Here is a 115,343-nt window from a genome sequence, read left to right as displayed (position 1 = left end):
TCATTGGACGGCGGGAAATCGTGGTCCCATCTTGGATTGGAAAAGACCAAGAATATTCACCGTGTCCTGATCCATCCCAACAATCCGGATGTGGTATGGGTTGGGGCCATCGGTTCTGCATGGGGGCCTTCTGAAGATCGGGGGGTCTTCAAAACAACCGATGGGGGAAAAACATGGAAAAAAATCCTCTATACCAATACCACGACAGGAGTGGCCGACATGGTCATAGATCCCAACAATCCCAACAAACTGATAGTTGCCATGTGGGAATATCGCCGATGGCCATGGTTCATGAATTCAGGAGGTGAAGGTTCCGCATTGCACATGACCATGGATGGAGGGGACACCTGGACAGCATTGGGAACGGAAAACGGGCTGCCCACTGGACCCTTGGGGAGAATGGGAGTGGCCATAGCCGATAATGCACCCAATATCATTTACGCCAATATCGAAACTGGCCCGGAAAATGCCATGTGGCGTTCGGAAGATGGAGGTTTCCACTGGAAAATGACCACCGCAAAAGGCGTAGGTGACCGACCTTTTTATTATTCTGATGTAGCTGTGGACCCTTCGAATGAGAACAGGGTTTATCAGATTGCCACCACGGTTTCCATAAGTGAGGATGGTGGTAAATCGTTCAGGGGCATGATTCCTCCGTTTGGCGGGGTTCACAGTGATCATCACGCTTTCTGGATCGATCCGGACAATCCTTCCTACATCCTTGATGGAAATGATGGGGGGCTATACGCAAGCCATGATGGAGGCAGACACTGGAAATTTCACCATAATATTCCCGTAGGTCAATTTTATCATATCAATGTTGACAATGAGATTCCATACAACGTTTATGGGGGTATGCAGGACAATGGCAGCTGGACAGGGCCAGCCTATAAGTTTGCTCTATTGGCGCAAATTACCAACCATGATTGGGAAAGTGTGGGATTCGGGGATGGCTTTGATGTTATTCCAGATCCAAACGACTCGCGTTTTGGTTATTCCACCTCACAGGGAGGGGAATTGGCGCGATTCGATCGGTTGACCGGCATATTGCACAATATCCAACCGATCCATCCCGATGGAACCAAATTGAGATTCAATTGGGATTCAGGGATGCATATCGATCCACATGATGATAAGGTAGTTTATCTTGGTAGTCAATTTGTCCATAAGAGCATTGATTCGGGCATGTCCTGGGAAATTATCTCCCCCGATCTTACCACCAATGACCCCAACAAACAAAAGCAAGCGGAATCCGGAGGGTTGACCATTGATGATTCATCTGCGGAAAATAATACGACCATTACGGTCATAGAACCTAGTTGGATGGAAAAGGGTGTAATTTGGGTAGGTACCGATGATGGAAACGTACAGATTACCAGGAATGGTGGTGAAACTTGGAGCGAAGTGGGTAAACATATCAAGGGAATGCCAAAAAATGCTTGGATTACCCAAATCAAACATTCCAAACATAAGGATGGAGAGGCTTTTGTCGTGGTCGATGATCATAGGCGTGACAATTGGACCCCCTATGTGTTCCGTACCCAGGATTATGGCAAGAATTGGGAACGATTGGTGGATGAGAACGATGTTTGGGGATTTGCCCTGAGCTTTGTCCAAGATCCGATCGAACCCAATCTGATGTTTGTCGGGACCGAGTTTGGGCTGTATTTTTCCCTCAATGGTGGAGAGAATTGGAACCAATGGAAAAAGGATCTGCCCACCGTGGCTGTAAAGGATATGGTCATACACCCCCGGGAACATGATTTGGTATTGGGCACTTTTGGACGCTCCATTTGGATATTGGACGATATACGCCCCTTACGGGAATTGGCCAAGGATAAATCTGTGGTAGAGCAAGAACTTCACTTGTTTACAATCCCTGACACTTATTTGGGTGTATTGGGTTTTCCGAGCCTGCACCGTGATGCCGATGATGGATTTTCAGGGAAGAATAGGGAGTATGGTGCCTTATTGAGTTATTTTTCCAAAGATGCCAGTAAACCCAATGCTGTAGTAGTGAACATTTATGACTCCAATGGGCAATTGATTCGGGAAATAAAAACAACAGCTAAGCCAGGAATCAATAGGGTTGTCTGGAATTTACGGGAAAAGGGAAGTAATCTGCCCGGTCCCCCTGATTTACGTGCGCAATTTTTGATGGATGGCGCCAGTGTTTTTTATGGGACCTATACCGTGGAGATTGTTAAGGGGGAACATCGGGTAAACAAATCAATTAATATTCTGAAGGATCCCAGGGCAACTGTGGACGATGAGGTTCTGTTAGGAAACATCGCACGTAAAAAACAATTCAATCAAAGTGCCGAAAGGGTCATGGGAATGTATAAAAGAATCCTGGATCATAAAAAGGACTTTGATAGGATAAAACCTTTTATATCCAGTGATTCCACCCTTAAAGCTGCGTATGATGGGTTGTATATGAAATTGGATGAACTTGAATATAAAATAGTCCCTAAGGAAACTAAAGGCCTATTGGGAGATACCCCAGATCTGAGAAGCCAAATATTGGCCGTTGCCATAAGTTATTTCAATCCAATGGTTGAACCAGATCAAGCATCTCTTCTGTCAAATAAACGCATTGATGAACTGATTGAACATGTGAACAAAGAAATCGAAGCCATCGATGTGGAAGTCCACACCTTCAAACAAATCGTCAATACTACTGGCCTGCTTAAATGGTGATTATAGGGATTTTTTGATGGGGCATAATCTAAAAGAGAAATAGCAAATTTCCTTGAAGTTAATATTCAACGTATTGTGTTGGAGGTTCTCGATAAAGGAGCCTCCAATCACATTATTATGAGAAAAGGACCTTTGGTTATACATTTCCGGTTCAAATTTCTCTATGATTGCAGTTCAATGTCGAGTGCATCCTTCTATTATTTTAACAGATCTTTATCCATTGGAACATTGCAAGTTCCGCTTCATACCTGTACCACTAATCTTAATGGTACGCCCATTCGATTTTTAAGCTCTTTAGTAGGATTCCACTTTTGTGGTTTAACCTAGTTTAATAGATGTTTCATTGGGCTGCAAGTGGATAAGTGTTTTGGTGTCATGCCATAATTTTTCTCCTCGTTGTTTGTCATAGGACAATTTTGAAGAGCGTCTTTGATTCAATTTCCCATCATTGGATTGAAAATATTTTCCCGAACCATTTGCAAAGGATGGATCTACTGCAACCCTTGCTAATGACTTTCCTGAAAACACCACGTCTCCCATGGTTACACCGCTACGTTTCATTACCCAATGCATCAATGAGGTCCCTGCCAACCATCGTACGGCTTTTGGCATATTTCGTAAAAATCCCGTTCCCGAAGTTGCCCCTGGGTCGTAGGCAATGGATGATAACCGAATGCCCATCTTTTTTAGTCTCCGATCCAATTCATATGCATATTGAATCATATCCAATTTTGAAGTAGCATACATTTTACCCAAAGAAATTGGTTTTGTATTGTCTTTCCCCATATGTGCCAATTCTATTGCTGTTTCCTTATCGGCAATCCCCATCATTTTCCCATCTGCTGTATCGGGATCGTGAGTACCACTTGTGGTGAACACAATACGTCCATTTTCCGCTACTGTGTCCAAAAGTAGTTCAACCAGTAAAACATGTCCTAAATAATTGGTGGCATAGGTGGTTTCATAACCATCTTCAGTATAAGAAACTTCTCCGTTGAGCCGGACACCGGCATTGCAAATAATGGCATGTAAAGCGTCAATCTCACCATTATCAATCATTTTAAGGCATTCATCGACTCCGGCCCTAACAGATGCCAATGACGAAGTGTCCATGTAAAGAACCTTAACTTTTATTCCGTAAGATTTTCGCAGTCCCATGGCAAAAGTTTCCATCTTCTCAGGGCTACGTCCAGCTAATATTAGATCGAAATGATATTTTGAAGCAAGAAGTTTGGAGCATTCAGCCCCAATTCCACTGTGTCCACCTGTTATTAAAATCGTAGGCATATTTTTCTTTTTTTAGTTAATACAACAAAGGTTGTGCGTTTGAAAAGAAAAAGATCTGCCATTTGGCAAAAAGCAATTTTAACCGATATTTTTTCTAATTCGGCTTAATGACGATTGTGTAATGCCCAAGTACGAGGCAATGTATGAAAGAGGAATTCGGTTGGCCATGTTTGGAAAGTTTTCTAAAAATTCAAGGTAACGGGTAGTGGCATCCTGGGAGATCATGTTACCGATTTTATCCATTTTTTCCATGTGATGTTTGTTCATGACTTTATTGATCATTTTGTCCCAATCCAGAATGGTATCGGATAGTTCTTTCCAATCTTTCTTGTTGAAAGTGATAAACTTACAGTCGGTAACGGCTTGCAAATAAAATGTTGCTTCAAAATTGTCCCAATCCTTTATCAAGTGGTTTTCATCAAAAAAATACTTTGTAATTTCTTCACCCTTATTGTCATAGTATGCAACACGAATAATACCGTCCACAAGAAAACCAATGTGTTTCGGCATTTTACCTGCCTCCCAAAAGTAGCTGCCGGTTGTAAGGTCTAATTCAGAAGCTTTACTTGCTATAAGATCGATTTGTTGCTGGTTCAAACTTCCAAATTGTAAAAGAAATGTGATAAATGCCTTCATTCCGCAAAATTAGATATCATTCAAAATGGAACATTTGTCATTTGACAAAAAGTGTCTTCGTAATTGTCTTTCCATGGTTTATTTGTGTGGAAGTTCACAACTATTATATCGTATCCATTTTGATTTCCCGGATTCAGTTGTACAGTATGCATCCAAATGATTTTAAGGTTTTGCTATTGATGCTTTGCAAACTACCAATAATGATAACAATCAAATTACAAAATCATATTTTAACATAGGCTTTTTCCTTTAAAAAGGATTATGTCAAAGGGTTAATTGAAGCTGGCTCGAAACCCCAAAGGTGACATATTAGTCTTGGCCTTGAACAGTTTGCTAAAACTTTGGGGGTGCTCAAATCCTAACTCATAGGCAATTTCACTTACAGTCAGCTGTGTGGTGGAGAGCCTTTCTTTGGCCTTTTCAATAAGCTTGAAATGGATGAATTGTTGGGTGTTTTGGCCTATTAGTGATCGTAGCATATCACTGAGATAGTCTGCGGAGATATTCAAACGATCGGAAAGAAAGCGGACTGTGGGAACACCGAGATGCAAGGAATGAAGATTGTTGAAATAATCATCCAGAATCGCTTCGGTTTTTTGTAAAAGGTCATCGTTCACCGCCTTTCGGGTTACAAACTGACGCTTATAAAAACGGTTGGCATAATTGAGTAATGTTTCGATTTGGGACACCACAACGTCCTGACTGAATTCATCAATCCTACTATTCAGTTCTTCTTCTATAATTTTATAAACCGTAAGAATGGTTTCTTTTTCCTTCTCCGATAAATGAATGGCCTCGTTTACCGAATAGGAAAAATATCCGTATTGTTTTATTTTTTTTGCCAATGGATAACCTAAAAAAAAATCGGGATGGATAAGCAGTATATAGGAGTAGGTCTCCAGATGATGTTCTGCGGTGCCCACCACTTGATTTGGGGCTAAAAACATCATACTTCCTTCATCAAAATCATAGTAGTTCCTTCCATATCTCAATCTTCCCTCCTGTTGTGTGACAAACACTATTTTATAAAAACTTAAAACGTCGTACAGCACTGCATTATCTGGATTAAAAGGGTTGCTTTTATTGAAATGGGTAATACTGATCAACGGATGTTGTGGTTTTCTTATGCCAAATGCTTGGTGCATTTCGAAAATCGATCGGAACTTGAAAATATGATTCTTACTTTTCATTTCTTGAAATTAATAAATGCCAATAAAGTACTTATTACCTTATTGGCATTTTATTAAACCTACCAAGGTATGATGACTCCACCAGGTCCAGTAAAAATCCCTGATGGACCATCTTCCTCAAGGGCCACTCGTATAGGTTCCATGGAAGCTTCTTCCACAGTTTCCGTCCCCTCAAAATTGTTAAGCGCCGTTGATGCGAAGCCTGGGCTTACTGCATTTACCTTAATCCCTAATTTTTCCAATTCAATGGCCAAAGACACCGTAATACCATTGAGAGCTGTTTTGGATGCTCCATAAATCACATCAAACATATAACGGTGTGGATTGGAAGGGTCCATGTTGAATGTTAGTGATCCTAGCCCACTCGATACATTTACTATGCGTGGGGTATTGGAATTTTGAAGCAATGGCAAGAAAGCTTGAGTCACGCCAAGTACTCCAAAGACGTTTGTTTCCCATACAGTTCTCATTTCGTTGATTGATGCAACACTTGCCATCTGATCAGCCAACGCTTGAGCTAATGTTCTACCATGCAGACCGGTGTTAGATATGGCAGCATTGTTTACCAATAGATCCAATTTGCCATGTTCGCCCTTTATTTTTGAAACGGCAGAAGTTATTGAAGTTGAGTCGGTAACATCAAGTTGAATGGCTTCTGACTTACCACCGACTTCCTTTACAGCTGATACTCCTTTTAGTAAGTCGCGCGAACTAAAATAAACGGTATAGCCGTTATGGGAAAGCGCCTTTGCTATTTGAAATCCTATTCCCTTATTGGCTCCCGTTACCAAGGCGATTGGATTTTTCCCCGAAGTGGGGTGTTCTTTTTTTTGTGATTGCATGATTTTCTAAATTGTAATTAACCATACAAAATTCCGAAACCTGTTTTTTGCCATTGTAGTCTAATCCCGAAGTCCTGTAGTCAAATCAAGGAAAGGAGAGGTTAATTGAAGGTGGCCCGAAAACCCAAAGGCGACATTTTTGTCTTGGCCTTGAACAGTTTGCTGAAACTTTGGGGGTGCTCAAATCCTAACCCATAGGCAATTTCACTTACTGACAAGTCCGTTGTCGATAGTTTTTCCTTGGCTCTTTCCATCAATTTGTTGTGTATATGCTGTTGTGTGGTTTGGCCTGTCAATGCCTTAAGCAAACTGCGCAAGTAAGTGGGAGATAGATGTAGTGATTCCGAAAGGTACTGGACAGTTGGCAGCCCGGTCATGACCAAATCATCATTGTTGAAGTAATCTGATAGTAACTTTTCCAGCCGGACAAGGACATGGTGATTGCTTTTTTCCCTTGTGATAAATTGTCGATTGTAAAATCGTTCCGCATAACTAAACAAGTTTTCAAGATGGGAAATTATAATCTGTTTGCTGAATTTATCAATGTTGGAGTGATACTCATTTCTAATGTTCTCTATAATACCATTGATGATTATCTCTTCTTTATCGGAAAGGAACAATGCCTCATTGACCGAATAGTCAAAATACTCATATTTTCGAATGTTTGTGGCCAATGATGTATTCCAAAGAAAATCAGGATGGATAAATAGCATCCATCCATCCAATTCGAACGGTATATCGCTTTCTTCGCCACGTAAAACCTGACCAGGCGACATAAAGGCCATTAAGCCCTCATCAAAATCATATGCTTGTTGTCCGTACAATAGTTTGTCGCATCCCCTTTTTAAGGAAATGACATACAAGTCAAATATTACCGTATTGATACCCGTGTTGTTTTGAAGCCCGGACAAATTAATAAGGCCAATCAATGGGTGAAGGGGTTTTGGAAGTCCCATTAATTGATGGATTTTTGTTATGGATTTTATCCTAAAGGGTTTCGTGGACATATTGATATAAAGTTAGTTTAATTTTTAAACGGATATTTTAACCAAATTAATATCAGAGGTATAGCAAGAAAGGGGATTTCGATCAATGCGATTTTTATATTTCCAGATCGTAATGCCAAGGCCATAATGAACACGACCGATAAAGCATTGAGTAGGTTGCCGATAAAAAATGTTTTGGGTATTACTAATAGAAAACCGACCACTATTGCGGCTGCCCCAAATACTGGCATGGACCACGTTGTCAAACCCAAATCGCCCATCATTTTCAATGATTCAGGATTTTTTTTGTAGTTAAAGGATCCCCAGCCATGATAGAAACTTAGGATTGCAGAAATAATTAACAAGGTCAGTGAAATTATGTTTTTTACCATAACGATTAGAAAATATAGGTTTGTATTAGGTAACCCCCGATCAATCCAATGGGTATCCCTAAGATTGCATTGATAAGGGCCGTTTTTGCCTTTTTTGGAAATGTATTTCTGAATCTGTAATACAGGTAGAAGCCAATGGGTGGCAAAGCGTTTGATATTATCATCAGTCCTATTGGTAGCTTGTCATTGTTTTGAATGGTATTCATCTTGTTTACTTAAGTGTTATTTAATATTTAACCATAGCTCTTCAACGATAAAACGTATATGTGATACCTTGGTTTTGTTGGGCATTTCGATAACCTTGGTACTGCCCGTACTTAAGGTTTTGGTATGTTTTAGCACTTCTTCCAACTTGGATTTGTCTTCCTTGGTCCATTTACCCTTGCCATAATTAAATACTTTCCTATCCACTATCTTTAAACCATTCAAGGAGTCGAAAATCGTTTTGGTACTTGAATCCATAAAGGTGGAATCTACCATCAATGTGATCGGATTGCCAGTCCTGTTGCTAATAAAGAGCGTTTTGTTGGTAGTACAGCATGTCAATAAAACCACTGTCAATGTTACAGTACTCAAATAGGACTTCATTGGAACCACGGGATTATAAACGTTAAAAGTTGACTTTTGCCAATTCTTGGGATATTCTCCAGAGCTCTGATGAAACAGCTTTATCTTCCGCTTGCGATGGTATTTTTGCAATAGCCGGTAAACCCCTGGTTTCATTCATTTTATTTGGTCCATAATATAAACCGCCTTTTGCTTTGGAAGAGGTTGCGGCATATAAGGTGGGCAAAGCTCCTTGCGCGGGTGGTTGGAACAAAAAAGGAAGAAAAGTTCGCATTATTCCAGCCACACTCCAACGCCCGGCTCCTGTAATGAGCAGATTTGTTCTGGAAACACCAGGATGTGACGCCATACTTGTAATCCCCCAATTGTGTTTTTGACTTTGACGTTGTAATTCTAGGGCAAACATTAAATTGGCAAGCTTTGATTGGCCATATGCTTTCATCGGCACGTAAGTGGATTTTGATTGGAGGTCCTCAAAATTGATGGTACCCGCTCGGTTGGCGACACTGGAAACAGTGACCACCCGAGCATACGATGATTTCTTTAATAACGGCAGTAATTGCGCTGTCAAAGCAAAGTGACCAATGTGGTTTGTGCCGAACTGCAACTCAAATCCATCGGTAGTTTCGCGTCTATTCGGAGGAGTCATGATTCCTGCATTATTGATCAAAAGATCAATAGCTTGTCCCTTTGAGTTCATTCGCGTGGCAAAGGCATTGATCGAGGATAAATCTGCAAGATCTATTTTCTCAAAACTTATGTTAGCCTTTGGATTGACTTTACGAATCTTTGCAATTGCCCCAGCACCTTTTAGTGGGTTGCGTCCCATTATTATCACATTCCAGCCAGTACGTGATAGTGCTAAGGCATCTTCAAATCCAATACCTTCCGTACTTCCTGTTATCAAGGCCAAACGATCTTTGACATTAGGCATACTTGATGTCGTCCAATTCTTTGTTTCTTTTGACATAATATCCATATTTAACAATGCAAAGAACTAACGATGCCGTTTAGGCTATGTAGTCTAAAGGACTTTTGACGTAGCCAAAAGCTATTCGGAACAAGACGCGTTTAACTATTTAGCTCATTTTTAAGGTATTGTAATTAGATTTACTTCTAACGTATTTGATATCAGACATCAATCAATAATGTTGTAATGGGATGGTGTGATGTATGATACATTTAATGGTTCATTATATATATTAAGGAAGGCTACACCACAATTTGTTTACTGTTTTTTCTTTTATGCCACCCATCCTTACTATTTGTTCCAAGTCATTGGGCATTGATCGGTGGTATTACAGGTGACTTCATCAGAGGGACCACTTTTGGTCAAATGGCTTGTTTGCATTGCCTTTAATTGCAGTGTTTTACTTCATGTATTCTCTTTCTACTACAACGATGCGACTTTCGGCTACATTTCCCAGTTGTCCCTATATGACCTTTGTTATATCAAAACAAAGAAATATGAAATATATCTTAAACTTCAAGACCATTTTTACTGTTCTACCTTTTTTATTGGTGCATCTGGTGACTTTTGGACAGTCAACCGGTAGTTTCCAAGGGAAAATAATAGAGCAGGCCACTAAACAACCCGTAATGGGAGCAAGTATTGTCATTGACAATACCCAACTGGGAGCTATTACAGATGACTCAGGGCTATTTGAAATCAATAATATCCCAGTGGGAACACATTCTGTGACCATATCATATATCGGGTTCCAGACCAAGAAATTAAATGAAATCATGATTGTTCCCAATAAGACCTATTATACGGAATTGGAGTTATTGGAAGAAGTAGCCGAGTTGGATGGCGTAACGGTAACCCTGTACAAGGGTGAGACCAATCCTTTGACCCCGGTATCCGCTTTTTCCTATTCGCGGGAAGAGATTTTCCGTAATCCAGGGGCACAGGGGGATATCATGAGAGCACTCTCAAGTTTGCCCGGAGTAGTGAGCAGCGGCTCACAATTTTCGGCTATTGCGGCAAGGGGCCAGGGCACCCGAGATAATGTGTATATGGTCGATGATATTCCTATGTTCAACCTCTCTCATTTGGAAGCGGAAGGTTTTAACTCAGGATTCAATGATCCCAATGGAGGTAGGTTCAGCATTTTCGCTCCGAGAATCATCGATAATGTCCAATTTCAAAATGGGGGCTTTGGGGCCACTTATGGACGTAGATCTTCCTCTTTCCTGAGTTTAGGCGTAAAAGAAGGGAACAGGGCCTCGTGGTCTCTAAGCGGTCAATTCGATCTTTTGGGTGCAACCCTGATTGCTGATGGACCTATTTCCGAGAAAACCAGTGTTTTTGTCTCGGCCCGTTATCAAAACTTTTCCATGTTGATCAATATGTTGAACGAGCAGCAGTCATCAGTAGCCTTTGGGGATTTTTTGATAAAGACCACAACACAATTGAACGAGAAGAACAAGCTTTCGGTCATTGCCATGATAAACCCGGAGAACACCAGTCGTACCATTGATGACTTGGAACCGGGCATAGAGATCAACGACGATAACAGTGGACGGACCATTCTTTGGGACCATGAAAGAAGACAGGCTGTAGCTGGGCTTAATTTACGGACGCTGTTGAACTCCAGTAGTTATTTGACCAATGTACTTTACTTTAGATCATCAAGTGTGGACAATAATTTCGGAAGATTTTACCCTACCTTGGATGCAGAGGGGGTGGTCCTGGATCCTTTGGCTGGAGGTTATGAAGAGCGAATCCGTAATATCCTCAATGAACAACGGGAAATCGGCTTCCGTTCAATCTACACCAAGAACTTTAAAAAACTGTCCCTGACCGCAGGAGTGGATGTGGCCAGTGTCCAATTGGACTATGAAAGGAACCTTAGTCGAATGGATACGATCTATTCTTTCCGTACTAGGGACATTGCCGATAACCCAACGCAATATTACGATATTTTGGATCCAGATTTGTTCAATTCGAACTTTGATGAGAATGCATTCAACGGGTCGGGATATGTCAACCTATCTTGGCAGGTGTCCGATAGGTTTACCCTCAATCCAGGAGTACGATATGATTATACAGGTTTTTCCGAGGAGCACACGATTTCACCGCGATTAAGTGGAAGTTTCCTGCTTTCCGAAAAACATAGTCTGAATTTTTCCACTGGAATTTATTATCAGGATGTGGCCTACCCGGATATTGCCGGTCAAACAGAGGATCATCTTTTGGAGAATGAACGATCGTTCCAGTCCATACTTGGATATAAAATTCAACTTTCAAGTGATCTGAAATTTGTGGCAGAAGGCTGGTACAAGGATTTTGATAATGTGGTGGTCCAGCCAAACCGTGCTCAGAGCTTTATGACCAATGATGGAACAGGACATGCCTATGGTGCCGATATAAGCTTGACCAAACGCCTCTCCAAAAATTACTATGGTCAAATTAGTTATTCCTACATGGAGAGTGTAAGGGATGACAATGATGGTCTTGGTGAGTACGATTATATCTTTAGCGTTCCACATACCATTAGTTTATTGGGTAGCTACAAACCCAATGATAAATGGATCTTTTCCGGTAAGTTCCGCTATAGTACCGGAAGACCGGTAGATGAATATACCATACATGAAGATGTTTTCAATGACCCAAATTTTGTGAGATATGGCCAGGAGATTACCAGGGTCAATGGGGACAGACTGGATGATTTTATCAGCCTGGATATACGAGTGGATTATAATGTGATCAGGAGTTGGGGTACTTTTTCCGCTTTTGTCGATCTGGTCAATGTATCGAACCGTTTCAATGTTAATATGGAGACCTTCATACCTGAAACAGGTGTAATATCCAATATAGGTCTTGGGGTCTTCCCAACATTCGGAGTCCGAGTGGAGCTTTAAGTATAGATATAAACCAAAAATGTACTAAGAATGGAGATTCAGATGGAGATCAACGGCAAGCGAGTGGCCCTCGATGCCGATTCCAATATGCCTTTGCTATGGGCTCTTAGGGATCTGGTAGGGCTTAAAGGAACCAAGTTTGGGTGTGGAAAGGGGCTATGTGGGGCATGTTCGGTCCATGTGGATGGCACTTTGGTACGCTCCTGTTCCTATCCTTTGAAAGCCGCAAACGGAAAAAAAATAACCACTATTGAGGGACTTTCAAACGAGACAGAGGTTTTGCACCCGGTCCAACAGGCATGGATGGAAGTTGAGGTCCCACAATGTGGCTATTGCCAACCAGGGTTTATGATGGCGGCGGCAAACTTCCTAGAGGAAAATCCGAATCCCACTGAATCGGAAATTAAGGAAGCCATCACAAACATATGTCGCTGTGGGACACACCCGCGCATAATCAAGGCCATTCTCTTGGCTTCCAAATTATAGGATATGGGAAAAAATAATGAAAAAGAAAAAAAACAGTTCTCCAGAAGAAAATTCTTGACCAGGGCGGGTAGCGGACTGGCCGGGACCATTGCTTTGGTATACTTCGGCCGATCATTCATTCGACGAGGTATAAGCGGATTTATTGCTGAATTGGATATGCCCTCCGGGATATCCAATTTTGACCAACATCTGTGGTTTGAGATCAATGCGGATAATACCATTACCCTAAAATCCCCAAAAGTGGAAATGGGACAAAGTATCTTTACCGGTTACGCGATGTTGGTGGCTGAAGAACTGGATGTGGAACTTGAGATGATCCATGTGGTACATGCCAATTCAGCCACTGGAATCATCACAAGAACCGGGGCTAGTTCTAGCACATCCTCACTCTATATTGATATCCGTGAGATTGCGGCAACCCTTAGGGAAACCCTTAAACTAGGTGCTGCAAAATTATGGGGTGTCGATCCAGGTTCCATCAATACCAAATCGGGAATACTGTCTGTTGGGGAGAACCAAATGTCCTATGCCGAATTGGCCAACTTGACCAAAGAATGGGAAGTGGCCGAAACACCGGAATTACGTCCTTCGGATTCCTTTAAATATGTCGGGAAGCATATAAAGAGGTTGGACTTAACGGACAAGGTGCTGGGCAAAACTATCTATGGCATAGATACCACGCTGCCCAATATGGTTTTTGGAGCAGTTCTTTACAGTCCGTTTATTGGTGGGAAATTACGAGGTTCCGATTTTAGTGAGGCAGAGAATTCAAGCGGGATGCTCAAGGTCGTTCAAGGAAACAATTGGATCGGCGTTGTGGCAGAAACACGGTATGCGGCCGAAATTGCCGTTGGAAAAATCAAGGCAACTTGGGACCACGACCCTAGCTACAATACACAGTCTGCCTTTGAAGCCGTGACCGTTGGTATCGGGACAGAGGTCAACATGCAGCGTGAGGGTGACCCGGACCGTATTGCGCATGAGGAAATAAAATGTGAATACCGAACCCCCTTGGGATTCCATGCCAATATGGAACCTAGTATCATGGTGGCCGATGCTGAAGGAGATAAAGTGACTCTGTACACATCCTATCAGAACAATGAGTTTCTGCATCAAACCACTGCCGATGCTTTGGGTTTCAAAACTGAGAATGTCATCATAAAGCCTACTTTTTTGGGAGGTGGATTTGGAAGGCGGTCCTTTCTGCACAATGCGGTGGAAGCCACAAGGTTATCCCAAGCAGTGGGAAGGCCGGTCCATTTGATCAATAATCGACAACAAGAGTTCCAAAATAGTTTCGTAAGACCCAATACACATCACATCCTTAAAGGAAAAATGGATGGTCAGGGCAAAATCAAGGCATTGCAACATGAACTTGCCACCGGTCCCATGGGTTTTATGGCCATGCCCGCTATCGCCAAACCTATTTTGGGCGCAGATTTTATTGTTGCCGGACATGGGACCCGAATAGGCTATACTATCGAAAATGTCAAGGCCACCATATGGCAAAGTGAGTTGCCATTCATGACTTCCATGTGGAGGGGTGTGGGCATGTTTGCCAATACGTTCGCCATCGAAAGTTTTATGGATGAACTCGCCCATCGGGCAGGGAAAGACCCATTACAGTTCAGACTTGAACACTGTGGTGATACAGTACAATTGAAAAGAAGAAAAAATCTTCTTGAACTCATAGGGGAACGATCGGAATGGCATAAGCCTATGGAAATAGGAATTGGTAGAGGTTTGGCCGTATGTGATGATCATAAAACCATAGCAGCAGCCGTGGTCGATTTGAGAATAGAGGAGGGACAGATAAAGATTCTAAAGGTTTTTCAAGCCATAGACCCTGGCAAGATCATAAACCCCAATGGCGTATTGCAACAGGTGGAGGGAGCCACCATGATGGGTATCAGTGCTAGCTTGTTCGAGGAATGTACTATCGAAAACGGTCAATTCGTTCAGACCAATTTTCACAATTACCAAGTGGCAAAACTTATTGATACTCCGGAAATCGATATACTCATGTATGAGGGTTCCAAAAAGCCGTCTGGCGTTGGTGAACCGCCGATATCCCCGATAGCTCCAGCTATTGCCAATGCCATTTTCAACTTGACAGGAATTCGCCTGCGCAGTCTGCCGCTGCAAAAAGCATTTGACGGGGCTAAAAGATTGGATAATTAATAAAGAAATAAAAATGCATCTAAGGAATAAAACCATATTGATTACGGGTGGGACCAGTGGCTTTGGGCTTGAGTTTGCCAAAAGATTTTTGGAACTCGGGAATACGGTCATCATCACGGGAAGGAACAAGGAAAAATTGGATGAAACAAAAATTAGGTTTCCCAGGATCAAAACTTATCAAAGTGATGTGTCCAGTCCAGAGGATATCCAACGTTTGTGCGAGCAGGTAACCTACAGTTATCCAGATCTGAGCATTATCATAAACAATGCAGGGATTATGAGAAGAATTGTGTTGCACGACAAGTATGACCTCACCGATATCACCCAAGAGGTTGAAATAGATCTCATGGGCCCCATACGGATGGTGCAATCGTTTTTACCCCATTTGAAAAAACATAAAGATCCTGCGATTGTCAACGTCACTTCAGGTATCGCGTTGGCACCGTTTCCCATTGCCCCAGTCTATAGTGCAAGCAAAGCAGGACTTAGGGCATTCACTAAAGCGCTAAGGGTGCAACTAAAGGATACAAATGTCAAGGTAATCGAACTTGTTGCACCAGGATCGACCACTCCCTTGAATGATAAATTCTTTGGTGAAGAAGGTTCGAGTGCCGGGGCCCGTATTGCACCGGAAAAAATAGTGGATGCGGCAATCAAAGGAATGGAAATGGATAAAGAGGAAATCTATCCAGGTCTTTCAAAAATGCTGCCAATTCTAAGTAAGGTTGCTCCAGGTCTTTTGCTTAAACAAGCGAGTAAGACTTTTGCTGCTGAAATGAAAGGAATCGAATCAATTAAATGAAATTATCATGAAGATTGTATTGACAGGATCTTTGGGACATATCAGTAAGCCGTTGGCCTTGTCCCTTTTGGCAAAAGGACATCATGTGACCATCATCAGCAGTAGGCCCGAGCGAAGAGTGGCCATTGAAGCCTTAAACCCGAATCATTTTGGGAATCAAGTGGTTCCTGCGATTGGAAGATTGCAAGATGTTGCCTTTTTGACGGAAACATTCAAAGGCGCCGATATTGTATATGTGATGGAAGCGATCAATGCCAATACGGGCGCGTATTTCAATCCCAGTATTGATATTGATGCCGAACATTTTAAACTTGCCGACAATTTTACCTTGGCCATAAAAAACACAGGTGTGTCTAAGGTAGTGCATTTAAGCACTATCGGTGCGCATACCGGTTATGGGGTGGGATTACTCAATGCCCATTATTATGTTGAGGAAACATTGAACGCCCTTCCTGAAAGTGTCCGAATCAAGTTCATGAGGCCCGTTGGCTTTTATAACAACATGTATTCTTTTATAGATACTATCCGAGAGGAAGCCGCCATCTTTCAAAACTATGGTGGGGACCAAAAGGAACCCTGGGTCTCCCCATTGGATATCGCAGAGGTCATCTCGGAAGAAATGGAGCTGCCCTTTGTTGGGCGATCCGTTCGTTATATAGCCAGTGATGAGGTATCCCCAAATGAGGTGGCACAAATCTTGGGAGCCGCCATTGGAAAACCAGAATTAGAATGGATAAAGGTCTCGGATGAACAATTCATCTATGATCTTTTGTACCTGGGAATGAACCCGAATGTGGCCATGGGACTGACTGAAATGAACACCAGTAGGGTCAATGGAATTTTATATGAGGATTATTATAAAAATAAACCGGAATTAGGAAAAGTGAAATTAGAGGATTTCGCTGAAGAATTTGCAAAAGTGTATTATCAAAAATTAGTTATATGAAACATTTATTTTTTGCAGTAACAATACTGCTTGTATCGGCAAACACGTTTGCCCAGAAATTTGCTCCGGAACAAATCATCGGGGTATGGAAGAGTGAGGACTATAAAATTGAGTTCTTCAAGGATGGGGATTCGTATGCAGCCAAATTGCTTTGGTCAAAGGATATGTTCGAAGCCGATGGAAAAACTTCCAAAAAGGATGATAACAATCCAGATGAGAGTCTTAGAGACCGTCCCAGACAGGGAATCACCCATATTACTGGTCTTGTTTATGACGATGGTGAGTATTTAAATGGTAAATTGTACAGTGTACAGGATGGTAATACCTATGGGTTCAAGGCGGAACTCAATGAGGTCGATAAACTGGAAACAAGGGGGTATAAAGGCGTACCGATGCTCGGGAAGACAGTGCATTGGACGCGGGTCCCATAATGTATTAATTTTCAAATAATGAACAAAGCCCGAGCAGAACAAGTCCAAGAGGACAAATGGAGTGGACGGAAACGTACAACCCTATTGATCACACTATTTACCGTTAGCGTCTTTAGTCAAATAGATAGGGTGCTTCCATTTATCTTAGCGGAATCCATAAAAAGGGATCTTGGTCTTAGTGATACTCAAATTGGATTATTGACCGGGGTTGCCTTTTCTGTCTGCTACTCTTTGGCTTCCGTACCATTGGGAAGGATATCGGACAAAGGGTGGGCCAAACAAGTGTTACTATTTTGCATCTTAGTTTGGAGTTTGATGACCACTTTAGGTGGATTGGCCACGGGCTTTGTTCTTCTTGCATTATCCCGTTTCGGAGTTGCCTTGGGAGAAGCTGGCGGTACCCCGGCAAGTCATGCGATTATTGTTGACAAAATACCCACGAAGTTCAGGGGCAGGGCCATTGGATTGTTCTCGATGGGAATTCCTTTAGGTACTATGATTGGATTTGCTTTGGGTGGATTTATCGGGGATAGCTTTGGCTGGCGATATACCTTTATTGGGGCAGGAATGCTAGGTTTGATCGCAGTCCTTTTGGTACTCCTGTTCACCAAAAAAAATACCGTTGTTCGAGATGCTGGACAAGGCAGTAAAAATCTTATTACGTCCGCATTGGATCTGTTTTCCAAACCAGCGTTCGTATGGTTGTTCGTTGTGGCCAATTTAGTGGGATTTGCAACAGCCCCATTTTACTCTTTTACCGCTCCTTTTCTCATTAGGACCCACAATTTTACAGCTAGCGAGGTAGGACTTTCATTTGGACTCTTACAAGGTCTTATGGGAATATTTGGAACACTAATGGGAGGTCGATGGTTTGATAAGATCGTAGATAGTGGAAACAAAAAATTGATGGGACCTCCCGCAGTTGCTCTAATAGTGTCATCTGTTGCCTTACTCTTAGGACTTTTCATGCCCACTGGAATGCTGACCATTTTGTGCTTTGTTCCAGGGATGTTCTCGTTCGCCTTTTTATTACCGTTTGCCTTTGGATCAGGGCATTTGGTGGCAGGTCAAGGGAAGCAGGCATTGGCCACAGGAATATTTATGATGGGCTCTGGTATCCTCTCCGTCGCACTCTCTCCTTTATTGGTGGGAATTATCAGTGATATGGCCACTATGGCATCCATTGGGAATGGATTACAGATCGGTATGTTGATCGTTCCCCTTTTTTGTGCGCTTGCCGGTGTGGGTTGTTTGATGGCGAGTAACAGTATTAAAAAGTTCCATGGTAAAGCAAAGGGAACATCAGGAGCCGGCCAGGGATTTACGGAAAAATTTAATGAGTCGTAATAATGTCTAAATTGAATCCTCCAAATAACCATTCGGTTGTCCAAAATGTTATCAAAGACGCACATAAACCATGGAATAGAAGGAGGTTTTTAAGGGTTACTGTGATAAGCATTTTTGCTGTGACCGTGGGAAAATGGATGTTTAAAGCTATGGAAGAAATAAAACAAATAGGTTATCATGGGGGAAACCCAAATCTAAAAACCATATTGCCGTCATGGAAGGGTACACCATTGGACAATAATGGTCGATTTATGAATCATGAGTTTCCATTGCGCAATGAATTTGGCAAGGCTCTAAAATGGATGGTCCAGAAAAACCCCAAGGGCAAGCTCAAGAAACAGGATAAATGGAGAATGGAAGTGGTATATGATGATTTCTTAAACACAAAGGATGATGTTGTGGTGCTCTTGGGCCATTCAAGTTTTTTTGTCTACATGGCAGGTAAACGAATATTGATCGATCCCATATTGGATGATATACCATTTAATAAGAGACATACCAAGTTTCCTGTTGGAACCGATAAATTGATCGATATCGATTATGTTTTGGTATCCCATGCACATTATGACCATTGCGATAAGGATAGTATAAAACTGATTCAAAAGCAGAACCCCAATGCCAAATTTCTAACGGGATTGAACATGGGTGAAGTATTGGGTGATTGGGTGAAAGGAAATGAGGTACAGGAGGCAGGTTGGTATCAACAATATAATCTTGATGCCACGCTGGAAATCAGTTTCCTGCCTTCGCGTCATTGGTCCAATCGAGGCTTAAGGGACCAAAATAAATATTTGTGGGGGAGCTTTGTTTTAAAGAGTAGGGAAAAAACCATCTATTATGGTGGTGATTCTGGATATGGCGGACATTTCAATGAGGTGGGAAAGTTATTTCCCAATATTGATGTTGCTTTAATAGGTGCCGGTGCGTATGAACCCCGTTGGTTCATGGCCCCAAACCATCAAGACCCTGAGCATGCCGTCCAAGCATTCAATGATACCAAGGCAAAAATGATGATACCATTTCATTATGGAACTTTTGATTTGTCGGATGAACCGCTTTCAGAACCAGAAACTATTTTGAACAAATTAGTGGAGGAAAATAAGGTGGAGCAACAGTTGAGAATCGTAAAAATTGGGGAGGCGGTTTCAGTTACGTGAAACCAAAAGAATACATAGTCTATATAGTTATTAATACTACAATTAAATGATAAAAAATATTATTTCATTACTGCTTTTGGGCATATCGGTTTTCCTTTCGCTAAAACATGGGCTGGAAGCTTTCCCACCCATTGGTGATCGACAATTAAAGATACTGGGAGAACTTGGGATAGATGTTGCTCTTATGCCTTATTTTGGTGTCTTTTCAATAATTATCGGTCTCATGCTGTTGTGGCCCAGAACATTTGTTTTGAGCAACATTTTGCATGCACTGGTAATCGTTCTGTTAATTGTACTTGCCTTAAAAGCTGGGAACTATACGCTGCCATTGTTGGAAATACCGTTTTTGGCTATGCCTTTGCTACTCATTTATCTTAAATATCCGTTCAATATAAAATTTTAGAAATATGGAGAAAAATACACCTATTAGAATCGAATCCATTGCCATGGTACACAAAATACGTGGGGTTGCGCCGCCTGCACACCCCCTTATCAGTATATTTGAGGCTGGCGTGATCGAAGGGGCCAAGGACATTACCGCAGTCTTGGATTTTTACATGATTTCCTTGAAACGTAACTGTAACAATCTCAGCTATGGACAGCAAAAATATGATTTTGATGACGGGGTAATGGGTTTTGCTGGACCTAACCAGATTTTGAGGGGACAAGAGCATGAACCCGGATATAATCCTAAAGGTTGGATGCTATTGGTGCACCCGGACCTTTTGTGGGGGACATCCTTGGCCAAAAAAATCAAGAAGTATGAATTTTTTGGATATGCAGTGAACGAGGCCTTGTTCCTATCGGAAAGGGAAGAGGCCATCATCAATGGCATCGTGGACAACATTAAATATGAATGTAATGCAAATATTGATAATTTCAGCCAAGATATCATTGTCTCCCACCTGGAAACCTTATTGAATTATGCAGAGCGCTTTTACCAAAGGCAATTCATTACCCGTAAGGTGACCAATAGTAGGATATTGGATAGAATGGTGGAAGTCCTGGACGATTATTTCAATCGGGAACAATTGTCCCTTAAAGGGTTGCCAACAGTTCAGTATCTTGCTGACAACCTTAATGTTTCGCCCAAGTACCTGAGCAGCATGCTCAAACAATTAACCGGACTAACTGCACAGCAGCATATCCATGAGAAATTGATCGAAAAGGCGAAGGAGCAGTTGTCCACAACAGATTTGTCCGTGAGTGAAATTGCCTTTGAACTTGGATTCGAGCACTCCCAAAGCTTTAGTAAATTGTTCAAGACAAAAACAAAACAGAGTCCGAGCGAGTTTAGGGCGAGTTTCAATTGACCAACTTTTTGCGAAAAATCAAATGGTCTGCAGCGAACATTGGGTAACTTCGAAGCATGGAAGAATTCCTGGATTTTATTTTACGATTTGGCAATCTGAACCAACATCAAATTGAGTTGATCTCCAAAAAAGCGGAGATTATCAGGCTTCAGAAGGATGATTATTTTTGGGAAGCTGGAAAACCAATCAACTATGTCGGGTTCACAAAAAAAGGAATCCTAAGGGTGTATTATTACAACAACCAAGGTGAGGAAATAACACGTTATTTTATAGCGGAAGAGCTTCTGATTTTATACGGAGCGAATGCTGAATCAAATTATGTGCCCTCAGAATATCTGCAGGCTATTGAAACATCGGAACTTGTAGTTTTCTCCAAAAGCGACTGGAAAGAAATTTCAGAAACCATAATTGGATGGGATGGCATTGTTCAAAAGATTGTGGCTAAACAGCAGCGCGAGAAATTGGAGAGAAGAAGCCCTTTGGTGGAACAGGATGCCCAGTTGCGCTACCTCGATTTTTTGCAAAAATTCCCCAATCTGGTCAATCGAATTCCTTTATCATACATTGCATCCTATTTGGGCATTACCCAGTCTACCTTGAGCAGGGTGAGAAAAAATATGAATTAGAATTACTTTTTGCTTTATGTCAAACGTTCCCATTTTTTAAATGGCAAACTTCGTGCCCACAATAATTAAAATATTAAAAAATGGAATTAAGAAAATTAGGCAATGTAGGATTGGAAGTATCCGCAATAGGATATGGCTGTATGGGGTTGAGCTTCCCAGGTGCCCCGACCAAAGAAGCATCGATTCAATTGATACGGCAGGCAGTTGAACACGGAATAACCCTCTTTGATACTGCCCAAGCTTATGGGAACAATGAGGAGTTGGTCGGTGAAGCCCTGGAGCCACTACGAAACGAGGTGGTTATTGCCACAAAATTTGGGTTTAAGGAGGGTAACCCAAGAATGGGGACCGACAGCCGTCCAGAATCGATCAGGGCATCCATTGAAGCTTCACTAAAAAAGTTGAGGACCGATTGTATCGATCTATGTTATCAGCACAGGGTGGATCCAAATATCCCTATTGAAGATGTTGCTGGTACCTTAAACGATTTGATACAAGAAGGAAAAGTGAAGTTTTTTGGATTGTGTGAGGTGGATTCAGAAACCATTCGAAAGGCACACGGGGAAACACCTCTTTCCGCTGTACAAAGTGAGTACTCTATGTTTTATCGAGAACCCGAAAATGAAGTTTTGCAAACGTTGGAAACCCTAGGAATAGGTTTGGTACCCTTCAGTCCATTGGGAAAAGGATTTTTGACAGGGACAATTACACCGGACACCGAATTTAATGATTTGGACGCAAGGAACCACGCTCCCCGCTTTTCAAAGGAAAACAGGAAGACCAATCAAGATTTAGTTGGTTTGGTGGTTGATGTGGCAAAAAATAAAGGAGTTGCCCCGGCCCAAATTGCCATTGCCTGGCTTTTGGCTCAGAAACCTTTCATTGTTCCTATTCCAGGTACATCCAAATTACACCGTCTTATGGAAAACATTGGAGGTTCAAGAATAGTATTGACCACCGGAGAACTTGAAAATATAACGCAAATGTTGGATGCAATCGAGGTAGTGGGAGATCGTTACCCCAAACAAATCCAAGGCAAAATCGGTAAATAGCTAAATATGACGTCATCAAGGTGAATGGGGTGGATAATGGGACCCACTAAAAACGGATAGTTTGAACCATCTTATCTTTTGCTACAGATGAATGTAGGTCAGTTACTTATATGCGATTTCCCCATGCTCAATTTTTTCCGTTTAAAGTGGTGTACTATGTCCGTTTTTTTCAGGTCTTGTGGAAGAATTATCCTAATAATCGTAGTTTCTGCATACAGTCCCACGGATGGAGATTATTCTGGCAAACGGTGGAACAAGCAATGTCAAAGCACTGCTATCATCAAACAAGGAGGAAGGACATCATAATCTGTACTAGCCATTACTTTATTAAGATTGTCAGATTAAGTCTTAACTATTGCACTTAAAATGCCTTGATGGATTTAAAATCAAGCACTTCTAATATGAAATGATTTATTGATAATAATTTCAATATCTTCTTTCAAAAAGTTTGAATTCTGTCCTGTTAAGGTCACTAAAAACTACACGTTTGAATTTGAAAAGCCTGAGACATTTGTCTCAGGCTTTTTTTATAGCTTTTAATGGGTTTTTCTTTGGATGCCCTTCTGATCCCCAATTGATTTAATACAAACTCGGTGGTGGCCAACTCTTCAGAAAGGTATTTTTGACTATATTTCGTAGGATATATAACCCCACTTAAAGCGAAATATGAAGAGACGAAGTTTTTTGTCCTCGGTTTCTGCCGGAACTAGCGGAATATTACTGGCGGGACCTATGGTTTCCAATGCAAAATCACCCAAACAAGCTCATACTTTTACAGCGGCCAAGGAATTGAAGGCTGACGTGGTCATTGCTGGGGGCGGATTGGGAGGCTGCGCAGCAGCTTTGGCAGCTTGTAGAAATGGGCTCAAGGTCATTTTAACCGAAGAAACCGATTGGATAGGTGGTCAGGTATCCCAGCAGGGTGTCCCCCCGGACGAGCATAACTGGATAGAAACCCATGGAGCTCCTGCTTCTTATCGTGAATACCGAAATCGAATCAGGGAGTATTATAAGCGAAACTATCCGCTCACGGCGGATGCAAAAGGTCGTTCCCATCTGAATCCCGGGGATGGTTCAGTCTCACGAATTTGTCATGAACCCCGGGTAACCGTGGAGGTTTTGACGGAGATGCTGCTTCCTTTTATCAGTTCCGGAAAATTGACGCTTCTGACTGAACATAAGATCGATGCTGCCGACGTTACCGGTGACGATGTAAAGTCCATTCAAGCCAAGGATTTGAAAAGTGACCGTACTCTGGTTCTTCATGCCCCCTATTTTATAGATGCCACGGAATGTGGGGATTTACTCCCACTCACAGGCACCGAATATGTTACTGGGACGGAGTCCAAAAGTCAGACAGGGGAATTGCATGCTCCAGAAGTGGCCAATCCCAAAAACAATCAGGCATTTACCTTGTGCTTTGCGATGGACTACCAACCCGGGGTCAACAATATTATCGATCGGCCAAAGGATTATGATTTTTGGAGCAACTATGTTCCTCAAATGGATACACCTTGGGCTGGCAAATTACTGGAGTTGAACTATTCCGATCCCCGGACGCTGAAACCCAAAAACCTGGGATTTCATCCCGAAGGAAAGAAAACCGGGGAAATGCTCAACCTTTGGTTATATCGTAGGCTCATCAGCAAGGCGAATTTTGTTTCGGGCACGTATGACGGGGACATCACGGTGGTCAACTGGCCGCAAAACGACTATTTTATGGGCAACTTAATCGATGTCAGCGAAGAAGAATTTCAAAAACATGTGGATGGCGCACGGCAACTCAACCTTTCTTTATTTTACTGGCTTCAGACGGAAGCCCCAAGACCTGATGGGGGACAAGGATGGTCAGGTTTACGACTCAGAGGGGATGTGATGGGCACCGAAGACGGTATGGCCAAATATCCCTACATCCGCGAGGCCAGAAGAATCAAAGCAGAGTTTAGGGTACTGGAGGAGCATGTTGGTGCGGAAAACCGCCGAATGGTGGCAGGGAATGATGCGGGGAAAACCTCTGCCGATTTTTACGATAGCGTCGGAACCGGATACTACCATATTGATTTACATCCTAGCAATCAGGGAATCAACTATGTGGACTTTGGGTCATTGCCTTTCCAGATTCCTCTGGGCGCATTGCTTCCACAACGAATGAACAATTTACTTCCAGCCAATAAAAATATTGGTACCACCCATATTACCAATGGCTGTTTTAGACTGCATCCTGTGGAGTGGAGTATTGGAGAGGCAGTTGGGATGTTGGTGGCTTTTGCCCAACGGAAAAATGTACCACCTCGAGCGGTTCGGGAACAGAAAAATCTACTTGTGGAATTCCAGGATTGGATCAGGACCCAGGGTCTTGAAACCCATTGGCCCAAGGGTTGATGGGAACGGTCATCCGTTCTTACGGGTGGATGCCCACCCGATAGTAAGTGCCATTATGGGCCAATTCAAAGGCATCATCCAATTGATGCAGTGGAAATTCAGCGCCCACCAATTCCCTAAAGGGGTATTTCTTGTGGTTCTTGGATAAAAAATCAATGGCAAAACGCAAATCGTCATGGGCGTAGTTGTGCAACCCTTTCAAGGTTAAAAGTTTTCGAACCATATGTTCCGCATTGATGGCCAAGTCCCGTTGGGTATACACTGCACCGACCATGACACAAACCCCTCCAATATTCAAGATGTCCATACTTTTTTCAATTGCGGAGGGAACACCACTGGTCTCAATCACTACATCGATTCCCCCTTCTTTTGCGATAAGGTCCAGCACTTCGGAGGCTGTCAAGACAGCATCCAATCCTATGGAGGCTCCAAATTTTTTACTATAGGTGAGCCTTGATTCGTCCACATCCATGGAGAAAACAGTTTTTGCTCCCAATTCCTTGGCCATGGCACAGGCTGAAAGGCCCAACATGCCAACGCCGTTTACCAGAACATTTTTTCCGTTTAAATCACCCGCCAAGCGCATGGCCCCGGCCATGGTGGCATGTGTACAGTTCAAGGGGGCGGCTTCCTTTTGACTCAGGTTTGACGGCAATTTAAAAAGTGTGGACCCATGCCTTAAATGGCAATGGGTGGCAAAACCGCCGTTCAATGGGTTGTGGCCGGTCATGGGTTCGTGTCCGTACTTAAAAAGGTCGCCGGACTTTTGCGGAATACCCTTTTTGGCCATAGGATCGTTTTTGTCATGGGCATACACCGACCAAGTGACCCGATCCCCAATCTGAAGAGATTGACCATGGTAATCTTGGATGCCTTCTGTAGGTATTTTTGCGATGGTTCCCATGATCTCATGCCCCAAGATACTGTGGCAAGCGCCCCCTCTTTTTCCGTAAAAGGTGTGCAGGTCGCTGGTGCAGATGGTGGTGTAATCGATTTGGATGAGGGCTTCATCGGTATTCAGCTCTGGCAACTCCATTTGAATTTGGGAAAACGGTTGTCCGACCGCTTCAAAAACCATTGCTTTTGCTTTTGACATGATACGATTTGATTAAAGTTCTGTGATAAAATAAACGACCAATAAAATGGCCTCCGACTCCAGATTGTTCTTGGGCACGTGGGGCAGGCGACCATCAAAGTATAAGGAGTCGCCTTCCCGTAAGTGGAATATTTTCTTGTCCAAAATGTAATTGATATCCCCTTTTACCAAGAAGATGTATTCAAAACCGTCCGTGGTCAATAGTTCCCGTTCAGCATCTTGGCTAAGGGTCAACAATGAAACTTCCAATGAAATACCGCTCAGGCTTTGGGTTAGAATGTTCTCATACCGAAAGCCAATGGAATCCTCTTTGGTGATTTCGGTATAGTCTTCCCTCTTATGGAATATATAGCCCGGAAAATCAGTGTTCATGGACATGTCCTCAAAAAAGGCGTTGAGGTCTACTTCCAAAGTTTTCAATACACGGAGTAAAGTAGGGAAGGTGGGGTATACCCTGCCATTCTCTATTTTGGACAACATGGCCATGCTTATTCCGGATTTTTCCGATAATTCCCCAAGCTTCCACCCCCTGCCCATTCGTAGGTTTCGAATCTTGGAGCCCATGTGCTTTAAAATGTGTTTACCCTCGTCCACCTGCTAAAATTTTCATCAAAGGTAAATTGAAATATTTTCTTTATAAGAAATAAAATTTATCATAAAGAAAAATTAATGGTTGTTTTACATTTACTTCACAGGAAAGAAAAAGTCCAAACCTATTTTTGATACATCCTAATTTCGTAAACCTTAAAGATTGAAAAAATGCCATGGCAACACAAATGATCAGTAAAAAATGGTTGCATACTTCTTGGTTGATGGTAGCCGGATTTCTGTGTTACACAGGGATGTATGCCGTACGGAAGTCCTTTTTGGCCGGGCAGTATGTGGATTTGGCCTTGGGTTTTAAGGCCGATCCCAAGACCGTATTGGTCATTAGTCAGGTGTTGGGGTATATGCTTTCCAAGTTTATTGGTATCAAGATGATTTCGGAGATGGAGTCTTCAAAACGGGTACGGTGGTTGATTGGCTTAGTGGGTTTTGGATTGGTAATGCTTTTGGTGTTTGCCATGCTGCCCCCACAATTAAAGATCATTGCACTTTTCTTGAACGGCCTTCCTTTGGGAATGGTCTTTGGAGTGGTTTTGTCCTATTTGGAAGGGCGGAAGAATACCGAGTTGCTTGCCGCGGCTTTGAGTGCCACTTTTATTTTTTCGACAGGTTTGGTGAAAACCGTAGGGGTGATATTGATCCAGGAATATGGAATTGATGAATATGTTATGCCCTTTGCAACTGGCTTGCTGTTCTTTCCCATTTTTTTACTGTCCGTTTGGATGCTCAATCGCTCCAAAAAACCCAGTAGTGAAGATATGGCGGAGCGTACAGAGCGTATGCCCATGGATGCCCAAAAGCGCAAGACCTTTTTAAGACAGAACGGGCTTGGATATCTGGGACTTGTACTGATCTATATATTTCTGACCATCATCAGGGATTTTAGGGACAATTTTGTGGTGGAGTTTTGGTCAGAACTTGGCTATGCCCAAGAGCCGGAGCTCATTACCCTTACTGAAATTCCAGTGGCCATGGTGGTATTGGTATTGGCCGCTCTGGGCATTCTTATCCGTAACAATCAACGGGCTTTTAATATGGGGATGTGGCTTACCTTGGCCGGTACGGCCACCTTGTTGTTGTCCACTTTTTTGTTTCAGGAATCCCTTATTTCTCCCATTGCTTGGATGATAAGTACCGGTATGGGGGTGTATTTGCCCTATATCCTGTTCCATTGTCTCTTGTTTGAAAGGTTGATTGCTTTGCTTCATTATAGGGGTAATGTTGGCTTTTTGTTCTATACGGCTGATGCTTTGGGGTATTTGTGCAGCGTGGCGGTCCTATTTTTAAAGGAGATTATGGACTACCGGGGTACCTGGACAGGGTTCTTTGTCTCCTTGAATTTTATTTCTGGGTTGTCCATAGCTTTTTTGGTGTTGATCACTATTTTTTATTTCAGGCGAAGGGTGTCTCAAAATAGAAGTCTGGCTTAAGTCATGCATGGGGTACGGATGTTGCATTATTTTGATTTATATTTCACTCAATAACAGTTGATTAGTTTATAAAGTTGAAGATGGAAAGATTATGGAAAAACAGATGAAGGGTATTACCCGTAGAGATTTTGTGAAGGGCACGGCCTTATCTTGCTTGGCTTTTTCGTTGCCAAACATGGCATGTTCAACTTTTAAGGGCCCGGCACCGGTGCGAATTGGTTTGATCACGGATTTGCACCAAGACATTATGCACGATGGATTGCAACGCATGGAGGCCTTTGTTGAAGATGTGAAGGTGCAACGGCCGCATGCCATCATGCAGTTGGGGGATTTTGCTTATCCCGGGGACAAGAACAAAGAGGTAATCCAACTTTTCAACAATGCTCATGAGGAAGCGCTGCATGTTATCGGTAACCACGATACCGATGCGGGATATACCACGGACCAATGTCTTTCTTACTGGGGCATGCCTGCTAGGTACTACGTGAAAGAAGTGAAAGGCATTCATTTCATTGTTTTGGATGGTAATGAGACAGGGTCGCCCACACATCAGGGGGGCTATCCATCCTATATCGGAAAAGAACAACAGTCTTGGTTGGCACAACAATTGAAAACCGTGGAAGGTCCCGTGATCATAATTTCCCATCAACCTTTGTTGGGGCCATCGGCGGTGGATAATGCCGAGGAAATACAAAGTATTCTTTCGACTGCAAAAGGGAAGATTTTATTTGCCATTAATGGGCATACCCATATTGATATGCTCTTGGAAAAGGATGGCATATCCTACCTCCATCTTAACTCTGCATCCTATTTGTGGGTTGGAGGGGATTATCAGCACCAAAGTTATACCGAAAAAATCCATGAAGATCATCCATGGATTTCCTACACCTGTCCTTATAAAGACTCATTGTTTGCATTTATGACCATAGACCCCGAGACGCAAACGGTCACGCTTGCCGGAAAGAAAAGTGAATGGCAAGGGGAATCACCTGCCGAATTGGGGGTTGGTAATTATTCTACCCTGACCATTGGCAATGAAATTGTACCAAGTATTTCTGATAGGAAAATCCTAAAATCAAAAGGATAAAAAAGGGATATTGGTCCCAGCTGTAGGGTTGTTGTTTCGAATGCTGTTGCAGATTTTAACTAAAAATTCCCAGAAAATTTTCCAATTTTCATGAGATTGCGTAGTTTTAAAGAAAAGATTAAACAAGTATTTTTCTTTTGAATACCTTTTTTTGAATATAAAAACTTGCGAAATCTTTCTAAATTTTAAAACTAGACGTAAATGATCAATAGAGTAGTGTACTGCCTGATGGCCGTGGTCATGGTGGCCTGTGGCGAGAAATCAACACCCTTGGGTGAATTTCACATATTACCTTCTCCCGATTCCTTTGAAATCTCAGGGGTAAGCAAGATTGAACCCCAGAACATCCAAACCTATGGGGGTTCTTTTACAACGGAACTCCAAATGAGTGAATACCTTAATTTGAAGGAACAGGCAGATGATGCAGATGTCACTATAACCATTGATGAAAATCTGGACACGAACGCTGAAGGGTATTCCTTGGTCATAGGGGAGGAAACCATTGAAATTGTTGGAAAGGATCAGGCAGGTGCTTTTTATGGAATGAAGACCTTGGAGCAGTTGATTCAGGATGCCAAAGATCAAGAGGTGAACTTACCCCTTGTTCAAATAACCGATGCCCCCAAGCTGGCCTATAGGCCCATCCATTTGGATGTAAAACACCACTTGGATACCTACGATTACTACCTCAAACTGATCAATGAGCTTGCCGATTATAAAATCAATGCCATCATTATTGAGATAGAGGACAAGCTTCAATATTCCAGAAGACCCATAGTAGGATCCAAAGATGCCCTATCAAAGGAGCAATGGAAGGAAATCAGTGCATATGCCCTAAAGCACAACATCAGGATCAGTCCATTGGTGCAAGGGTTGGGCCATGCATCTTTTGTCTTGAAGCATAAAGCCTTTGAACATTTAAGGGACGACCCTAAAAGTGACTGGGCCTTCAATCCCTTATTGGATGAAACCTATGAAGTGCAGTTTGATTTGTATAGGGACGCCTTGGAAGCTTTTCCGCATGGCAATTACCTACACTTGGGAGGGGATGAGGTACATACTACCGGAGGCAATAGCGGTAGGTCTAGCTTGGACTTGCAATTGGAGTGGTTGGATAAGGTTTCCCAATTTGCGGAGGAACAAGGGCGCATTCCAATTATGTGGGATGATATGCTGTTCAAGGAAGTAGGGGTGTATAGAACCATGCACTACGATGAGTACACCAAAGAACAGGTAGATAGTCTTTGGGCCGTCAAAGAAACCGATTTGAACCAATTTTTGGATGATTTTCCTAGAAACACCATCTATATGAGATGGAACTATAGGTCGCCCCAGATTTACGGTAACAAGAAGGCCATGAAATGGTTTGAAGACCATGGACTAAAAGCAATTGGGGCTACGGCAGGCCAAACCCGGTGGGTTTTAATGCCGCAGAATGAGAGCAATATTGAAAATATCCGAAGTTTTGCCCTAAGTTCCATTGACAATGGGTTGAATGGGTTGTTATTGACCTTATGGGATGACGATTCGCCCCATTTTGAACTCTACAAGAGGGGCATCTTGGCCTTTGCCGAATATGCATGGGCTGGTGATAAACGCTCAAAAGAAGAGTTTAAGGATGTTTTTCGTTTTCGATATTTTGGTGACACGGCCATGGATGGGGAGTTAGCCTTTATAGATAAGTTGGAAGATCCAGTGGACAAATGGAAAAATATTCTCTTAAAAGGAAATCAACGTAATTACTTAAAGACCATGGAATCTCCTTTGGAGAAAGGAGTGATGGATTTACCGGATGCAAACAACCCAGGCAAATGGACCGAGGCCAATTCGGAAAGAATAGCCCATGCAAAAGAAATCTCTGCCACGGGAGAACAGGTGTTGGGGGTTATAGATTCACTTTCCCAAGTTGCGGACAGGAACACCTATACTTTAGAGGTCTACAAAGAGGTAGCCGGTTTAGTTGTTTTTTCAGCGGACCTTGTCGAGGAACTGGCAATGGTGGATGCATTACCGTCTGTGGAGGAAAGGAAAAAGGGCTTACAGGGAATTCTTGCCCAAAAAGAGGCTTTTGCCCAATTGCGTAAGGGATTTGAAGGGGTGTATTCCAAAACCCGGATATTGCAGAAACCCAAAGACTATATTTTGGATCAGGACCACCATGTGCACCTGGCCAATCAATCCTTGAATTTTGATTGGCAGTTTTTGGCAGAAATGAAGTTTTTTGAAAAATTGGAAGGTACGATCCAATCCTTTGATTGACGGTGACTTTATGCGTATGGGAAATTCATGCCCTATAGGTGTTGATTTGATGGTTTTGGTGTTTTTGGGATGTATCTTGTTAAGGAATATCCCAAAAATTAAAGTTTAATTAATACTGCATTTAAGTATTCTAAGTAGTATTGTACCACATCACAAAACTATATGGATACCTCTGATGCCCACCTATTATTATTGTCCCAACAGGACAACGGACTTGCCTTCCGGCAGCTCTATGATAGGCATTGGAAGAGGCTCTATCTTTTTTCCCTTAAGCTTTTAAAGGACGAAACGGAAGCAAAAGATGTGGTCCAGGAAGTATTTTTTACACTGTGGTCCAAAAGAAAGGAACTCCAGATAAAGGATACCAAAGCATACCTGTTTGCTACCACTAAATATAGATGTCTGGAGTCTTTGAGACGGAAAAGGTTGGATACCACTTTTTTGGATAAGGCTCATGCTTTTTTTGGGGAAAACAATGTGGAAAAGGAGATATACTTCAAGGAAACCCAAAACACCTTGGCAAAGCGTATAGAATTATTGCCTTCCAAGACCCGCCAAATCTTTAAAATGAGTAGATACGATGAGCTTACCAACAAGGAAATCGCTTATCAATTGAATATTTCCACAAAAACGGTGGAGTATCATATTACACAGTCCATTAAGCAGTTACGGGGTGCTGTGTTGGTGTCCTAAATTTTTTTTAAAAAAAATCGAAATCTTTTTTAGGGTTCTACTTCATTTTTCCCTCTTATAGGGTAGAGGCCACAACGAAGAATGAACGAAAAAGAAATCAAACACCTTATCGATAAATATTTGGAGGGTAACTGTACCCAACAAGAAGAAGAACTTTTGGACAGGGTTCTTGACTCTTATGATGGTCAAGAAGAAGATGAGGTTTATTTTGATGGGGAAAAGGAAATCAAGGAAGAGATATACTTGGGCTTCGCAGAAAAGGCAGGAATTGTCCGGGAAGCCAAAAAAGCTCCCACCCCCTTTTACAATTACTTGGTAAAAGTGGCTGCTTCCCTCCTCATATTGGTCGGTTTGGGTTCGGCCGTCTATTTGGAGTCCAAGACACAGCCAGAGCAAGAATTGGCACAGTCGATTATTACCAAAACCACCGAATGGGGGCAAAGGAGTGATATTGTGCTGAGCGATGGCACCCAGATAACCCTGAACGCTGGTAGCAGTATTGAATTTCCAGAAAGTTTTGAGGGAGCCCCGGTAAGGGAAGTGACCTTGAACGGGGAAGCCTTTTTTGAAGTGGCCAAAAATCCAAACAAACCTTTTCTCATCAAAACCGAAGGAGTCACCACCAAAGTATTGGGAACTTCATTCAATGTAAATTCCTATGCCTTCAATGACCATATTTCCGTTACCGTGAAAACTGGAAAAGTACAGGTGCAGTCTACTTCAAAAAATGGTCAAGTGAACACGGTATATCTATTGCCCAACGAAAAGGCCGAGTATAGCAGGGAAAAGGATGTGATGACAAAGTCAAAACTGGACAACGATAATTATCTCGATTGGAAAAATGGTATCATCCGCTTTAATGATATTACGTTTTTGGAAGCCTCGGAAATGCTGTCCAGATGGTATGGCATTCATGTTGACTTTGAAAACAATAAACTGAAAAATTGCCATGTCACGGCACGGTACGAAAATGCCAAACTACAGGTGGTCCTTGAGAGTATCAAGTATGCCACCAAGGGTATGGATTACCAATATATAGATCAAGAAAATATCCTTTTTAAGGGTTTTTGCAAGAACTAACTAAATGAAAATAAAAAGAACAAAGCCTATGATATAAGACCCCTAGAACAAAAAAGCAGTCTGCGACACTTTGGCGAGGATCAACAGACTGCGGCCATTTAACGATTAAAAAATAACCATTAAACATTTTGTGAAGTTATGAATTCACTAACGATAAAACAATTTATAGCGTTGACAATGAAAATTTCTTTCCTTATTGTGATTGTTGCGCTTCTGAACCCAATTTTTGCATCAACGGTAAAAGCGCAGAAGTTGGACCAAGTTTCGGTCGATATATCGGTCAAAAATGCCTCGATCGAGGAGATTCTTAGCAATATAGAAGAACAAACCACTTTCAATTTTGTATACGGACGTGGTATTTCCAGATTAACAAATAAGTACAGTCTAACATATCGCAATGTTTCCTTGAGGTCTCTTTTGGAGTTGTTGGCCAAGGATGCGGGATTGGCGTTTAGGCGCATTGATGAGAACATCTCAATTGACAAAAGACCCAATGCCCCACAAAAAGTGGTGGAAGTAGCCTTTCAAGAGGTTACAGGTACGGTCATGGATGAAAATGGAGATCCCCTTCCGGGTGCATCGGTTGTTGAAAAGGGAACTATGAATGGAACGGCTACAGATTTTGATGGCCATTTCACGTTGGAAGTGGGTCCAGAAGCTATTTTGGAAGTCTCCTACATTGGTTACACCACCGAGCAAGTGTTGGTAACCGGGGAAAGCGGACTTATTGTTCAGTTACAATTGGCCTCTTCCGCATTACAGGAGGTGGTACTGATCGGTTACGGACAGCAGGCACGCGCCAAAGTGGTGGGCTCTGTTTCTGAAATCAAGAACGAGGAACTTGAAAATGTCACCGCTGCCACGGTAGACCAGCAATTGGCCGGAAAGCTTTCAGGGGTAATCGTTAACCAATCCAATGCGCAACCAGGGGCGGACTCCCAAATCATTATCAGGGGTACAGGTACCCTTACGGCGGGGACAAACCCATTGATTGTTGTGGACGGTTTTCCTTTGACAGAAGGCAGTGCCCTCAGCTCGGTGAATCCTAATGATATTGCAGAGATCAACATTCTTAAAGACGCAGCTTCTGCTGCCATTTATGGGTCAAGGGCTGCCAACGGGGTTATTCTGATCACGACCAAGGCTGGTTCCTTTTCTTCGAATCAAAAACCTGTGATTACTTTGGAAACCTATGGGGGTGTTCAGCAACAAAGTTCAGGGGTAGAATTGGTGGATGGCTATCAATTTGCCCAGTTCTTGACGGAGGCCCGCAACTGGGGCTATGTATCAAAAGACCCCGCCAACCGAAGTGAATCCGATCCCAATGCGGTACGGGTGACCAAGCTTATCAATGGAAAACAGATAGATGGGAGGGAATTGTTCTTACCAGAACTGCTGCCATACCTTAATGGTGAATCTGGCCTCATCAATACGGATTGGGTGGACGAAGGATTTAGGACCGCCCCCATTTCCAACTATGCACTTTCCGTTTCAGGAGGAAATGAGAAGACCAAATATTACACTTCCCTAGGTTACTTCGATCAAGAAGGAGTGGTTATAGGAACCGACTTTAAGCGCTATTCTGCTTCTGTAAACTTGGAAAGTAAGATAAATGACAAGATCAAATTTGGGATCAACCTTAAACCGTCTTACTCCATTGAAAATTCCGTGGATCAGGGGAGTCGTAGCAACGGTGTTTTGGGCTTGATTCCTTTGAATTTTCCATTCTATAGCCCTTATAAGGAAGATGGCAGCATAAATATCAGCGAACAATTGGTGAACGAACAACATGAAATAGAAGGAGTTCGAATCAATGGTACACCAGTTGAAAATCTTGTGGCGACATCTACCTTGGTGACGGACAAGAAACAGCGTTTTAGAACTTTTGGAAACTTGTTCTTGGACGCCAAGATCATAGAAGGGTTGACCTACCGATTGTCTTTGGGTGGTGATTACGATACCTATGTGAGGGATTATTACTACCCCATTGGAGTGGGGTCATATCGAACCCCGGCACCGAGGGCTGATGCCAACGCAGATCAGTACAAGCAGAACAAAGTCAATTACTTGATTGAAAATACCCTGACCTATGACAGGGATTTTGGCAAGCACCATTTTAACTTGTTGGGAGGGTATACTTTTCAAAAGGAAAGAACGGATTATACAAGGGTCACTGGAACAGGATTTGCCGATGATAATATTCAGAATATTGCAGGGGCCAGCGCCTATACGGCATCGGCCAGTATAGGAATATGGACCTTGGAATCGTATCTGGCACGTTTGCAGTACGACTTTGACTCGAAATACCTCTTCTCTGCGGCTATCAGACGTGATGGGTCCTCTAGGTTTGGTATCAACAACAGGTGGGGTAATTTCCCATCCGTTTCAGGAGGTTGGGTATTCAGTAGGGAGAATTTCTTCCCAAGCAACGATATCGTAAGTTTTGGAAAGCTTTCGGCTAGCTGGGGACAAACCGGGAACAATCAGATTGGGACCTATGGCTCTAAAGCTTTGGTAACTGACTCCAATTATGTGTTTGATAGTGGAATTGCCCCAGGGTATATTACCACTTCAGCACCGAATCCCGATTTGGGATGGGAAGTGGCCTCATCCTTGAACATTGGGCTGGATTTGGGTCTCTTCAACAATAAGTTGAACCTTAATATGGCCTATTACAAGACCAATACCAAAGATCTTTTATTGGATGTTCCTGTTCCTCAACAAACCGGATACGACAATGTTCTGGCCAATATTGGGGAAATGGAAAACAAAGGCTGGGAATTTCAAGTCATTGGTAATGGTTTTGCCATTGGAGAAGTAGGGATTGGATTCAATGCCAATTTTACTTCTTATGAAAACAAAGTATTGGCACTGGGCCCAGGTCAAGATAGAATTGCCACAGGTAGGGATCAATTGTTTGTGACCCAGATAGGCCATCCCATTGCGGAGATCTATGGTTACAAGGTCGATGGGGTTTTTAAAACACAGGAAGAAATTGATAGCTACCCCCATTTGGATGGAACCCTTACCGGGGATCTTAGGGCAGTGGATGTGAATGGCGATGGTACCATCAATGATGATGATAAAGTGGCCAAGGGCACTTTTGCGCCGGATTTTACATACGGCTTTGGGGCAAATCTGGATTATAAGGGATTCACCTTGAGCTTCAACTTTGTAGGGGTTGAGGGTAGAACTTTGTTGGATGGTGACTTAAGCTCACTGACCGAGGCTGGCGAAGGTTTTGCCTTGCCTACCACGTATTACTTCAACAATAGATACCATCCAGAGAACAACCCTGATGGATTTTTGGGACAGCCCAATTTTGGAAACTTTTCTAACTCCAGAAAGATTTTAAGAAGTTCTGTGACTGTGGAAGACGGCAATGGGGATTATTTAAGATTCAGGGATTTGCGCGTAGGATATAGTTTCCAGAAAAATTTCTTGGACAAGATCAAGCTGTCAAGCCTTCAAGTCTATCTCTCCGGGAACAATTTATTCACTTCCACAAAGTGGAGGGGCTGGAACCCAGACGGTACTTCAAGTGATATCCTTACCTCGGGATACAACACCGGTGGTAATTATCCTATAGCCAAAACCTACACCGTAGGCTTAAAAATATCTTACTAAAAAATCAAAGCTAGTACAATGAAAAAGTTTTCATACCTATTGATCGCTGTTTTGGCCATGGTCACAACAGCGTGCGAAAAAGAGCTTATACAAAATCCTAGGACCACCAAGGTTGCGGATAATTTTTATACCAATGAGGCCGAGTTGGAAGAAGCTGTAAATGCGGTTTTTGCAACCTTACAGTTCACTGGGGTGTACGATACCGCTATGCCTGCCGTGGGAGAACTGCCCGGTGAGGACGCCTATGATGAGACTCCTGCCAATGATGGAGGGGTGTACGGTATGTTGGATGACTTTAACGTGATACCCCAAAGTAGCCTAATAGCCAATGTTTGGGAAGACAGTTATAAAGGGATCCAAAGGGCCAATATTGTCATCAACCGTATTCAGGATATTGATTTTGAAGTTGGCGCCACCAAGAATACAAGGATTGGGGAGATGCTATTTATCAGGGCCATGCTCTACTTTAATTTGGTGCGCACCTTTGGTGATGTTCCCTTGGTGACCGATGAGGTGACCAACCCCCAAGAGTATTTTGGCCAAGTGCGAACTCCCGTTGGCGAGGTGTATTCACAGATTATTGCCGATTTGGACGAAGCCATAGATCTATTGCCCGTTCGGAATGATGGTAATAAGGGTAGAGTGGTGAAAACTGCCGCTCAGGCCTTATTGGGAAAAGTACACCTTACCCTCAAGGATTATTCCAGTGCCAGATCAAGTCTTTTGGATGTGGTAAGTTCCAATGTGCATGATTTGGTTGCGGTGGACGAGGTGTTTTCCTTGGAAAATGAGTTGAATGAGGAATTGATTTTTGTGGTACAATATGCCTCTGGGATCAATTCCAATAGTGAGGGTTCCGATGCCTATAGAATGTTCAATCCTACAGGACGACAAGATGGAGGGTTGGCAGGAACAAAGGGCCATGGAGTGTTAAAACCTGATTTTTATGCCTTGTATGCTGATGACGATGCCCGAAAAGGAATTTATGTCGGCGCCTTGGAGTCTGGATTGGCGTATACCAATAAAATTGCCGTTCCCTCTACCGTGGTGGGTGATTCAGGTAGTGATTGGGTGGTACTGCGTTATGCCGATGTATTGCTCATGCTGGCTGAAATTGAAAATGAAATGGACAATCCAGATGAGGCCTTATCCTATTTGGACCTAGTTCGGAACAGGGCCAATTTGGGCGACTACACTGGAGCAACGGACCAACAATCGGTCTTTGAAGAAATTGACCTTCAAAGAAGGTTGGAGTTGGTTTGGGAAGGCCATCGTTGGTTTGACCTTTTAAGGCAGGACCGCGCACAATCCATATTGGGTATAACGGATGTCAATAAGTTGTTGTTGCCTTTGCCGGCCAGTCAGATAGCGGCCGATCCGGCTTTACAACAAAATCCGGGATATTGATTTTAAATCCATCAATAAGAATTATGGACACTCATTGGTATAAAATTATGGGTTTGGTCATATGGTTTTTAGTGGTTAGTTTGCAAGGGGTTGTGGGCCAAGAGGCCCACCGCCCTGAAACTAGCAGAGCAGAGCAGATATTGCAGCACCTTAAAAACCCTTCCGAAGACTATATTGTGGTCATTTCCCATAGGGGGGATTGGCGGTATGCCCCGGAAAACTCCTTAATGGCCATTCAACGTTGCATCGATTTGGGTGTAGATGTCATAGAACTGGATTTTCGACTTACCAAAGATGGCCATCTGGTGGCCATGCATGATTACACAGTGGATCGCACTACCAACGGAAAGGGCAAGGTAAGTGAGCTCACCCTAGAGGAAATCAAAAGCTTTCGATTAAAGAATGCGGCAGGGGTAAGGCACTCAGGGCAACAAGTGCCTACTTTGGAAGAAGTAATGCTATTGGTCAAGGGCAAGATCATGGTGAATTTGGACAAGACCGAAAGTAAATGGGTTCGGGAAGCTTATGAGGTATTGCAGCGGACAGGTACGGTGGATCATGCCATTTTTAAGGGAAATGATGACGTAAAGACCATGCGGGATAAATATGGCAGTTTGATGGATAGCATCATTTACATGCCCAAGTTATGGCCGGAAAATCCAGATGTGAAAAACTTCCATCAAGACTATGAGGATGATCTTGACCCTTTTTACTATGAAACCATTTTTGATACCGAGGATGCCGAACCCCTTTATATTGCCAAGACGATCATGAAGAAAAAAGGAGATGGTTTTTTGGCCATTGCGCTTTGGGATGAACTATGTGCTGGAAGGACCGATGAAAAAGCCTTATTGGAAGGGCCGGATAGTGCATGGGGGTGGTTGTTGGAGCAAGGAGCCAACGCCATTATGACCGATCGTCCTGAGGAGTTGATAGGGTACTTGAGCGGCAAAGGACTCAGAAATTTTGACAGTTTAAAAGAGTAAATACCATAACCATATGAAAAAGTACATTTTTATTACCACAATGAGTTTGTTGGGCTTGGCAGGATGCGGGGAAAACAAAGTTCAAGAACAAGACAATGCTCCTGCAGAACAACAAATTGTGCAATCGGATGCAAACCCGGTTTCCATTGATGAGCTTATTGCCAATCTTGAAGATTCCCATAATGATCAAGTAATTGTGGTGGCCCATAGGGGAGATTGGCGAAATGCCCCTGAAAATTCCTTACAGGCCATTCAAAACTGTATTGATATGGGCGTGGACATGGTAGAGATAGATGTTCGGCAAACCAAGGACGGACAGTTGGTGTTGATGCATGATGTCACAGTGGATAGAACCACCACAGGGACCGGTAAAGTATCCGAACTGACTTGGGAATATTTACAGGGCTTGCAATTAAGGGATGGTATAGGGCACAGTACTCCCCATAAGATTCCAACCTTGGAAGAAGCCCTGGAAGTATGTAAGGGAAAAATCTTGGTAAATCTGGATAAGAGCTATGACATTTTTGATAAGTGTTTTGAGGTCATGGAGAAAACCGGAACACAAAATCAGGTGGTTATCAAAGGAGGTATTCCCTATAGTCAGGTAAAGGAAGAATTTGGTTCCTATTTGGATAAGGTGTTCTTCATGCCCATTGTTAGATTGAACGACCCCAAGGCCAAACAGCATATTGATGAATATTTGGAACAAGCTATACCAGTGGCTTTTGAATTTACCGTACCCCAAGATACCATTTCCCTTATTGGGGATTTCGATGACATTCGTGAGAAGGGAGCTTCTGTGTGGGTAAACTCCTTGTGGCCACAGCACAATGGGGGACATGATGATGAGAAAGCGGCTTTGGACCCTTCCGTGTATGAGTGGTTCTTGGAAAACAACATCGATATGATCCAAACAGATAGGCCACAGATTCTCATCGACTTTTTAAGAAGTAAGAACCTTCACAGATAATCAAGCGAGCACAGCAAAAGTATTGACCTTAGTTAGTTTGTTTGGTAGATGAAAAGGCGCAGTAATCAGCTAAGGCTGCGTCTTTTTTCAATTTAAAAAGCCCGGAAATGTTGGTTTCCGGGCTTTTTGTCTTATGATGAATAGGGGTTTATCCTTTAAACAACAATCGTCTTGCCGGGGATGGGAACAGGATACTTTCCTTCCGCATTGGGTTGGGTAGGAGGTTCGGAATTCCAGGTCATTTCTTCGGGTACCAGTCTAATTTCAGAATTAATGGCGTCATCCCAGTTGATGACTTTTCCACTATAGGTGGCCATTCTTCCCAAGATGGCGCTCATGGAGCTTTTGGCCCCATATTCCGCATTATTGATCACACCCTTGTTTCTGATGGAAGCAAAAAGCCTGTTGTGTTCCTCTTGATAAGGATTGTGTCCTTCGGAATTGGATATGGTCTGGATTTCGTTGCCCGAGAGGTCGAATAACTTTGCGGTCCCGGCGTCGTTGGTACTCACAGAACCTTTGGTTCCTTGGAACACCTCTCCAACCCTGTTCATGGTGTTGGGCTGATGGCGGCATTGACTGGCCACAACGGCCCCGCTGGGATAGGTGAACTCCACAAAGTGGTGGTCAAAAATTTCACCATGGTCCTTGCCATTTCTAACCAGTCTTCCTCCCATACCCTGTGCGGAAACGGGATACTCACCAATGAACCAGTTGGCCACATCTATATTATGGATATGTTGCTCCAAAATATGGTCGCCACATAGCCAGTTAAAGTAATACCAATTGCGCATTTGGTACTCCAATTCGCTCTGACTGGCCTCTCTTGGACGCACCCATACCCCGGCACTGTTCCAGTAGACTTGCCCAGATACAATTTTACCGATATCACCAGCTTTTATCCTTGCCAGAGTGTTCAAATAGTTTTCTTGGTACCTTCTTTGTAGACCCACCACAACATTGAGTTTTTTTGTCTCGGCCAATTTTGCGGTCTCCAAAACTTTTCGGATTCCTGGGGCATCCGTAGCCACAGGCTTTTCCATAAAGACGTGTTTTCCACTTTCCACCGCATAGGCAAAATGATAGGGCCTAAAACCTGGAGGCGTCGCCAAAATGACCACATCTGCCATATCTATGGCTTTTTTATAGGCATCGAATCCATAAAATTTATTGCGATCTTTGACATTGACCTTACCGGTACCTTCATATTTTTCGCTTAAGCTGCCAAGGCTACTGTTCAATCGGTCCTCAAAGGCATCGGCCATGGCAACCAGTTCAATATTATCATCGGCTTCCAAGGCTTGGTTGGCAGCGCCTGTTCCGCGTCCGCCACAACCGACCAAAGCGAGTTTTAGTTTCTTTTCGTTGAAAACATTGGCCATGGCCTCTATTTTCATGGTGGGCAATAGTAGCCCTGTGGAGAGCAGCGCAGTACCCTTCACAAAATTTCTTCGGGATTCTTTTTTGTTTTCTTGGTTTTTCATCTCTTAGATTTTTTCTTCAAATGGGTCGTTAATTTTTATGTATCCAGTATAGGTGATAGTCTTCTGGGGGTGGAGGGGTCATCGGCCGCACAATCCTGAAGCCCACAAAAGGGGCATCGGTATGCCACCATTTGCTGCGCGGAAACTGTGGGTCCCTTTGTTTCCAAAGTGGTTTTGATACTTTTCGCGAAGCACTTCGCAGCTCTGTAGCATCATCCTTGAATGAGCCTCCCCGTACCACCACCGGGTATTCTTTTTGAATAGGTTGAAAGTACGCGTTCTTGTCTTGGTAGGCATCAGGGGAATATTGGTCCAAAGTCCATTCGGCCACATTACCATAAATGTCGTACAACCCCCAAGGGTTGGGTTTTTTTTCACCAACCGGATGGTAGGTGTCATCACTATTTTGACTATACCAGGCATATTCTTCAAGGGTATCGCCCTCAAAAAAATAAGGGTCCTGGCTTCCGGCCCTGGCGGCATACTCCCATTCCGCCTCGGTGGGAAGTCGGTAAAAATGTCCCGTTTTGGCCGACAGCCATTCACAAAACTTGGAGGCGGCCAATTGGGTCACATTACCAATGGGAAGCCCGGATTCCGTACCCATTCCCAAACTCATGTCCACATAAGGAATGGTTGCCCCGGTCACGGCATCTACTTCCAGATTTACATCGGAACCTTTGTGTTCTTCCACAATTTGATCTATGCTGCGTTGAAGGAATAGATTATACAATTCCCAGGTTATTTCATATTGGGACATCCAAAAACCAGGAATGTCCATGTTTCGTTGGGGACCTTCGTCTGCATTTCTTCCATGTTCCCCATCAGGGCTTCCCAACATAAAAGTGCCTTCAGGGATGGCTACCATATCGATGCTTAAATCGGTCCCGGTAAGTGCTTGTACGTAGGCATCCTTGTCTTGTGCTTGTCCTAGATTTATCCCAAGGCACAAGAGTGTGGGAATCAAATATTTTTTAATGCTCATTAATTTTTCCTTCAAAAAGTATCACTCTTCTTATACGCTTCGATTACGGCCAGTTCCCCTTCTTTTCCTTGAATGGAGTTGCCATGCTCCATACCCAAGATTCCCTGGAATCCTTTGGAATGGATATGTTTGAAGACATTCGTATAATTGATTTCGCCAGTGGTGGGTTCGTTTCTCCCAGGATTATCGCCTATTTGGAAGTATCCTATTTCATCCCAACAAGCATCAATGTTGGGTATAAGATTGCCTTCCTGTATCTGTTGGTGGTAAATGTCGAATAGAATTTTGCACGATGGGCTGTCCACTGATTTGCAAACAGAGAATGCCTGCGGACTTTCTGACAGGAACAGACCGGGGTGGTCCCTAAAATTTAAAGGCTCCAAAACCATGGTGATGCCGTGGGGCTCCAAAATGTCCGAGGCCCTTTTCAATGCTTCAACGACATTGGTGGTCTGGTAGGCCATGTTTAAACGAGGGGCTATGTGTCCGGGAACAACCGTCATCCATTTGGCATTGACCCGTTTGGCCACTGCAACACTTTCTTGGATTTCTTTTAGGAACTTTTCCCGAAGGGCTGTGTCGCCATTGGTTAAATAGGGCTCTTTCCAGAAAATCTCGTGGGCCACAAATACACCCATGGTCATATTGCGTTTGGCCATGGTGCTGGCCATTTTTTCCTGGGTTTGAATAGATCGCCCCTTCATACCATTGTCCTCAAAAGCAGTGAACCCTTGATCGGCCATAAAGTTGAGCTGGTCCACTGGGTCATCCCCTGCATGGTTTTTGAACATACCTAAATGGGGGGCGTATTTTAACTGGAAGGTGTTTTTTACTGGTGGGGTACCAAGCTTCTCTCCAGCAGTGCCAAGACTGATTCCACCTAATCCCAAGGCAGTGGTGGCCATAAGTTTTTGTTTGACAAATTTTCTTCTGTCCATTATAACGATTTGTAATTGTTTGGTTTAGACTGTGATGGTTTTCAGGTTAAGAAAACACCTGTTAAGGTAGGTGTATTTGTATTGGATGGCTAATACAAAATTTGCCCGAAGCGTTGTTTTTTTTGCCTTAGAATGGATTTGACCCGGTATTTGGCAAATAGAATATGCGTTTGGGAGGGAGAGCTTTGGCCCATAAAAAAGGAAAGCCGACCTAAAAATAGGTCGGCAATCCCGCGACTATACTAACTCAAAACAAATCACTACCCATCCATTGTTTACAATGGATTTGCATTTTTATCCAAGATTTTCACTTGGTAAGAGTTCTTATTTTTGGTTCAATGTCAAGGCTACTTCTTTAACAATGTCGTCACTGACATATACCAATTGTGGCGTATTTCCTGTGTCCCATACATTTCCTTCAATCGTCACGGTGGCCCCCACATAGTAGTTGCCTGCTTCCAGCCCGGTAAAGGAAAAGTTTCCTTCACTGCCGGTAGTGGTACTTTCCACCAAAGAGGCACTTTCGTTATAGAGTTTTACCGTGATTCCCGAGACAACATTACCATCATTGGCACTTGCCGTACCTATGATCGAGGCACTGTCATCTTTGCTACAGGAAATAAATATGGTCAAGGAGAATACTAATAACAATATTCTTTTCATTTCTTAAAGGTTATAGGTTAATAATCTTATTCCAAAACATTTTTCCACTTCGTCTGGCGACCTGTAAACCAAATAGGCAGGTTGTAATCGTCATGTTGACTGATCCGTGCCCAATTCTCTGGGTCGGTTGCCTGAATACTTGGATTGTAAAGGAACCTTTCCTTCCATTGGAACACCTCATACGGAGCCCCTGGATTGTCGCCCAAGTAGCTGATCAAACGACGGGCATTGGTATAAGGGGTCTCAAAGTTGAACATGTTGTAGTGCAACTGCAACTGGTTGAAGATAGACCTTACTTTTTCCTCATCGGTCAATCCGTCAAATCGCTGCGCCTCATATTCGGCATATGCACTTTCGTTATACTCCATATCGGGACGGTCACGGTCTATCCTGGACTGGTCCATGTTGCTTGGGAACGATGGTGTGGTCTGCTTTGAATAGGCGTTTGCCGTATTCATTTGGTACCAATACTTGCAGGATAGCTCAATGGCCCTTTTGTAATGGTCACGTGCACTTCCACTTACGGCACCAAGTCCCCTTACGGCAGCTTCCGCCAAGGAAAGCTCGGTTTCCACTGCGTGAAGGGTGGGATAGCGTATATCAAAATTGAACTGCGGACGTACGTTGTATTCAGAGATCATGTTTTTATCGGTACCGATTGTCCAACCAATATCAAGATATTGTCCACAAAAGGTTCTGAAAGCATCCAAAAGAAATGCCTCTCTCTTGGTAAGGTCGGCAGTAGCCTCATCATTTAGTTTGATGGTGTGCTCATTTCCAGCGGCACCAAAGGTAATTTCGGTAACGGCCAAATCCGTCATGATGGGGTGGTTGATATAATATCCCCTCATGGCTTTGCTGAAATAGCTATTTGGATCACTTCCATTATCAAAGTCTGTTTCGGCACCTATATATCTACCCAAAATGTCCTTGGAGAACAAATAGGCAACCCTTGGGTCTACGGTACCATTGGCAAGTCCTTCCTCTGCATTGTCACTGTCGTAATAGTAAAGGGTCTCCCCGTTTACCACCACGCTTTTCTCTTCAGGGATACAGTGCATCACATCTTGCAAAAACCTTTTTGGGGCACGGGCCTCATCGGCACGTTCCCTGAAAGCTCTTGTAATACCCAGTTCCACCTGAAGTCGATAAGGCTCCACGATGGCTATATCTGCCAATCCAGCCACATCGGTGGATTGATCGAACATGGGTTTTCCACTCAATTCCGCAATTACCGTTGAGGTAATGGTAGGCATGACTTCACTGACATTCATGGCCCAACGCAGTCGCAAGGAGTTGATGTACTTTCTCCATTGGGTGATGTCGCCGCTGAAAATTACATCCTGTTGTTGAAATGAGGTTTGCGTGGCATCGTCCAAGGTTAAATTGGCCAAATACGCTTCAATCTCCTTCAATTCTTCAATGATGATGGGATAAATTTCCTCTTGGCCCAAGTATTCTGCCTTTTCCCCATCCAAGGCCCCGGCGGAACCGGTTTGGAAATAGGGAACCTCGTCATAAAGGTCAATGGCCCTTTGATATCCATAGGCTTTCAATACATGCAACAATCGCATATAAAGTTCGTCTGATTGGGTTCTTTGGTCTTCCGGAATCTTGTTGTATTCCTTCTGGCCCCATAGTACCTGCTTGATCCATGGACTGTTGATGTTGTTGAACACCGTCCTGTTGAACGAATTGGAACCCCAATCGTTTTCAACATCATACAAGGCGTATGCGTATCCGTATGCATTGGTGGTGTAATATAATTGAACACCGGTTCCCATGATACGCGATCCACTCCTTAATTGGTGGTAAGCGGACCCATAATCACCCCGAAGCAAAAAGCCGCGGGTCAATTGTGAGGTAAAATAACCTGCTATGATACTTACACCTGCCTTGTCCGCCTGGGTTTTGGAAAAGCCATCGGGATCTTGGTAGAGTTCCTCCAGTTCACTTTGACATCCGTTTGCCCCAAATACAAGAAGCAAGGATAGTAGGGTTTTAATTACTGAATTTTTCATAGTTATGTTTTTTGATTAAAGCTTAGCCTTTATTGACAATCCTATTGAACGTTGCGATGGCAGCGCCGTGGTTCCATAGGAACCTTGTGCCCATCCTGTACCATTGGTAGATTCAGGAATGGTGTTCGGAGCGGCCTTGTAGATATAGGCAACATTGTTCGCAAAAACGGAAAGTACGATATCCCGTAGTCCTATCTTATCCGAAAGGTCTGGGAGCCTATAATCCAAGGCAATGTTCCGTAAGGCTATATAATCGCTTTTAAACAGTCTGTCTTCAGGGAAGAAACCGTTTGAAAAGTAAGAGGAGCCATAATATTCTTCGGCAGATACCACTTGCGCGTTGGGTGTGCCGTCTGCACGAACACCGTTCAATAATACCCCATCGTTATAAGTTGCCCCATTGGGGTTGGTACCGCCTACTTTCTGACCTTCATCGTTCAAGTAGTAAGGAATACCTCCACTTGCTGCATCACGGTAGGCCAAACTTTCGTTAAGTACCCCGGCAGCCATCATGTAGGTTTCCGCTTCATTGATGAACGTGGCCCCAAAGGAGTAGTCCATGTTCACGACCAATCCGAAGTTTTTGTAGTTGAACCTTGTAAAAAGTCCTCCGGTTACGTCTGGAAGCAATTTTCCGACTTTTTTGTTGCTTCGGGTAGAATAGGCATAACGTTGTCCGTTACTGTCCACAACAAGCTCCCCGTTGTTGGGGTCGCTGTCATCCGATGGGTTGATGTAGCGGTAGTTTCCACTCTGCTGGACAATAAGTCCATACTCACCACCCACTTCGGCAACGGCATTCAAGCCATTTCTGCTCCAAAGTGATAAAGAGGTAATGTCACCGTCAAGTCTTTTTACCTTGGTCTTGCTCGATGCGAAGGTCATATCCACATCCCACTGAAAATCCTTGCCCACAACAGGCTTGGTCCTCAGGGCAAGTTCCCATCCTTTATTTTGCACATCACCGGCGTTGATTCGGATGTTGTCCACACCCAATCCGGGAGGCGCTGCCACCTTCATGATCTGGTCATAAGTGTTGGCATGGTAATAGGAGAAATCTATCCCCAATCTCCTGCCTCGGAAGAAGTATCCTTCAAGACCTACTTCGTATTCGCGCTTACGTTCCGGTTTTAAGTTGGGAACGAAGTTTTCGTCGATGGGAGGAAGGTCGTTCGGAGGAGTCAAGATAAATCCACCTCCAGAAGCCGATACGCCTAGGTTTACGTTACTGAAATACAAGGGACCTGGTCTACCCACATCGGCCCAAGAAGTTCTCAACTTTAAGAACTGAATGGCCTCAGGAAGCTCAAATGAATTGGAGGCGATCCAAGTGGCACTTGCTCCAGGATAGAAATAACTGTTGTTCCCAGGAGGCAAAATGGAAGACCAATCTTGACGGGCCTGGGCCTCAACGTAGATTTGATCGTCCCAATCCACTTGGAATGAACCCAAGAGACTATACAGGATATCTTCACCATTGTCATAGACATATTGTGGTTGTACTCCAGAAGGAAGGTTTGAGAAAGAGAAGAAGTTGGGGATTACAAAACCACCAATTTTCTCGGCTCCTTTGCTCTCAAAATAGTTGCTTCTGATAACACCACCCACAAACCCGTTGAAACCAAAGTCGTTCCAAGTGTAGTCGTAGTTAAAGGTGGCCTGTCCGTAGGTCTTTCTAATGATCCTATTGGTATCCCTGAATACAGATCCACTGTTGGGACCTATCAAATCAGGGTCTTGCAGTTTTCCTTTGTATATATTGCGTTCAGTGGTGTAATCAAGTCCACCTAAAATAGAGGCACTCAAATTATCGTTGAACGTCAGATCCAAAGTAAGGGATTGTAGACTGTGCAAACGGTTAAAGTCCGATACATTCTGCGTCCAGTCCCACAAGGTACTTACCACGGATGATCTACCATTCGAAATGAAATTGCTTCGTCTTTCCGGATTGGCGAAATAGTTGAAACCGTTGTCTGTTACCAAATAGCTTCGCAACAGGTCAACATCAATGTCACTGGAATAGGCCCCTAAACTGGATGTGGCTCCCTGGGCATCAAAGGATCCTTCATAGGAAGCGTTGTAATTGCTCGTAGTAAACAGGTTGCTGACATACTTCAAGGAAATATTATCATTGATTTCATAAGAAGTATTTAAACTAAAGGTGTTCTTGGTGTACTTTGCCCCAGGATAAATGGGGTTGTACCTCAAATTGGTATAGGAAAAACGGATAGATCCTTTTTCACCTCCTGAGCTTAACGAAACATTGGCTGTTTGTTGAGAGCCTGTGCGGAATAACTGGTCATAAACAGACTTGTTGTTGGCAACCCAAGGCCTTCTGGATCCATCCCACCAGTTCAATACCACGCTGGGATCGTATTTGGGACCAAAGGCAGAACCTGCCACGTCCAATGTTCTTTCATTGTTTTCATCCAAGAAGTAACCTTGGTCATCGGTTTGGGAAGTACTGGCACTTCTACCTGTCCCGTATTGGTTTTGCAACTCGGGCATGAAAGCACTTTCTTCCATGGTGGTGGTAAAGGAAGCTGAGATTCCCAATCCACGGTTTCTTGAACCACTTTTGGTGGTGATCAAGATTACCCCGTTGGCCCCTTCACTACCATAGAGTACGGATGCTTTTGCACCTTTAAGGATTTCAAAGGATTGGATGTCGTCAGGGTTAATGTCGTTGATACCCGTACCATTGTCCCTACCTGTTCTTGCATTGGCTGTAATGTTGGTGTTCTCATCGTGAATTGGAATACCATCCACTACGATCAAGGGGCGGGTGGTTGAGTTCTCATCGAAGGATACCGCATTACGGATATTGATTTTCATACCTCCTGAAGGACCAGTGGCGGTTGAGGCCACGGTAACCCCTGATGCGGTTCCGTATAAGGATTGTAGGGCATTCACAGGAGTACCACTGGCTAGGATCCGTTCTTCGCCAACTTTGGCCACGGAGTACCCCAAGGCCTTGGCATCTTTTCGAATACCAAGTGCGGTAACAACAACTTCATCCAGCTCGCCAACATCTTCCTGTAGGGTAGTATTGACAGTGGATTGCCCGCCCACTGGGATTTCCACGGAAACAAACCCTAAATAAGAGAATACCAATACTGCCGAATCGTTGGATATGGCAATACTATAGTTTCCATCAAAATCGGTTGAGGTTCCATTGCCCGTTCCTTTTTCCACGACATTTACCCCGGGCAAGGGTTGTCCGTCTGCATCTACAACGGTTCCAGATACCGATCTTTGTACCGCTGTTTGGGTTTTGACTTCCACAGCTGGGCGATCTCTATCCCTTTTCAAGACAATTTGCTTGTCCAAAATAGAATAGATGACGTCGCTATTGCGGAAAATCCTATCCAGAATGGTCTCAACCTTTTCATTCCTTACTCTGATTGAAACGATCCGTCCCAATTTCACTTCTTGGGTGTCGGCCAAGAATTTAAACTCAGTGTTACGCTCAATCTCGTCGAGCACTTTTTCTACACTGACTTGCTTTAGATTTAGCGATATTTTCGTTGTTTGGGAGTATGAACTAGCTTGGATCTTGAACAACGAAACTATCAGCAAAACTGTAGTGAGTTTCATTTTGAGGTCAAATTTCGGGATGTACCATGCGGACACACCCGAATTAGTTGTTTTTTTCATACTTTTAAAAACGTTATTGTGGTTTTACTTTAGTTAGATCACTTTTTACTAATCGGAGGATGTTCGCCCATTCTCCGATTTTGTGATTTTTGGAATTGTTAGTTTGTTAGTTTTCGCTCATGTATTCTCTTGTTTTTAGTTAATAATTATCTGATTATCAGTTATTGAGTAATCTATTGAGTAGTTTTCTTTAAAGGCTTTCATGACCTGTTCTATGGTCTCTATGTCAAAAGAGGCGTTGTAAAACTTTTCGTCCAGGGCCTGATTGTTGTTGATGATGGTAACGTTATAGCGTCGTTCCAGTTTTTTACGGATGTTTTTGAAAGGGATGTTCTTGAAAATTATCCTTCCACTGGTCCATGAGGTATAAATGTCGGTTTCGACTTCCTCTATGGTCATTTTTTCCGAGTTCTTGTCCCATGACGCTTTTTGGTTGGGGACAATCACAAAGGAATCATCCAAATTGGACTTGTCCTTGTTTGTCAATTGTACCGAGCCTTCCACCAAAACAGTTGAGATGTCATCGTCCTCAGGATAGGAGGAAACATTGAATTTTGTTCCCAGTACCTCAACTTGTACGTTATTGGCGGTCACCAAGAAAGGATGGTTCTCATCTCTGGTAACATCAAAGAAGGCTTCTCCCCAAATCTCCACCTCCCTGTTATGACCTTCAATGAATTGAATGGGATATTTAATGGTGCTCCCGGCGTTGAGCTTTACGGAAGTGCCATCGGAAAGAACCAAGTCGAACCGTTTGCCCAATGGAACGGTCAATTCATTGTAAACCAATTCCTTTTGCTCTTTTTTCTCTTGGGCATAGGTAATGGTGTTTCCGGTTTGGACCCCTACCACGTTTCCTTGGGAATCCGTAATGTTTTTACGGTCATTTTCAGAAATCACATCGGTGCTCCCATTATCCAACTTCAACACGATACTGTTTTCCGGTTGAAGTAGGGGCAGGTTCGCTTTCTTATGGTCATCAATTTCAAAGAACAGATATGTTGAGCCAAGTAAAATGGCGATGCCGGCCGCATACTTTAAAAACTTTTGGGAAGGGAACCGCTTGGGAAGCCTGTTTTTTGACTTTTCCTTGCCCATATTTTGGAGTATTCCATCCAAAATATCTCTTTTGAGTGCTTCAGAATTTCCTAATGCCGAAGGCCATTCATCATCGTGTTCGTTCTGGAAACTATCCAGATAGTTCAATAGCATTTGCTCTTCTTCAGGAGTGGTGGTGCCATCCTGATATCTCTCCAAAAGGGATAAAAAATTCTTTTTGTCCATTGTTGCTATGTGGATCCAATTAGGGTCCTTCAGTTATATAGTGTTGGTAAAAGCAAACATCCCCTAGTCCAAAAAGGGATTTTTTTGTTTTTTCTCGTTTATGGTTGAAAAACAGAGGGTTTGTCGTAGGTAATTATCCGTGAAATAGAAGCAATATGGCCAAAAGATAGGTGCCTACCGAACTGCGCAATACTTTAAGGGCCTTGGTAATATGGTTTTCAACGGTCTTTGTGGAAATATCCAAAAATTGGGAAATTTCAGCATGGCTAAGCTGCTCCTCCCGGCTAAGGGTGTATACTTCCCTGCACTTTTGTGGTAAGCTCTCCACGGTGGTACTTATTCTTTGTACCAGTTCTTGATAGAGATACTCGGACTCGGGGGAATTATAGTGCAACCGTTGGTCCAGATTTTCAAAAAGGTGGGAGCCTAGGCTTTTTTCCTTTTTTCGTATTTGGGCAAATATTTGATAACGGGCACTGGAAAAAAGATAACTCTTGAATGTAGAAGTAACATGGAGTTTTTCCCTTCTTTTCCATAGGTCCATGAACAAATCTTGCACAATGTCCTTGCACACCTCTTTGTCCCTAAGTACGTTATATGTGTAAAGATAAACTGGGTTCCAATATCTGTTGTACAGTTCGGTCAATGCATTTTCATCGTTGTTTCGCAAACGATTCAGCAAAACCTCATCTGTATGTAGAAATAGTCCTCCCATAGGTTTTTGGGCTTGTCGTTATAAATTATTTTATAAAACAATACCCAAGACTAAAAGTAAATAAAATTTAAAGCGGAATTTGCTTTTTTTTAACAGATGATGATATTTTTTTTGCTCTATTCCTGTTTTTTTGTCATTTGTTGAATAAAACTATGTGTTTTTTGCGCTTTTACTCCCTTTGAAAGCGGTGGGTTTTGTAAAAGTTCTGTTAATTCCTGTAGATGGTACACTTTTGACTCCCAAGTCAAGGTGCAGCCAAGGCTTCTTTTCTGCTATTGCTGTCGCGTTTGTTTGGATATACGCTGCTTTAATTTGGATTCACCATTCAGAAACAGCTCTATTACATAACGACCGTCCTCGTACTGGGTCATATCAATATCAAAAGTGGTGTCCTGTATTTGGGTGAACGGAATCTTCTCTTGTATATCGCCGTCTTTCAAGATATGGATTTCACCATCCATGGGTTTTTCCAGTTGCACAAACAATTGTGTTTGGTCTTGTATCCTTCTGGGATGAAGCTTCAATAAACTTTGCTCAACGGTATCATCCAGTTTGGGGTTGTTCTTTACCGTAAAATCCAATTGTTCGCCAATTCCACAATCACTTTCAAAACGGTGCAGTACCCTTCCGTCCATGTCCGATATCTGCAAATAACCAAACCCTTGTTGCGGCATGAACCAAAACTCCAATCCATTGTGGCCGGAGTCTTCCAAGTTCATTCGATAGTGTCCCAAACCAAGGTCAACAGTGTCTTTATAAAGTGTATCCTTCTTAACCGTATTGGGGTCTTTTTCATAGACAACCCTATTGGCTTCATCCACTATGCGAATCATGTTTTCCTCTGGAGTGTTGTTGGATTTATAGGATATCACCACTTGTTTGGGCATTTCTTTGGGAGACATGAACATGGATTCCCTTTGGTTGTCTGCCTGCCAAGCGTCGGTTTGACCGTTTGGTTTTTTCAGCTTCGCATAGAAGGTGTTTTGCCCGAAGTTGAAATCAATGGCCCCGGGAAGTACAAGAATGGCTTCTTCATAAAATTTCAGTTCCCCGGTCCATTCAAAAGTCTTCTTTTCAAAGCCTTTTGTGCCATATTCAATGGTCAATGCGGTCAGGGTTTCACTGCCCAAGTTTTTAACAACGATTTTTGGTTCAACGATTGAGGGGTTAAAGCGGTTCAGTTCCGGTGCGGCATTGGGAACCAGTATTTGGTCCAGGGATACATCAAATTTTTTGTTGGGTGTTCCATATTGAAAGAGCACTGCACTGATGCTCTCATTGGCTTGGATATTTTCGGTGGCTGTATAGGGTTCCAACTCAAAATCTATGGTATGGGAAGTGTTGGTTACCGGGAAATCAATGATGTCTGGAGCCTGAAGGTCGCCCGGGCACCAATAGGCGCGATCAAAAATCCAAGTTCCACCTTGCGGATATAGGTTGTTGTCTGCGCATTCCTTCCACATATCCCTTCGGTCAATGGGCTTTCCATCTACCAAAACCTCCCGCCATCTGCTGCAAAACTCACTGCAGCCTTTGGGCTGATCATAGCCATGACCGGTATGCAATATCCGCAGCCTGCTGAATGCCGCTCCTTCTTCCATGGCTATGTTTTGGGGAGTAAGCGACTCTTCAATGGGATTTTCGGGGTCACCATATTTAAAACTGCCGTCGTATACTTCGTTGTACATAATCGGTTGGGCTACGGGGTCTCCCAATTCCATATCAAAACTAACGGTAAGGTCCCAACCCACACTGGTGGCTTCATAGCCGGTGTGGTTGTATTCAATCTCAACACTGTCCCTTAAAATGCTCGCGAAATCGGTCACATCAATCCGCCAATGCCAACGCCAATCCTTTTTAAAATTACTGCCATAAGGAGTCAACATTTTACCAATTTCCAAGTCCAATGTGTCCCCTTTGATGCCACCGATACGTTTGATTCGGATAGGGTCCAAATAGTCCCAATGCGCAATGTTGATGGAATCCGGGTGTCCCAAAGCCACCTCCATAAAAATGCGTCGTATGGATTCATCCTTGCTTGGAAAAACACCCCAAGCCGCAAAAGGATTGTTTCCCTTATTGGGGTTACAGACAATGGTGGTGTGGTCATGGGTAACAACCGTGTGTATTTTTCTTTCTTCAGGGGTGTTTTGACATCCAGTCAAGAAGATTGAAATCAATAGTAGGGAAAGGAAGAGGTTGGATTTCATGTACGCGTTTTTTGAAAATTGTAAGGGGTTATGGGGCGTAAAAATATATTTTTTGAAAAGATTTGACCCAAATTCAGAAAAAAACGGGTGTTTTTGGTAAGCCGGCCCCTATGCCTTAATAAGGTCTTCACTTTTTAAGGGGATAACGGAAAAACTCATATTTAACTTGGTTTTGAATCAAATAAATACCCGCTTGGGAAGGAGAAAGTTTTGGGTGGTTCCGAATAGTTTCTATTTTAGGGGGCAATAGCCATAGATGATATTATGAAACCAACATTCCAAACCGCGAAGTTTTTATACGTATGCACCGCATTCTTGCTAATTCTTTCCTGTAAGCAGGAACCAAAACCGTCCCAACCGGTTCAAAAGCCCAACATCATATACATCTTGGCGGACGACCTAGGGTATGGAGAAGTGGGAGCCTACGGTCAGGAAAAAATTGAAACTCCCAACATAGATGCACTGGCCAAGGACGGGATGCGCTTTACACAGCATTATACCGGGGCCCCCGTCTGCGCTCCGGCCCGTTACATGTTGCTCACGGGCAGGCACGCCGGACATGCTTTCATCCGGGGAAATGATGAATGGCGTGAACGGGGCAAAGTCTGGGATTACAGAGAAGCCATTAAGGATTCGACCCTTGAAGGACAACGACCTGTACCGGATTCCACCCTATTTTTTCCAAAATTATTGCAACAAAAGGGATACACCACGGGCATCGTTGGAAAATGGGGCTTGGGGGCACCGCACACCCATTCCGTTCCCAATAATATGGGGTTCGATTATTTCTTTGGTTACAACTGCCAAAGACAGGCCCATACCTATTATCCCGTCCATTTGTATGAAAACAAGAATAGGGTATACCTCAACAATGACACCATTGCTCCCAACACCAAGTTGGCGGAAGGTGCGGACCCCCATGACCCGGAGAGCTACAAGAACTATAATCTGAATGATTACGCCCCGGAGCTGATGTATGAAAAAATGATGGGCTTCATTCAAGAGAACAAGGAAAAACCGTTCTTCTTTTACTGGGCTTCGCCTATTCCCCATAATCCCATCCAGGCTCCTCAACGGTGGGTGGACCATTACAAGAAAAAGTTTGGGGACGAAGAGCCCTACTTGGGGCAAAAGGGATATTTTCCCCATCAAAATCCAAAAGCGGGCTATGCCGCGATGATTTCCTATTTGGATGAAAACGTGGGCAAGCTGGTAGCGTATTTGAAAGCAGAAGGGCTCTACGATAATACCTTGATTATTTTTTCATCGGACAATGGGGTTACCTTCACGGGCGGAACCGATGGGGCCTATTTTAATAGTTCAGGTCCGTTTGGAGAGGCCTATGGACAAGGCAAGGGTTTTGTTTACGAAGGCGGAATACGGGTTCCCATGATAGCTTCATGGCCTGCAAAAATCAAGGCGGGCACCACATCGGATCATATTTCAGCCCATTACGATGTCATGGCCACCTTGGCCGATGTTGTGGGATACGAAGCCCCCAAAGACACCGATGGGATTAGCTTTTTGCCCACTTTGCTCGGAAGCGAGGAGCAGCAACAGCACGGTTTCTTGTTCTGGGAATTTCCTGAGTATGGCGGACAAGTGGCCATCAGAATGGGAAAATGGAAAGTGGTGCGTCAACATTTAAAAGACAAGGAGGCTCCCACTTTGGAGTTGTATGATCTGGAGCAAGACCCGGCAGAGAGCAACAATGTTGCCAAAGACCATCCCGAAATCCTTCAGAAAGCGGCGCAAATCTTTGAGCAAGAGCATACCAACGCGGAAACGGAACGGTTCAGAATTCCTTTGATAGAAAACAACCTATTGGCCGAACAAGAGTAAGAGGATTGCCACATCAAGAAAAAGCCTCCCTTATGGGAGGCTGGCTAATTCAAAAAATCATAAAATGAGAACAAAGCTCATGTTTATGTTGGGCCAAAAGTAGTCCCAACCACCCTTCATTTTTTTTATTTGATATGAAACCCCAAGATTCTGATACCTGCATCTTGGCACAAAGGTCCTTTCCAAAATTTTAAGGAATCATACCGCCGTAAACAAGCCATATGCAGTAGGTTTTTAGTACTTCAGGTTGGTGTATATCACTATTGGATATTGGTTAAGATTCAAACTTTTCAAGCTTAACATCAAACTTTTCAGGTTTTATATCAAAGCCCAATGGGATGTCATTGAATTGGGTTGTTTTACGCGTCAGCTTGGTAGGAAGTAGGAAATGGGAGTCCAATCCCTATTCTGGGATAACTTCTTTCCGCACCTTGCCAGCTGCTGTAACTCAAATAATTCTAACATTAAAACCTAACTAAATGAAATTCAAAAATTGCGGCTACGCATTAGTGCTGTTCATGGCATTTTGTCCATTTATTTACGGACAGACCAAAACCATTTCGGGTACTGTGACAGACCAAAATGCAACTCCATTACCGGGAGTGTCCATTGTGCTGGTGGGTACTACCACGGGCACCCAGAGCGACTTTGATGGAAACTATACCATTCAGGCAAGTGAAGGGCAACAATTGCAGTTCAGTTACATTGGATTTGCAACGGTTACCATGAGGATCGGTGGTACCAATGAGATCAATGTGGTTTTGGAAGAGTCCAATGAGGCATTGGAAGAAGTGGTGGTGACCGCCTTGGGGATTTCCCGGGAGAAAAAGTCGTTGGGATATGCCACAACGGAACTCGATGGGGAGCAGGTCAATGTCCCGGGACAGAACAACGTCATTAATTCCCTTTCCGGTAAAGCGGCGGGGGTGAACATTACAAGAAACAACAACTTGGGTGGGTCCAGTAATGTGGTCATTAGGGGGGTTACCTCCATCAATGGGGACAATCAGGCCCTTTTTGTGGTTGATGGTGTACCCATAAACAATGAACCGGGCAACTTGGATGTGACCTTCGGAAACGGGAACAATGATGTGGCCCGGGGAAGGGGTGGATATGATTATGGAAACCCGGTTTCTGACTTAGATCCTTCCGTGATACAATCCGTGAACATTTTGAAAGGTGCAGCGGCAACGGCCCTGTATGGTTCCCGTGCTGCGAATGGGGCCATCATCATTACCACCAAAAAAGGGGAAGGAAACAAGAAACTGGGGATTACCATTAACTCTGGAATCACGGTAGGACATTACGATAAGAGTACCTTTATCCGATATCAAAAAGAATACGGACAAAGTTATTTTGGGGATTTAACTACCGCTTCGGGGAGTTTTACCAATGGTTTTAGGACCACTTTGGATTTAGATGGCGATGGCACCATAGATTTATTGCCCAGATATAATGATGATGCGTCCTTTGGTCCAAGGTTTGATCCAAATATCAATGTGTTCCATTGGAATGCACTGGTGGAAGAATTGCCCACATACTTGCAAAAGGCCCCATGGGTTGCGGCCAAGAACGATCCTTCCAGTTTTTTCAAAACCTCGTATAGTTATAACAATTCGGTTTCATTTGCGGGGAGTGATGAAAAGATGGACTATAGGGCAACCTATTCCAATAGTATCCAACGGGGTATCATACCCAATAGTGAGATTGTACGGAACAACCTAAGTATAAACCTAGGGAACAATTTGTCCGACAAACTAAGGGTTTCAACCAGTGCCAACTATACCAATACCCGGGGTAAAGGAAGAAATGGAACAGGGTATGATGGGGCCAATGCCAGAAACCTGATGACCAGTTTTAGGCAATGGTGGGCCGTGAATGCGGACATGGAAGATTTGCGCAAGGCCTATGAATCCACTGGAAGAAACATTACGTGGAACTGGAAAACCCCTGATGCACAACAACCCGAATACTGGGACAACCCCTATTGGACCATAAACAACAATATCGCGGAAGACCAACGAAACCGCTTTTTTGGGAACATTGCCCTGAATTACGCCATGACCGATTGGTTGTCTGCCAATGTACGGGCATCTGTTGATCATTTCAGTGAATTGAGGGAACAAAGAATTGCTTCCGGCAGTGTGGGGGTTCCCAGCTTTTCAACATTCAACAGAAGATTCAGTGAGTATAATTATGATACGACCCTAAACTTCAACAAGACCTTTTGGGAAGATTTAAGCGTAACGGCCTTGGCCGGTCTCAACATTAGAAGGACCTCCACGGAGACCATCTTTGCAGAGACCAATGGTGGGCTCATAGTCCCTGGAATCTATGCGTTGTCCAACTCGCTTAGTCCCATCAACCCTCCTTCGGAGGATTTTAGCAAGATTGGTGTGGATGGTGTTTTTGGATCTATATCCATGGGCTATAGGAACTTCCTGTATTTGGATTTGACCGGAAGACAGGATAAGGCTTCAACCTTGCCCCTGGAAAACAATAGCTTCTTTTATCCGTCGGTTTCCACATCCTTTGTTTTTTCCAGTTTGATGGATGCAGATTGGCTGAATTTCGGAAAGGTTCGATTGAATTATGCCGAAGTGGGGAACTTTGGAAGGGCACAAAGTTTGGTGAGTCCAGTACTGCTCAATGGCCAGGGGTCGTTTGGGGGTGCCAACTTGGCATCGATAAGTTCCACCTTGAGAAACCCAAAGCTAAAACCGGAGAGCACCAAAAGTTACGAGATTGGTCTGGAATCTTCTTTTTTCCGGAGCCGCTTAGGGTTTGATATTGCTGCCTACAAAACCAATTCCATAGACCAGATTATCGATGTGGCCGTATCCACGGCTACCGGATATAGCAGAAAATTTGTGAATTCTGGAGAGATCGAGAACAAGGGGTTGGAAGTCTCCCTCTTTGGAACTCCGATTAAAACTACGGATTTCGAATGGAATGTAAGGACCAACTGGTCCAAAAACCAGAGCGAGGTGTTGTCCTTGTTTGACGGGGTCGACAATTTTGAGGTGCAATCCTATCAATCCGGTGTTACTTTCAATGCCACTGTGGGCAGACCGTATGGGACATTGAGAGGTTCAAATTTTGTGTACTTGGATGGCAAGCCTGTGGTTGATCAAGATACGGGAGCGTATTTGCATTCGGATACCAACGAGGAAATAGGGGACACCAATCCCGATTGGATAGGAGGAGTGTACAATGGGTTCAGGTATAAAAACATCTCTTTTAATTTCCTCATTGATGTGAGAAAAGGAGGCGATGTCTACTCTTTGGATACCTACTATGGTTTTGGAAGTGGCCTCTATCCTGAGACCGTGGGTACCAATGCTTTGGGCAACCCCATTAGAAACCATTTGGAAGACGGTGGAGGATATGTATTCCCGGGAGTGGCTCCGGATGGCTCGCCCAACACGGTGTTGGCAGATGTAAGTGATGCGGTTTATTCGGGGGGGCTGTTTGGAGACCTGCCCCAGGCGTATCACGTGGAAGATGGTTCCTATGTGAAACTAAGGGAAGTGGCACTGACGTACAATGTGCCCTCCAAGCTTACGGATAAATTGGGAGTGGAAGGGTTGTCCTTTTCATTTACGGGATCTAACCTGTGGATTATCCATAAAAACCTGAAATATAGTGATCCAGAGGCAGGGTTCAGCGCCGGAAATGCCCAGGGGGTACAAATTGGGGCCTACCCAACCACCAAAAATTATGGTTTGAACATTAAAATGGAATTTTAAGACAATATCACAATGAAGAAATATATAATTACAGGCCTGATAGGATTTACAATTTTGGCGTCTTGTACCAAGGATGAAAAATTGTCCGACCTCAACAATGACCCCAAGAACCCAACGGCCAATGTTCCGGATGAGCTTTTCTTTTCCAATGCCCAAAGGGAGTTGGTGGATGCAAATTCATCCATCAATATCAATTTGAATATTTTTAGGTTCCTGACACAATATGTGTCATCGCCAATTTATACCCAGCAAAGTCAATATAATTTTCAGAGTAGGACCATTCCAGGGGTGTATTGGAGGACTTTGTACAGGGATGTACTTACAGATTTTAGGGCGGCCAAGGAAGAGTTGAACAATTCTGCTTCCTACGTTACTTCTTCCGAACTAAAGGTCAGGGACAATAGACTGGCAGTTTTAGGGCTTTTGGAAGTTTACACCATAGGACAATTGGTGGATGCTTTTGGAAACATTCCGTATAGTGAAGCATTGGATGGTGAAAATTTGACTCCGGCCTATGATGATGCCCTTGAGATCTATAGGGATTTGTTGAATCGCATAGATAATGCCATTTCGAGCCTTGATACAGGTTTTGAGAGCTTTGGGGCCGCAGATCTAATGTATTCCGGCGATGTTGAAAAGTGGCTGCGGTTTGGAAATTCCCTTAAGCTAAAGTTGGCCATGACGCTTGCCGATGTTGAGCCGGCCCTCTCAAAGAGCTTGGTAGAGGAAGCGGCACCCAACGTGTTCCAGTCCAATGCAGACAATGGGGTTATGGTATATTACGCCAGTCCTCCCGCCAATAATCCGCTATGGGACGATTTAGTGCAGAGTGGTAGGAGCGACTATTTTATGGCCAATACCTTTGTAGATGCCCTTAATGGACTCAATGATCCAAGGAGGGATATATTTTTCTCCAATCCCATTGATGGGGAATATGTGGGAGGAGAGTATGGTGCAGGGGGCGATTTTGATACCACTTCGCATTTTGGGGAGGCTTTTGTACAACCAGATCTTCCCGGAAACCTTCTGGATTATGCAGAAGTGTCGTTCCTGTTGGCCGATGCCTCGGCAAGGGGATATAGTGTGGGGGGTACTCCTGAAGAGTTTTATAATGAAGCGATTCGTGCCTCTTTTGAGTACTGGGGGTTGACCTCCGAAGAGGCCAATACGTATTTGTCTAATCCAGAAGTGGCCTATGCCACGGCCGAGGGAGACTTCAAACAAAAAATCGGGACCCAGATGTGGATAGCACTTTTTAACAGAGGCCAGGAAAGTTGGTTGCAATGGCGCAGATTTGATTATCCCATCTTGAATGCGGCACCACAATTGACCTTGGATGATATACCAGTACGACTTACCTATCCCATAGATGAGCAGAATAGGAACAATGCCAATAGGGAAGCGGCCGCCAGTGCCATTGGGGGTGACCAATTGACCACCAAATTGTTTTGGGATATGGAGTAGTCACCAGGTTGACGTTTTTTTGATTCGATTGATGAAAAGGGGGCAGTCTGTTTTGGATTGTCCCTTTTACTCCAAAAGCAGGATTACTTTTTTGAATAAACAAGATTTGGGTCGGAAAGGACTTCTGCCTGTATTTTGGATGGGGTTTTCTGAAATTCCGTCGGGTTCATTCCCGTGAATTTTTTAAAAGCGGTGTAAAAAGTGGAGGGCGTGTTAAAACCCGCTTCATAGGCCAAGGCCTCAATTTTTACATTTTTCCCCCTACCATTGGACAAGGCGGAGGCCACTTGTTGTATCCTGCAATAGTTGATGAGTTCGGGAAAGGTCATTCCGTATTCCTGCTTAATGATTCTGGAGATCAGATAAGTAGGTCGATTTAATTTTTTGGCAAACTTATCCAAGGTAAGTGAGGGTTCCTGGTAGATTTTTTGGGCATTGAGTTCGGATTTGATACGATTGATAAGGGAAGCATCAACCGCAATACTTTTCTTTTTTGAAGGAAAGAGCACGGGATTGTTCAGGAGAAAGACCAAAAGCACAAAGACCATGATTGCGGCAACCACTGCCCCCATGGCATAATTGAACATGGTATCCGTATAAAATTGAAAAAGAAAGATACCTCCAAAACATCCCACAGTGAGAATCAAAAGGGAGTTCCATCTATGGAAAACGGTTTTGGTTTCGCCATACTGACGAAACTTGAACCAAGAGGTCAATACATAGATGAAAAGTCCATAAGTGGTATAGAGATAGTAGATGCTGGCCACGGGGTTCTCGGAGAAGGCAATATGGACCGTACCTATAAGAGCGGGTAAAAAATGCAACAGATCCTTGGGTGCCAATCTTTGGGTTTCAACATCAAAATACTTGAAGTATAACCAAAGAAGTGGGCCAATACACGAAAGACCCAAATACCCAATGGCCACGGCAAGATTGGGAATCTCACCTGAAAAGAACATAATGGACTTTACAATTCGGAGGGAAAGGGCCATAAAAAGAAAACCCAGAAACTTTAGTTTAAAGCGCTGTTCGCTTCGCACAAAAAGGAGATAAAAGGAAATCAGGAAACCCAAGGCTATGGCAATACCTGAAAAGAAGGCCAAAAAAAGAAAATCTTTCATAAAAAACATCTTCGGAATTCGAAAATCAGGAATCAAAAAAACCAAAATCGAACTAAGCTTGCACAATATAAGCCATTCAATGGGTTAATGGCAAGCCAATTAATGTTAACGATTATAAAGTTGAAAATGAGAAACATAATGCTAAGACTTTTTGTATGTGCCCTGTTACTAAGTGCACCTTTGGGAGCGTTTGCCCAATTCCATACCTTAAAAATCCCGCAGACGAGTAATCAGGTCACCGAAACCCAACAATTGGCCGTGACCGATATTACCATAAGCTATGGAAGTCCATCTGTAAACGGTAGGGATGTATGGAATAATCCCAACATTATCCCCCAAAAAGGGGAACCCATTGCTTGGCGCGCAGGGGCCAACATGAATACAACCATCAGTTTCAGTACGGATGTGCTCATTGAGGGACAACCCCTTAAAGCGGGAACCTATGGATTTCATATTGTTCCGGATGGAAACAATTTTGAACTCCTGTTCGCCCATAACCATAACCAATGGGGAAGCTACTATTTGGACAGGGAAAATGATATTAGCCTAGCAGTGAATGTCACCGGTGAGACCTGTGAATTTTCCGAAAAATTGGACTATGAGTTTTTGGATTGGACGCCAAATTCGGTGACTATCGGATTGGAATGGGCAGACAAGCGTATTCCATTTAACGTGTCCGTGGATTTGGAAACTACGGTGGTAGAAAGTTTTAGAAGCGAGCTCCGGGGAATCAATACCTACCACTGGCAGGCCTGGAACGATGCCGCCCGGTGGTGTTTGGAGCACAATACCAATCTGGAAGAGGCCTTGCAGTGGGCCAACAGGTCCATTAATGGAGGATTCAATGGCTTTGCGGCAGACAAAAACCTGACCAATATGTCCACCAAAGCATTGCTTTTGGAGCAATTGGGTAGATCGGATGAGGTGTCTGCGGTCTTGGATGAGGCTTCTGGAATGGTGGACAATGCCATGGAGGCCAATAGTACTTCCATGCTGATGTTACGGTTGAATCAACCAAAAAAGGCATTGGATTTTGTCGGTTCCAAGATCAAGGAATATCCAGAAGCTTGGTTCCTGAAAATCAATAAAGGGATAAGCCACTATTTTTTGAACGATTCCAAACGGGCCGTAAAGGAATTGGAATCGGTTTTACCTGAAACCCCAGAGCAGTTTCAGCCAAGGGTACAAGAGATTATAGGTGAGGTGCAATCGGGTACCTATCGACTACCTTTCTAGATAATCATTTTAAGATAACCAATCCATGAAAAAGAAATCTATTCCAGTTGTGTTGAAAAACCAGCTACTTGTTTTGGCCACGGTTCTGATGGCATGGACCAACACAACCTGCGCACAAGCTGTATTGGATAAGAAGTATGGGGAAAAAGTAAAAACCTTGGATAGTACCATAGCCACATTATACTCGGTAATTTCCGGTGAAAAGGGAGAGGAAAGGGACTGGGAACTGTTCCGGTACCTCTATTATCCAAGGGCACAAATGGTGGCCAGTGGAAAGAACCCAGAGGGACAAGTGGGGGCGCGCTACCTCACCCCGGGAGAATATATTTCAAATTCTGGGGATTGGTTGTTGACCAATGGATTTTTTGAGGATGAAATCCATAGGACTACGGAACAATTTGGGCCTATTGCCCATGTGTTCAGTACCTATGAAACATTTCATAGCAGAACGGAGGCTGAATCGTTCATGAGGGGAATCAACAGCATCCAGTTGTTGTATACCGGTGAACGTTGGTGGGTCATGAACATTTTTTGGACCCAAGAAACCGAGGAAAACCCTATTCCAAAAGAGTATTTGCCCAATTGATATAAAATAAGGCAAGTATGATGCAAAACATGAAAACTTTGCGATGAATCTCCATAATCTAAGTTAGCAACACCATCTTGTTCAAGGGCACAACACATCATAAAGAGCTAAATTGGGTTTCATTTTTTCTCAAGATGAACCGAACAAAGTGGATCATTGCATTATGGAGTCTTTTAGGGATATTGACCCTCATTCAACTTACCGCAATGAGGGTGCTTTATCCTGAAAGCATTATGATGATTGAAGTTTTTGTTTATCCATTGGGAAGCTTTGTAACGGGTGTGTTATTGCTTTTCATGTACTTGATCCCACTATTCGATTATTGTGCCAGGTTCAAGGTAAGAAAGCGACTTGTTTTATTGGCCCTGTTTGGGGTGGTGTACGTTTTGTTGTATGTCCTTATAGTGGTTTGTATTTATGCGCTTTTCATTGTAAGGTCATTTGAGGATTTTGAGACCGCATTTATGGGATTCATGTTGTCAAATTTCAGCCATACCTTAAAGAATTACCTATTTCAGATAGCGATTATCTATGCCTATGAGTTTGTGTATAATTTACGGGTAGAGATTACCAGAAAAAAGGACCTTGAAATTAAATTGGGGATATCCAAGCTACAGCTTTTAAGAAGTCAACTGCAGCCCCATTTTCTTTTCAATTCGCTCAACAGTGTGGTTTCCATTATAGACGAGAACAAGGTAAAGGCACAGGAAATGCTCATCAACCTAAGTGATTTTCTAAGAATCACCTTGAATTCGGATTTTAAGAAGTTGATTACTTTGGAGGAGGAACTGGAAAATGTAAAAAAGTATCTGTCCATAGAAAAAATAAGGTTCGAAGATCAGTTGGAGTACAGAATACACATGGATGATGGGGCCTCAAAACTACGGGTCCCCAGTTTTATTCTTCAACCGATAGTGGAGAATGCAATCAAGCATGGGTTTCAAGGAATACCGGAGAAACTTACTATTCTACTGGAAATAAACACAGTTGACAGAATGATCAGGGTAAAGAACAATGGCAAAGCGCTTACCAATGCTGTTGAAAATCATGGCCTGGGCAATGTGAGAAAACGATTGGAGCTCTATAACCCCAATGGTCGAGACTTTAAATTGTACCAGAAGGATGGGTGGGTCATCAACGAAATACCGATAAGATGAAAAAGCTTTCAGTGGTAGTGGTGGATGATGAAGGCCCAGCATTGCGCAGGGTCGTTAAAATGGTAAACGAGCATCCCTTGTTGGAATTGATAGGGACCGCCATGACCGCGGGAGACGCAACCCGTATTATTGTCGAAACCAAGCCCGATCTGTTGTTGCTGGACATTCAACTTAAGGACGCCACTGCATTTGACGTTCTTGAAAATTTGGAAGAGGATACATTTAAAGGCAAGGTCATATTCATAACAGCCTACGACCACTATGCCATAAAAGCATTTGAGCTTAGGGCTTTGGATTATCTCATGAAACCATTCAAACCCGAACGTTTCCATGAGGCCATCGAAAGAGTGGTGGGCAATGACAAGGTTGGGTTCCATAAGGTGAGGGATATTATGGAAGGTCTTAAAAAGTCAAATACGGAACTCGTTGTAGTTCCCGAGGGCATAAAGAATTATTTTCTCAACAGAAATTCCATCCAATATATTTATGCGGAAGGGTATTATGCCAATTTTGTCATGGATGATGATAAAAAACTTTTGCGGATATCTCTAAAAAAGTTGGAAAGCCTCTTGCCCCATAGCTTCGTTAGGGTCAATAAATCCGCTATTGTAAACTACAACCGGATCAGTGAATTGGTGAATAATAAGAGCACCATAAAATTGATCATGGAGGATGGCAACGAGTTTCAGGTCTCGGACGCCTTTTCCCATGGATTCAAGAAAATGATGCACGAACTGCTCCATACCTATTAAAGAAGGTTTTTTTTGACACTATTTTTCTTTTTCTGAAAGGAAGTCCCTTTTCTATGGACTAACAAGAACAAATAAGGTGGTATCTATATCAAGGAACCAACATTTTTGTAACCTTCAACACAATCAACATGAAAAAAATAGTAGTAGTACTGTTCCTTTTGATGGGAACTTTTCTTCAGGCACAGTCCGTGGATTACAACCTTAAAAAAGGGTATGCCGCCAACGGATATGACGTGGTGGCCTATTTTGATGGTAAGGCCAAAGAGGGCCTCAAAAAATTCTCCACAGAGTACGATGGTGTAAAGTTTAAGTTCCACAATCAGGAAAATCTGGACAAATTCAAGGCAATGCCCAACAATTATCTCCCACAATATGGGGGGTATTGTGCCTATGGCGTGGCCGTATCCGGGACAAAAGTAAATGTTGATCCCAAAACGTTCGAAATCCGGGACAATAAATTGTACCTGTTCTATAATTCTGGGAATACCAACACCTTGCAGCTTTGGCAAAATGAATCCCCGGATAAATTAAAAGCCAAGGCCGATAAGAACTGGAAAAAGCTAAAAAATCGGTAACTTTTTGGATATCAAGGAGTCTAAACTAGAGAGGCAATTTGTTTTTGCTGGTTGTAGTGTAGTATTTTAGGATATTGTTTTTTATATCCTGTTGGTCATTTCTTTTTGCATGAAACACTATTTTAAAGTTGCTTTTTCCGGTCTTCTCATTAGTTTTTTGGGTGCCTTGCCCTTGGGGACACTGAATCTGACAGCTTTTGAAATAGCTGCTTCCCAAGGACTGCTTTCGGCCCTGTGGTTTTGCATTGCCGTTGTCCTTGTGGAGCTCGTGGTGGTCCGATTGACCTTGTTCGGGAATGAAAGGCTACAACTGAACGGAAAAGTAATGGATTATCTGCTTCCACTGGGAATTGTATTGCTGATGTACCTCTCTGTGTCCCATTTTATGGATTCAACTAGGATTGGCGAAGTGGATTCCAAAATTGGGTTATTGCCCCGATTCAAGTCCACTTTTGTGCTTGGATTTTTACTCAGTGCCTTGAATCCCTTGCAGATTCCCTTTTGGATGACATGGAACAAGGTTTTGGAAAGCAAGGGTATTTTGGAAACCAAAAGAAGGGATTATACTTTCTATATATTGGGAATAGGTATGGGTACCTTGATCGGACTAGGTGCCTTTGTGCTGGCAGGGAAGTATATTTTTACCAATTACAACGAATACAGCAAGGTGACCAATCTCCTTATGGGATTGCTGTACCTTGGATTTTCTTTCTATCTTATGTACCTATTCATCAAAAAACGATTTAAATATAAAATACAATGAGTATGTTCAAATCTTCCGTGGACACCATTGAGCAGTTTAAGCAGATTCTCCAGCAAATTCCGGGGGAATGCTACTCAAAATCATGTACTGTTCTTTCCAACTCAACTATCGGTCAGCATACCAGACACATCATCGAGCTTTATTTATGCCTGCTGAAGGGATATGACCAGGCCGATGTTTCCTATGACCGCAGGGAACGAAATCAACGAATTGAAGAAGAGCTCTCCTATGCCCTGACACAGTTGGAATTTATTCAAGACCACTTGGAACGTCCCAACAAGCCCATCAAGGTCACTTATGAGTTATGTGGCTCAGAAACCTGTTTGGATTCCAATTATTTTAGGGAGGTCATGTACAATTTGGAGCATACCATCCATCATCATGCGCTCATCAAAGTGGGCATACAGCATTTTACCCAAATGGAGTTGCCTGAATCGTTCGGTGTGGCCCCTTCCACCATACAACATAGACAAGCATGTGCACAGTAAGTTTCATTTCCAAGAAGGGAAAATATTTTATGACCTCCAATCGGGATGAGCATGTGTCGCGCCCTTTGGCTTTTGAACCCAAGGAAGAGACAATAGGTTCGGTCAAGGTGTTGTTTCCCAAAGATCCCAAGGCTGGGGGTACCTGGTTTGCCCTCAATGAACTGGGCCATGTTGGCGTTTTGCTGAATGGTGCCTTTGTTCGGCATCAGCATAAAGGACCCTATGCCAAGAGTAGGGGGTTGATATTATTGGATGTCATAGCTTCCATGGAACCCGAACTACGACTGCAAAAAATGGATTTACATCATATAGAACCCTTTACTTTGGTGTTGCTCAATGGAAATCTTTTGGAGTTTCGCTGGGATGGCAACCAGAAGTATTTTAGGCCATTGGACAAGTCCAAAAACCATATTTGGTCTTCGGCGACCCTCTACAGTGATGAGGTGATTGCCCGAAGGGCCGAAATGTTCGATGATTTCTTAAAGGAGCAAGATCAAATTCAGGCTTCTGACGTGGTAGACTTCCACTCCAACAATCATGAGGATTTTGAAAACGGTTTTATCATTGATCGTGAAACCGGACTCAAAACCTTCAGCGTTACCCAAGCGGTCATTGACCAAGAAGGGATGTTATTGCGGCATTTTGATCTCATTGATGACAAAACCTATGAAATGCCCTTTTCCACCCTATCTACAGTATCCGTAAAATGAGCAGCTTAAAACTAAAATGGCATAAGCTTACCCATTGGGAGTACTGGCCACTTTGGGCCATTTACTATCCATTGTTTCCGGTTTGGCTGTATTATTCCATCAGGGCACGTTCCTTTTTCTTTTTCAATGCCGCAAACCCGGCCATGAAGAACGGGGGTATGGCCATGGAATCCAAAATGGAGATCTATAAGATGATTCCCCAACAGTATATTCCCAAAACCGTGTTCATTGGAAAAAATGAATCTCCCAAGCCAGCTTTGGAAAAGATTTTGGATGCGGATATTGGCTTTCCCTTTATTGCTAAACCAGATATTGGGATGAAGGCCTTTGGGGTTGATAAAATCCACAATAAAGATGAATTTAAAAGTTACCTAAAACGTACCCCGTCCCATTTTTTGGTGCAGGAACTCATTCCGTATACCAAGGAAGTGGGTATTTTTTATGTGCGTATGCCAGGCGCTGAAAAAGGTAGGGTAACAGGCATTGTGTCCAAAGAATTTCTTTCCGTCATTGGAGATGGAACAAATACCATTGAAGAATTGATCAAAAAGGAGTATCGTAGCCATTTACAGTTAAAGACATTGGAAAAGAAGTTCGGTGAAACTTTACACACGGTATTAAAGGAAGGCGAGGAATTTGTTTTGGTGCCCTATGGAAGCCATACGCGAGGCGCAAAATTTGTGGACATCACCCATAAACTAAATGATGATTTGGAAAGTGTCATTGATGGAATCTGTTCCCAGATGAAAGAGTTTCACTATGGTCGCTTGGATGTGCTGTATCACTCTTTTGAGGAACTTTGCCAAGGCAAAAACTTCAGTGTGATCGAGATCAACGGGGCAGGGGGAGAAGCTACCCACATTTACGACCCCAAGCATTCCCTGTTTTTTGCATGGCGCGAAATTGCCAAACATTGGGGCTATATGAACCAAGTGAGCATCCTTAATCACAAAAAAGGACATTCCTATCTAAGCTTTAAGGATGGTAGGGCCATGCTTAAGGCCCATGAGGCTTTGGAGTCAAAATTGAAGGTGATATAATTTAGGATTCCTTATCCGCCAAGGCCATTTTTTGCTTGATGGCTTTCATGATGATGGGGGCATGGATACGGGAATTTTCAATGAACCATTTGTGGGTTTCCATCCCTCCACAGATCACACCGGCCAAAAACAACCCAGGTATATTTGTTTCCATGGTTTCCGGGTCATATGTCGGTAGCCTTTTACCGTCTTCGGAAAGCTGGATGCCCAGTTTTTCCAAAAAATCAAAATTGGGCCTATAGCCGGTCAGGGCCAGCACAAAATCATTGGCCAAGGTAACTTCACCTTGCGGAGTGTTTATAACGATTTCACTTTCCGTGATTTCTTTTACAGTGGCGTTGTAATAGGCCTTTATGCTGCCTTCTTCAATCCGATTGACGATATCGGGACGCACCCAGTATTTTACCCTTTGGCCGACCTCTGGACCCCGAATGATCAAGGTGACTTCGGCCCCTTTCCGCCAGCATTCCAAAGCGGCATCAATGGCAGAATTGCTGGCTCCCACCACAGCCAATTTTTGACTGGCATAAAAATGGGGGTCCTTGTAATAGTGGGAAACTTTGGGCAAATCCTCTCCCGGGACATTGATTTTGTTGGGCAGATCATAAAAGCCAGTGGCCACAATAACATTTTTGGCTTTGTAGGTATCCTTGTCCGTTTTTATGCTGAAGGAAGCTGTTTTTTGCTCCACATCCAGTACTTTTTCAAAAAGATGGATGTTCAGCTGGTTGGAGGTCACAATTCTTCGGTAGTACTCCAACGCTTCATTGCGTTTGGGCTTGGCTTCCTTGCTGATAAAGGGAATGTCGTCTATTTCCAACTTCTCCGACGAGGAAAAGAACTGCATGTTCATCGGATAATTGAACAAAGAATTCACAATGGGCCCTTTTTCAATGATCACATAGGTAAGTCCTTGCTTTTTGGCCTCAAGACCACAAGCGATGCCAATGGGTCCACCTCCAACAATGACAACATCAAAATCCTGCATTACGCAATTTTTTCTTTTAGCTCCTTAATGGTTTGGCTTGGATCATCGCTTTTAAAGACAAAGCTACCGGCTACCAAAACGTCCGCTCCGGCATCCACAAGTTTTTTGGCATTGGCATCATTTACACCCCCGTCAATCTCGATAAGGGCATTCGATTTTTTTCGTTCAATGAGTGCCTTGAGGTCCTTTACCTTTTGATAGGTATTCTCAATAAAGCTCTGCCCGCCAAAACCGGGGTTGACGCTCATCACAATAACAATGTCGATATCTTGGATGATATCTTCCAATAAGCTTACAGGGGTGTGCGGGTTGAGGGCCACACCCGCTTTCATGCCTTCGGCCTTTATGGCCTGAAGGGTCCTATGCAGGTGGGGACAGGCCTCATAATGTACGGTTAAATGATGTACTCCCAGTTTCGCAAAGGTTTTGATGTAGCGATCGGGATCAACGATCATCAGGTGCACATCCAATGGTTTTTGGGCATGTTTGGCCATGGCCTGTACCACGGGCATTCCAAATGAAATATTGGGTACGAACACACCGTCCATGATATCCAAGTGAAACCAATCGGCATCACTTTGGTTCACCATTTCAATATCGCGCTGTAAATTGGCAAAATCCGATGCCAATAGGGAGGGAGCAACTAATTTTTTCTGCATTTGATCATTAAAAGCTGATACAAAAATAAGCAAATGATCTGGCTTTATGGGATCAAACCCCGATTTGCTACAACCAATAGGTAACCTTCAGTACCATGGACCTGTTTTTGATGCCCAATCCTTCGGTGTCATGGTTCTCGTTGTATATCAGGAATATATCGGACATGGGGCTGTAACGCCACTGTAATCTGGAAAATGCACTGAAGTTATTGTCGCGGGAGTTGTATTGGACCACATTGGTGAGAAAAAGCTTGTTGGAGAAGCTTATGTTTCCATTGAATCGGGCCAAATGCAGATTCTTTTTCCCATACCCCTCGGCCAAGCGGATGTCGTTATAGTCATAGGTGAGGCCAAAGGTGCCCCAAGGCCTAAACCGCAACGAACCCTGTAACATGGCCCCTAAGCGGGTGCCATTAAAGAATTGGCCATACCCCACATTGGTGTTCCATACAACGGTTTTGCGAACATCGGAGCTGTATTGTACATCAAATCGGGCAAAGGAATAATTGCCTACGGGAATGGGAGTGAATTCATCCCCGATCAATTCGGTGGGGAACAGCAAGTCCACTTTCTGGTATCGACCGATCAAGTTGAGTTTGGCGGTATTCCGATATTCAAAATCGTAGGCAAGATTGTTCTCGAGCTCATTAAAACTGCCATCGGAATTGAGATAGAGATTGTTCCAGGTCCGTAGTCCATGATAGTTTAATTTGCTGTTCTCTCCTTTGGGAAAGAAAAGATAGCGTACCCAAGGATTGAATAGGGTATATCCCAATCTTACGGTTTCTTCGGTCAACGCATTGTAGTTTTCCAACCGAGGATTTATCCCAAGTTCCGTGATATAGTTTTCGCCCACTACGTTGAGCAACCACCCTGTTCTGAACCGCTTGGTAAGATAATTTCCAGTAAAACCATAAAAATGGGTGTCCCCCAGATTTTCTGGGGTCAGGGAAGTATGGTACATGAAGGTGTTGTTGAGCTTGCCGCTTTCGGAAATATAACTGAACTCCAATCCTGCATTTCTGGAATACTCCATCTCCGAAGTGGCACTGGTGGCTTGTCTGTTGATGAACAAAGCCTTGATGGCGGAACGCTGCAATACTTTTTGTTGAAAGGCTGCGACACTGTAGTTCTGTGCTGCAAATTCATCGGTGCGACGGGTCTGCACGTTCATGACCCCGACCCGCAGGTTCTGGGTGATGTTCCCGGTTAGCCTGCCCCCAAAATCAATGGGAATGGCTTCGCCATCCATGATACCGATCCTTCGGGAAAAGAAAGGTTTTATGTCGTACGTTCCAAAATTGGAGAAAATGTCATTGTTCTCCAGAAAGAAATTACGCTGCTCCGGTAAAAAAATATCAAAGCGGGTAATGTTGGTCACTTGCTGGTCCACATCGGCATTGGAAAAATCTGGGAATAGGGTAAGGTCAAGGTTCAAACTACTGGTCAAGGCCACTTTTACCTCCCCTCCCAAATCGTTGTTCAACTTGGCTTCTTTCTGTTTGCTATCCTCATAGTCGCGAATTGAGGAACTCGTAACATACGGGTTCAAAATAAAGGTTCCCTTGGCCTTTTCAGGGCTTTGGTCCCATTCCAAGGTTCCCATATAGTTGATGCTCACGCCATTGAAGTTTACGGGAAATTGGGTCCAAGTGGTATAAGCGTTGTTCTGTTTGTCGCCTCGTATAAAATTGACGCCCCAATCCCGTTGGTTAGGGTTGTAGCGAAGGGTTTTGAGAGGAATGGCTATTTCTGCCACCCAGTAGTCCGAGTATTGTGTGGTCTTGGAAGACCATTTGTTGTCCCAGTTTGGGGACATCCATGTTTGTCCATCTTCAATGACCAAACTGCCTTCAATTTCCGATCCTCCCGCAGTAACCCCGAACAGCAATCCGCTTTGTTTGGTATTTACAGGGTCCAGGACCACCGAAAAGTTGTCACTTCCCCAATAATCATCGTCATTGTCGCGTACCAGTGATTGTATAATACGTCTACCTGTATCATAGCATTTGGCCATGATATAGACATTCTCATGGTCATACGTCACTCGTACTTCAGTTTGATTCCGGGCCTGCCCCTCGTCATTGGGCCAATGATTGAAGAAATTGGTTGCTAGTTGATGTGGCTCCCACTCTTTTTCCCCAATGGTTCCGTCCAGTACAATAGGCTCTGTGGCTTTTCGGATTTGATACTTGAACAAAGCCCTTGTATTGCCACCCCTATTTTGGGATACGGTTACAAGTGGGACCAATGCTAATAAGGACGCGGCCCAGAATCTTCTCATGAACTGCTCGTTTTTTGATGATGACTTCAAAGAAAAGTAATGGTAACATCAATATCAAGAGATGTTGGGGAATGCATTGCCATGGTCCGTAAATGTCGTTGAGAGAGCGTTTGATGCCGAAAATGTAGTGGAACGGGTTGAAAACGGTATTTTGGGAACCTTGGCCCGCGATTTAAGGAATGCTTAACAGCGTTGACCCAGAAAAAGCTTTCTAATCGGATGTATTTTGAAGAATGTCCAAAACGTGCGATCGGTAATTTCTGCCGATGGGGAGTTCTTTTCCGTTGATTTCCACCATGATGCTATTGAAAGCGGATACTTTGTCCACGGCAATCATGAATGAACGATGGATTCTAATAAAACGTTCCTTGGGGAGCTTTTCGGAAAAATGGCCAATCCTTTGTGAAGTGGTAATCTCATTATCCAAGGTATGGATGATGACCTTGTCGTTCAAGCTTTCCAAATAGGTAATGTGGGACAGGTCCAATTTTATGATCTTACGTTGGGCCTTAATGTACAACGGCTCTGGTTCGGCGGAAGTGCTTGTCTCCGAAGCGACTTTTGATGGTTGTTGTGGTTGGGAAATGGACTGTCCGGACAAGTATTTATTGGCTTTGGCTATGGTTTTCATGAACCGGCCCATGGAAATGGGTTTTAGGAGATAGTCAATGGCATCCAGTTCAAAAGCCTTGATGGCAAATTCCCGATAAGCGGTGGTAAAAACGACCAAGGGGGCCGGGTTGAGGGATTCCAAAAGCTCCAGTCCATTGATTTTTGGCATTTTAATGTCCAAAAAGACCAGATCAATATTTCCTTTTTGGAGATGACAAAATGCATCGACCGCATTGGCACAAACCGCTACCACCTCCAATTGGTCAATCTGCTCCGTGTGTTTTACCAGAACTTTTCGGGCCAGGGGCTCATCATCCACTATAATGCACCTGATTTTTCTATCCATAGGTGGTCTGCGAATTAATCTCACTCAAGTCGATTTCCAAACTTACCAAAAAACGGTCAGGTTCTTCTTGGATGTTCAATTGATGTTTCTCCGGGAAGAAAAGCATCAACCGCCTTTTTACGTTTTTCAGTCCTATGTTCTTGTCTGTGTCCAGACCGGTGGTTTCCTGGGTGGAAGATTTGCTGTTTTCAACCACAAAGTGGAGTTGCTGGTTCTTTAGTTTTAGATCAATGGAGATGTAGGAGTCGTCTATGAGGGTATCGGCCCCATGTTTAAAGGCATTTTCCACAAAGGGAAGCAATAAAAGCGGAGGGATAAACGTCTCACTGCTATCATTTTCTATATGGGTGGAAATGGTAAGTTTGTCCCCATAACGCAATTGCTCCAAAGCCACGAGGTTCATCAGTTCTTCCCACTCTTTTTCCACGGTGATGAAGCGGTCATTGCATTCGTAGAGCATATAATCCAAGAATTTGGACAGTCCCAGAACGGCATCGGGGGTCTTGGAGGATTTTTCCAGGGAAAGCGCATAAATACTGTTCAGGGTGTTAAAGAGAAAATGGGGATGGATCTGTGCTTTTAAAAATTTGAGTTCAGTTTCCATTTTTTCCTTTTCCAGCGCTTTGTTGATCTGTTCCTTTTGATAGAAAAACCGCTGTAATTTGATGGCCATGGCCACAAAAACGGGCGTGTAAACGGCTATAAGCGAATTCAACACCTTGGGAAGGTACAGGACCGGGGTTTTCCAATGCTCCTCTTCCGGATAGAACCAGTGGTAGAGATACCTCCAATTCATGTAGCGGTCTATCAATGCCATGCTCAGGGCCAAGAAAATGGACAACACAATGTACGGTACCATTTTTTTGGGATATAGGTACTTGGGCATCAAATAGTAGAGGGTAATGTAAGTAGGGATAATTTTCCAAGGCAGTAAAAACAGTAGTTGTTGAAACTGGTCCCAATAATTGTCCTCATAACTCCCCCACAGAACGGTGTAGAACAAGATATAGCCCAACCAAAAAAGGATGTGGTAGGTTATTCTGTTCTGGCTGCTGAGTATCCTTTCGATCATATTGATATGCATTCCCTCCAAGTTTTTAGGAAAATCCTTGGAGTAAGATCATTTTAATGATGAAAGTACAAAATAGGGGGCAGGTGTATGCTAAACCTCCCGTGGATAACCACTTTTTGGCGGTAAATACCTTTTGTAGGCTGATAAAGAAAGGGGTATAAATGAAAAAACTCCGGTAATCAGCCGGAGTTTATTCATCAATCAAAAAACGAACAGTCATGATAAACTGTTGTAGGTTTACAAATTACAACTTTCTTGCCAAAAAACAAATTTAAGGTTTGTTTAACTGTAATTTGTTGGTATAATCTTACGTTTTATCCCAAATACGTCTTCAAAATCTTACTTCTGGAGGTGTGTTTCAAGCGTCGGATTGCTTTTTCTTTTATCTGACGAACCCTTTCCCTAGTAAGGTCAAAAGTCTCTCCGATTTCCTCCAAGGTCATGGAGTGCTGTCCGGCCAAACCGAAGTAAAGTCGTATAACATCGGCTTCTCGGGGAGTCAAGGTTTCCAAGGCACGTTCAATCTCAGTGCGTAGGGATTCGTGCAATAGCTCCTTGTCAGGGTTAGGGGATTCACCACTACGGAGTACATCGTAGAGGTTGGAATCCTCACCATCGATCAATGGGGCGTCCATGGATACGTGACGACCTGAATTTTTTAGGGATTGTTTTACATCTTCCACGGTCATGTCCAATTCTTTGGCAATTTCCTCGGCGGAAGGGGTACGCTCATGGGCTTGCTCCAAGAACGCAAAAGTCTTGTTGATCTTGTTGATGGATCCAATTTTATTCAAGGGCAAACGCACAATACGCGATTGCTCTGCCAAAGCTTGTAGGATGGACTGACGAATCCACCATACCGCATAGGAAATAAATTTGAATCCACGGGTCTCATCAAAACGCTGTGCGGCCTTGATCAATCCCAAATTTCCTTCATTGATCAAATCAGGTAAGGTCAATCCTTGGTTTTGATACTGTTTTGCAACAGAAACCACGAATCTAAGGTTGGCTTTGGTCAATTTTTCCAAGGCCACTTGGTCTCCCGCTTTTATACGTTGTGCCAACTCCACCTCTTCATCGGCAGTGATCAAATCCACCTTACCGATTTCCTGTAAATACTTGTCCAACGATGCGGTTTCCCTATTGGTAACCTGCTTTGTAATCTTTAACTGTCTCATCTAAAATTTCTCCTTCAAATTAAATTTGTGAACCGAAGCTCATTAGGTTATACGTAGAAAAAAAGGAAAAGTTACATTTTGGTGCGTTTTTTTTGTAAAACATTTCTTAATAATGCAAAAACCCCGGAATATCCGGGGTTTTATTTTTATAAAGGATTGTGTGTTAATCCCTTCTTGGTTTTCTGTCGCGATCACCGCCTCTACGGTCACCACCTCTACGATCACCACCTCTGCGGTCACCACCTCTATCGTTTCGTGGTGGTCTTTCGGTGTATCCTTCAGGTTTGGGCAACAAGGCCTTTCTGGAAACTTTTTCCTTTTTGGTCCTTGGGTCCAGGCCAAAATACTTTACATCAAGTACATCGCCTAGATTGACCACATCGGTAACATTGTCTGTGCGTTCCCATGCCAATTCGGATACGTGCAGCAATACTTCGTTGCCAGGGGCATCGGTATATTCCACAACGGCACCAAATTCCAAGATTTTGATGACCTTGACCTCATAAACACTACCTACTTCAGGCTTGAACATAAGCGCATCGATCTTGGCCAATACCATATCGATACCATCTTGATCGGTACCCAAGATTTCCACGATGCCTTCTTCGGTATCTGGATCTTCGTTGATCACAATCGTAGTTTTGGATTTCTTCTGTAGATCTTGAATTACCTCACCACCTTTACCGATCAATGCTCCAATGTATTCACCAGGAATGATTCTGGTAATGATTTTTGGTGCGTAAGACTTCACATCAGGTCTTGGCTCGGCAATGGTTTCAACTAGTTTGCCCAAAATGTGCAATCTTCCGTCCTTGGCCTGCATCAAAGCTTTTACCAAGATCTCATAGGAAAGACCTTTTACCTTGATGTCCATTTGACAAGCAGTGATACCATCTTCGGTACCGGTTACCTTAAAGTCCATATCCCCCAAGTGATCTTCATCACCCAAGATATCAGAAAGTACGGCATATTTACCGGACTCGGTATCGGTGATCAATCCCATGGCAATACCGGAAACTGGTTTTTTCAACTGGATACCGGCATCCATAAGGGCCATGGTACCTGAACAAACAGTGGCCATGGAAGAGGAACCGTTGGATTCCAATACCTCGGATACCACACGAACAGTATATGGACAATCTTCCGGAATCATACCCTTAAGGGCGCGTTGTGCCAAATTCCCGTGTCCAACCTCTCTACGGGAAGTACCACGAATAGGTCGTGCTTCACCAGTGGAGAAAGGAGGGAAGTTATAGTGCAAATAGAAGGTTTCCTCACCTTCGTAAGATGGCATGTCAATTTGGTTGGCCTCTCTGGAGGTTCCCAAAGTAACGGTTGCCAAAGCTTGGGTTTCACCACGGGTAAAGATGGAAGAACCGTGTACACTTGGCAAATAATCCACTTCACACCAGATAGGACGAATGTCTGTAGTCTTACGACCGTCCAAACGAAGTCCTTCTTCCAAGGTTAGGTTACGAACCGCCTCTTTTTCAGCTTTGTGGTAGTATTTGGAAACCAAACCACCAATTTCTTCCAATTCTTCTTCGGAGAAAGTAGCTTTGATTTCTTCCTTGATTTCTTCAAAAGCAGCACTACGCTCGTGTTTTGCAGAACCTGCTTTGGCTACGGCATACACTTTGTCATAGGCCAAGTCATAAACCTTCTTCTGAAGATCTTCATCTTCTACTTCAGGTTCGTACTCACGGGTTTCTTTTTTACCGAAAGCTTCGGCCAATCTAACCTGTGCGGCACATTGTACTTTAATGGCTTCGTGGGCAAATTTGATGGCTTCCACCATTTCCTCTTCGGAAATTTCACTCATTTCACCTTCCACCATCATCACGGAGTCTTCAGAAGCACCGATCACCATATCGATATCGGAACTCTTCAATTGCTCCATGGTTGGGTTGATGATCAATTCACCATCGATACGACCTACGCGAACCTCGGAAATTGGACATTCAAAAGGAAGGTCGGACAATTGGATGGCTGCAGAAGCGGCCAAACCTGCCATGGCATCGGGCATTACGTTTTCGTCGTGTGACATCAATTGGATCATCACCTGTGTTTCGGAGTGATAATCTTTGGGGAACAATGGTCTTAAAACCCTGTCCACCAAACGCATGGTCAATACCTCGCCATCGCTGGGTCTTGCCTCACGCTTGAAGAATCCGCCGGGATAACGTCCCGCAGCGGCAAATTTTTCGCGATAATCCACGGTAAGTGGTAGAAAATCTACATCGCTTTGTTTGTAGTTGGAGACAACGGTACATAGTAACATACATTTGCCTGATTGGACTACTACAGAACCATGGGCCTGTTTCGCCAATTTTCCGGTTTCAATAGAGATTTCCCTACCGTCACCAAGGTCAATGACCTCTTTAAAAGTTTTTGGAATCATAAGAATTCGTCTTACCCGTCAAAAAAGATACGGGTCGTTAAACATTTGGTCTACCGTCATCCGGACGGTCGGGTTGTGTTGTTGTTGTGTTTGCCTCTCGGCACTGACCAATGAAAAACTATTTGAAGCTTTTTGTGTTTGCCCATTAATGGGACTTTGTGTCGTTGGAGCCCGTCCAACTAAAACAAAGGGGAAGCCAAAGCCTCCCCGTCGTTTTTATTTTCTGATGCCTAATTCCTTGATCAAGGAACGGTACTTTTCAATATCTTTTTTCTTTAGGTAATCCAAAAGACTACGTCTTTTACCTACCAAGGCCACCAAAGAACGCTCGGTGTTGAAATCTTTGTGGTTCCTTCTAAGGTGTTGTGTCAAGTGGTTGATACGGTGTGTGAACAATGCAATTTGCCCTTCCGTAGAACCAGTGTTGCTCTCTGAGCCGCCGTGTTTCTTGAAAATCTCGGCTTTTACTTCTTTTGTTAAATACATTCCAATATTTATTTAAATGATTTTTATGTATGGATTGACAGTTCCCCTGGCTTTCAGGGGACAAGCAATCAGCGTGCAAAGATAAGTTCTTTTTTTGAATCTATGAATTTTGGCAAGATTTTAAACCTTTTTGGCTTGAACGGGTCAAAGCACCAAACCATTTAAATTCAATCATTATGAAAAAGAGTCCTATTCCAATGCGCTTAAAAAGTTATGCTCCCGTTGTTGGTCTGCTGATATTGTCGGTTGTATCCTGCAGTACCGATGGGTCCAATGGGGAAGAACTTTCCAGTGAAGAAGTCATTTCTTCCACAGAGTTGAAATTCAGTGATGAAACCGAAATGATTTCCGAGGAGGTTACGGCCATTGCAGAAGAAATGTATGCCACTGACGAAATTTCGACCACTTCCAAAATAGACTACAACTCGGGGTATTTGCCAGATTGTGCCACCGTAACAGTAGAACTTACCGAAACTACCAAAGAAGTGACCCTTGATTTTGGTGAAGGTTGTGAAATGCCCAATGGGAATACCTTGAGTGGAGTTATCCATCTAAGCTATGCTTTGGATTTGGAGGCAGCCACAAATACCATTGAGCTGAACCTGGAGAATTTTATGTTCAATAGTGTGGCTGTGGAAGGTTCGGCGAGTATTGTTCGGACGCGTTCCAACGAAAATGGAAACCCGCAAGGGGTGGCCAATGCCAGTTTTTCAACCACTTGGCCCGATGCAACGACGGCATCGTATACGGGGACGCGAACCCGGGAGTGGATCGAAGGGTTTGGAACCGGTTTTTGGGGAGACAATGTATTCTTGATCACAGGCAAAAGGACTTATGTGAGCAGGGCGGGCAATGAGTTTGTCAAGGAGGTGATCACTCCGTTGAGAAGGGAGCTTTCCTGTAGGTTCATTGTAAGTGGTGCCATGGAAATTTCACGTTTGGGCAATACGGTACGTTTGGACTTTGGGGATGGCAGTTGCGATGCCGTGGGTATGCTCACGTATCCAGACGGAACAGAAGAAGAAATATTTTTACGCCGGTTTAAGAACTAGCTATGGATTGGAAATAAAAATGCTGAATGTCACATCGAGCGCAGTCGAGATGTATTCAGTAGCTTAAACTCAACAAAAGGTTCTCGACTGCGCTCGAACTTACATAAAATAAAAAAAGCCCCGATTTCGGGGCTTTTTTTATTTTCTTATAGGTTGATTGGTGATCAAGTCTATATATTGGTTCACTTTCTTTTTTAAATCCCTACGATGGGAGATAAAATCCAAAAATCCATGTTCTTTCAAAAACTCGGAGGTCTGGAAACCTTCAGGAAGGTCTTTCCCTACGGTGTCCTTTACTACCCGGGGTCCCGCAAAACCTATCAACGCACCTGGTTCCGCAATGTTAATGTCACCCAACATGGCATAGGAAGCTGTGGTTCCTCCTGTGGTGGGGTCGGTACATAACGAGATATACGGTATTTTGGCTTCGGCCAATTGGGCCAACTTCGCCGAGGTCTTTGCCAATTGCATGAGGGAAAGCGCGGCTTCCATCATACGGGCCCCACCTGATTTTGAAATCATCAGAAATGGGATCTTCTTCTTTTTTGCCTCATCTATGGCGCGGGAAATCTTTTCTCCTACCACACTACCCATGGATCCTCCAATAAAACCGAAGTCCATACAGGCAATGACAATATCCTTGCCCATGGATTTTCCAACAGCGGTACGAACGGCATCCTTAAGCCCAGTCTTCTGTTGTACGGTCTTTAAACGATCGGAATATTTTTTGGTATCCACAAACTTCAAAGGATCCTTGGAGGTCATGTTGGCATCAAGTTCCTTGAACTTGTTGTCATCAAACAGAATCTCAAAGTATTCCTTGCTGCCTATCCTAACATGGTAATCATCCTCGGGACTGACATAAAAGTTTTTGGCGAGGTCTTCGGACTCTACAATCTTTCCAGTAGGGGATTTATACCATAACCCCTTGGGGGTGTCCTTTTTTTCCTCGGTGGTGGTCTGTATTCCTTTTTCCTTTCTTTTAAACCAAGACGACATGCGATCAAAATTAAGTTAAACGAAAGTGTTATAGGGTGTTTATATTGTTCAAATCCTCAAAGGCTTTTTTCAATCGATTTGAAAAAGTCTTCTCCCCTTCACGAAGCCATACTCTGGGGTCGTAGAATTTTTTGTTGGGCTGGTCATCTCCTTCAGGATTTCCGATCTGTGCTTGAAGGTAGGCGGATTTGTCTTGGACATAGTCCCGTACCCCTTCCAAAAATGCATATTGCAAATCGGTGTCAATGTTCATTTTTATAACACCATATCCAATGGCTTCCCTGATTTCCTCTACAGTGGAACCGGAACCTCCATGGAATACAAAATCGATGTGGTTTTCCTCAACACCATATTTTTTGGTGATGTATTCTTGGGAGTTTTTCAAGATCTTGGGGGTTAATTTTACGTTCCCCGGCTTGTATACCCCGTGTACATTTCCAAAGGCAGCGGCTATGGTGAACCTGTGGCTTACTTTGGACAATTCTTCATAGGCGTATGCCACTTCTTCGGGCTGGGTGTACAGCTTGGAATCATCTACATCGCTATTGTCCACACCGTCTTCCTCACCTCCGGTAATTCCTAGTTCTATCTCCAAGGTCATTCCCATTTTGCTCATGCGCTCCAAATAGGTCTTGCAGATTTCAATATTTTCTTCAATGGGCTCTTCCGAAAGGTCGATCATGTGCGAACTGAACAAGGATTTTCCTGTGGCCTTGAAATGTTCTTCACTGGCATCCAAAAGTCCATCTACCCAAGGCAATAGTTTTTTGGCACAGTGGTCTGTATGAAGAATTACAGTGGCGCCGTAGGCTTCAGCCAATTGATGTACATGTTTGGCTCCGGAAACGGCCCCTAGGATGGCAGCTTTCTGGTTCTCATTGGAAAGTCCTTTTCCTGCATTGAACTGACCTCCGCCATTTGAAAATTGTATGATGACGGGGGAATTTAGCTCAGCAGCTGTTTCCAATACGGCATTTATGGTATTGGACCCGATTACGTTCACTGCTGGAAGGGCGTAACCGTTCGCTTTTGCATGATTGAAAATAGCTTGTACTTCGTCACCGGTTGCAACACCGGGCTTAATATTGTGGGACATAATTATTGTTGATTACGATTATTAAGTTGAGTCAGGCCACAAAAGTAATAAAATATTTACTCTAGAAAGGATAATTGATCCCGATGTTGAAAACGGCATTTTTCAGGTTGTATCCACTGAACCAACGGTCTGATCCCTGCCGGGCAGGGTCGTAGGCCTTGAACCCAACATCCAATCTGAACACAAAATAGGTGAAATCATATCGAAGTCCCAGACCGGTACCCAAGGCAATATCGGCCAAGGAAGAGAAGCCGGTAAAGATGGCATCGGGGTTGTCCTCATTGTCAAACACGTTCCAAATGTTCCCTGCATCGGCAAACAGAGCACCCTTGACATCCCCGGCGATGGGAAACCGATATTCCAAGTTCAGTGCAAGCTTCAGGTTGGCTTCGTTGAAATCGTTAAGGTTGTTGGTCTTTCCGGGACCCAATTCGTAAGCATTCCAAGCCCGGTTGTCGTTGGAGCCCCCGCCAAAGTAGCTTCGTACAAAGGGAATGTTGTCCGAGTTTCCATAGGGAACCGCAAGGCCAAAAAAGCTTCTAAAGGCAATGACCTTGGAGTCATCCACATCCCAGTGCCTGATAAAATCGAACTCTGTTTTAAAGTATTGCGAAAAGGGAACACCAAAGACCAGAAGCTGGTCACGGTCATTTTTGTTGTATGGTACCACATTGGAAATCAAGGAAAGGAAATTCCCGGCCCCTTCCAATTTTACCCTGAACTGATAAAAATTGTTGTCGTTGATATCAACCCTACTATTTTTAAAAAAGGTATAGTTGGAGGCAAAGATGAGGTTGTTCTCGGTCAATCGCTGTCTGCGTTCATTGATTCGGTTGACTTCGTTCAAATCATCTGGGTCCAGTATGATGTTGTTGTTCAGAACGGTGTCCACAAATTTATTGGCTCCTTCGGGGATGGTCAACTGAAAGGGGTCGTCTTCATTGTCCACTTCCTCAAAGAAATCGGCAAATGCCGGATCTTGTTCAAAGGCGTCGGCTATATTGTCCAGATTTCTGTACGTATTTCGATAAACATTGTAGAAGTTGTCTGGGTTGGTGTTGCGCACAAATTCCACATTCAACAATTCCACATTATGCTTTAATTGGGTGGAAGGAGACCAATTGTAAGACAAGATGGAATTCAGGGACTGTTTGTCCAACCCAATGTTCCGTTGGAAGTTGGTACCTGCCGACAGCCTACTTTGTGGAAGCATATAGTACGGAATGATCTTCTCGGTATTGAACGGGAACCAAATTCTGGGAAAGGTAATGTTCACATCCCCGCCAAGCTCTGAGGTAAAGGGTTCATCGGAAAAGAGGGAGGCGTCGCTCAAAAGGCCTATGGAACCCCTTGCGGAAATGTTCAGGGTTTCTGCCCCGCCAAAAACGTTTCTTGTAATGACCGATGTGCTGAAGGCAGTACCTACCTGTTGTATGTTGGAGTGGGTCACATCAAAATCGAGGTTCAATGAAAACTTGGGCCTTGGCGCCAAATACACATTGGAAATCAATTGGGTTTGGGTGGTGTCTGGAATAAATTCAATGTTCGGGTATTTGAATGTATTCAGGTTGGTGATCTGCCGATAGGTGCGAATGCGGTCCAGATCCCTATAGATACTGTCTTTTTGGAAAAAGATGGCATCGGTCAATGCTTTTGGGTTATACCTGAGCCTGTCCTTGTAAAAAATGGTATAGTTATCATATTCCAAGGATTGTAGGGAATCGGTTTCTCCGCCAATTACATAATCGGCATAGATATTAATTTTTTTCAGGTGATGGATTCTATACGGACTGTTGACATCCGTACTGTCCGAGGTGCTTCTGAATTTTTTGATGTTAAGCTGTACGTCCATCAATTGGTCATCGGCCAATTGGGTGGTATCACGAAGAATATCGTAGCTGATGGAACTCTCCTGAAAGTTATAGACCCCGGAGTTTCGGAATAAAGTGGTCAATCGTTCCCGCTCTTGGTTAAAATTGGCCAGATCAAATTGATCACCTTCTTTGACCAAGGTCAAATCCAATGAAGCGTCGTAAATGGAATCCAGTTCGGGGGAGCTTATGTTTTTTTGGACCGTGTCAATGATAAAAGGCTTTCCCAGATTGAGTTTGTATTCCAACTCGGCCCTCTTTTTTCTTTTTCCTTCTAGAATTCCATAGTTCCCGGAATTGTTGAAATACCCTTTGCTTCTGTAATACGCCTCCAATCTTTCCAGGGATTTACGGGTAAGTGCGGTGTCGATTACCACAGGGGGTTCCCCAATTCTTTTTAGAAAATCACTGGCTCCTTTTACGATAAAGGATTCCTGAAGTCGGTTCACCTGTTTTTGGGAAAGGAGATTGTTCAATCTTTTTTCCCGCTTTTCCTTGCGGTGGAGCCAATCCTGAAAAGAAGAGTCTGGATTTTCCTTGGCCAAATTATAGAGGTTGAGGCGCAAGGGGTATCCAAGGACATTACTGTTGGGTTTTTGGGTGATAAGGCCTTTGATTTCGCTATCGTTTACCTTTTCCTCATCCACATAAATGGAGTTCTTGGTGAGCAATAGTTCATCATCTCCCACCTTTTTGAGGGTATTGCAACCAGCCACACTCAATATAAGCAACAATAACCCTATTTTTGTCACGTTGCGCATTAGACCTAAAGAACCCCTCATAGACGCCAAAAATACACGATTTAGATGGTTACAAAAAACCAAATTAAACTAGTTGTAAACCTAAAGCAAAAAAAGTACCGAACTCAACACGGTTTGTTTGTCGTGGAAGGTGAGAAGACCGTTTCGGAGCTGTTGAACGCAGGCGTGAAGCCCTTTGGGTTGTTTGTGGATGCCGTTGAAAAAGGGGCGGATTTTAACAATCCGGAATTGGTGTCGAGTGCCATCTTGAAACAAATGAGCAGCCTGTCCAGTCCCAATGGGGTGTTGGGAGTTTTTCATATTCCTGTTCTTAAATCCATTGATGAGACAGATTGGGTCGTTGCCTTGGACGCGGTTCGGGACCCGGGGAATTTAGGGACCATTATTAGGTTGTGCGACTGGTTTGGGATACCGAATCTGGTCTGTTCCCAAGATACCGTGGATTGTTTCAATCCCAAGGTACTGCAGGCTACCATGGGCTCCATAGCCCGGGTGAACGTGACTTATGCGGATTTGGAAGTCTATTTGAAGAAAACGGCTTTGCCTGTTTATGGAGCGTTTATGGATGGGGACTCGGTATATCAGCAAAAATTGCCACCCAAAGGAGTTCTGGTGATGGGCAATGAAGCCAATGGCGTTTCAGAAACCGTTGGTGGATTGGTCACATCGCGGATTTCCATTCCCCAATATGGAAAAACAACAACCGAAAGCCTGAACGTTGCCACGGCCACGGCCATTCTTCTCAATGAGATCAGAAGATAGCTTTTTGAATTTAGGGACGATTGGATTTCTAGATTCTTGGATTTTTTTAAACTTCACTATCCAACTATCCAACTATCCAACTATCCAACTATCCAACTATCCAACTATCCAACTATCCAACTCTACTCAAATGTAAAATTGATAAAGATGCCCCGGGTGCGCATGGCATTGATGTTTCCGGTCCAAGGACTGTTGGGGTCTTCATCGGGGACCAATTCATCCGTTAGGGCAAAGACGCCACGTATGGAGGGGGAAAACTTGAAGTATTCGGTATAAAAATCAATGCCGAACCCCAGTTCGTACCCATACACATTCTTTTTCATGCGGAACTCCCCGCTGCTGTTATCGTCCAAACTATCTTCCTTGCTCCCCAAGTTCATTGAGGTATAAACACCTCCCGTGATAAAAGGTTTCCAGTTACCAATACGACGGGTACTGGCCTTGATCAATAAGGGAAAACGGATATAGGTGGAGCGGACCTCACGGATGGCATCGGCTTGTGTAGTAAAACCGGGAAAGCCCAAATTTCTTGAGGTGTACAACAAGCCGGGCTCAAAACGGGCATCCAAAAACTCATTGATACGCATTTCGCCGATAAGCCCCACATTGAATCCAAAACTTTTCTCTACCAAGATGTCCCGGCCAATATCGTTTTTGTACTCAAATTGAAAGTCGTACTGGTTGAAGCCGAGGTAGTATCCCCAGTTCAAAAAGTTTTTGTCCTCGTTCTGAAGGTTGAGTATGGGGTCTTCCCTGAACTGTGCCGAGGAGGTTGTACATGCCAATATGAGCATGCCAAACAGAAGAAAGATGTTTTTCATCAAACTATTTTGTAGCGACATAAATGGAAGCTGCTCCAAATGTCTGGGGTTTGTTCTCTACTCCTATAAACCCAATTTTGGCCAAAATATTGTTGAAAGCTTCTCCATGGGGGAAAACAGAAGCCGATTCGCTAAGATAGGCATAGGCCAATCGGTCTTTGGAAAAGAGTTTTCCAATGGTGGGGAGAATGTACTTGCAATAGATGTTATAGCCTTGTTTAAATGGGGTTTTTGTAGGAACGGAAGTTTCCAAGATCATGAGTGTGCCTCCTGGTTTCAGCACACGGTGGATTTCTTGCAGGCCTTTCTCCAGATCTTCAAAATTACGCACCCCAAAGCCTACGGTGACCGCATCAAAACTTTGGTCATCAAAAGGGAGGTTTTCACTATCACCCACAATCATTTCAATGCTGTCTTGAAGGTTTTTTTCCTTGATTTTGGTCTTTCCCACCTCCAACATGCCGGGAGAAATGTCCAATCCAATGATCTTTTCAGCTCCGGTTCCCATCATGGCAATGGCGAGATCGCCGGTTCCAGTGGCAATGTCCAAAAGGTTTTTGGGTTTCTTTGCGGCAAGAAGTTTTACCATTCGTTTGCGCCATTTCAGGTCTATTCCGAAGGAAATCACACGGTTCAAACCATCATAATCACCAGAAATAGTGTCGAACATTTGCCGAACCTGCTCCTTTTTCCCCAATTCAGATTCCTTGTAAGGCGTAACTTTTTTTGACATCTCCTTATTTTGCTGGCAAATATACAATTTCACCTTATGGGAGGCGTACAAAAATATTTGTGTAATTTTGCCGGGAAACGGGGAACTTTTTCCGTATTATCTTAAGAATATGTCTTTTAGGCCACGGTCACTGTTCATTGTGTCAAATACAGGGCACAAATTGAATCGATTTAACAACACATCTTATTCCAATCAATGAAGATCATTATTGCAGGTGCTGGTGAGGTAGGGTTCCATTTGGCAAAACTTTTGTCCTATGAAGCGCAGGATATTACGTTGATCGATCCGGATAAGGAGAGTTTGACCTATGCCGATAACCATTTGGACATACGTGTGCTTCGTGGTGATGCCACTTCCGTGCAGGTACTTCGGGATGCCCAAGTGGACGGTTCAGATTTGGTAATTGCGGTGACCTCTTCCGAAACCACCAACATTACCCTATGCTTTTTAGCAAAGCAGTTGGGGTGTAAAAGGACCATAGCCCGTATTTCCAATACGGAGTTCATGGATAACCGTGAACTCATTAAGTTTGAGGAATTGGGCATTGATGAGTTGATATCGCCCGAACGATTGGCCGCTATGGAAATCCAACTGATGCTGAACCAATCGGCGTTCAACGATACCTACGAGTTTGAAGGAGGACTGTTGACCATGTTCGGGGTAATTTTGCCCAGAACTGCCCCGTTTGTGGGGAAAATGGTAAAAGAGGCTGCCAGGGTTTTTCCTGAACTTCACTTTATGCCCATCGCCTTGCAACGAATGGGGACACAGTTTACTTTGATTCCCCGTGGGGATACCGTGTTCAAGGAGGGAGACCAAGTGTATTTCATTACCTCGGACAAGGGGGTGGAAGAGCTTTACAAGCTTACCGGGATGCAAAAACAGGACATCAAAAACGTAATGATCCTTGGAGGTAGTAAAGTGGGCTTCAAAACGGCCCGTGACCTGTGCACGAAAAAATTCAATGTAAAGCTCATCGAAAAAAATAAGGAAAAAGCCTTTGATATTGCCGATGAACTGCCCCATGCCTTGGTCATCAACGGAGATGGTAGAAATGTGGAACTTTTGGAAGAGGAGAGTTTGGAATCCATGGATGCCTTCATTGCCGTGACAGGGAATTCCGAGACCAATATCATGTCCTGTCTGGTAGCCAAGAACAAGCGCATCAAAAAGACCATTGCCCTTGTGGAGAACATGGATTATTTTCAGTTGTCCCATTCCATTGGTGTGGATACGCTGATCAACAAAAAACTGTTGGCCGCCAATAGCATCTTCCGATATATCCGAAAAGGGGAGGTGCTCGCACTGACCCGATTGAACAACCTAAACGCTGAAATATTGGAATTTGAGGTGAAGGCCTCATCGCTGGTGAACGGGGAGATCATCAAAGAATTGAACTTTCCCAGGGAAGCCAGTATTGGTGGAGTCATTAGAAATGGTGAAGGAATCATCGCCCTTGGTGATTTTAGGATCACGGAAGGTGATCGCGTGGTAGTCTGCTGTTTGCCCAAGGCCATTCCAAGGATAGAAAAGCTGTTCCTATAATGAGGCTCAACACACGGATCATTGTACACATTATGGGGCTATTGTTGCTTTGCAACGGGTCCTTTATGCTTCTAGCTGCGTTTGCCAGTGGCATTTATAAAGATGGTGCCACATTGGATATTACCCTTGCTGCCATTGTGACCATGCTCTTTGGGATGATGGCCATGTTCAATACCCGCGGGCACAAAAAGGAAGTAAAACGCAAGGAAGGTTATATTATCGTGACTTTTGGTTGGGTGGTGATGTCCATTTCCGGAATGTTGCCCTATCTCTTTTCTGGGTCCATACCTTCCATCACCGATGCTTTTTTTGAAACCATATCCGGCTACACCACAACAGGGGCGTCCATCTTGGACGATATTGAGTCCCTGCCCGAAGGTATTTTGCTTTGGAGGAGTCTGACCCACTGGATCGGAGGAATGGGAATCATCGTGTTGGCCATTGCCATTCTACCGCTTTTGGGGATAGGAGGCATGCAGTTGTTTGCTGCTGAGGCTCCGGGTCCGGCAGGGGATAAATTGCACCCTAGGATTACGGATACCGCCAAACGGCTCTGGTTGATCTATTTTGGATATACCGTTGCGGAAACCCTATTGCTGAAATTGGCAGGAATGACATTTTTTGATGCCATCAACCATGCACTGGCCACCATGTCCACGGGAGGTTTTTCCACTAAAAATGCCAGTTTGGCCTATTGGAACAACGCACCTGTGATTCAGTATATTACCATTGTTTTTATGTTCTTGGCCGGAAGTAATTTTGTACTCAGCTATTTTGCCTTTACCGGACGGGTGCAACGTATCTTGCGTGATGAGGAGTTTAAATATTACTTTGGTTTTGTGGTGGTATTTTCCATTTTGGCCGCTTTGGGCATCTACTTTAAAGGCGATGTGCCCGTATCCGATTTTCATCCCATGGTTTGGGGCGAAGCCGAAAGTGCTTTTAGGCATGCCCTGTTCCAGGTCATCGCCGTGATTACCACCACTGGTTTTGTGACAGCTGATTTTACCTCATGGACCCCATTTTTGACCGTTTTCTTTTTTGGATTGATGTTCTTGGGAGGTTCCGCGGGATCCACGGCTGGGGGAATCAAGGTGATGCGCCATTTGATCATCATCAAAAATGGTATCTTGGAATTTAAACGGACCTTACATCCCAATGCCATTATTCCGGTTCGCTATAATGAAAAGACCGTTTCGGAACATATCGTGTACAACGTTATTGCCTTTTTCGTGCTGTACATGCTTTTGTTTATCATCGGTTCCCTAGTGCTGGGCTTTTTGGGATTGGATTTTGTTTCGGCTGTTGGTGGAGCTGCCTCGTCTTTGGGGAATGTTGGTCCTGCCTTTGGCGATCTTAACCCGGTAAGCAACTACAACAGTTTACCGCCTGCCGGAAAGTGGTGGTGTGGTTTTTTAATGCTATTGGGCCGTTTGGAACTTTTCACGGTCTTGATCATCCTCACCCCTTATTTCTGGAAGAAGACATAAAAAAACCTCTTGAAGTTGATGCTGCAAGAGGCTTTTATTATTCTATTGTTTTTATGGATTTGCCACCCTGAATAAATTTCAGGTTTCCATCTTAATTTTTCAGATGAATAAGATGCTGAATCAAGTTCAGCATGACATCAAATTAAACCACAGCCTTGATTCTTGCAATAGCTTCCTTCAATTCTTTTTCTGATGCTGCATACGAGATACGGATGCAATTGGGGTTTCCAAAAGCTTCCCCGGTTACCGTGGCTACATTGGCATGTTCCAAAAGGTATAGGGCAAAATCTGAAGCATTGTTGATAGTGGTTCCGTTCAAGGTCTTTCCAAAGAAAGCTGAAATGTCTGGGAACACATAAAAGGCCCCTTCAGGAACATTCAGGTTAAACCCTTCAATCTCTCCCAGAAGACCCAATACAAGGTCTCTTCTTTTGTGGAATTCATCGATCATATACTGGATTTTGCTCACGGGAGCTTCCAGAGCGGTGATAACGGCACGCTGGGCAATGGCATTGGCACCACTGGTCACTTGTCCTTGTAGTTTGGTACATCCTTTGGCGATCCATTCTGGGCCACCAATGTATCCAATACGCCATCCAGTCATGGCAAAGGCTTTGGATACGCCATTTACCGTTACGGTCCTGTCGTACATCCCATCAATACCAGCGATGCTTACATGGCCCCCGGCGAAATTGATGTGTTCATAGATTTCATCGGAAACCACATAGATGTTCGGATGTTTTTTCAACACCTCGGCCAATCCTTCCAGTTCAGCTTTGCTGTACACAGAGCCACTGGGGTTACAGGGCGAGCTGAACCAGATCATACGGGTATTTGGGGTAATGGCCGCCTCCAACTGGGCAGGGGTCATTTTAAAATCAGTATCAATATCGGTCTTCACCTCTACGGGAACCCCTTCGGCCAACTTTACAATATCGCTGTAGCTTACCCAATACGGTGCAGGTAGGATTACCTCGTCACCAGGGTTCAAAACCACCATGGCAATATTGAAAAGGGATTGTTTTGCTCCTGAGGAGACCACAATTTGGTTGGGAGCATATTCCAAACCGTTGTCCCGCTTAAACTTTAGCGAAATAGCCTGCTTTAATTCAGCATAACCATCCACTGGGGTATAACTGCTGTAGTTGTCGTCAATAGCCTGCTTAGCGGCCTCTTTGATAAAATCGGGGATGTTGAAGTCCGGTTCGCCCAAACTCAATCCGATAATATCCTTTCCTTCATTTCGTAACTCCCTGGCTTTTGCAGCCATGGCCAGTGTGGCCGACGTGGACATGTTCTGAATCCTGTCAGATAAGTGGTTGCTCATTGATTTTGCTATTTTACTAGTACTGAAGTGCTGGGTTTTTACCCAATTCCTTCAAATGTTTGAAGTGCGAAATTATAGCTTTTCTGGTAGTTTTATACTCGTTGTAGGGTAAATTAAATTCCCGTGCAGTCTGTTTCACAATTTTGGAAATATTTGTGTAGTGGATGTGACTGATATTGGGGAAGATGTGGTGTTCCACTTGATGGTTCAACCCACCCGTGAACCAGTTTATTATACGATTTTTTGTACCGAAGTTCACCGTGGTGAATAGTTGGTGTATGGCCCAGGTATTTTTCATGTTCCCGCTCTCATCCGGAAGGGGTGTTTCGGCTTCATCAACAATGTGCGCCAACTGGAATACTACGCTCAAAATAACACCAGCCACATAGTGCATGATAAAGAAGCCCAAAAGTACTTGCCACCACGTAACACCTCCAAAAATCATGGGGAGTACAATCCAAATGGTCAAGTAAATCAGTTTTGTGATGACCAAGGTGCTCCAATTGATTACGGGATTGGGTAGCTTTCCATAGCTCAATTTGCGCTTCATGTAACGGTACATTTGCTGGAAATCTGTGGTCACGGCCCAGTTGAAAGTCAATAATCCATAAAGGAAAATCGAGTAATAGTGCTGGAACTTGTGGTGTTTTTTCCATTCGGCATGTTTGGAAAAGCGAAGTATCCTTCCTGCTTCCATGTCTTCATCATGCTCATGGATATTGGTGTAGGTATGGTGCAATACATTGTGTTGTACCTGCCAGTTGTATACGTTTCCTGCCAAGATATAAATGCTGCTTCCCATGAGTTTGTTGACCCATTTTTTATTGGAATATGCACCGTGGTTACCATCGTGCATCACATTCATGCCCACTCCGGCCATTCCAACCCCCATCACAATGGATAGGATCACATAGGCCCAAAAGGGAAGGTTCAGGGTTAAAATTAAAAAATAGGGGGTCAAAAATAGGGCGAACATCACTATCGTCTTCAAGTGAAGTTTCCAGTTCCCGGTCTTCTTTATGCCATTCTCATTGAAGTATTCATTTACTCTTTTGTTCAGTGTTCTGAAAAACTGTGCAGAATCCTTTCGTGAAAACCGGATGGTGGTCTTGTCCATAAAAAAAATTTTAGCAAAGGTAACCAAATAGACCCTTCGGGCCCAACACCTTAATGTTAGAACGGTGTTAACCTGTTTAAAAGTATTAGTTTTGCTAAAATTAACAAACCTTGGATGAACACCGAGCTTATCTTTAAATATTTTACAACGCTCACGGATGAGCAGAAAGGGCATTTCCGTGCTTTGGAGGCCTTGTATCAAGATTGGAACAAGAAAATCAATGTGGTTTCCAGAAAGGATATCGATGAGCTTTACTTGCGCCATGTGCTTCATTCCTTGGGAATTGCGAAAATACAATCGTTCAATGAGGGGTCTAGGATATTGGATGTGGGGACCGGTGGTGGATTTCCCGGAATTCCGTTGGCCATTCTATTTCCCGAGGTCCAGTTTACCCTTGTGGATGCCATTGGTAAGAAAATAAAGGTGGTGCAGGAAGTTGTGGAAGGTCTGGGGTTGGACAATGTAACTGCCCACCATACCCGCGTTGAGGATTTGGATGGCCAATTTGACTTTATTGTGAGTAGGGCGGTGGCCGCTATGCCCACTTTTGTGCATTGGACCAAGGGAAAAATCAAAAAGGACTCTGCCCATGCCCGTAAGAATGGGATCCTATATTTAAAAGGGGGTGACTTGGAAGAGGAATTGAAAGACTACAAAACCGTCCAAATCTTTGATTTGAGTGAATACTTCGAAGAAGATTTCTTTGAAACAAAAAAAGTGGTCTATTTACCACAAAAGTTTAAAGGGCAGGACTAAATGCTCCACATTCGTTCATAGACCAACCTACACTTTCTGGAATAGGTCTTTGCACTTAACCACATCCGGTCAATTTTGTTGAAGATATTCTGCACCCATGTGTTGATTCGTTTTCTCATATCCTATGGGATTAATACTACAAAAATAATAGATTACGTTGAATTTACAATTAATTAACGTTAAATTTACATTGATAGTATTCCAAGGCACCTTTCTTTTTCAAGGCAATCGTTCGGATTATTTGGATAGAGTGGTGTACGTATGCGGTTATTCGTAGAGATTGTCTAGGTCCGCGTTGGCAATATCCACAAAAAGTTGACTCATTTTCTGGCATACCAAGGCAAAGAATTGCTCTCCTTTCTCCTTTGTGGCCTTTCTGGGGTCGCCCACTCCGGTGTCCTTGCTGATTTTGGACCAAGGTCTTTCGGTCCATGCCCAACCTTCGGAAAAAGCTTTGATCTTGTTTTTGAGTTCCTTGCCATCTCCCCATTCTTCCTTAGGGAGTACCAATTCAGGGGCCAAATGGAGTATAAGGCTGGTTTCCATTTCATCGGCATGATCACCAGGATGATCAAAAATCTCTTTTTTGTCTGCCATTCCCGGCCAATGGGTGGTGCATAGGAACATGTTTGGGAACAAAAGACCCAATTCTCTAATAATGGCTTTCCAATTGTTGCCACCATGACTGTTCAAAATCATAAACCTGCGTATACCTTGCCGCTCCAAAACCGTAAGGACATCCTTTAGGATGGCGAATTGGGTGCTGGGGTTGAGGTTCATATCCAAATAAATATCAGATTGACCTGTATTTACCCCAAAAGGAATAGTGGGAAGCGCTATGACCTTACAACCTTGTTCCCAAGCGAGTCTGGCAGACTCTTCGGCAATGGCCGTGGCTTCAATGGTATCGGTGGAATAGGGTAGATGGTAGTTGTGGGCCTCGGTGGCGGCCCAAGGCAGAACGGCCAGATCAAAAGATTCATCTTTTAGGTGTTTCCAATTGGTGTCGGCCAATACGTAAGGTCTAGGCATGTTATAAGGTTTAGTGGATAAAAAAAGACCGCTATCCCCAATAAGGGATAGCGGCCATGAAATTATGGATTTATTGAGTTATCCCAAAAAAGGATAGCGATAATCTTCAGGGGTCACGAAGGTCTCTTTAATGAGTCTTGGGGAAACCCAACGCAAAAGGTTTTGCATGGAACCGGCCTTGTCATTGGTTCCAGAGGCCCTTGCTCCTCCAAACGGTTGTTGTCCCACCACAGCTCCTGTGGGTTTGTCGTTGATGTAGAAGTTTCCGGCACAATTTTGCAGTGCTTTTGTGGCTTCATCAATGGCATATCGGTCCGCGGACAGAACGGCTCCGGTCAGTGCATATTCCGATGTGCCATCCACCAATTCCAATGTTTTGCTCCAATCGGCGTCCTCATAAATATATACGGTCACCACGGGTCCGAAAAGTTCGGTGCACATGGTGGTGTATTTTGGATCAGTGGTCAAAATGACGGTTGGTTCAATAAAATAACCAACCGATTTGTCGTACCCGCCACCGGCAATGATTTCCGCATTGGCATCGGCATTGGCCTGATCAATATATTTGGCCAATTTGTCAAAGGAGCCTTCGTGGATCACCGCGGTGATAAAATTGCTCATATCGGCAGGCGATCCTGGTTTGTTGAACGAGTCCAAATCTGCCTTTACCAAATCCAAAATTTCATTTGCGGTGGATTTGGGGAGGTAGACCCTGGAGGCCGCACTACATTTCTGACCTTGGAACTCAAAAGCTCCTCTGGTAATAGCGGTGGCCACTTGTTGGGGTTTTGCTGTTGGGTGGGCAATGATAAAATCCTTTCCGCCGGTTTCCCCAACAATCCTAGGGTACGTTTTGTAGTTGTGGATATTGTTTCCTATCTGCTTCCACAATTCCTTGAATACATGGGTGGATCCCGTGAAATGGATTCCCGTGAAATCAGGACTGGACAAAATAACGTCCGAGATCATAACGGGATCTCCATAAACCACATTGATTACCCCATCAGGAAGGCCTGCCTCCTTGAAGACATCAACAATGACCTTTGCAGAAAAGATTTGACTGTCACTGGGCTTCCAGACCACCACATTGCCCATCATGGCGGCACTTGCAGGCAAATTCCCGGCAATGGCGGTAAAGTTGAACGGGGTTATGGCATAGACAAAACCTTCAAGGGGTCTATACTCGACTCGGTTCCATATCCCTTCGGCGGACTCCGGTTGTTCGGAATAGATCTGCGACATGTACTCCACATTGAAACGGAGGAAGTCTACAATTTCACAGGCAGAATCAATTTCGGCTTGAAAAATATTTTTGGATTGTGCCAACATAGTGGCGGCATTCATTTTGGCGCGATACGGGCCGGCAATCAATTCCGCAGCTTTTAAAAAGATGGCGGCACGTTGTTCCCAAGTAAGGTCTGCCCAAGCTTTTCGGGCCTCCAAGCAGTTGGAAATGGCCTGCTCCACATGCTTCTTTTCGGCCAAATGATAATGACCCACCACGTGCTGGTGCTCGTGGGGCGGGGACATGGGCTTGGTATTGCCGGTTTTTATTTCTTCACTACCTATATAAAGAGGTACTTCAACCTTTCCGTTATAATAGGTGTTGTACTGCTTTAGTACTTCCTCGCGCTCGGGAGTGCCTGGCGCATAACTTTTTATGGGTTCGTTGACCGCGGTCGGAACTTGAAAGAATCCTTTTCCCATGATACTTCTTTTAGGAGATTAAAAATTCCACCAAAGGTAGTAAAAGGAAAATCGATTTTAAAAATGAACGGGCCTAGTTTATGGCAAAGGGTGCGGAGAACTTGAATGTAGGTACCTCTACATCAAATTCTTCGGAAGTGGTGAAGTTTACCATTTGGTAATGGCCCCGCATGGCGCCAATGGGCGATGCCAGTAGACAACCGGAACTGTAGGTATGGGATTTGCCGGGTTTGATGACCGGTTTTCTGCCAATCACACCTTCTCCATCTATGGTCTCTATATCTTTTAAAGCATCAAAAATATCCCAATGCCTAGCGGTCAGCTGTACCGTGTCCTTGCTTAAATTTTCTATGGTGATGGTATAACCAAAGGCGTAGTGCATCTTGTAGTTCTTGAAAAAAGTGCCTTCAAAAGTGGTCTGCACCGATACTTTGATTCCTTTAGTGACTTGAGTAAACATGCTTCTAATACATAAAAACACTTCCTGTAAACAGAATAATGACCGCAAAGAATGCCAATATGGTAAATATAGTGTTCAGAAAGAAATATTTGACAATCGTTTTAAACGTTCCCTGCCCGTAAAACCTTTTCATGGCCATGTACAGATATACGCTGAAAATCAAAATAAACAGCACTGCACTTGGGACGTTGAAAATGGTATCAATTATCAAGCTTAGGATGAGCAAGATAAATAATAAGGATTGGTTGTGAAAGCTGAAGATAAGATGATCGGTGTAGGTGTATTTTTTTCTGATGTACACCAACCAAATGAACACGGTGAACAGTGGTAAAAAGAAAAATATGGCAAAGGGCATCTTTGAAATGGATGCGTTCAGGAAACTCCCCGGCCTACTGATTACTTTTAGCAGGCTATTGGCAGAATTAAAGGCCATTCTGTTGCCAAGGGTGCGTTTAACATTATACTTGGTCTGCGTTTCGCCAAAACTGAACAGAGTGTCCTGTTTGATCATTTTGGAAAAAAAGCCCACCTTTTCCATGAAATTATTGATTCCTGATTTGGCTTCAAGGTCTGCATAGAATTTTGTGGGGTCGGCCAACATTAAGGAGTCCTTGTGTTGGTCTTCCGTATTGGTGGCCTTGGCAAGGGAATCCAGAACGTGCATTCCAGTGACCACCTCTTTGGTGCGCACTTGGGAAGAATCCAATTTTTCCAGAACCTTGGCCGTTTCTTCCTTAAGCTTGGTGCTATCCGTTGTGAAGGTGCCCGACTTAACATTGTAGGATACCGGGGAAGTGGAAATAAGATTGCCATCAAATCTGGAGGCGGCCTTGTCCAAACTGGAAAATTCGCTGTTGAAGGCAAACATCAAAAAATAGATAAAGGCCAGACTCAGCAAAAACCGAAATGGGTTGGTGTATGAGACCCGTTTACCTTCAATATAATCTTTAGTGATCCGTCCGGGGTGCCAAAGTAATGCTGAAAGCGTTTTTAACAGTCTGGAATCATAATTGAAGAGTCCGGAGAAGAACTCATCAAAAAAATCTTTCAGGGTCAACTTTTTGTTGCTGTTGGCCTGGGAGCAATTGGGACAATACTTGTCGCTCATGTCCAGGGGATGACCACAGTTCAAACATTGTGTGCCCCTAAACTGGAGTTCGTACCTGCCTTTACTGATCAAGCTGTTTTTCTTGGCCATGCCCTAGAGGGATTTGCAGCTAAAGATAGTTAATTGCTTATTGTTCTGGAATTGACGGAACCTATACCTATTATACTATCATATAAATCTCCAAAATCCCGGTAGTAGACCAAAATGAGGTAATTGTTTTCCGTGAAGTGGAAATTACCGCCAACAAAGTTGGGGTCAATGGTGCCATCTGCACGCTCTACCACATACTTATAATTGTAAAACCCTTGTTTTATGGGCAGGATGAGTTCCATTTTAGCGGTATCGGGATTAAAGGTCATCTTATTTTCCTCTTCCAATTTATAGTTGTTGAACTTTCCAACCACATACACATTGTCCAAACCTATTTCATTGGTGTAGGGGAGGCTAAAATGGACCATGGAATATTCTGCTTCGCGTGAAACATCATCACCTTGGAGGGTCCGGACCACAAAATCGCCGTTGATGTCCGGGAAATAGGTGTAGGGTCGGTCGTTGCGAAATTCGTTGGTGAACAGGATATGGTGGTACAAGTCCCTGAACTCTACTTTGGAAATGGCAAAGGTGGGCGACCGAAGATCTTTGGTGTCGAAATTTAGATATTCATTGCCGCCAAAGAAACTGGTTTCGGTATCATATTTATAGACCAACTCGGTGCCAATGGTAAATTGCGGTTTGATGTTGTACAGTGCCGTGGGCCAAAAATGATTCTGCAAAATGGCCACTTTGACCTCATTTTTGGGGTTTACAACAGGAAAGCCTGCAGTATTGATGTTGAATTGGACCACTTGCTTTTCGTTCAAAAAATTAAAGTCGCGGGAACGTTTTACGGTCCCGGCCACCCGTACCGCATCCCGATAGACCACAAACCGTCTTGAAAACTGAAGGTCGCCATAGCTGTTGTAGATTTCAAGGACATAGTTTCCGCTGACTTTCAGCCGAACATTTTCGTTGGGAATGGTCAACCTGTAATTGGAATAGGGTTGTAGGGTGGTGTAACTGTTCTCGTAGTCTATGATGCGCTGGTTGTCCGCTCCGGACAAATATTGCGATTTTAGAAGCTGCGAAGGCGTCCAGTCGTAATCACAATGGATTATTTTATAATAATAATCCTGTTCCTTGGCAGTAAGATCATCAAACTCCAAGGTCATGGTTTCACCCAATTGGATAACCGGAAACTGGTCTTCCGTAGGTCCCCTAAAAATAATGGTCCTGATGTTTTCCGGGGGATTTACTTCTTCCTGAACCTGTGCAAAAGCACCTGATGCGACTAGTAGGAAGAGCATTATTTTGATCAAAGAGCGCATGCTAAGCGTGTTTTGGGGTAAAGGTAAACAAAAAGTGTGCCTTGAAAATTTAGTTCGATGTAATCCCATTTTTATGGGCAATAATTATGAAAACAATCCTTTAAGTACTAAATTTGCGACCGATTTTGATAACAAAAGGTCTACAAAAATATGTCTAAAGACATCCGGATTAAGAAAGGGTTGAATATCAACCTTGTCGGGGCAGCAGAGCAGACTACTTCCAAAGCCGTTTTAAGTAACGTATATGCCCTAAACCTAGATGATTTTCATGGTATCACCCCCAAAATGCTCGTGAAGCAGGGCGAAGAGGTAAAGGCGGGAGAGCCGCTCTTTTACAACAAGAACAAAGAAGAAATGCACTTTGTTTCCCCTGTCAGCGGTGAGTTGGTGGAAGTGGTCCGTGGCGCTAGGAGAAGAATCTTGACACTAAAGGTTCTTGCCGACAAAACACAGCAGTATGTTCAGAACAAGGTTCCAGATTTGGATGCGGCCGATGCTGCTACCATCAAGACCTTTTTATTGCAATGTGGAGGTTGGCCCTTCATTAAGCAACGTCCCTTTGACGTAATCGCCGACCCAGATGTGACGCCGAAGGCTATTTTCATTTCGGGATATACCTCGGCTCCCTTGGCGGCAGAAGTCAACTACGTGTTGAGAGGCAAGGAACAGGAGTTGCAGGCGGCTATCATGGCGCTTTCCAAGCTAACGCCTGGAAAAATCCATGTGACCATCGGGCAAACAGGAATATCCCCATTTACAGACCTTGAAGGGATAGAACTCCATAGAATATCAGGACCCCATCCAGCAGGATTGGTAGGTACTCAAATCAATAGCATAGACCCGGTGAACAAAGGTGAGTCGGTGTGGACCATCTCTCCGCAGGACTTGGCTATGTTGGGAGAGCTTTTATTGACCGGTAAATTCAATGCCGAGCGTACCATTGCCTTGGCAGGATCTGTAATTAAGTCACCACAGTACTACACTACAAAAATTGGCGCTGAGATATCTACTTTCTTGTATGCCAGCGGCGTCAAGGAAGATAGGTTCAGGTTGATCAACGGGGATGTGCTTACAGGAACCCGCACCAACACCGAAGGCTATCTTGGATTCTATAATAACACCGTAACGGCCATCCCTGAAGGGGATGATTATGAATTATTCGGGTGGAACAAGCCGGTATTCAATAAAATTTCAACCACGAGGGCATTGACCTTTTCATGGTTGCAGCCCAAGAAGAAATATGATCTTAATACCAATACCAATGGCGAGCACAGGGCTTTTGTGGTCACTGGCCAGTATGAAGAGGTGTTCCCATTGGATATTTACCCATTACAGTTGTTAAAGGCTTGTATGGTGAAGGATTTGGATGAAATGGAGCAATTGGGACTATATGAAGTTGCCCCCGAAGACTTTGCATTGACAGAATTTGTATGTATCTCAAAACAACCGCACCAACAGATCATCAGGGAAGGATTGGATTTGTTGCAAAAAGAACTTGGATAATATGGGATTGAAAGAAAAATTACACACGTTCAGGATAAAGAATCAGGACAAAAAATGGTTTCCCGTTTTTAGTGGGTTCCATACCTTTTTGTTCACCCCAAACGAGACTACCCACAACGGTACTCACATCAAAGGGGCCGATGACCTAAAACGTACCATGAATACCGTGGTCATGTCGCTTGTTCCCTGTTTGATCTTTGGAATGTTCAATACAGGGTATCAGCATTATTTGGCATTGGGTGAGATAGAGCCCGTGGCCAATGGTTTCTTCAGTGCAGGTTTCTGGACCATGGACAATTTCCTTCTAGGTCTATGGAAAGTGCTTCCGTTGGTGATTGTTTCCTACGGCGTTGGACTTGCCATTGAATTCTTGTTCTGTGTGATCAAGAAACATGAAATAGAAGAAGGTTACTTGGTGACCGGTATGTTGGTGCCATTGATCGTTCCTGTGGATTTGCCCCTTTGGATGTTGGCCGTGGCCGTAGCCTTTGGTGTGGTCATTGGAAAAGAAGTTTTTGGTGGAACGGGAATGAATATCTTGAACCCCGCACTTACCATTCGGGCCTTTTTGTTCTTTGCGTATCCTACTTGGATGAGTGGTGATAAGGTATGGGTACATGGTGCCGTGGATACGGCAGGGACCGCTGATGCCATTTCCGGGGAGACCGTATTGGGATTCTTGGCACAGGGAAGAACCGCTGAGATGGGCTACTCCCTTTCAGATATGTTCTTTGGGTTTATACCAGGTTCCATTGGTGAAACATCTACTCTATTGATTCTCTTGGGTGGCCTGTTCTTGGTCTTCTCCAAAATAGCCTCATGGCGCATCATGTTGAGTGCAGTTCTTGGCGCTTTGGCCATGGGATTGATATTCAACAGCGTAGTGGATGCCGGTTGGATTCCCGAGTACAGCAAATTCTACACCTTGATGAGCTTTGAGTACTGGCAACATCTATTGGTGGGAGGTTTGGCCTTTGGTATTGTATTTATGGCCACCGACCCCGTTACAGGTTCACAGACCAACCAAGGGAAATGGATCTACGGATTTTTGATCGGTTTCCTATCTGTAATGATACGGGTGTTCAATCCAGGATATCCAGAAGGAGTGTTCTTGGCCATCTTGTTGATGAACGTTTTTGCACCGACCATAGACCATTATGTGGTACGTGGCAACATCAAGAAGAGATTGAAACGATTGAAGACAGCAACCATATATCCCAAAGCATCGGATGAAGTGGATGCATTAAAAACCGAAACAGCGTAATTGTTATGGCAATGAATACGGAAAAGAATAGCTATACGGTAATTTTTGCGGTGATCATGGTAGTCATCGTAGGGTCTGTACTTGCCTTTATGGCCACGGCCCTAAAACCGAAAATCGATGAAAACGAACGCTTTGAAAAGCAGCAGAACATTCTCTACGCCATGGGAGTCAACCAGAACGAGGGAGATGGAAGCGTGACTTTTATCCCTACGAATGAAGTGGAGGCAGAGTTTTCAAAATATATCAAAAAACAAATGGTGGTTCAAGGCAACACGGCCACCGAGAAGGAAGATGCCTATTTGATCGACCTAAAAAATCAAATGGCCCAGATCAAGGCTGGTAACAATGCCGAATTGCCTTTGCTTGTAGGTGAAAAGGATGGTAAGGAATTCTATATCATCCCCATGTACGGAAAAGGACTTTGGGATGCCATTTGGGGTTTTATCTCCTTGGATGATAACATGGTGGTGCAAGGCGTATACTTTGACCACAAAGGGGAGACTCCAGGTCTTGGGGCCAATATCAAGCAACGCTTCTTTATGGACGACTTTAAGGGAGAGTCCATCTTGGATGGCAACCGCTATGCAGGGATTGGAGTGGTAAAAGGAAACAACGATCCACTCAATGAGGATAAAGAAGACAATGAAGTGGATGCATTGGCAGGGGCCACCATTACGGGGAACGGCGTTACTGCGATGATCAAGGAAAGCTTAAAGCTTTACAAACCGTATTTAGAAACCATTAGAAAGAAATAATATGGCGCTACTATCAAAAAAAGATGCAAATCTGATATTGGATCCGTTGGCGGACAACAACCCCATCACCATTCAGGTATTGGGAATATGTTCCGCGCTTGCAATCACGGCTGAACTTAAAGCGTCTGTGGTAATGGCTCTTTCGGTACTTTTTGTATTGGGGGCCGGTAACGTGGTAATTTCCTTGTTGCGTAACGTAATTCCATCAAAAATTAGAATCATTGTGCAGTTGGTCGTAGTGGCCACCTTGGTGATCATCGTGGATCAAGTGCTCAAGGCTTTTGCCTATGAATTGAGTAAGACCCTTTCCGTTTTTGTGGGGTTGATCATCACCAACTGTATCATCATGGGTCGATTTGAGGCCTTTGCCCTGGGTAACGGACCATGGAAGTCCTTCTTGGACGGTATAGGAAATGCCCTTGGATATGGTATTATTTTGGTCATCATCGGATTCTTTAGGGAGCTTCTGGGCTCCGGGACCTTGTTTGGTTTCCCGGTCTTGGGTGACCCTGTGACCAAGACTGGCCTGTACGCCCTTGGGTATGAGAACAACGGTTTTATGATCATTCCACCTGCAGCTTTGATTGTAGTGGGAATTGTTATCTGGGTACAACGTTCCAGAAATAGGACATTAATAGAAGAAGCATAAATAGGAGAGTATGTTAGAGCATTTAGAACTGTTTTTTAAGTCGATCTTCATAGATAACATGGTATTCGCGGTTTTTTTGGGAATGTGTTCCTACTTGGCCGTATCCAAGAAAGTATCCACAGCCGTAGGTTTGGGAGCTGCCGTAATCTTTGTATTGGGGGTTACCGTGCCTTTGAACTGGTTGTTGGACCAATATTTGTTGAAAGATGGAGCCTTGGTCTGGTTGGGCCCTGAGTATGCCGATTACGATTTGGGATTCCTTTCTTTCATTCTATTCATTGCAACCATTGCCACCATGGTACAGTTGGTTGAAATAGTGGTAGAGAAGTTTTCCCCATCACTCTATAACTCCTTGGGTATCTTTTTGCCCCTGATAGCGGTAAACTGTGCCATTTTGGGAGGGTCTTTGTTTATGCAGACCCGTGAAATCCCCAATTTGGGATTGGCACTCAATTATGGAGTGAGCTCGGGAATTGGATGGTTCTTGGCCATTTTGGCCATTGCAGCCATTCGTGAAAAAATTAGATATTCCAATGTGCCCGCGCCTTTGCGTGGATTGGGGATCACGTTCATCATCACTGGGTTGATGGGAATCGGTTTCCAGAGCTTTGGGGGAATGTTGACCGGTGACAATGAGCCACCGGAACCAACAGCGACCACAACGGCCAAAACCGAAGAGATCAAGGAAAAGAAAGAAATTAAAAAGGAGATTGACGACGAAGAAAGAACCATCTCCTATAACGAAGTCATAAACAAATAAAGATGATATTAGCCGCAAGTACCGGAGGTACTATTCTGATTACCGTAGTAGCATTTCTTGTGTTGTTGTTATTGTTGGTGGCCCTATTGCTGTTCACCAAGGAAAAGTTGTCCCCTTCCGGTCCGGTGACCATCACCATCAATGGTGAAAAGCAGGTGGAAGTGGCTTCGGGAAGTTCCTTGCTGTCCACCTTGGGGAACCAAAAAATATTCTTGCCATCCGCTTGTGGTGGAGGGGGTACCTGCATCCAGTGTGAGTGTCACGTACTATCCGGTGGAGGCGAGGCTTTGCCTACCGAAACACCCCATTTCTCCAAAAAGGAATTGGAGCATGGCGCCCGATTGGCATGTCAGGTGAAGGTGAAACAAGACATGGAAATCACCATTCCAGAAGAGGTATTTGGTATCAAGAAATGGAATGCCAAAGTGGTTCGTAACTACAACGTGGCCTCTTTTATCAAGGAGTTTGTGGTAGAGATCCCAGAGGACATGAACTATAAGGCTGGAGGGTACATCCAAATTGAGATTCCACCTTGTGAAGTAAAATATGCGGATATCGACATTACTGCCCACCCTGAAGAGCATGAAACCCCGGATAAGTTTCAAAACGAATGGGACAAGTTCAATTTGTGGCCGTTGGTAATGAAAAACCCAGAAACTGTGGAAAGAGCCTATTCTATGGCCTCTTATCCAGCTGAGGGACGTGAGATTATGTTGAACGTTCGTATTGCCACCCCACCATGGGACCGTTCCAAAAACGGATGGATGGATGTGAATCCCGGTGTGGCATCGTCCTATATCTTTAATTTGAAAGAGGGAGACCCTGTTGTCATTTCAGGACCATTTGGTGAGTTCTTCATCAATGAATCCGATGCAGAAATGCTATATGTGGGAGGTGGAGCCGGTATGGCGCCAATGCGTTCGCATTTGTACCACTTGTTCAAAACATTGAAGACAAACAGAAAGGTGACCTACTGGTACGGAGGTCGTTCCAAAAGAGAATTGTTCTATTTGGAGCATTTCAAGGAATTGGAGCGCAGCTTCCCCAACTTTAAATTCTACTTGGCCCTTTCCGAGCCTTTGGAAGAAGATAACTGGAAGGTGAAAAAGGATATCAATGATGAGGAAGGTGATGGTTTTGTAGGATTCATCCACAACTGTGTTATCGATAACTATTTGAACCATCATGATGCCCCAGAGGATATTGAACTGTATTTCTGTGGACCACCATTGATGAACAAGGCTGTCCAGAAAATGGGTGAGGATTTTGGAATTCCTGATGAGAACATCCGATTCGATGACTTTGGAGGATAAAAAAGTTTATTAGTGTCATCACCTCGAGAGCAGTCGAGAGGTACTTATAACCAACCGATGCCCTGGCATCGGTTTTTTTGATTTTATGCGAAGAGAACTTTCGGAACAGGAATTGCACAATCTGGCCATGAACATTGTCGGTCGCGAACTCGAGGCCGATGGGTATGAGTTTATGGCCATCAACAGTAAACTGAAGAAGAATCCGCAGTATGTGTGTCTCAAGGAAAAAATATTGCATTTTATTGTGGTTCGTAATGTGGAGTTTCCACAGGACCCTAGAGACTATGATGAAGTATTGATGCAGACCGTGAAAGAACATGCTGTAAAGTTTGAGGCCAAGGCTTATTTTGCCGGTGTTGGACTGTCCAATGCCTCAGATCGGAACTTGCCCCTGTACTTGGATGAAGAATATATTGTGGATTATCAAGGATTAATCGAGATAGAATGAAGCATACATTGTTTTTATTGCTGGCGACCATCGTATTTTGGGGATGCGGTTCCGATACATGGGTGAAGAATCAGAATAGGGGAAATGCCTTGGGGACCACCTATTCCATTACTTACATTGCAGAGGGGCATTTGGATTATCAGAAAGAAATCGATTCTGTTTTTCAGGTATTGAACCAATCCATGTCCACCTATATTCCCACTTCAGACATTTCAAAAATCAACAGTGGGGACTCCACAATTGTGGTGGATGAGATGTTTCAGGAGGTTTTTGATATTTCTAGCAAAGTACACGAGGCCTCAAATGGGTATTTTGATCCCACTATCGGTGTTTTGGCCAATGCATGGGGATTTGGTCCGGGAGAACAGATTCAACTCGATAGCCTTAAGGTAGACAGTTTATTGAGCTATGTGGGATGGGGCAAAGTACAGTTGAACAGTGATCATACCATCACCAAAAAGCATCCAGCTATCCGATTTGATTTCAATGCGGTGGCCAAAGGATATACCATAGACCGTTTGGGGGCCCTGTTGGATGCCAAGGGGATACAGAATTACTTGGTGGAAGTAGGGGGTGAGGTGCTTGCCAAGGGTACCAATTTGGTTTCCGGTAAGCAGTGGACCGTGGGTATTGATGATCCCCAAGTGGAAACGGGCAGGTCGCTAAAATTGATTGTGTCCTTGGAAGATAGGGCCATGGCCTCCTCAGGAAATTACCGAAAGTTTAGAATAGATCCCGAAACTGGGGAAAAATACGTCCATACCATCAATCCTAAAACGGGTTATACCAAAAACTCTTCCATTTTGGCCACGAGCGTAGTGGCCCATACCTGTGCCGTTGCCGATGCCTATGCCACGACCTTTATGGCCATGGATTTGAAGGAGTCCAAAGAGGTCTTGAAAGCGCACGGGGAATTGGAGGCCTACATTATTTATCTGGATGGGGAAGGAAATACCAAGGAGTTTATGACCGATGGGTTTGGGGCTTTGATTAAGAAATGATCACTTTTTCACTAGGGGAATGATTTCACCCTGCGCCAATCGGTATTTTTGAACCGCATCAGGAGGCAGGATTTGGGTGTAATCCACTTCTTCAACGGTAAATCCTATGCTTCTTAGTTTGTCGAAATAGTCCCTTCCGTAGATGCGCACGTGGTCGTACTGCCCAAAGATGCGTGCCCGCTCCTTTTTATCGGTAATGGAATCGTCCTCAAAGGTGTTTTCTCTTTTTAGGTCCTGGGGAATCTGAAAAATGCCCCATCCCCCAGGCTTCATGACCCTATAAAGCTCTTGCATCGCCTTGGTATCGTTGGGGATGTGCTCCAAGACATGGTTGCATAGAATCACATCAAAAGCATTGTCAGGAAAAGGAAGGTTGCAGATATCGGCCTTTACATCGGCCAAGGGAGAATTTAGGTCGGTTGTGGTGTACTCGATGCTTCCCAATTTTTTGAACCGCTTGTAAAATGCCTGTTCCGGGGCAAAATGTAAAACTTTGAGGGGTTTGCTGAAGAACTCTGTTTCCTTTTTGAGGTAAAGCCATAAAAGCCGATGCCGTTCCAAGGAAAGCGTAGAGGGGGAGAGTACATTTTCCCTTGGGCTTTCGTAGCCATAGGGCAGAAAGGTCCGAAAGCTTTTGCCATCAATAGGGTCTGTAAACCTATTTCCCTTAAGGGAAAGGGCAATCAACGGCCTCACCCAATAGCTCAATCGAATGAGTAAAGGTCTAGGGATTAGGTTAAGGATGTATTTGAATAGTTTCGACACGAATTATACGAATTTTCACTAATGAGCTAAAGCAAAACTCTCTTGTAGGTAAGTTGATCTTCGCCAAAATTTACAATAATTCCCAGTTTTAATTTGGATGCGGCCAAGTAATTTAAAGTTTGTTTTACATGGCTACTACTGATTTTTTCTATGGCTTTTAGTTCTAGGATTATTTTGTCGTCTACTATGAAATCAGCAAAATAGTGATGTTTTAATTTCTTTCCTTTATAGATGATGTCAAATTTGACTTCTTTTTTAAAAGGGACACCATTGGTTTTTAATTCAATTTCCAAAGCATCGCTGTAAACCCCTTCACTAAATCCTTTGCCTAGTTCATTATGGACATCCATACATAAACCGATTACAAAATAGGACTCATTTTTATAAATGATTTGGGACATTTATTTGAGCAATTGGTGAAATTCGTGTCGAGCAAGATAAAGTATTTTATAATACTAATTTCTTGGCCCGGAATTCCTCCTCTTCGTCACTGGAGATTCCCAATGCGTCATAAATATATTGGAATGTGGACAACAGTTCGGGTTTTCCATCAATCAGAGCCACATCATGCTCAAAATGGGCGCTGGGCTTGCCATCGGCGGTCAAAATGGTCCAGCCGTCGTTCAACTGTTTTATCCTCCGTGTTCCCATGTTGATCATGGGCTCTATGGCAACCACCATACCGTTCACAAATTTTTTGCCACGTCCCCGTTTTCCATAATTGGGCATTTGGGGGTCTTCGTGCAAGTCTTTTCCCAGTCCATGGCCTACCAACTCACGAACCACACCATACCCATGGTCTTCACAATATTTTTGAATGGCGTATCCCACATCGCCCACACGGTTACCTTCTTTAAATTCCCGGATTCCTATGTAGAGGGATTCTTTGGTCACCTTAAGTAACTTTTTGGTTTCTTCGGCCACTTCACCTACTTCAAAAGTGTAGGCATGGTCTCCATAAAATCCATTCTTCAAAGCGCCGCAATCCACGGAAATAACGTCACCTTCCTTAAGAGATTCGTTATTGGGAATGCCATGGACCACTTGGCTGTTAGGGCTCCAATTGAGGGTATTGGGAAAGTCGTACATCCCCAAAAAGCCAGGTTCCGCACCTTGCTCCCGGATATACTCCTCGGCCATTTTATCCAATTGTAGGGGGTTGGCCCCTGGTTTTATTTCCTTGGCCAACATGCCCAAGGTCTTGGAAACGACCAAGGCACTCTCGCGCATCAATTCAATTTCCTCTGCTGTCTTTACGTGAATCATAGGGGCAAAGATAAACTGAATCTATGGATTTTAAGAAATTCTAAGCTAGACCAATGGTTTTTGTGTCATTAACTCGGGTTGCGGAATGCCTATCATCTTTAAGATGGTCGGGGCAATATCGCCTAAAACACCATCCTTGATGTGCTTGATATCGGTGTCCACCAGAATCAAGGGTACGGGATTGGTCGTATGGGCTGTGTTTGGGCTTCCGTCCGGATTGACCATGGTGTCACAGTTGCCGTGGTCCGCAATGACAATGGTGGAGTACCCGTTTTCCAGTCCGGCAGTAACCACGGCCTTGGCACATTCATCCACGGTTTCGCAAGCTTTGATGGCTGCGGACATAACTCCGGTATGGCCCACCATATCCGGATTGGCAAAATTGAGACACACAAAATCGGTCTCTCCCTTTTGAAGTTCGGGAATGATGGCATCCCTTATTTCGTATGCACTCATCTCAGGTTGAAGGTCGTACGTGGCCACTTTGGGCGATGGGCAAAGGAGACGTTGCTCCCCTTCAAATGGTTCTTCCCTTCCTCCATTGAAGAAAAAGGTCACGTGGGGGTATTTTTCCGTTTCCGCAATGCGGATCTGTTTCTTGCCATTTCGGGCGAGTACTTCCCCTAGTGTATCTTTTATATTTTCTTTGTCATAGACCACCTTGATGCCTTTGAACGAATCATCATAATTGGTCATGGTGACATAATATAGGTCCATTTTGTGCATGTTCTGCTCATGGAAATCCTGTTGGCTCAAGGCTTGGGTAAGTTCTCTGCCACGATCGGTCCTAAAATTGAAGAAGATGATTACATCACCCTCGGCAATTTGGCCCAAAGGCTCACCATTGGCATTGGTCATCACCAAAGGTTTTATGAATTCATCGGTGACGCCTTCGTCATAACTTTCTTGCATGGCCTTGCCAATATCCTGTACTTTTTCGCCTTGGGCATTTACCATGACATCATAGGCCAGTTTTACCCGCTCCCATCGTTTATCACGGTCCATGGCGTAGTATCGGCCCACCACTGTGGCCAGTTTGGTGTTCTTGTCAGAACAGAATTGATCTAGGTCAATTAAAAAACCTTTTCCACTTTTGGGATCTACATCCCGGCCATCGGTAAAGGCGTGTACAAATGATTTCTCCACACCGCTTTCTTGGGCAGCCTTGATGAGCGCTTTTAGGTGGTCTATGTGGCTATGCACCCCTCCATTACTGAGCAGGCCCAGAAAGTGAACGGATTTATTGTTGGATTTTGCATATGAAAAGGCGTCCTGAAGCACTTTTTCATCCTTTAGAGTATCTTCTTTGACGGCCTTATTGATTTTGGCCAAATCTTGGTACACGATGCGTCCTGCGCCCAAGTTCATATGGCCCACTTCACTGTTGCCCATTTGCCCTTCCGGAAGACCTACGTTCATGCCATCCGTGAGCAAATTGGCATTGGGATATTGGGAATATAACGAATCAATGAAAGGAGTATTGGCCTGTGCAATGGCCGAAACCTTTGGGTCGGGAGACTTGCCCCAACCATCCAAAATCATAAGAATAACCTTTTTCTCCATACTGCAAAATTGTACCCCAAAAATAAAGTGATCTGCTTGGATGCGCTAGTTTTCAGGTAGTTTTCTAGTTAAGGATTCCATAATAATTACCCTGCTTAAATATAGACTTGTTAAAATTAAGTTATTTATCTGTTAATGCTGTAACACTTGGCCTTTTCAGGAGTCTACTTTTATATCAGTTTATTAATCATTAATCAAAAACGATTCATCATGAAAAAAACAATCCTATCGCTAGCTGCTGTATGTATGCTGGCCGCAACGGGCGTTTCCGCCAACGAACCTTTTATGGACTCCAATTTGGATGCTACCATGATTACCGCACAACCAAGCATATTTTGCAAAGCCATTATGCAGGGCGATGTTGATACGGTAAGAAAAATGATTCAATTGGGAGAGGACGTCAACCAGAAATCGTTGGGAATGACCCCAATCCATTTTGCGGCCCGTTACAACCAAACCGAAATTTTACAATTGCTCATTGATAATGGGGCCAATGTAAAGAAACGTTGTGACCGTGGATACTCTGCAAAGAAGTATGCCGAGATGGCCAATGCCAAAGAGGCGCTTGCCATTTTGGAGGATGCTATGAAAAAATAGAAAAGGAGTTTATTCATCCGTAAAAAAAGCCCATCCGATTGGATGGGCTTTTTTAGCTCATTTACCTATAAGTGTTCCTGTAAAAGAGTATGTGGCTTAAAAATCAAAGCCGGTAAAAGCTCTGTACAAAAATGCATAAAATGCCATGAAAAGCATTATGCCGCAAAAGATGGAGTACCCTTTTAAAAAAAGTACCACAAAGCTTGGTTTGCACTCGTCAAATGCCTCTAAATAGAGGTGTTTAAAATGTAATAGTGTTCCCATGTGTTCTCTCTTTTGGTTTGCACAAATAAGAAAAGAACGCTGGCTCGATTTGGTTTCACCCAAAGGTACATAAATCTGATAAACGCCATTTTATTCTCGATGAACGCACAGATTCTATCGACCTGAATATTTTTGAATGGCCTCCTTTATTTTGTCAATGCGGTTTTCGGGGTCTGGATGGGTGCTTTGAAACTCCGGTACTCGGTTGGGACCGGCCGCGGCCTTGAGAATTTCCATTACCTTGATCATTTCATGGGGGTCGTAACCGGATTGTATCATGAACAAAACGCCCAATTCATCACTTTCCAACTCATCTCCCCGGCCATTTTTAAGTAAGGTGTTCTGTCCAATACCACTGACCAAGCTTCCCATATCTCCCCCAACGGATGCACCCGTGGCCAAGGTTTGCCAAAAACTGCTGTCGGCGATACGTTCGGCGGAATGTCTTCCAATGACATGACCTATCTCGTGACCCAATACGCCTGCCAATTGTGCTTCGGTCAACTGGGAAAACAGGGCGTAGGTAATAAAAATCTGTCCCCCGGGCAATGCGAAGGCGTTAATGGTTCTGTCGTCGGCCAATAAGTGAAAATCGTATTGGTAAGGGGTCTCCCGGGCAATACTGCTCTTTACCAATTTGTTGCCCACTGCGTCCACCAAGCTTTGCATGCGTTCATCTGGATAAAGCCCGCCATGTTGTTGGGCCATTTCAGGGGCACTCTGCAATCCAATGGCAATTTCCTGTTCCGCGGACATGTCTATATTCTGGACCCTTCCGGTATATGGGTTTTCTTCTTGATTGCTGCAACGGCGCACAAAGGCAAAGGCCACAATGGCCAGTCCGATCAGGATACGGACCCTCCAACTTCCTCTTCTCATGGTGTTAGTGTTCTAGTGGAATTAAGGTACAAAAAAAAGAACTATAACAGTTTGGGGTTGATGTCCAAAATATTGTCTTGTATATAGGTTCTGATGAACCCTGCCGTAAAATGTTCACTGCCCAAAAACTCTTCCCTTTGCAAAAGCTTTAAAATATTGAGTTTTCGGTACGCGGTAAGCATGGGAATGGAAAGCGGTGCATAGCTGTAGTGCCAGGGCTCATATTTGAAGCCCCTTCTTTTGGATTCGTTGGTATAGACCAGATAAAACCCATATTTCTCCGAATTTTCATCCATCCACAGTTTGAAGCCCTCAAAAGGTCCCCCAGGTCCAAACTTTTCTGGATCAAGGACATTGTTGGTGATATTGGGATAGCCGTCTATGATATCAATATCAGTGCCCCAATGATGTCTGCTGGTACCGGGAATGGTGGAATATTCAATGATTTTTTCAATGGCGTCAAGGGGTTCCATGCCGTCATCTTCGGTAAAGCGTAGATATTTTCGCTCCCAAATGCCCTCTTGCCTGTAATAATCCCGAAAACTGGAGACCATTTTAATGTCAAATCCATCGGTAAAGGCTGCCTTCTTCATTTCCAAAAAGGAATCACAGGCCTCTTTTCTCAGATTGATGCCCTCGCCGTAAAGTTCCACATCTGCCTTGCCCATCAATTCTTCCATGGAATAGTCCGAATTGTAAAAATTGGGAAAAATAGGAGGGAGGGTACAGGCCAAACCTGAAGCTGAAGCGGTTCTGATAAAGGTCCTTCTTTTCATGAAATTGATTTTCGAGCCAAGTTAAGAAGTATTTTCCAGTCCTGCGAAATGGGTTTTATCTATCCAAAAACAGATAACCGGTATATTGTAATCGGAGGTCGTTCAAACTGACCAGATAATAATAGACGCCTTCGGGCAGACCAATATCCTGGCTCATGATGAGACTGCCGGTATTGGATAGGCCGTAAAATTCGTCCACATAGTTGATTTTTTCATAGACCTTTTGTCCAAGGCGATTAAAGATCTGCAAGCTATTGTTGGGGGATTCTTCCATTCCGTCAATCACCAAAAAGTCGTTGACCCCATCGCCATTGGGGCTTAAAAAGTAGTTCCCCAAAGTGGGGTTGTTCACCGCAAAGGTATCCGTAGGCAAAGGAATGGCGCCAAAGGTAATGGCTTCATAATCGCTGGGAACAAAAGTCTCCGATATCACAAATCCGTTTGCAATATCCCCACTGGAAGCAGAATTACCAAGAATGACCCATTGGTTGGATGTTTTGCTCCAGCCCACTACAATAATGGATTCCACGGTGGCATTGGGGATAAGGGCCAAGCTACTTCTGGCATTCCAGCTTAGGGTTACCTTGGCGGGTACATCGCTTTCAACAATCCAGAACTCCATATTGGAAACGGTGCCAATGTCCCTCACCTTCTGCTCAACGTCGAAGCTTTGCGGGATGGAAGTGGGACTGGATGGATTTTCAAAAAAATAGGCACAGATGGACAAAGGAGCGTTGGTTTCGGATTCAAGGGTCAAGGGCCTTAGTTGATATTGATCCCCAACAGGAAAGGAGAAAACGGTTCTATCGTTGACTCCAGCAAATCCGATTACCTTGGAAATATAGCTTTCCCCGGTAAAAAAACCCGTATCCATAAAATTGAGGAAAACAGTTCTGTTGCCCAGATCCGAATCTATATTGCCTTCAATAAAATTGGTGTTGTTTTCCACGGATACAGGATTTCGCAAAAACACATCGTTCCCCGCCATGATCTCCATATCCCAAAGTATAGGGGGTATGTTTCCGGATACCTGGATCATGTTGTTGCCATAAAATCCCACGAGGCCTTGGTTTTGGTCAAAAGCGGAATCATTGATCAAATCGGTATGCAGCCCCAATCCCATGTTGGTGCCCGCATGTACCCGTAGGTTGCCGCTATTGTACAGGGCGGTTTGGGCCTGGGTAAGGCCTATCCAAAGAAAAGCAACTATGTATGTTAAGTTTCTCAATGTTTAAAATGAGATTACGGTGAAACTCCAATCGGAATCTGAGGTTGCTCCAGCATTATATATTTGAACTGAGAACGAAGATGCTGCCTGATTGGTCAATTGAATAGTTCTTGGACCGGTATTGTTGTCGACGGTTAATTGAACAACATAATTTGTTGGAGTTGTGCTCAAATTAACAGTGTAAGATCCTCCTGTATTATTAGTTACCGTAGCTCCAACAGGAGTGCTTGCTCCACTAATGATTCTTCCAATTGCTATGACTGGATTAGTAACGGCTACATTAAATTCTTGTGCTGCTGGAGTCGTTACCGTGATTCCTGCACCTTGAGAGACGTTGATTCCATCCACATAGGCCTTTGTTGCGGCATCGGTGGCCGCGGTCGGTGTTCCAAGTCCTGTTATCACCGCTCCATT

Annotated in this window: 100 protein-coding genes (1 of these 100 running past the window's edge); 50 read left to right on the top strand and 50 right to left on the bottom strand. The window is 43.7% G+C overall.

Annotation, left to right across the window (positions count from 1 at the left end; all coding sequences use genetic code 11):
- Positions 1-2,700, top strand: the 3' portion of a protein-coding gene (locus DN53_RS12505) for a VPS10 domain-containing protein (protein WP_129654624.1). The gene continues 369 nt to the left of window position 1, outside the view; only the last 2,700 of its 3,069 coding nucleotides appear in the window; its start codon lies off the left edge, out of view; it ends in the stop codon at positions 2,698-2,700.
- Between the two features lie 318 nt (positions 2,701-3,018).
- Here DN53_RS12505 and DN53_RS12500 read toward each other — a convergent pair whose 3' ends face one another.
- From DN53_RS12500 to DN53_RS12465, 8 genes are all read right to left on the bottom strand, one after another.
- On the bottom strand, positions 3,019-3,987 hold the full coding sequence (locus tag DN53_RS12500; protein ID WP_129654623.1) for an SDR family NAD(P)-dependent oxidoreductase: 969 nt from the start codon (positions 3,985-3,987) through the stop codon (positions 3,019-3,021).
- A gap of 78 nt (positions 3,988-4,065) precedes the next feature.
- Positions 4,066-4,623, bottom strand: a complete 558-nt coding sequence (locus DN53_RS12495) for a Crp/Fnr family transcriptional regulator (RefSeq protein WP_129654622.1) — start codon at positions 4,621-4,623, stop codon at positions 4,066-4,068.
- Between the two features lie 272 nt (positions 4,624-4,895).
- A complete protein-coding gene (locus DN53_RS12490; RefSeq protein ID WP_129654621.1) occupies positions 4,896-5,813 on the bottom strand; it encodes a helix-turn-helix domain-containing protein in 918 nt (305 codons plus the stop codon).
- A 59-nt stretch (positions 5,814-5,872) separates the two neighbouring features.
- Positions 5,873-6,655, bottom strand: a complete 783-nt coding sequence (locus tag DN53_RS12485; protein ID WP_129654620.1) for an SDR family NAD(P)-dependent oxidoreductase — start codon at positions 6,653-6,655, stop codon at positions 5,873-5,875.
- 101 nt (positions 6,656-6,756) lie between these two features.
- Positions 6,757-7,611 (bottom strand): helix-turn-helix domain-containing protein, encoded by an 855-nt coding sequence (locus DN53_RS12480; RefSeq protein WP_242502135.1) that lies wholly within the window; start codon positions 7,609-7,611, stop codon positions 6,757-6,759.
- 68 nt (positions 7,612-7,679) lie between these two features.
- Entirely contained in the window at positions 7,680-8,033 is a 354-nt protein-coding gene (locus DN53_RS12475) for a hypothetical protein (protein WP_129654618.1), read from the bottom strand.
- Positions 8,034-8,255: 222 nt separating this feature from the next.
- Complete coding sequence (locus DN53_RS12470; RefSeq protein WP_207211119.1) at positions 8,256-8,513, bottom strand: hypothetical protein; 258 nt, start codon at positions 8,511-8,513, stop codon at positions 8,256-8,258.
- Between the two features lie 130 nt (positions 8,514-8,643).
- Positions 8,644-9,570 (bottom strand): SDR family oxidoreductase, encoded by a 927-nt coding sequence (locus DN53_RS12465; RefSeq protein WP_129654617.1) that lies wholly within the window; start codon positions 9,568-9,570, stop codon positions 8,644-8,646.
- Positions 9,571-10,067: 497 nt separating this feature from the next.
- Here DN53_RS12465 and DN53_RS12460 point away from each other — a divergent pair, with 497 nt between their 5' ends.
- From DN53_RS12460 to DN53_RS12400, 13 genes are all read left to right on the top strand, one after another.
- Positions 10,068-12,467 carry a TonB-dependent receptor gene (locus DN53_RS12460; RefSeq protein ID WP_165357421.1) on the top strand — a complete coding sequence of 800 codons (2,400 nt, stop codon included), beginning with the start codon at positions 10,068-10,070 and terminating at the stop codon, positions 12,465-12,467.
- Between the two features lie 30 nt (positions 12,468-12,497).
- Positions 12,498-12,953 carry a (2Fe-2S)-binding protein gene (locus tag DN53_RS12455; RefSeq protein ID WP_129654615.1) on the top strand — a complete coding sequence of 152 codons (456 nt, stop codon included), beginning with the start codon at positions 12,498-12,500 and terminating at the stop codon, positions 12,951-12,953.
- Between the two features lie 3 nt (positions 12,954-12,956).
- Complete coding sequence (locus DN53_RS12450; RefSeq protein WP_129654614.1) at positions 12,957-15,134, top strand: xanthine dehydrogenase family protein molybdopterin-binding subunit; 2,178 nt, start codon at positions 12,957-12,959, stop codon at positions 15,132-15,134.
- 13 nt (positions 15,135-15,147) lie between these two features.
- Positions 15,148-15,936, top strand: coding sequence for an SDR family oxidoreductase (locus tag DN53_RS12445; protein WP_129654613.1), 789 nt, complete (start codon positions 15,148-15,150; stop codon positions 15,934-15,936).
- Between the two features lie 7 nt (positions 15,937-15,943).
- Entirely contained in the window at positions 15,944-16,882 is a 939-nt protein-coding gene (locus DN53_RS12440) for an NmrA family NAD(P)-binding protein (RefSeq protein ID WP_129654612.1), read from the top strand.
- Entirely contained in the window at positions 16,879-17,313 is a 435-nt protein-coding gene (locus DN53_RS12435) for a DUF2147 domain-containing protein (protein WP_129654611.1), read from the top strand. The genes DN53_RS12440 and DN53_RS12435 overlap by 4 nt, the downstream gene beginning before the upstream one ends.
- A gap of 18 nt (positions 17,314-17,331) precedes the next feature.
- Complete coding sequence (locus tag DN53_RS12430) at positions 17,332-18,660, top strand: MFS transporter (RefSeq protein WP_129654610.1); 1,329 nt, start codon at positions 17,332-17,334, stop codon at positions 18,658-18,660.
- A gap of 149 nt (positions 18,661-18,809) precedes the next feature.
- The gene (locus DN53_RS12425; protein WP_165357419.1) at positions 18,810-19,817 is read left to right on the top strand and encodes an MBL fold metallo-hydrolase; all 1,008 of its coding nucleotides are present in this window, start codon (positions 18,810-18,812) and stop codon (positions 19,815-19,817) included.
- A 46-nt stretch (positions 19,818-19,863) separates the two neighbouring features.
- A complete protein-coding gene (locus DN53_RS12420; protein ID WP_129654608.1) occupies positions 19,864-20,220 on the top strand; it encodes a hypothetical protein in 357 nt (118 codons plus the stop codon).
- Positions 20,221-20,224: 4 nt separating this feature from the next.
- Positions 20,225-21,130 carry a helix-turn-helix domain-containing protein gene (locus DN53_RS12415; RefSeq protein WP_129654607.1) on the top strand — a complete coding sequence of 302 codons (906 nt, stop codon included), beginning with the start codon at positions 20,225-20,227 and terminating at the stop codon, positions 21,128-21,130.
- Between the two features lie 56 nt (positions 21,131-21,186).
- Positions 21,187-21,756: a Crp/Fnr family transcriptional regulator gene (locus DN53_RS12410; RefSeq protein WP_129654606.1), complete on the top strand. Its 570-nt coding sequence runs from the start codon at positions 21,187-21,189 to the stop codon at positions 21,754-21,756.
- 80 nt (positions 21,757-21,836) lie between these two features.
- Positions 21,837-22,808: an aldo/keto reductase gene (locus DN53_RS12405; RefSeq protein ID WP_129654605.1), complete on the top strand. Its 972-nt coding sequence runs from the start codon at positions 21,837-21,839 to the stop codon at positions 22,806-22,808.
- 666 nt (positions 22,809-23,474) lie between these two features.
- On the top strand, positions 23,475-25,190 hold the full coding sequence (locus DN53_RS12400) for an FAD-dependent oxidoreductase (protein ID WP_129654604.1): 1,716 nt from the start codon (positions 23,475-23,477) through the stop codon (positions 25,188-25,190).
- A gap of 19 nt (positions 25,191-25,209) precedes the next feature.
- Here DN53_RS12400 and DN53_RS12395 read toward each other — a convergent pair whose 3' ends face one another.
- Positions 25,210-26,286 carry a zinc-binding dehydrogenase gene (locus tag DN53_RS12395; RefSeq protein WP_129654603.1) on the bottom strand — a complete coding sequence of 359 codons (1,077 nt, stop codon included), beginning with the start codon at positions 26,284-26,286 and terminating at the stop codon, positions 25,210-25,212.
- A 12-nt stretch (positions 26,287-26,298) separates the two neighbouring features.
- On the bottom strand, positions 26,299-26,880 hold the full coding sequence (locus DN53_RS12390; protein ID WP_129654602.1) for a helix-turn-helix domain-containing protein: 582 nt from the start codon (positions 26,878-26,880) through the stop codon (positions 26,299-26,301).
- A 170-nt stretch (positions 26,881-27,050) separates the two neighbouring features.
- Between DN53_RS12390 and DN53_RS12385 the strand changes: the two genes are divergently transcribed.
- From DN53_RS12385 to DN53_RS12345, 9 genes are all read left to right on the top strand, one after another.
- The gene (locus DN53_RS12385; protein WP_129654601.1) at positions 27,051-28,322 is read left to right on the top strand and encodes a DUF5690 family protein; all 1,272 of its coding nucleotides are present in this window, start codon (positions 27,051-27,053) and stop codon (positions 28,320-28,322) included.
- A gap of 175 nt (positions 28,323-28,497) precedes the next feature.
- The gene (locus DN53_RS12380) at positions 28,498-29,409 is read left to right on the top strand and encodes a metallophosphoesterase family protein (protein WP_165357417.1); all 912 of its coding nucleotides are present in this window, start codon (positions 28,498-28,500) and stop codon (positions 29,407-29,409) included.
- 201 nt (positions 29,410-29,610) lie between these two features.
- The gene (locus DN53_RS12375; RefSeq protein ID WP_129654599.1) at positions 29,611-31,668 is read left to right on the top strand and encodes a glycoside hydrolase family 20 zincin-like fold domain-containing protein; all 2,058 of its coding nucleotides are present in this window, start codon (positions 29,611-29,613) and stop codon (positions 31,666-31,668) included.
- A gap of 162 nt (positions 31,669-31,830) precedes the next feature.
- On the top strand, positions 31,831-32,361 hold the full coding sequence (locus DN53_RS12370) for an RNA polymerase sigma-70 factor (protein WP_129654598.1): 531 nt from the start codon (positions 31,831-31,833) through the stop codon (positions 32,359-32,361).
- A gap of 81 nt (positions 32,362-32,442) precedes the next feature.
- The gene (locus DN53_RS12365; RefSeq protein ID WP_129654597.1) at positions 32,443-33,441 is read left to right on the top strand and encodes a FecR family protein; all 999 of its coding nucleotides are present in this window, start codon (positions 32,443-32,445) and stop codon (positions 33,439-33,441) included.
- Positions 33,442-33,618: 177 nt separating this feature from the next.
- Positions 33,619-37,068, top strand: a complete 3,450-nt coding sequence (locus DN53_RS12360) for a SusC/RagA family TonB-linked outer membrane protein (protein ID WP_242502134.1) — start codon at positions 33,619-33,621, stop codon at positions 37,066-37,068.
- An 18-nt stretch (positions 37,069-37,086) separates the two neighbouring features.
- A complete protein-coding gene (locus DN53_RS12355; protein WP_129654595.1) occupies positions 37,087-38,475 on the top strand; it encodes a RagB/SusD family nutrient uptake outer membrane protein in 1,389 nt (462 codons plus the stop codon).
- 47 nt (positions 38,476-38,522) lie between these two features.
- Positions 38,523-39,461, top strand: coding sequence for a glycerophosphodiester phosphodiesterase family protein (locus DN53_RS12350; RefSeq protein ID WP_129654594.1), 939 nt, complete (start codon positions 38,523-38,525; stop codon positions 39,459-39,461).
- Positions 39,462-39,474: 13 nt separating this feature from the next.
- Complete coding sequence (locus DN53_RS12345; RefSeq protein WP_242502133.1) at positions 39,475-40,431, top strand: glycerophosphodiester phosphodiesterase family protein; 957 nt, start codon at positions 39,475-39,477, stop codon at positions 40,429-40,431.
- 155 nt (positions 40,432-40,586) lie between these two features.
- On the opposite strand, the gene DN53_RS12340 is transcribed toward DN53_RS12345, so the two are convergent.
- The 9 genes from DN53_RS12340 to DN53_RS12300 form a co-directional block, all read right to left on the bottom strand.
- A complete protein-coding gene (locus DN53_RS12340; RefSeq protein ID WP_129654593.1) occupies positions 40,587-41,915 on the bottom strand; it encodes a Gfo/Idh/MocA family protein in 1,329 nt (442 codons plus the stop codon).
- Positions 41,916-41,943: 28 nt separating this feature from the next.
- The gene (locus DN53_RS12335; RefSeq protein ID WP_129654592.1) at positions 41,944-42,900 is read right to left on the bottom strand and encodes a formylglycine-generating enzyme family protein; all 957 of its coding nucleotides are present in this window, start codon (positions 42,898-42,900) and stop codon (positions 41,944-41,946) included.
- A gap of 11 nt (positions 42,901-42,911) precedes the next feature.
- Complete coding sequence (locus DN53_RS12330; RefSeq protein WP_129654591.1) at positions 42,912-43,838, bottom strand: hydroxypyruvate isomerase family protein; 927 nt, start codon at positions 43,836-43,838, stop codon at positions 42,912-42,914.
- A 324-nt stretch (positions 43,839-44,162) separates the two neighbouring features.
- Positions 44,163-44,501 (bottom strand): SdrD B-like domain-containing protein, encoded by a 339-nt coding sequence (locus tag DN53_RS12325; protein ID WP_129654590.1) that lies wholly within the window; start codon positions 44,499-44,501, stop codon positions 44,163-44,165.
- 26 nt (positions 44,502-44,527) lie between these two features.
- Positions 44,528-46,522: a SusD/RagB family nutrient-binding outer membrane lipoprotein gene (locus tag DN53_RS12320; RefSeq protein WP_129654589.1), complete on the bottom strand. Its 1,995-nt coding sequence runs from the start codon at positions 46,520-46,522 to the stop codon at positions 44,528-44,530.
- A gap of 15 nt (positions 46,523-46,537) precedes the next feature.
- Positions 46,538-50,179: a SusC/RagA family TonB-linked outer membrane protein gene (locus DN53_RS12315; protein ID WP_129654588.1), complete on the bottom strand. Its 3,642-nt coding sequence runs from the start codon at positions 50,177-50,179 to the stop codon at positions 46,538-46,540.
- 135 nt (positions 50,180-50,314) lie between these two features.
- A complete protein-coding gene (locus DN53_RS12310) occupies positions 50,315-51,463 on the bottom strand; it encodes a FecR family protein (RefSeq protein WP_129654587.1) in 1,149 nt (382 codons plus the stop codon).
- A 133-nt stretch (positions 51,464-51,596) separates the two neighbouring features.
- A complete protein-coding gene (locus DN53_RS12305) occupies positions 51,597-52,178 on the bottom strand; it encodes an RNA polymerase sigma-70 factor (RefSeq protein ID WP_129654586.1) in 582 nt (193 codons plus the stop codon).
- Between the two features lie 272 nt (positions 52,179-52,450).
- Entirely contained in the window at positions 52,451-54,388 is a 1,938-nt protein-coding gene (locus DN53_RS12300) for a peptide-N-glycosidase F-related protein (protein WP_129654585.1), read from the bottom strand.
- A gap of 264 nt (positions 54,389-54,652) precedes the next feature.
- Here DN53_RS12300 and DN53_RS12295 point away from each other — a divergent pair, with 264 nt between their 5' ends.
- From DN53_RS12295 to DN53_RS12285, 3 genes are all read left to right on the top strand, one after another.
- On the top strand, positions 54,653-56,230 hold the full coding sequence (locus tag DN53_RS12295; RefSeq protein ID WP_129654584.1) for an arylsulfatase: 1,578 nt from the start codon (positions 54,653-54,655) through the stop codon (positions 56,228-56,230).
- Positions 56,231-56,709: 479 nt separating this feature from the next.
- Entirely contained in the window at positions 56,710-59,979 is a 3,270-nt protein-coding gene (locus DN53_RS12290; protein WP_129654583.1) for a SusC/RagA family TonB-linked outer membrane protein, read from the top strand.
- 12 nt (positions 59,980-59,991) lie between these two features.
- The gene (locus DN53_RS12285; protein WP_129654582.1) at positions 59,992-61,443 is read left to right on the top strand and encodes a SusD/RagB family nutrient-binding outer membrane lipoprotein; all 1,452 of its coding nucleotides are present in this window, start codon (positions 59,992-59,994) and stop codon (positions 61,441-61,443) included.
- Positions 61,444-61,526: 83 nt separating this feature from the next.
- Here the strand turns inward: DN53_RS12285 and DN53_RS12280 are convergent, their stop codons facing one another.
- Complete coding sequence (locus DN53_RS12280) at positions 61,527-62,564, bottom strand: helix-turn-helix domain-containing protein (RefSeq protein ID WP_165357415.1); 1,038 nt, start codon at positions 62,562-62,564, stop codon at positions 61,527-61,529.
- 138 nt (positions 62,565-62,702) lie between these two features.
- Between DN53_RS12280 and DN53_RS12275 the strand changes: the two genes are divergently transcribed.
- From DN53_RS12275 to DN53_RS12235, 9 genes are all read left to right on the top strand, one after another.
- On the top strand, positions 62,703-63,800 hold the full coding sequence (locus DN53_RS12275) for a DUF2911 domain-containing protein (protein WP_165357414.1): 1,098 nt from the start codon (positions 62,703-62,705) through the stop codon (positions 63,798-63,800).
- Between the two features lie 25 nt (positions 63,801-63,825).
- Positions 63,826-64,386 (top strand): hypothetical protein, encoded by a 561-nt coding sequence (locus DN53_RS12270; RefSeq protein ID WP_242502132.1) that lies wholly within the window; start codon positions 63,826-63,828, stop codon positions 64,384-64,386.
- A gap of 134 nt (positions 64,387-64,520) precedes the next feature.
- On the top strand, positions 64,521-65,543 hold the full coding sequence (locus DN53_RS12265; protein ID WP_129654579.1) for a sensor histidine kinase: 1,023 nt from the start codon (positions 64,521-64,523) through the stop codon (positions 65,541-65,543).
- Positions 65,540-66,295: a LytR/AlgR family response regulator transcription factor gene (locus DN53_RS12260; RefSeq protein WP_129654578.1), complete on the top strand. Its 756-nt coding sequence runs from the start codon at positions 65,540-65,542 to the stop codon at positions 66,293-66,295. The genes DN53_RS12265 and DN53_RS12260 overlap by 4 nt, the downstream gene beginning before the upstream one ends.
- 128 nt (positions 66,296-66,423) lie before the next feature.
- Complete coding sequence (locus DN53_RS12255; RefSeq protein WP_129654577.1) at positions 66,424-66,870, top strand: YHS domain-containing (seleno)protein; 447 nt, start codon at positions 66,424-66,426, stop codon at positions 66,868-66,870.
- Between the two features lie 109 nt (positions 66,871-66,979).
- On the top strand, positions 66,980-67,633 hold the full coding sequence (locus DN53_RS12250; RefSeq protein ID WP_129654576.1) for a LysE family transporter: 654 nt from the start codon (positions 66,980-66,982) through the stop codon (positions 67,631-67,633).
- A gap of 2 nt (positions 67,634-67,635) precedes the next feature.
- A complete protein-coding gene (locus tag DN53_RS12245) occupies positions 67,636-68,121 on the top strand; it encodes a DinB family protein (protein WP_129654575.1) in 486 nt (161 codons plus the stop codon).
- Positions 68,109-68,831 (top strand): NRDE family protein, encoded by a 723-nt coding sequence (locus tag DN53_RS12240; protein ID WP_129654574.1) that lies wholly within the window; start codon positions 68,109-68,111, stop codon positions 68,829-68,831. Before DN53_RS12245 ends, DN53_RS12240 begins: the two co-directional genes overlap by 13 nt.
- Positions 68,828-69,871: an ATP-grasp domain-containing protein gene (locus DN53_RS12235; protein ID WP_129654573.1), complete on the top strand. Its 1,044-nt coding sequence runs from the start codon at positions 68,828-68,830 to the stop codon at positions 69,869-69,871. The genes DN53_RS12240 and DN53_RS12235 overlap by 4 nt, the downstream gene beginning before the upstream one ends.
- A gap of 1 nt (position 69,872) precedes the next feature.
- Here the strand turns inward: DN53_RS12235 and DN53_RS12230 are convergent, their stop codons facing one another.
- The 3 genes from DN53_RS12230 to DN53_RS12220 all read right to left on the bottom strand — a co-directional run bounded on the left by DN53_RS12230 (position 69,873) and on the right by DN53_RS12220 (position 73,802).
- Positions 69,873-70,859: a YpdA family putative bacillithiol disulfide reductase gene (locus DN53_RS12230; RefSeq protein ID WP_129654572.1), complete on the bottom strand. Its 987-nt coding sequence runs from the start codon at positions 70,857-70,859 to the stop codon at positions 69,873-69,875.
- Complete coding sequence (gene rpe / locus DN53_RS12225) at positions 70,859-71,518, bottom strand: ribulose-phosphate 3-epimerase (protein WP_129654571.1); 660 nt, start codon at positions 71,516-71,518, stop codon at positions 70,859-70,861. The genes DN53_RS12230 and rpe overlap by 1 nt, the downstream gene beginning before the upstream one ends.
- Positions 71,519-71,585: 67 nt before the next feature.
- On the bottom strand, positions 71,586-73,802 hold the full coding sequence (locus tag DN53_RS12220; protein ID WP_129654570.1) for a DUF5916 domain-containing protein: 2,217 nt from the start codon (positions 73,800-73,802) through the stop codon (positions 71,586-71,588).
- A gap of 61 nt (positions 73,803-73,863) precedes the next feature.
- On the opposite strand from DN53_RS12220, the gene DN53_RS18125 reads away from it, so the two are divergent.
- The gene (locus DN53_RS18125; protein WP_262707912.1) at positions 73,864-73,989 is read left to right on the top strand and encodes a hypothetical protein; all 126 of its coding nucleotides are present in this window, start codon (positions 73,864-73,866) and stop codon (positions 73,987-73,989) included.
- A 24-nt stretch (positions 73,990-74,013) separates the two neighbouring features.
- Here the strand turns inward: DN53_RS18125 and DN53_RS12215 are convergent, their stop codons facing one another.
- The 5 genes from DN53_RS12215 to rpsO all read right to left on the bottom strand — a co-directional run bounded on the left by DN53_RS12215 (position 74,014) and on the right by rpsO (position 79,897).
- The gene (locus tag DN53_RS12215) at positions 74,014-74,760 is read right to left on the bottom strand and encodes a LytR/AlgR family response regulator transcription factor (RefSeq protein WP_129654569.1); all 747 of its coding nucleotides are present in this window, start codon (positions 74,758-74,760) and stop codon (positions 74,014-74,016) included.
- Positions 74,753-75,844 (bottom strand): sensor histidine kinase, encoded by a 1,092-nt coding sequence (locus DN53_RS12210; RefSeq protein ID WP_129654568.1) that lies wholly within the window; start codon positions 75,842-75,844, stop codon positions 74,753-74,755. Before DN53_RS12210 ends, DN53_RS12215 begins: the two co-directional genes overlap by 8 nt.
- 302 nt (positions 75,845-76,146) lie before the next feature.
- On the bottom strand, positions 76,147-77,010 hold the full coding sequence (locus DN53_RS12205) for a sigma-70 family RNA polymerase sigma factor (RefSeq protein ID WP_072878578.1): 864 nt from the start codon (positions 77,008-77,010) through the stop codon (positions 76,147-76,149).
- Between the two features lie 163 nt (positions 77,011-77,173).
- Positions 77,174-79,411: a polyribonucleotide nucleotidyltransferase gene (locus DN53_RS12200; RefSeq protein WP_129654567.1), complete on the bottom strand. Its 2,238-nt coding sequence runs from the start codon at positions 79,409-79,411 to the stop codon at positions 77,174-77,176.
- A 216-nt stretch (positions 79,412-79,627) separates the two neighbouring features.
- Positions 79,628-79,897 (bottom strand): 30S ribosomal protein S15, encoded by a 270-nt coding sequence (gene rpsO, locus DN53_RS12195; RefSeq protein WP_129654566.1) that lies wholly within the window; start codon positions 79,895-79,897, stop codon positions 79,628-79,630.
- Between the two features lie 176 nt (positions 79,898-80,073).
- Here rpsO and DN53_RS12190 point away from each other — a divergent pair, with 176 nt between their 5' ends.
- Entirely contained in the window at positions 80,074-80,949 is an 876-nt protein-coding gene (locus DN53_RS12190) for a hypothetical protein (protein ID WP_129654565.1), read from the top strand.
- A gap of 138 nt (positions 80,950-81,087) precedes the next feature.
- Here the strand turns inward: DN53_RS12190 and accD are convergent, their stop codons facing one another.
- The 3 genes from accD to tamL all read right to left on the bottom strand — a co-directional run bounded on the left by accD (position 81,088) and on the right by tamL (position 85,649).
- The gene (gene accD, locus DN53_RS12185; protein ID WP_116217424.1) at positions 81,088-81,948 is read right to left on the bottom strand and encodes an acetyl-CoA carboxylase, carboxyltransferase subunit beta; all 861 of its coding nucleotides are present in this window, start codon (positions 81,946-81,948) and stop codon (positions 81,088-81,090) included.
- A gap of 28 nt (positions 81,949-81,976) precedes the next feature.
- Positions 81,977-83,044 carry a class II fructose-bisphosphate aldolase gene (gene fbaA / locus DN53_RS12180; RefSeq protein ID WP_129654564.1) on the bottom strand — a complete coding sequence of 356 codons (1,068 nt, stop codon included), beginning with the start codon at positions 83,042-83,044 and terminating at the stop codon, positions 81,977-81,979.
- Positions 83,045-83,105: 61 nt separating this feature from the next.
- Positions 83,106-85,649, bottom strand: a complete 2,544-nt coding sequence (gene tamL, locus DN53_RS12175) for a translocation and assembly module lipoprotein TamL (RefSeq protein ID WP_313790141.1) — start codon at positions 85,647-85,649, stop codon at positions 83,106-83,108.
- 72 nt (positions 85,650-85,721) lie between these two features.
- Between tamL and DN53_RS12170 the strand changes: the two genes are divergently transcribed.
- A complete protein-coding gene (locus DN53_RS12170; protein ID WP_129654562.1) occupies positions 85,722-86,438 on the top strand; it encodes a TrmH family RNA methyltransferase in 717 nt (238 codons plus the stop codon).
- A gap of 122 nt (positions 86,439-86,560) precedes the next feature.
- On the opposite strand, the gene porT is transcribed toward DN53_RS12170, so the two are convergent.
- Together porT and ubiE are read right to left on the bottom strand one after the other, a co-directional pair.
- On the bottom strand, positions 86,561-87,259 hold the full coding sequence (gene porT, locus DN53_RS12165; RefSeq protein ID WP_129654561.1) for a type IX secretion/gliding motility protein PorT/SprT: 699 nt from the start codon (positions 87,257-87,259) through the stop codon (positions 86,561-86,563).
- 4 nt (positions 87,260-87,263) lie between these two features.
- Entirely contained in the window at positions 87,264-87,992 is a 729-nt protein-coding gene (gene ubiE / locus DN53_RS12160; RefSeq protein ID WP_129654560.1) for a bifunctional demethylmenaquinone methyltransferase/2-methoxy-6-polyprenyl-1,4-benzoquinol methylase UbiE, read from the bottom strand.
- Between the two features lie 195 nt (positions 87,993-88,187).
- Here ubiE and trkA point away from each other — a divergent pair, with 195 nt between their 5' ends.
- Positions 88,188-89,537: a Trk system potassium transporter TrkA gene (gene trkA, locus DN53_RS12155; RefSeq protein WP_129654559.1), complete on the top strand. Its 1,350-nt coding sequence runs from the start codon at positions 88,188-88,190 to the stop codon at positions 89,535-89,537.
- On the top strand, positions 89,537-91,027 hold the full coding sequence (locus DN53_RS12150) for a TrkH family potassium uptake protein (RefSeq protein ID WP_129654558.1): 1,491 nt from the start codon (positions 89,537-89,539) through the stop codon (positions 91,025-91,027). The genes trkA and DN53_RS12150 overlap by 1 nt, the downstream gene beginning before the upstream one ends.
- Before the next feature lie 142 nt (positions 91,028-91,169).
- Here DN53_RS12150 and DN53_RS12145 read toward each other — a convergent pair whose 3' ends face one another.
- Together DN53_RS12145 and DN53_RS12140 are read right to left on the bottom strand one after the other, a co-directional pair.
- Positions 91,170-92,354, bottom strand: a complete 1,185-nt coding sequence (locus tag DN53_RS12145; RefSeq protein WP_129654557.1) for a pyridoxal phosphate-dependent aminotransferase — start codon at positions 92,352-92,354, stop codon at positions 91,170-91,172.
- Between the two features lie 16 nt (positions 92,355-92,370).
- A complete protein-coding gene (locus DN53_RS12140) occupies positions 92,371-93,471 on the bottom strand; it encodes a fatty acid desaturase family protein (protein ID WP_116217432.1) in 1,101 nt (366 codons plus the stop codon).
- A gap of 114 nt (positions 93,472-93,585) precedes the next feature.
- Between DN53_RS12140 and rsmG the strand changes: the two genes are divergently transcribed.
- A complete protein-coding gene (rsmG, locus tag DN53_RS12135) occupies positions 93,586-94,227 on the top strand; it encodes a 16S rRNA (guanine(527)-N(7))-methyltransferase RsmG (RefSeq protein ID WP_129654556.1) in 642 nt (213 codons plus the stop codon).
- Here rsmG and DN53_RS18120 read toward each other — a convergent pair.
- The 6 genes from DN53_RS18120 to DN53_RS12110 form a co-directional block, all read right to left on the bottom strand.
- Positions 94,224-94,346 carry a hypothetical protein gene (locus DN53_RS18120; protein ID WP_262707911.1) on the bottom strand — a complete coding sequence of 41 codons (123 nt, stop codon included), beginning with the start codon at positions 94,344-94,346 and terminating at the stop codon, positions 94,224-94,226. The two genes, rsmG and DN53_RS18120, sit on opposite strands and share 4 nt — an antisense overlap.
- A 148-nt stretch (positions 94,347-94,494) precedes the next feature.
- On the bottom strand, positions 94,495-95,259 hold the full coding sequence (locus DN53_RS12130) for a creatininase family protein (RefSeq protein ID WP_129654555.1): 765 nt from the start codon (positions 95,257-95,259) through the stop codon (positions 94,495-94,497).
- Positions 95,260-95,337: 78 nt separating this feature from the next.
- Complete coding sequence (gene pruA, locus DN53_RS12125; protein WP_129654554.1) at positions 95,338-96,966, bottom strand: L-glutamate gamma-semialdehyde dehydrogenase; 1,629 nt, start codon at positions 96,964-96,966, stop codon at positions 95,338-95,340.
- Between the two features lie 73 nt (positions 96,967-97,039).
- Positions 97,040-97,426, bottom strand: coding sequence for a Co2+/Mg2+ efflux protein ApaG (gene apaG, locus DN53_RS12120; RefSeq protein ID WP_116217439.1), 387 nt, complete (start codon positions 97,424-97,426; stop codon positions 97,040-97,042).
- 4 nt (positions 97,427-97,430) lie between these two features.
- A complete protein-coding gene (locus DN53_RS12115) occupies positions 97,431-98,624 on the bottom strand; it encodes a DUF3667 domain-containing protein (RefSeq protein WP_129654553.1) in 1,194 nt (397 codons plus the stop codon).
- Positions 98,625-98,653: 29 nt separating this feature from the next.
- Positions 98,654-99,898 carry a type IX secretion system plug protein gene (locus DN53_RS12110; RefSeq protein ID WP_129654552.1) on the bottom strand — a complete coding sequence of 415 codons (1,245 nt, stop codon included), beginning with the start codon at positions 99,896-99,898 and terminating at the stop codon, positions 98,654-98,656.
- A 150-nt stretch (positions 99,899-100,048) separates the two neighbouring features.
- Here DN53_RS12110 and DN53_RS12105 point away from each other — a divergent pair, with 150 nt between their 5' ends.
- The 8 genes from DN53_RS12105 (at position 100,049) to DN53_RS12070 (ending at position 107,591) form a co-directional block, all read left to right on the top strand.
- A complete protein-coding gene (locus tag DN53_RS12105) occupies positions 100,049-101,401 on the top strand; it encodes a Na(+)-translocating NADH-quinone reductase subunit A (RefSeq protein WP_129654551.1) in 1,353 nt (450 codons plus the stop codon).
- Between the two features lies 1 nt (position 101,402).
- Positions 101,403-102,665: an NADH:ubiquinone reductase (Na(+)-transporting) subunit B gene (locus tag DN53_RS12100; RefSeq protein ID WP_129654550.1), complete on the top strand. Its 1,263-nt coding sequence runs from the start codon at positions 101,403-101,405 to the stop codon at positions 102,663-102,665.
- Between the two features lie 5 nt (positions 102,666-102,670).
- Positions 102,671-103,420 (top strand): Na(+)-translocating NADH-quinone reductase subunit C, encoded by a 750-nt coding sequence (locus tag DN53_RS12095; protein ID WP_129654549.1) that lies wholly within the window; start codon positions 102,671-102,673, stop codon positions 103,418-103,420.
- A 1-nt stretch (position 103,421) separates the two neighbouring features.
- Positions 103,422-104,069 carry an NADH:ubiquinone reductase (Na(+)-transporting) subunit D gene (locus tag DN53_RS12090; protein WP_129654548.1) on the top strand — a complete coding sequence of 216 codons (648 nt, stop codon included), beginning with the start codon at positions 103,422-103,424 and terminating at the stop codon, positions 104,067-104,069.
- A 10-nt stretch (positions 104,070-104,079) separates the two neighbouring features.
- Entirely contained in the window at positions 104,080-104,829 is a 750-nt protein-coding gene (gene nqrE, locus DN53_RS12085; RefSeq protein ID WP_129654547.1) for an NADH:ubiquinone reductase (Na(+)-transporting) subunit E, read from the top strand.
- A gap of 2 nt (positions 104,830-104,831) precedes the next feature.
- Positions 104,832-106,142: an NADH:ubiquinone reductase (Na(+)-transporting) subunit F gene (gene nqrF / locus DN53_RS12080; RefSeq protein ID WP_129654546.1), complete on the top strand. Its 1,311-nt coding sequence runs from the start codon at positions 104,832-104,834 to the stop codon at positions 106,140-106,142.
- Between the two features lie 85 nt (positions 106,143-106,227).
- Positions 106,228-106,590 carry a Na(+)-translocating NADH-quinone reductase subunit F gene (locus DN53_RS12075; RefSeq protein WP_129654545.1) on the top strand — a complete coding sequence of 121 codons (363 nt, stop codon included), beginning with the start codon at positions 106,228-106,230 and terminating at the stop codon, positions 106,588-106,590.
- Entirely contained in the window at positions 106,587-107,591 is a 1,005-nt protein-coding gene (locus tag DN53_RS12070; RefSeq protein ID WP_129654544.1) for an FAD:protein FMN transferase, read from the top strand. The genes DN53_RS12075 and DN53_RS12070 overlap by 4 nt, the downstream gene beginning before the upstream one ends.
- Here the strand turns inward: DN53_RS12070 and DN53_RS12065 are convergent, their stop codons facing one another.
- From DN53_RS12065 to gpmI, 4 genes are read right to left on the bottom strand one after another with little or no spacing between them, the layout of a single operon-like run.
- The gene (locus DN53_RS12065; RefSeq protein WP_129654543.1) at positions 107,592-108,356 is read right to left on the bottom strand and encodes a class I SAM-dependent methyltransferase; all 765 of its coding nucleotides are present in this window, start codon (positions 108,354-108,356) and stop codon (positions 107,592-107,594) included.
- A 26-nt stretch (positions 108,357-108,382) separates the two neighbouring features.
- Positions 108,383-108,757, bottom strand: a complete 375-nt coding sequence (locus DN53_RS12060) for a GxxExxY protein (RefSeq protein ID WP_129654542.1) — start codon at positions 108,755-108,757, stop codon at positions 108,383-108,385.
- A 46-nt stretch (positions 108,758-108,803) separates the two neighbouring features.
- Positions 108,804-109,622, bottom strand: coding sequence for a type I methionyl aminopeptidase (gene map, locus DN53_RS12055; RefSeq protein ID WP_129654541.1), 819 nt, complete (start codon positions 109,620-109,622; stop codon positions 108,804-108,806).
- A gap of 45 nt (positions 109,623-109,667) precedes the next feature.
- The gene (gene gpmI / locus DN53_RS12050) at positions 109,668-111,185 is read right to left on the bottom strand and encodes a 2,3-bisphosphoglycerate-independent phosphoglycerate mutase (protein WP_129654540.1); all 1,518 of its coding nucleotides are present in this window, start codon (positions 111,183-111,185) and stop codon (positions 109,668-109,670) included.
- 210 nt (positions 111,186-111,395) lie between these two features.
- Here gpmI and DN53_RS12045 point away from each other — a divergent pair, with 210 nt between their 5' ends.
- Positions 111,396-111,782, top strand: coding sequence for an ankyrin repeat domain-containing protein (locus tag DN53_RS12045; protein WP_129654539.1), 387 nt, complete (start codon positions 111,396-111,398; stop codon positions 111,780-111,782).
- A gap of 96 nt (positions 111,783-111,878) precedes the next feature.
- Here the strand turns inward: DN53_RS12045 and DN53_RS18185 are convergent, their stop codons facing one another.
- The 5 genes from DN53_RS18185 to DN53_RS17950 form a co-directional block, all read right to left on the bottom strand.
- On the bottom strand, positions 111,879-112,046 hold the full coding sequence (locus DN53_RS18185) for a DUF6747 family protein (RefSeq protein ID WP_313786774.1): 168 nt from the start codon (positions 112,044-112,046) through the stop codon (positions 111,879-111,881).
- 114 nt (positions 112,047-112,160) lie between these two features.
- On the bottom strand, positions 112,161-112,925 hold the full coding sequence (locus DN53_RS12040; protein ID WP_129654538.1) for a M48 family metalloprotease: 765 nt from the start codon (positions 112,923-112,925) through the stop codon (positions 112,161-112,163).
- A gap of 41 nt (positions 112,926-112,966) precedes the next feature.
- Entirely contained in the window at positions 112,967-113,701 is a 735-nt protein-coding gene (locus DN53_RS12035; RefSeq protein ID WP_129654537.1) for a M15 family metallopeptidase, read from the bottom strand.
- A 55-nt stretch (positions 113,702-113,756) separates the two neighbouring features.
- Positions 113,757-114,929 (bottom strand): T9SS type B sorting domain-containing protein, encoded by a 1,173-nt coding sequence (locus DN53_RS12030; protein ID WP_242502131.1) that lies wholly within the window; start codon positions 114,927-114,929, stop codon positions 113,757-113,759.
- Between the two features lie 3 nt (positions 114,930-114,932).
- Positions 114,933-115,343: hypothetical protein (locus DN53_RS17950; RefSeq protein ID WP_207211118.1), on the bottom strand; the 411-nt coding region annotated here is incomplete at its 5' end.

The sequence above is a fragment of the Flagellimonas olearia genome (assembly GCF_004150225.1).
GTDB classification, from domain to species: Bacteria; Bacteroidota; Bacteroidia; order Flavobacteriales; family Flavobacteriaceae; genus Flagellimonas; species Flagellimonas olearia.
The sequence above is the reverse complement of the archived record's forward strand: the minus strand, read 5'-3'. Positions and strand labels throughout refer to the sequence as shown.

Coding starts and splice junctions, on each gene's coding strand:
- DN53_RS12240 (WP_129654574.1), top strand. CDS start 68,109: ATGTGCACAGTAAGTTTCATTTCCAAGAAGGGAAAATATTTTATGACC.
- DN53_RS12355 (WP_129654595.1), top strand. CDS start 37,087: ATGAAAAAGTTTTCATACCTATTGATCGCTGTTTTGGCCATGGTCACA.
- DN53_RS12220 (WP_129654570.1), bottom strand. CDS start 73,802: ATGAGAAGATTCTGGGCCGCGTCCTTATTAGCATTGGTCCCACTTGTA.
- DN53_RS12280 (WP_165357415.1), bottom strand. CDS start 62,564: ATGAAAGATTTTCTTTTTTTGGCCTTCTTTTCAGGTATTGCCATAGCC.
- DN53_RS12495 (WP_129654622.1), bottom strand. CDS start 4,623: ATGAAGGCATTTATCACATTTCTTTTACAATTTGGAAGTTTGAACCAG.
- DN53_RS12295 (WP_129654584.1), top strand. CDS start 54,653: ATGAAACCAACATTCCAAACCGCGAAGTTTTTATACGTATGCACCGCA.
- DN53_RS12375 (WP_129654599.1), top strand. CDS start 29,611: ATGATCAATAGAGTAGTGTACTGCCTGATGGCCGTGGTCATGGTGGCC.
- DN53_RS12350 (WP_129654594.1), top strand. CDS start 38,523: ATGGGTTTGGTCATATGGTTTTTAGTGGTTAGTTTGCAAGGGGTTGTG.
- DN53_RS18120 (WP_262707911.1), bottom strand. CDS start 94,346: ATGAGAAAACGAATCAACACATGGGTGCAGAATATCTTCAACAAAATT.
- DN53_RS12340 (WP_129654593.1), bottom strand. CDS start 41,915: ATGAAAAACCAAGAAAACAAAAAAGAATCCCGAAGAAATTTTGTGAAG.
- DN53_RS12215 (WP_129654569.1), bottom strand. CDS start 74,760: ATGGATAGAAAAATCAGGTGCATTATAGTGGATGATGAGCCCCTGGCC.
- DN53_RS12365 (WP_129654597.1), top strand. CDS start 32,443: ATGAACGAAAAAGAAATCAAACACCTTATCGATAAATATTTGGAGGGT.
- DN53_RS12130 (WP_129654555.1), bottom strand. CDS start 95,259: ATGCCTAGACCTTACGTATTGGCCGACACCAATTGGAAACACCTAAAA.
- DN53_RS12305 (WP_129654586.1), bottom strand. CDS start 52,178: ATGGGAGGACTATTTCTACATACAGATGAGGTTTTGCTGAATCGTTTG.
- DN53_RS12090 (WP_129654548.1), top strand. CDS start 103,422: ATGGCGCTACTATCAAAAAAAGATGCAAATCTGATATTGGATCCGTTG.
- DN53_RS12325 (WP_129654590.1), bottom strand. CDS start 44,501: ATGAAAAGAATATTGTTATTAGTATTCTCCTTGACCATATTTATTTCC.
- DN53_RS12310 (WP_129654587.1), bottom strand. CDS start 51,463: ATGGACAAAAAGAATTTTTTATCCCTTTTGGAGAGATATCAGGATGGC.
- DN53_RS12270 (WP_242502132.1), top strand. CDS start 63,826: ATGAAAAAGAAATCTATTCCAGTTGTGTTGAAAAACCAGCTACTTGTT.
- DN53_RS12040 (WP_129654538.1), bottom strand. CDS start 112,925: ATGAGAAGAGGAAGTTGGAGGGTCCGTATCCTGATCGGACTGGCCATT.
- DN53_RS12320 (WP_129654589.1), bottom strand. CDS start 46,522: ATGAAAAATTCAGTAATTAAAACCCTACTATCCTTGCTTCTTGTATTT.
- DN53_RS12115 (WP_129654553.1), bottom strand. CDS start 98,624: ATGGCCAAGAAAAACAGCTTGATCAGTAAAGGCAGGTACGAACTCCAG.
- DN53_RS12260 (WP_129654578.1), top strand. CDS start 65,540: ATGAAAAAGCTTTCAGTGGTAGTGGTGGATGATGAAGGCCCAGCATTG.
- DN53_RS12275 (WP_165357414.1), top strand. CDS start 62,703: ATGCTAAGACTTTTTGTATGTGCCCTGTTACTAAGTGCACCTTTGGGA.
- DN53_RS12265 (WP_129654579.1), top strand. CDS start 64,521: ATGAACCGAACAAAGTGGATCATTGCATTATGGAGTCTTTTAGGGATA.
- DN53_RS18185 (WP_313786774.1), bottom strand. CDS start 112,046: ATGGGAACACTATTACATTTTAAACACCTCTATTTAGAGGCATTTGAC.
- DN53_RS12070 (WP_129654544.1), top strand. CDS start 106,587: ATGAAGCATACATTGTTTTTATTGCTGGCGACCATCGTATTTTGGGGA.
- DN53_RS12170 (WP_129654562.1), top strand. CDS start 85,722: ATGGTTACAAAAAACCAAATTAAACTAGTTGTAAACCTAAAGCAAAAA.
- fbaA (WP_129654564.1), bottom strand. CDS start 83,044: ATGTCCCACAATATTAAGCCCGGTGTTGCAACCGGTGACGAAGTACAA.
- DN53_RS12100 (WP_129654550.1), top strand. CDS start 101,403: ATGGGATTGAAAGAAAAATTACACACGTTCAGGATAAAGAATCAGGAC.
- DN53_RS12335 (WP_129654592.1), bottom strand. CDS start 42,900: ATGAGCATTAAAAAATATTTGATTCCCACACTCTTGTGCCTTGGGATA.
- DN53_RS12450 (WP_129654614.1), top strand. CDS start 12,957: ATGGGAAAAAATAATGAAAAAGAAAAAAAACAGTTCTCCAGAAGAAAA.
- DN53_RS12205 (WP_072878578.1), bottom strand. CDS start 77,010: ATGAGACAGTTAAAGATTACAAAGCAGGTTACCAATAGGGAAACCGCA.
- DN53_RS12420 (WP_129654608.1), top strand. CDS start 19,864: ATGATAAAAAATATTATTTCATTACTGCTTTTGGGCATATCGGTTTTC.
- DN53_RS12425 (WP_165357419.1), top strand. CDS start 18,810: ATGGAAGAAATAAAACAAATAGGTTATCATGGGGGAAACCCAAATCTA.
- DN53_RS12140 (WP_116217432.1), bottom strand. CDS start 93,471: ATGGACAAGACCACCATCCGGTTTTCACGAAAGGATTCTGCACAGTTT.
- DN53_RS12285 (WP_129654582.1), top strand. CDS start 59,992: ATGAAGAAATATATAATTACAGGCCTGATAGGATTTACAATTTTGGCG.
- nqrF (WP_129654546.1), top strand. CDS start 104,832: ATGATATTAGCCGCAAGTACCGGAGGTACTATTCTGATTACCGTAGTA.
- DN53_RS12035 (WP_129654537.1), bottom strand. CDS start 113,701: ATGAAAAGAAGGACCTTTATCAGAACCGCTTCAGCTTCAGGTTTGGCC.
- accD (WP_116217424.1), bottom strand. CDS start 81,948: ATGTCGTCTTGGTTTAAAAGAAAGGAAAAAGGAATACAGACCACCACC.
- rpe (WP_129654571.1), bottom strand. CDS start 71,518: ATGCAGAAAAAATTAGTTGCTCCCTCCCTATTGGCATCGGATTTTGCC.
- DN53_RS12315 (WP_129654588.1), bottom strand. CDS start 50,179: ATGAAAAAAACAACTAATTCGGGTGTGTCCGCATGGTACATCCCGAAA.
- DN53_RS12360 (WP_242502134.1), top strand. CDS start 33,619: ATGAAAATTTCTTTCCTTATTGTGATTGTTGCGCTTCTGAACCCAATT.
- DN53_RS12235 (WP_129654573.1), top strand. CDS start 68,828: ATGAGCAGCTTAAAACTAAAATGGCATAAGCTTACCCATTGGGAGTAC.
- DN53_RS12490 (WP_129654621.1), bottom strand. CDS start 5,813: ATGAAAAGTAAGAATCATATTTTCAAGTTCCGATCGATTTTCGAAATG.
- rpsO (WP_129654566.1), bottom strand. CDS start 79,897: ATGTATTTAACAAAAGAAGTAAAAGCCGAGATTTTCAAGAAACACGGC.
- DN53_RS12300 (WP_129654585.1), bottom strand. CDS start 54,388: ATGAAATCCAACCTCTTCCTTTCCCTACTATTGATTTCAATCTTCTTG.
- DN53_RS12210 (WP_129654568.1), bottom strand. CDS start 75,844: ATGCATATCAATATGATCGAAAGGATACTCAGCAGCCAGAACAGAATA.
- DN53_RS12255 (WP_129654577.1), top strand. CDS start 66,424: ATGAAAAAAATAGTAGTAGTACTGTTCCTTTTGATGGGAACTTTTCTT.
- DN53_RS18125 (WP_262707912.1), top strand. CDS start 73,864: ATGTTGGGGAATGCATTGCCATGGTCCGTAAATGTCGTTGAGAGAGCG.
- DN53_RS12455 (WP_129654615.1), top strand. CDS start 12,498: ATGGAGATTCAGATGGAGATCAACGGCAAGCGAGTGGCCCTCGATGCC.
- DN53_RS12400 (WP_129654604.1), top strand. CDS start 23,475: ATGAAGAGACGAAGTTTTTTGTCCTCGGTTTCTGCCGGAACTAGCGGA.
- apaG (WP_116217439.1), bottom strand. CDS start 97,426: ATGTTTACTCAAGTCACTAAAGGAATCAAAGTATCGGTGCAGACCACT.
- DN53_RS12290 (WP_129654583.1), top strand. CDS start 56,710: ATGAAATTCAAAAATTGCGGCTACGCATTAGTGCTGTTCATGGCATTT.
- DN53_RS12465 (WP_129654617.1), bottom strand. CDS start 9,570: ATGTCAAAAGAAACAAAGAATTGGACGACATCAAGTATGCCTAATGTC.
- DN53_RS12460 (WP_165357421.1), top strand. CDS start 10,068: ATGAAATATATCTTAAACTTCAAGACCATTTTTACTGTTCTACCTTTT.
- DN53_RS12245 (WP_129654575.1), top strand. CDS start 67,636: ATGTTCAAATCTTCCGTGGACACCATTGAGCAGTTTAAGCAGATTCTC.
- DN53_RS12445 (WP_129654613.1), top strand. CDS start 15,148: ATGCATCTAAGGAATAAAACCATATTGATTACGGGTGGGACCAGTGGC.
- DN53_RS12200 (WP_129654567.1), bottom strand. CDS start 79,411: ATGATTCCAAAAACTTTTAAAGAGGTCATTGACCTTGGTGACGGTAGG.
- gpmI (WP_129654540.1), bottom strand. CDS start 111,185: ATGGAGAAAAAGGTTATTCTTATGATTTTGGATGGTTGGGGCAAGTCT.
- DN53_RS12485 (WP_129654620.1), bottom strand. CDS start 6,655: ATGCAATCACAAAAAAAAGAACACCCCACTTCGGGGAAAAATCCAATC.
- nqrE (WP_129654547.1), top strand. CDS start 104,080: ATGTTAGAGCATTTAGAACTGTTTTTTAAGTCGATCTTCATAGATAAC.
- DN53_RS12440 (WP_129654612.1), top strand. CDS start 15,944: ATGAAGATTGTATTGACAGGATCTTTGGGACATATCAGTAAGCCGTTG.
- pruA (WP_129654554.1), bottom strand. CDS start 96,966: ATGGGAAAAGGATTCTTTCAAGTTCCGACCGCGGTCAACGAACCCATA.
- DN53_RS12430 (WP_129654610.1), top strand. CDS start 17,332: ATGAACAAAGCCCGAGCAGAACAAGTCCAAGAGGACAAATGGAGTGGA.
- DN53_RS12110 (WP_129654552.1), bottom strand. CDS start 99,898: ATGCGCTCTTTGATCAAAATAATGCTCTTCCTACTAGTCGCATCAGGT.
- DN53_RS12470 (WP_207211119.1), bottom strand. CDS start 8,513: ATGGTAGATTCCACCTTTATGGATTCAAGTACCAAAACGATTTTCGAC.
- DN53_RS12435 (WP_129654611.1), top strand. CDS start 16,879: ATGAAACATTTATTTTTTGCAGTAACAATACTGCTTGTATCGGCAAAC.
- DN53_RS12380 (WP_165357417.1), top strand. CDS start 28,498: ATGGCATGTTCAACTTTTAAGGGCCCGGCACCGGTGCGAATTGGTTTG.
- ubiE (WP_129654560.1), bottom strand. CDS start 87,992: ATGTCAAAAAAAGTTACGCCTTACAAGGAATCTGAATTGGGGAAAAAG.
- DN53_RS12075 (WP_129654545.1), top strand. CDS start 106,228: ATGCGAAGAGAACTTTCGGAACAGGAATTGCACAATCTGGCCATGAAC.
- DN53_RS12480 (WP_242502135.1), bottom strand. CDS start 7,611: ATGGGACTTCCAAAACCCCTTCACCCATTGATTGGCCTTATTAATTTG.
- DN53_RS12475 (WP_129654618.1), bottom strand. CDS start 8,033: ATGGTAAAAAACATAATTTCACTGACCTTGTTAATTATTTCTGCAATC.
- DN53_RS12095 (WP_129654549.1), top strand. CDS start 102,671: ATGGCAATGAATACGGAAAAGAATAGCTATACGGTAATTTTTGCGGTG.
- rsmG (WP_129654556.1), top strand. CDS start 93,586: ATGAACACCGAGCTTATCTTTAAATATTTTACAACGCTCACGGATGAG.
- DN53_RS12250 (WP_129654576.1), top strand. CDS start 66,980: ATGAAACACTATTTTAAAGTTGCTTTTTCCGGTCTTCTCATTAGTTTT.
- trkA (WP_129654559.1), top strand. CDS start 88,188: ATGAAGATCATTATTGCAGGTGCTGGTGAGGTAGGGTTCCATTTGGCA.
- DN53_RS12345 (WP_242502133.1), top strand. CDS start 39,475: ATGAAAAAGTACATTTTTATTACCACAATGAGTTTGTTGGGCTTGGCA.
- porT (WP_129654561.1), bottom strand. CDS start 87,259: ATGAAAAACATCTTTCTTCTGTTTGGCATGCTCATATTGGCATGTACA.
- DN53_RS12415 (WP_129654607.1), top strand. CDS start 20,225: ATGGAGAAAAATACACCTATTAGAATCGAATCCATTGCCATGGTACAC.
- DN53_RS12370 (WP_129654598.1), top strand. CDS start 31,831: ATGGATACCTCTGATGCCCACCTATTATTATTGTCCCAACAGGACAAC.
- DN53_RS12395 (WP_129654603.1), bottom strand. CDS start 26,286: ATGTCAAAAGCAAAAGCAATGGTTTTTGAAGCGGTCGGACAACCGTTT.
- DN53_RS12190 (WP_129654565.1), top strand. CDS start 80,074: ATGAAAAAGAGTCCTATTCCAATGCGCTTAAAAAGTTATGCTCCCGTT.
- DN53_RS12045 (WP_129654539.1), top strand. CDS start 111,396: ATGAAAAAAACAATCCTATCGCTAGCTGCTGTATGTATGCTGGCCGCA.
- DN53_RS12145 (WP_129654557.1), bottom strand. CDS start 92,354: ATGAGCAACCACTTATCTGACAGGATTCAGAACATGTCCACGTCGGCC.
- DN53_RS12105 (WP_129654551.1), top strand. CDS start 100,049: ATGTCTAAAGACATCCGGATTAAGAAAGGGTTGAATATCAACCTTGTC.
- map (WP_129654541.1), bottom strand. CDS start 109,622: ATGATTCACGTAAAGACAGCAGAGGAAATTGAATTGATGCGCGAGAGT.
- DN53_RS12385 (WP_129654601.1), top strand. CDS start 27,051: ATGGCAACACAAATGATCAGTAAAAAATGGTTGCATACTTCTTGGTTG.
- DN53_RS12060 (WP_129654542.1), bottom strand. CDS start 108,757: ATGTCCCAAATCATTTATAAAAATGAGTCCTATTTTGTAATCGGTTTA.
- DN53_RS12500 (WP_129654623.1), bottom strand. CDS start 3,987: ATGCCTACGATTTTAATAACAGGTGGACACAGTGGAATTGGGGCTGAA.
- DN53_RS12230 (WP_129654572.1), bottom strand. CDS start 70,859: ATGCAGGATTTTGATGTTGTCATTGTTGGAGGTGGACCCATTGGCATC.
- DN53_RS12330 (WP_129654591.1), bottom strand. CDS start 43,838: ATGGACAGAAGAAAATTTGTCAAACAAAAACTTATGGCCACCACTGCC.
- DN53_RS12405 (WP_129654605.1), top strand. CDS start 21,837: ATGGAATTAAGAAAATTAGGCAATGTAGGATTGGAAGTATCCGCAATA.
- DN53_RS12150 (WP_129654558.1), top strand. CDS start 89,537: ATGAGGCTCAACACACGGATCATTGTACACATTATGGGGCTATTGTTG.
- DN53_RS12410 (WP_129654606.1), top strand. CDS start 21,187: ATGGAAGAATTCCTGGATTTTATTTTACGATTTGGCAATCTGAACCAA.